Genomic DNA, 115,343 nt, shown 5'->3' with positions numbered 1-115,343 from the left:
GATGCACCCGGAAACCCAGCTGATCACAGGGGACGTGAAGCCTTACAGCATGGTCCAGGGACTGAATTCTGAATTCTCAGGCGCCATATTCGCGGGCTATCATGCAAGGGCATCCATGGAAGGTGTTATGTCTCATACAATGATATTCGGTGTCCGGAATATGTACATAAATGACACAGCAGTCGGGGAGCTGGGATTTAACGCATATGTGGCAGGCCATTTTGGCGTCCCGGTGATTATGGTTGCAGGCGATGACCGGGCGGCCAGGGAAGCTGAAGAGCTTATTCCGAATGTGACGACAGCTGTTGTGAAACAGACGATTTCCCGTTCCGCAGTAAAAACGCTCACACCTGCAAAGGCTGGGATGCTTTTGAAGGAAAAAACTGCCGCTGCCCTGGAAAACAGGGAAAAGGTCAAACCGCTTGCTCCGCCGGATGCTCCTCTCCTGCGGATTGAATTTGCAAACTACGGCCAGGCGGAATGGGCAGGGCTTATGCCTGGTACGGAAATTGAAAAAGGAACCACAACCGTCCGGTTCCAGGCAAAAAATATCCTGGAAGCTTACCAGGCTATGCTGGTCATGACCGAGCTGGCCATGAGAACGGCATTTTGTTAGGAAGTGGCCGGCATGAATAGTTATATACTCAAAAGGCTGTTATCAATGCTTGTTACACTGTGGCTGATCATCACGCTAACCTTTTTCCTGATGCACAGCATACCTGGTTCTCCATTCAACGAAGAAAGGGCAACGAGTGAAGCTGTCCAGAAGAACCTGGAGGCCTATTACCACCTGGATGAACCGCTTCCTGTCCAATACGCAACTTACCTGAAGTCGCTTGTAACACTTGATTTCGGACCTTCTATCAAAAAGTCATCCCAGACAGTCAATGATATGCTGAGCAGAGGCTTCCCGGTGTCATTTGAGCTGGGGATGTGGACATTGCTCCTGGCAGTCTTTTCAGGGATCGTGCTTGGCATCATCGCAGCACTCAGACACAACGGGTTCATTGACTATCTGGCGATGACCATTGCCGTGCTCGGCATATCAGTTCCCAACTTTGTTCTGGCAACGCTTTTGATCCAGCAGGTTGCTGTCAATTGGGACCTGCTTCCCGCAGCTACATGGACCAGCTGGAGGCATATGATCCTGCCGACATTGGCTCTTGCAACCGGCCCGATGGCAATCATTGCAAGGCTGACAAGGGCAAGCATGCTCGAGGTGCTGACCCAGGATTATATCAGAACGGCCAAAGCCAAGGGGCTGACCCCGGTAAAAATAGTCTTCAAACATGCCCTGAGAAACGCATTGCTCCCTGTTGTAACTGTGCTTGGCACCATGGCAGCGAGCATATTGACCGGCACCTTTGTCATCGAGAAGATCTTTGCAATACCGGGAATGGGCAAGTATTTTATTGAAAGCATCGGCAACAGGGACTATCCCGTCATTATGGGGACGACCGTTTTTTACAGCGCTGTACTTATCTTCATGCTGTTTCTGGTAGATTTCGCCTATGGTGTACTGGATCCCCGCATTAAGCTGAGTAAAAGGGAGGGACGATAATGGAATTGCGAAAACAGCAGGAGCGCAGCGTTTCTCCGGAAATTCCTGATGAGTGGTTTACACCCCGATCAAAAGAGGAGGGGGAAGCAGAGGCGGTAGTCAGGCCAAGCCTTTCCTACTGGCAGGATTCGTGGAGGCGGCTGTCGCGCAACAAGCTGGCAATGGCCGGACTCATATTTCTCATCTTTCTGCTCTTTATGGCTATTTTTGGGCCGTTCATTTCACCGCATTCGGTTGAAAGCTCCAAGCTGACCGATCAGAATCTCCCGCCATCCTCCAGCCACTGGTTCGGCACGGATGAATTGGGGCGGGATGTGTTTACAAGAACCTGGTATGGTGCCAGGGTCTCACTGTTCGTAGCGGTGATTGCGGCGCTGCTGGACTTTATGATTGGTGTCATCTACGGAGGCATTGCCGGCTATAAAGGAGGCAGGGCCGATAACCTGATGATGAGGATTATTGAAGTCCTGTACGGCCTGCCATACCTGCTGGTTGTCATCCTGCTCGCAGTCGTTATGGGCCCAGGCCTGACGACCATCATTGTAGCCTTGTCAGTTACAGGCTGGATAGGAATGGCCCGGATTGTCAGGGGCCAGGTTATGCAAATCAAAAATTATGAATTTATACTGGCATCAAAGACCTTTGGAACAAAGACATCGAGGATCATCAGGAAGAATCTCCTGCCGAATACGATGGGCCCGATCATCGTTCAGCTGACGCTGACTGTGCCTTCGGCCATATTTGCAGAAGCATTTCTGAGCTTTCTTGGCCTGGGAATCCAGGCACCGTTTGCCAGCTGGGGAGTAATGGCCAATGACGGGCTGTCTACTATCCTTTCCGGCCATTGGTGGAGGCTGTTCTTTCCTGCCTTTTTCATCTCAATGACGATGTTTGCTTTTAATGTTCTTGGGGACGGCCTGCAGGATGCACTGGATCCAAAGCTGAGGAGGTAAGCCATGATGGAAAAAGTGTTGGAAATTAAAAATTTGCATGTATCCTTTTCCACCTATGGCGGAGAAGTAAAAGCAGTCCGCGGTGTGGAATTTGATTTATACAAAGGGGAGACCCTGGCTATAGTCGGCGAATCGGGAAGCGGCAAAAGCGTCACTTCCCAGAGCATCATGAAGCTGATCCCTTCCCCGCCTGGAAGAATCGCAGAGGGGTCAATCCTGTTCAATGGCCGGGATCTGACCCGGCTGAAAGAGGCAGAGATGCGGAAGATACGGGGATCGGACATATCCATGATTTTTCAGGATCCCATGACGGCCCTTAATCCGACGATTACTGTAGGGGAACAGATCATTGAAGGAATCCGCCAGCATCAGTCCGTATCCAAAGACCAGGCTAAGAAAAAGGCCCTGGAAATGCTTAAGCTGGTGGGGATTCCCAGTCCTGAATCAAGGCTCAAGCAATACCCGCACCAATTCAGCGGCGGCATGAGGCAGAGAATCGTCATTGCGATGGCCCTTGTCTGCGAGCCGGAAATTTTAATTGCGGATGAGCCGACGACCGCCCTGGATGTTACCATTCAGGCACAGATACTTGATTTGTTTAAGGAAATCCAGCAAAAGACAGGTGTCTCCATTATATTGATCACACATGACCTTGGTGTGGTAGCACAGGTAGCTGACCGTGTCGCAGTCATGTATGCCGGGAAAATCGTTGAGGCAGGCACAAGGAGGGAGATCTTCTATAGTCCTCAGCATCCTTATACAAAGGGGCTGCTGAACTCGGTGCCCCGGCTTGATTCTGAGGAAGGGGAGCTTGTGCCGATACCGGGTTCGCCCCCAGATTTGTTTGCTCCGCCGCAGGGCTGTCCTTTTGCAGCGAGATGTGATTATGCAATGAAAGTTTGTGAAAAAGTCTATCCGTTTGAAAGCCGTTTGAGCAGTGAGCATTATGTGGACTGCTGGCTGCAGGATGAGCGTGCTAAAAAACTGCTGACACGTGTAAGATAGCGTCGCCCGCATTCCGGCGGGGCCGGAAGGAAGGCGGAATTATCCAGATGCAGGTTCTCAAGGATCTGCATTGATAGATGAAAATAGAATGAGGGGGAGAAAAATGAAAAAGTTTTTCATGTTGTTTTTGGCAATGTCGCTTGTATTCGTCATGGCAGCCTGTACAGCCAATTCGGATACAGGAAGCGAACCTTCAGATGAGGGCAAGGATAGCGGGGATAGCGAAAGTGAAAAGGTGCTTTACTTAAATAACGGTGTAGAACCAACATCCTTTGACCCTCCAATCGGCTTTGATGCCGTTTCCTGGAACTCACTGAATAATATCATGGAAGGTCTGACAAGGCTCGGCAAGGAGCATGAAGCTGAACCTGCCGCGGCAGAGAAATGGGATGTTTCAGAAGATGGCAAAACATACACATTCCATATTCGCGATAATGCAAAATGGTCTAACGGGGATGATGTGACAGCAGGTGATTTTGTTTATGCCTGGAAACGCCTGCTTGATCCGGATACAGGTTCTCCGGCGGCCTTCCTTGGCTATTTCATTGAGGGCGGGGAAGCCTTTAACACAGGAGAAGGCTCGGCAGAAGAAGTGAAAGTAAAAGCCGTTGATGATAAAACATTCGAAGTGACTCTGACAAGCCCGCAGGCTTACTTTTTAAACATCATTGCCAATCCCGCATTTTTCCCGGTAAATGAAAAGACAGCGACGGAAAATCCGGAATGGTTTGCAGAAGCTGACACGTTTGTCGGGAATGGCCCGTTCAAGCTGACTGAATGGGAGCATGACACAAATATGGTCATGGAGAAAAATGAAGAATATTGGGATGCAGAAAATGTAAAACTTGATAAAGTGCACTGGGCGATGGTGAATGACACGAACACCGAGTACCAGATGTATCAAAAAGGGGAGCTGGATACTTCAGATGTACCGGCAGACCTGAGCGAGCAGCTCTTTGAAGAAGGCAAGGTCCAGGTCGAAGACCAGGCCGGCCAATATTTCTACCGCTTTAATGTGAATAAAGAGCCATTCCAGAATGTGAACATCAGGAAAGCTTTCGCCATGGCGGTGGACCAGGAGCAGATCGTTGAATTTGTGACCAAGAACCAGGAGCAGCCGGCCTATGGATTTGTTCCTCCGGGGTTTAAGGATCCTTCCGGAAATGATTTCCGCGAGGTGAACGGTGACCTTGTTAAAACGGATGCCGAGCAGGCAAAAGAGCTGCTGAAGAAGGGAATGGAAGAGGAAGGCTACAGCGAGCTGCCTGAGGTGACTCTGACATACAGCACGAATGATGTGCATAAAAAGATTGCCGAAGCCCTTCAGCAGATGCTTAAAGAAAACCTTGGAGTCGATGTGAAGCTTGCAAATATGGAAGCGAATGTATTTGCGACTGAACAGAAGGCGCTGAATCTGCAGCTTTCCAGAAGCTCTTTCCTTGCTGATTATGCCGATCCGATCAACTTCCTGGAGAACTTCCAGACCGGCCACTCAATGAACCGGACTGGCTGGAGCAATGCCGAGTTCGATAAGCTGATCCAAGGTGCGAAAAATGAAGCCGATGAAGCGAAACGCTATGACATGATGTACGAAGCAGAAAAAATCCTTTATAACGAGTCGCCCATTTTCTCACTGCATTTCTATAACCAGGTTTACCTGCAAAATGAAGCTGTGTCAGGTATCGTCCGCCACCCAGTCGGATATCTGGAATTAAAATGGGCTGACAAAGAATAGCATTGAAAAGGGGTGTTCTGCTGAACATCCCTTTTTACTGGCAAACTGCAGCGCATACGGAAAGGGGCATATGAAATGAAAATAAAGCCGGGACTTTTGAAAAAAGGGGATGCTGTCGGTGTAGTATCACCGGCCAGCCCGCCTGACGTCCAAAGCCTTGATAGGGGCATTGATTTTCTTAAGGAGCTGGGATTGGAAGTCCGTGAAGGAAAATCTGTCAGGAAAATAAATGGCTACCTGGCTGGCTCAGACAAAGAGAGGCTCGAGGATTTGCATGATATGTTTGAAGACAAGGAGATCAAAGCGGTCATTTGTGCAGGCGGTGGATACGGAACTGCCAGGATTGCAGCTGACCTGGACTATGGCCTTATTAAGGCTAATCCTAAAATATTCTGGGGCTACAGTGATATCACCTTCCTTCATACGAGCATAAGGCAGAAAACCGGGCTTATCACCTTTCACGGTCCGATGCTTGCTTCCGATATCGGAAAGGCGGACGCCCACCCATTGTCCAAACAGTATTTCAGCCAGCTTTTCCAGCCCGCAGATTCCTTATACACTGAAGAGCTTTCGCCTCTGTCAGCAGTGGTGGAAGGAAGGGCAGAAGGTCCCTTGACCGGAGGCAATCTCTGCTTGATCGCGAGTACGCTGGGAACTTCTTATGAGATTGATGTGAAAGGGAAGCTTCTGCTCATCGAGGATATCAATGAAGAACCGCGCTCAGTTGACCGGATGCTTAATCAGCTGCTGATGGCAGGTAAATTATCTGAAGCAGCCGGCGTAGTCGTAGGGGACTTTAACAAATGTGAACCGCAGCGCGACCTAAGCCTATCCCTTGATGAAGTTCTTGATCACTATTTGATTAAAGCGGGCAGGCCAGCCATGAAAGGATTTAAAATCGGCCATTGCTCCCCGCACTTCTCTGTTCCGCTCGGAGCGGATGCAGTGCTCGATACAACGGAAAAACAATTGTATGTCGAAAGTGGCGTACGCTAAAGAGGTGCAAGGATGAAAATTGAGCGAATTGAAACCTTCAGGGTTGCCATCCCGTTAATCAAGCCGTTTAAGACTGCCTTAAGGACTGTGACTACAGCGGAATCTGTAGTCATCAAAATCGTATGCGACAACGGCATTGAAGGCTGGGGCGAAGCTCCTCCGACAGTCGTCATCACCGGGGACAGCCTAATGAGCATTGAATCGGCCATCCACCATGTGTTCAAGCCTTATCTTGTCGGCAAAAGCCTTCTGAACTATGAAACTATTTTCCAGGCAATAAAGACGTTGATGGTTGGAAATTCAAGTGCTAAAGCTGCGGTGGATATGGCTTTATATGACTGCCTTTCCAAGCACTGCAGGCTTCCGCTATATCAATTCCTTGGCGGTGCAAAAAGTGAAATCGAGACTGACTATACAGTGAGCGTGAACAATCCTGAAGAAATGGGCGATGATGCTGCTTCTTATATAGATCAGGGATTTAATGTGCTGAAGGTTAAGGTCGGCAAAGATGATATCATGACAGACATCAGCCGAATAAAGGAAATCAGAAGGCGTGTCGGCAATAAGGTGAAAATCAGGCTTGATGCGAATCAGGGATGGCAGGCAAAGGATGCGGTGAGGGCCATCAGAAAAATGGAGGACAGCCTCCTGGACATTGAGCTGGTCGAACAGCCGGTTCCCGCTGATGACATCGAAGGGCTCAAACAAGTGACAGATTCCGTCGAAACACTTATTATGGCGGACGAAAGTGTGTTCACCCCGAAGCAGGCGCTCCAGGTGCTCTGTTCGAGGAGTGCGGATCTGATCAATATAAAATTAATGAAGGCCGGGGGGATTTTCCAGGCTCAGGCCATCAACCAGCTGGCTGAAACCTGCGGTGTTGAATGCATGGTAGGAAGCATGATTGAAACAAAGATAGGCATCAGTGCTGCGGCACATTTTGCTGCGAGCAAAAAAAATATCACCCGATTTGATTTTGATGCTCCTCTAATGCTGGCCAAAGATATGGTCGAGGGCGGAATCAGCTACAGCGGAAGGAAAATCACTTTCCCTGATGCGGCAGGGCTTGGCATCAGGGAAGTTTATTCAGAAGGAGGAATTTCAAGTGGGAATTCAGCATAAGTGGCTGGTCAATGTACCAGTGGCAACAATTTGGACCTCCCCTGAATCGGCCAGGGAAATCGATGGAAAAGCGGTTTCCGGCGGGCCGGACATGGAGGGGTGGCTGGCTGGCCTGACATACGAAACCAGGCTTGCACTTTGCAATGAAAACAGGATCCAAACCCAAGCACTGTTTGGCCAGGAGGTTATCCTGCTGGAAGAAGATGGACCGTGGGCGAGTGTCATAATCCTTAGCCAGCCTTCAGGAAAAAATGAAAGAGGCTATCCTGGCTGGATGCCAAAAAACCAGCTGATGAAACTGAATGAATGGAATATCAAAAAAGGCCCTGTTGCAGCCATCAGCTCGAAAAAAGCTGTATTGTATTCAGAGGAAGAGAAGCCTTTGATGGAACTTAGCTTTGAAACTGTCCTCCCAGCGGTTGAGAAATCTGATGAATGGCTTAAAGTAAGAATCCCTGAAGGGTACGGACTTCTTCGGCAGGGGGATGTAATCCTTCATCCTTCTTTGGAATGGAGGCGGAAAGGGAATGGAGCGGGAATTGTATCCGAAGGGGAACGCTTCCTTGGCTTGCCTTACCTGTGGGGAGGCATGAGCAGCTGGGGATTTGACTGCTCAGGATTCAGCTATACGATGTGCAAGGCAAACGGCTATATCATTCCAAGGGATGCGCATGAACAGGCACGGCACGGAACTGAAGTGGATTTGGCTGAAATCCAGCCGGGCGACCTGCTGTTTTTTGCCTACCAGGAAGGAAAGGGCAGCATTCACCATGTGGGAATCTTCTATGGAGACGGCAAGCTGCTCCATTCGCCAAATACAGGGAAAACAATCGAAATTATCCCGCTTAAAGACACCATCTATGAAAAGGAACTATGTGCAGCACGCCGTTATTGGCAGGAGGGAGAAGGTTGATCATGCCGGACAGCATACTTGAGGTAAAGAATCTTAAAAAACATTTTGCGCTGGGAAAAGGTGAGATATTAAAAGCTGTAGACGGCATCTCATTTAATATAAAAAAGGGAGAAACCCTCGGGATTGTCGGTGAATCAGGCTGCGGCAAATCGACTGCCGGCAGGACGATCATCGGGCTTTATGACAGCACAGAAGGGGAAGTCATCTTTAATGGGAGAAATGTCCACAGCATGACAAACAGAGAGCGCTTCTCTTTTCACAAGCAGATGCAGATGATTTTTCAGGATCCCTATGCTTCACTTAATCCCAGGTCGACAGTGAGTGAGATCATTGCGGAGCCGATGGAAGTGCATGGCTTGTTTCGCAATAAACAGGAGCGGATGGAGAAAATCTATCAGCTTCTGGAGGATGTTGGACTGAATAGAGAGCACGCCGGAAGATATCCGCATGAATTCAGCGGGGGACAAAGACAAAGGATCGGAATTGCGAGGGCTCTTGCACTGGAGCCTGAATTCATTATAGCGGATGAACCGATATCAGCACTGGATGTTTCAGTCCAGGCCCAGGTGGTGAACCTCCTCAAAAAACTTCAGAAAGAAAAAGGGCTGACATACTTATTCATCGCCCACGACCTGTCCATGGTCAAGCAGATAAGCGACCGGATCGGCGTTATGTATCTGGGGCATATGATGGAGCTCACAACCAGTAAGGAATTATACCGGAACCCGCTTCATCCTTATACACGGGCTTTGCTTTCAGCCATTCCGATCCCTGATCCGGATGTTGAGGATCAGAGGGAAAGAATCATCCTGCAGGGCGAGCTGCCAAGTCCTATTGATCCCCCAAGCGGCTGTGTATTCCGGACAAGATGCCCTCACAGCATGGATATTTGTGCAGAAAAAACGCCTGTCTGGCAGGAGGCGGAGAAATCAAGGTTTGTTACCTGCCATTTATACGATCCCAATCTGACCGGAAATCATGACAGCTCCCAGGCAGCAGCATCTAAATGACCGGGCTGCTCTCTGAAAATATCAATCAACTTGAAAAGAGGCTGGCTGATATCCTCAGACAATGTCCGGGTAATGCCAGTCTGGCAGTAGAGTACGGTGAGAGGGCAATCCATATGAACAGCGGGCGGAAATATCCTGCAGCCAGCCTCATCAAAATCCCGATCATGATGGAAGCTTTCTTTCAGGCAGAGGAGGGCGTCCTGGATCTCAATGAGCAGGTGCGTATTGGCGGGATTGAAAAGGCCGGAGGGGCCGGTATCATTCAATCTCTTTCAGTAACAGCTTCCCTAAGCATTCTGGACTGTATAACCTTGATGATTATAGTCTCAGACAATACAGCTGCCAATCTGCTGATAAAATTGCTGGGCAAGAAAAATATTAATGATAGAATGCATGGACTGGGTCTTCAAACAACTGTACTGGGCAGAAAAATGATGGACTTTGAAGCCGCAGCAAAAGGTATTGACAATTTTACCACTGCCGCGGATATGGTTAAATGCCTGAGAGCAATAAAAGATGGTGAATTATTTTCCGAAAAGAACCGCAGCAAGATGCTAGATATAATGGAAGCGCAGCAATTCAGAGAAAAGCTGCCGGCCCTTGCATGCAAGGAGCTGAAGATTGCCAATAAAACCGGGGAGCTGCCTGGAATAGAGCATGATTGCGCCATCTTTGCTTCAGGCCGGGATGTTTTATATGCTGCCGTCCTGATCGAAGGTCTCTCAAGCCCGGAAGAAGGAAACCATGCAATCAGGCTGATTGGGAGCCGGTTATCTGAGTTTCTTTGCCTTCCGGAAACAGAAATGAGGTGAATTTATGAAAGAGTTTAAGAATTATAATGAGTTCTGGCCTTTTTACCTTTCGCAGCACAGCAAAAAATCCACTAGGACATGGCATTTCATCGGCACTACTTTTGTATATATCTGTATTGCTCTTGCCATCATTTATTTAAATGTCTGGTTTATCATTCTGGCGCCGGTCATTGCTTATGGGTTTGCCTGGTTCTCCCATTTCTTTATTGAAGGAAATAAGCCGGCAACTTTTGGACATCCACTCTGGTCGCTTCGGGCTGACTTCCAAATGTATTTCTATATTTTAACTGGAAGTCTTTCAAGGGAAATCGACAATCTGCCTGAACAATATTCAGCAGAAAAATAGACTGTCAGAAAAGCATCCTCAGCCGCTGGGATGCTTCTTTCATTCTCAGTACTCCGCATACTGTTTTTTGACACTATAAGGGGAGGGATAGTAATATAATCATAGGTATATAGTAATTTTTTCCTGATAATAATAGACTAGGACAGGTGGACATCATTGTGAATAGCTACATTATTTCTGCGGCCGCCATGGTGCTGCTGGCTTTTATCTTTTTTTCTTCCGTTTTCCTGGGAAGCAGATATATCTATCAAAAACAAAAGTACTCCCAGACATTGCTTCTTCCGCTATCCAGCTCCTTTTATGTATGGCTGCAACTGATGACCTTATTAAGCATTTACGGATTTATCGAACCTGCAGATGCATTCACACTGAATAGCCTGGCGATTTTTCTGTGCCAGTTCGCTGTTTATATGGTTCTTTTTCAATTTGCTGGAGTTAAAGATGACCGGGAAATGTCGCTCAAGAATCTGGTGCTGTGTGTTTTCTTTGTTGGATTGACAATTGGCATAGATGTTTATTTTGTCAGAAAAATAAATCCTTCATTAGTTGTCAGCACTGAGCATATTCTCATTGCCAGCTTATTCTTCATTATTTCATTGTTCCTATGCTTCCGGTTTGTGCAGCAGATTTATATTGATAAAGTATTCAATAAGCAAAAAGTGCCTTTCTGGTTTCTCTCCTTTGGAGCGCTGCTGCTAGCTTATACATTTGTAGGGAGCACCATTGAGATTATCAGGAGTTTGAACAGCAGCGGGGATAACAGCTTATTTTTTACAGAAGTGCTCTCCATCCTGCTGCTCCTCGGTGTGACGACAGTTTACGGGGAGAAGCAGTATAACCGGAAAGAACAGGAATTGGTTGAAAGCAATAAACACCTTAATCACCTTGCCTATCACGATACATTGACGGGGCTTCCAAACAGGAGAAAGGTCATGCAGTCGATTGAGGAGTGGATGGCAGAGGATATCCAGTTTGCGGTTGTTTTTATCGATCTGGATCATTTCAAGCATGTCAATGATCTTCTCGGCCATAATATCGGTGATGATCTGCTCAAAAAAATTGCATCCAGGCTGAAAGAGAATTGTGGCAGCGAGGATATTGTGGGCAGGCTTGGCGGTGATGAGTTCATCATTTTGAAGCCAGTTAAGGAAAATCTGCAGCTGGATGATTTTTCAGCAGATCTGATTGAAAAGGTTGTAGAGCCTGTCCAGATTCTTGAACACGAGATCGTGATTACAACAAGCATCGGGATAGCCTTATATCCAACGCATGGGAAAGATGTTAATGACATCATGAAAAAGGCGGATATAGCTATGTACAATTCCAAAGATAAAGGGAGAAATACATATTTTATCTTTACGCTTGAGCTGGATGAGAGCATCATCCGCAAGATGACGTTAAAAGAAGATTTAAAGCATGCACTGGTGCGGGATGAATTGGAGGTACACTTTCAGCCGAAGATCAGAGTATCCGATCAATCAGTGAATGGATTTGAAGCGCTTCTGAGATGGAAGCATCCTTCAATCGGCTTTATTCCCCCGGCTGAATTTATCCCGATAGCTGAGGAATCAGGCTCCATATCCGAGATAGGGAGCTGGGTCCTGCGGCAGGCGTGCAGAGAAATTTCCGCTATTAACGAAAAATATGGCAGGCAATATATCATTTCTGTGAATTTCTCGATCAAGCAGCTCCTGCAAAAAGATATTGTGGAAACTGTCTCGGGCATCTTAAACGAAACCGGCCTGGATCCGAAGTTCCTTGAGCTTGAAATAACAGAAAGGGTGGCCATGAATGATGCCTATTCGGCAGGGGATGCTTTTATGCAGCTGCTTGACCTTGGGCTGATGCTGAGCGTCGATGATTTCGGGACAGGATATAATTCGCTGAGCAACCTCCAGGAGCTGCAGATCCAGCGGCTTAAAATAGACAAAACCTTTATTCAGCAGATGGAAAGTGATGAACATAATAAAGCTTTGGTCGCTTCCATTGTATCGATGGGCAAGCATCTTGGCATGCAAATCACTGCCGAGGGCGTTGAAACCCCGGAGCAGCTGTCATTCCTGATGGAAATCGGATGTGATGAGGCGCAGGGCTTCTACTTCTCCAGGCCAAAGCCGATTGAGCAGATTATGAATATAATCAATGCCGGCAGCAAAGCAATAGCCGGAAAGGAGCAGTAATGAATATTCTATGGGACTTTGACGGTACACTTTTTGATACATATCCCGCTTATACACGGATTCTGAAGGATGTGCTTGGAGAAGAGGCAGAACATGAAGAGATCCTGTCTCAATTAAAGATTTCTTTTACCCATGCCTTTACCCATTACAACCTGAAGGAAGAGCAGATTTCCTATATAAGAAAGATGGCAAGAAGTCTGAAGCCGCAGGATCTTCAGCCATTTCCAGGAGTGAAGGATGTGCTGAAAAGGGCCGGGTGCAATGTCATCATGACACATAAAGAGAGGGAGGATGCGCTGGCCATCCTGGAGCATCACAATATGTCCTCTTTATTTGCCGATCTTGTCGCCGGAGATGATGGATATCCCAGGAAGCCGCATAAAGCTTCTTATGAATATCTGCATGGCAAAAACAGCATTGATCTTGCCATCGGTGACAGGGAACTCGATATTCTTCCGGCGAAGGAGCTGGGCATCAGGACCTGCCTTTTCCAGAATACTACACCTGGCGCGGATTATTATTTGCCGCGTTATGAAGATTTTGAGACTGTTATTGGATGGGAAGCATTTAAATGAAAACAGAAAGCAGGCAGCATAGCTGCCTGCTTTCTATTTCATTAGATTATAATTCTAGAGCTTCAAAAGAGCTGTCTTTGCTGTTCATTACCCTGACGTCTGTCGGCTGTATTTCAAGGACGATATAATTCGGGTCATTCGGACCGTCAAACCATGGCTTTAAATGATCATTCCAGACCTTTTCCTTAAGCTCTTCAGAAGCATTTACAGAGGCCCTTCCTTCGATCTCGAGATAAGCATCTCCCAGCCCTTCGCCATCATATCCGATAAGTATATGCACATTCGGATTTTCTTCAATTTCTTCCGTTTTATCGGTCTCTTTGCTTGTTGCAGTATAAAGCTTCAGCTCATCATTGAAAAATGTCATATAGCGTGTATGCGGCTTATTGCTTTTTACAGTCGCAAGCGTTCCTATTTTATTATCTTCCAAGATTTTAAGCACTTTTTCTTTCACATCATTATTAGTCATAAGAATCCCCTCCTATTTTATCTTTATCAATCGTTTCGAAGTCTGCATTATACTTTTCTTCACTGGAGGAATTATCTTTCGTGTTCCTCCCCATCTTCTCCTCGTGCTGCTCCTGCTTTAAGTCCTCAAGAGGAATGGTATCAACATTCTGCTCTTCCTTGAATTTATCGTAGATGCTTTCTTTGTCGGTTTTAAATTGTTCAGGGTTGTCCATATCCTGCTGTTCGTATTTTCCGTCTTTTTCGCCTGCCATGCGAAATCACCTCTTATACGAGATTATTTTTGGTTCTTTTCTGTTTTGGAGCCTTCTCTTTGCGGTTCGATATCTTTGTTGTGTTCTTTCTTCTTTTCCTGTTCAATTGAGTCATTGTCCTGGTGTTTATTTGTTTCACCCATGAATATAACCTCCTTGATGATTGTGTAATAGTACATTACCCTTTTTCAGAAGTGAAAAACCGGGAGGAGAATTTCAATGTGCAGCTGACGGGAGGGGGAGGGGTGCAAAATGATATATTTCCTCAGAACGAACAGGCTGATTTTTTTTCAGTAGCAATAAAAAATGCCCGCTGCATATGCAGCGGGCATTTTCACTATATACGTCCCAGAAGAGATTCGAACTCCCGACCTACAGTTTAGGAAACTGTTGCTCTATCCTGCTGAGCTACTGGGACAACGTTATTTATTATATAACCTTTTTCTCTGTTGGTCAATAATGATCGAAAAAAAATCCTGTTTTTTTTTGAAAGGCTTTTTCTGCATGAATTTTCCTTGCAGTGGGACAATAGTGGATATTTCTTAAGTAGGTTGGTGAAGAGATGTTCAAGGGCGGCAATAAAAGGGAAGAGCTCCTCCGTTTTTTAAAGGAGAAGGCTGGCCATGCATCAGATACAGCCGTTCAGGAGCTAAAAGGGGCGAGTTTTTCTGTCTATTTATTTTATATAAAAAGTATATGCGATACTGACAAAATCCAGGAGCAGCTTGTAAAGCCTTTTTTCCAGCTGCAGGATGAAACAGGATATAAAAAATATATTTGTTCACTGTCCGGTATCAGTGAGCTTGAGGACAGAGGGCAGGCTCTGAAGGATTTGATGAGGGGCTCGGCGATCCTCTTATTCAGGGAAACTTTTTATGTTCTGCAGCTAAAGAAATATATAAGCCAGGGAGTCAAGGACGCAACAGTCGAAACAACCATCCAGGGACCACAGACTGCATTGAGCGAAGACCTGGGTACAAATCTAAATATCATCCGCCACCGCTATCATAAGACAAGCCTGACGGTGGAAGAAAATGAAATAGGTTCTGTTTCCGGGCTGGGCCTTCTGCTTCTCTATGACAAGGAAAAGATTGAGGCAGACATCCTGCAGGGGGTAAAAGATAAAATAGAAAGCATCAAAGCTTCACAGAAAATCGTCCAGTCAGCAGGGGAAATCCATAGAATGCTGACGCCGCGGGAAAAAACGCTCTTTCCTGTGTTCATGATCACTGAGAGGACTGATCGCATAGCCCTTAATCTTGCACAGGGAAAGATAGTCATCCTTATTGAAGGATCTCCTTTCGGCCTGATTCTGCCGGCCGTTTTTTTCGACTTTATGAGCTCTATGGAAGACCTGTATCAGCCTTATTGGGTTTCTAGATTTCTGATCACCCTGCGGTATCTGGGCCTGTTTATAAGTCTGCTGCTCCCTGGACTTTACGTGGCCATTACTTCTTATAACCCTGAAGTCTTCCAGGTCCAGCTTGCACTGGGAATTGCGGGGAGCCGGTCATCAGTCCCTTATCCCTCCTATCTGGAGGTGCTGTTCATGCTGATTATGATGGAGCTGCTGACAGAAGCATCCATCAGGCTCCCTAAATCGATCGGCTCGACAGCAACGACGGTTGGAGGATTGATTCTGGGACAGGCTGCAACGGAGGCAGGGCTGGTGTCCAACATCATGATTATCATCGTCTCAGCTGTGGCCATTTCCAATTTTGTGATTCCAATCAATGAAATGAGCTTCTCGATGAGGGTCATGAAATATGTCATCCTTCTTTTGGCTGCCATGACCGGCATGATTGGCCTGGTGATTGGCCTGATGGGCCTGCTTCTATTCCTCGTACGATTGGACAGCTTCGGAAAGCCGTATCTGAAAATGTTTTTTGGCGAAGGCAGCAAACAGTAGAAGCGAGGAGGTCCGAATGACTAGCCGTTATTTTTATTATCTGATTTTGTTAAATATGCTTGCCAATATCATCGTTTTTGTTCCAAAGATGCTGATTGAGGAACGTACTGGCGGAGCGGTGATGTCCATGGCGGCTGCTTTGCCTCTTGGCGTGATCGGAGCTTATTTCTTTTCAAGGGCAATGGGCAGATTTGAAGGAAAAAGTCTGCCGCAGATTCTAAAGAACTCTTTCATCCCCGGCTGGGCAGGGAAGCCGCTTATCCTATATCTGGCCGTCATTTGGCTGGCATCTGGCCTGATCACACTTTACGCTTTTACGGACATTACAGAAAGATTTATCAATCCTGACATGGAGAAATGGCAGATAGCGCTTTTCTTTCTGCTATTTGTTGTATGGGCGGCTTCTTCTAAGCCAGAAAAGGTGCTGTACCTCCTGGAAATCATCCTCATTCTGAACGGGCCGCTTGCTGTGCTGCTTCTTGTTAAAATTTATCTCAGCGGATCGCTGAGCTGGCTGGACATTAAAGAGGGAGCGACACACCTGTGGCAAATGCCGACCTGGAAGTCAGTATCTGCTGCAACATATGTCTTTTCCGGATACGCAAATTTAGTCATCTTCAATGTAGTCATGAAGGGGAAGGTAAAGCCGCGCTTCTTTCTGCTGACCCTGCCTGCAGGAGCAGCAGTGCTAGCAACCACGTACTTCGTTCCAATTGGCACTTTTGGGTTTGAAGGAGTGGGCGATCTGGAATATCCCTGGCTGTCGAGTGCTGATGCAGTCAGAATGGAGCTAGCCTTTGTTGAAAGGGCATTCTACATTTTCATCCTGATCTACATAGGAATCTCGCTGATGAATGTTGTGGTTCACTGGCATGTAGCCCAGGCACTGGTTAAAAGTGTCTTCCTGCTTAAAATGCATAAGAATAAAACTAAACTGGGTGCACTTTTAACAAATTTTCCGCTGATGCTGTTTGCTGCATTGTTTTTTATTGGCGTTTTTCTTGTCAATGAAGAGAATATGTCTGTCTTTACAATATGGTGGATGAACATCCGCATGCCGAGCGAGTACATTATGGTTGTCCTGTTTATATTGCTCTCCAGGAGGAAAAACAAATGAAGAAATGGCTGCTGCCGGCTGTTTTCGTTCTCTTAGTGTTTGTTGGAGGCTGCGGATTCAAGGATATAGATAATCGGTTTTTTGTTGTGACAATGGGAATAGATAAGTCCGAGGAAGGAGGGGATCTGATCAAAGTATCATTGAAGCTTGCCATCCCCACGGCAGACACAAGGTCGGATGACAGCCGCTTTGTGGTTGTAACAGAAACTTCTGAAACGATATCAGAGGCGATAAGAATCATCAAATCAAGAGTCGATAAGGAACTTGACTTTGGGCATCTGAAGGTGATCCTGCTTGGTGACCAATTGACAGATGCCAGCATCAAAAGGGAAATGGATTGGTTCTACAGAAGAAGGGACATCCAAAAAATAGCCTGGATAGCGATTGGCAAGCCGACTGCTGAAGAGGTGATGAAAATTAAGCCCCCTTCTGAAAGGCTGGCATCCAATACACTTTTTCTCTCCTTTGATCTGCAGGGTTCTGAGTCTCCTTATACCATTTCCAAGTATTTGTTCCAGTTTTACAGGGAAAGCAAGAGCAAGGGGATCAGCCCGGTGCTCCCGGTGGTCAAAGTGAAAAACGGCCTCCTTGAAATCAACCAGGCTGATATATTTATGAATCATAAACGTGTACTAAGGCTTTCAAAGAACGAGACAAAAACTTTTAATGCCCTCAAGCACGAATTTGAAAAACAGCAGATTACTGTTAAAGAGAAGGATAAATTTTTTGTGGTTTCCATCGACAATTATAAATCTGATATAAAGATTGCTGAATCTGGAAATGAAGCTGCCGTGGAAGTAGGCATTTCAGTTAAAGGTACGATCGAAGAGTCAAGAAGCGATCTATCGGAGAAGGAGCTTGAGGTTTATAATCAGCTTCTTGAGAAGGAGATTGAACGGATAGTGAAAGACTTGCTGAAAAAGTTTCAGGAGAAGTCTCTAGATCCTATGGGGTTTGGGCTTGCTTACAGAGCCAGCCATGTTGAGAAGGATGAGTGGGAAAGATGGAATGAAATTTATCCTGATATCGACATTAAAGTAAAAGCAGATTCGAAAATCATGGGTACGGGGATCATTGAATAGTTTGGCATGTTCGGGCGCAAGTAAAGGGGCTATGGCAGGAGTCTTTTCTTAAAAATTTGGTAAATTTTATAAGGCGAGGATAAGAAATGGTTAAGAGAGGTAAAAAACCTGCAAATCCTATTTTATTTCTTTTTTAATTTTGTAAGATAAGCTTGTAACCGGTTCATTAAAAAAGAGGAGGAATAAAAGATGAAAAAATGGTTTTTGATGCTGTTTGCTGCTCTAACACTATCAATGGCAGTTACAGGATGCAGCGGTACAGAAGATGAAGATACTGAAACAGACACAGAGCAGAATGAAGATGCAGATACAGAAACCGAAGAAGGCACTGAGGAAGAATCTGAATAAGGCAAACAGGCTGCCCCGCGGAGGCAGCTTTTATTTTTTGAAGGTGAATCCCATGAAAGACTTTTGGAGACGATATTCTATTATGCAGGCAATATAAAAGGAGTGGTCTCATGGGAAACAAGCCGGCAATCTCATCTTCTGAATTAGGTACTTTATGGATGACATATCAGCAAAAGTCAATGATAATTCATATGCTGCCGTATTTTATTAAAAATGCCGGGGATCCGGAAGGAAAGGAACTGCTGCAGTCTTTATTGGTTCAGGTAACCCCTTATAAAGAAAGGATTGAGCGTATTTTTGAAGAAGATGGTGCAGTCGTCCCTAAAGGTTTTACCTCTCAGGATGTCAATCCCGATGCCCCGGTTCTGTATCAGCCTTATTTTGATATTCATTTTTTGAGGCTGATGAAGGAAATCAGCATGGGGCTGCATACGCTCCATCTCAGCATGGCGTACAGAGAGGATATCATCACCTTATACAGAAACCTTTCACAGATTACACAGGAATTTTATCAGCACTTTACGCAGTTCCTGCTCAAGAAGGGTCTTCTGCCGCGTCCGCCTTCCGTTACAATGCCCAAGGATGTCGAAATGGCCGAGGGAACTGGGTATATGAAGGGAAACGACCTTTTTGGCAACAAAAGATCCCTGAACACAGTTGAAGTCGCGCATCTATATCATGCCATTGAGAGCAATGTGACCGGGATGCAAATGATCACTGGATTTGCACAGACTGCAAAGAAGCAGGAAGTGAGGGAGTACTTCAATAAAGGAAAAGACCTCTCCCAGAAAATCATTGTTGAATTTGGGCAGAAGCTGACAGATAGCGATATACAGGTCCCATCCACTTCGGCAGGGTATCCGACCTCTTCGACTGAAGGCCCTTTCACTGATAAGCTCATGCTGTATTGCACCAGCCTTTTGTGCAGCTTTGGACTTGGAAGCAATGCGATAGGAACTGCCTTTAGTCTCCGAAATGACCTGCCTTTGAAAATGGCAGCCCTGGCCAAGGATATCTATACATATGGACATGATGGAGGAAGAATCATGGCCAAGAATGGATGGATGGAGGAGCCGCCGCAGATGGAAGACCGCAATACATTGATCTGAATGAAAACGGCCCCTGCAAAGGGCTGTTTTTTTATTTTGTAAAATTTTAATGGATGCGGTTTCATATAGGTTCGTACAGGGGTATAGAAGCTTGGGATTTAATGAAAAAACTGGAAGGGTGAGGTTCAGGCAGGGGTCAAAGAAGGGTCTTAAAAATCATTATCACTTCAAAAACATGACGGGAAAAGGTGAAAGAATGCAGACTGGGGATTTATTGATCATTGGAGGCAACGAAGAGAAGTGCAATGAAGTTGAGATTCTGAAGAAATTTGTGGAGATTTCGGCTGCAAGGACAGGCCCGATCGGGGTCCTGCCTACTGCATCCCGGATCCCTGATGAAGTGAGCCGTGAATATATAGAGGTTCTGAACAGGCTTGGAGCTGGTGAAGTGATCTGCCTTGACATCTCTTCACGGGCTGACGCGGATTCGGAGGAAATTGCCCGGAGGATAGAGAGCCTTGCAGCTGTTTTTATCACTGGCGGCGACCAGGGCAGGCTGGCAGAACTGATTCTTGGTTCAAAGGCATACGAAGCATTACATAACAGCTGGAAAAAGGGGATGCCCATTGCCGGGACGAGTGCAGGCGCCTCCATTATGGGGAAAGTTATGATCGTGTCGTCCCAGACAAAAGCGGCAGATGATGTCCTGCAGGTAGAATTGGGAGAAGGCTTCGGTTTTCTCCAAAACCTGGTCATCGATCAGCACTTCTCCCAAAGGGCCCGGTTTGGCAGGCTTTTGGGAGCCATTGCGGAAAACACAGATTTGATGGGGATAGGCATTGATGAAAATACGGCCATCCTCGTCAGAAATGGACAGTTTGAAGTCTTCGGCGAGCATCAGGTGTTCGTCTTTGATGGAAAGGAAGGGGAGTTCGTCAATTCCGCTGTTTCAAGCAACGGAAGCGAGGAACTGACGCTGTCTGATTTTAAGCTGCACACTTTGACCGGCGGATACAGATTTGATTTGGGCAATAGAAAATTACTTCTTAATGGGGAAGAGGGACAAAGATGAACGTAAAGCGCATACGATATTTGCAGGGTCCTAATTATTTCAGCTATAAACCGATGATGTGGGTGGAAATCGATCTCGAAGAGCTGGAGTTCCAGCCCACCAATAAGCTTCCCTTTTTCGCTGACATTCTGCTGGAGGCCATTCCGTCACTCGGGGAGCATACCTGCTCAAGGGGATACAAAGGCGCTTTTGCAGAGCGCCTCCGCGAGGGGACATGGATGGGCCATGTACTGGAGCATATAGCCCTTGAGCTTCAGTCCCTGGCAGGCATCGAAGTGAAGTATGGAAAAACAATCACAAGCGGGAAAAAGGGCATCTATTTTATTGTCTTTGAATACAAAGAGCCGGAATCAGGTTTGTACGCCTTTCAGTCAGCAAAAGAGATTGCTGAAAAAATCCTCAGGGGCGAGGAAGGCTTTTCGGTAAAACACTATGTTGAGAAGATCGCCGACTTATTTTACAAGAATAAGCTTGGCCCGAGCACAGAGTCGATTTATCTGGCCGCTGCAGCACGTAAAATTCCTGTTGAACGTGTGGGGAAAAACAGCTTCCTAAGGCTTGGGACAGGCTCTAAACAAAAATATGTACAGGCAACCATTACGAGCCAGACCTCTTATTTGGCTGTCGAGGCCTCCTGTGATAAGGAAATGACCAAGGAAATGCTTCGTGGAAGCGGCATTCCTGTACCAGAAGGGGAAGTGGCCGAAACATTGGAAGGGATAACTGAAGCTGCAGTGAGGGTCGGCTTCCCGCTTGTAATCAAGCCCCTTCATGGAAGGCAGGGGCAGGGAGTGGCAACAGGCATCAGCAGCTGGGATGAGCTGAATGCTGTGCAGAAATGCCTCAATGAGGAAGACAAGCCGTATATTGTTGAAAGGCATTATGAAGGAAGCGACTACCGCCTCTTTGTAGTTGACAACCAATTGCGGGCTGCAAGTTTAAGAGTGCCTCCTTTTATCATCGGAAACGGCAAAGATACGATTCAGCAGCTGATCGATAAAGAGAATGAAAATCCGCTGAGAGGAAACGGCCATGAAAAGCCTATGACCAAAATTCCAATGGCTGAGGCGCTGGACTGCTTCCTTGAAAAAATGGATTTGAATAAGAGCTATGTACTTGAAAAAGGAAGGGTTCTGCCGGTAGCAGGAAATGCAAACCTTTCCACCGGAGGACAGGCGATCGATGTTACCGATGAAGTACATCCATCCGTCAGGAAAATGGCTGAAGCGGCTGCAGCTTCGATTGGCCTTGATGTCGCCGGAGTCGATATCATTTCACAGGATATCGCAAAGCCATTGGATCCGCGTGATACCTGTGTACTGGAGGTCAATGCTGCCCCTGGGATCCGGATGCATCTTTACCCTGGAAAAGGAAAGAGCAGAAACGCCGGTGCTGACATTGTTGACTATTTGTTTTCCAGCAGGGAAGAAGCAGCGATCCCGGTAATCGCTGTAACAGGAACTAACGGGAAAACCACAACCTCAAGGCTCGTCAAGCATTTCATCGAAAAGGAAGGTACGACTGTCGGCCTTACCAGCTCAGATGGCGTCTATGTCGGTGAACAGTGCATCGATACAGGGGACTGCTCAGGGCCGATTTCGGCAAGGAAGATATTAAGCCATCCTAAAGTCGATATAGCGGTGCTTGAGTCTGCCAGGGGAGGAATCCTTAGAGAAGGGCTTGCCTTCCGCCATTGTGATATAGGCATTGTCACCAATGTTTCTGAAGATCACCTCGGACTTGATGGGATTGAGGATTTCGCCCAGCTGGTAAAATTAAAGAGGCTTATACCGGAAGTAGTCATTGAAGGGGGCTATTGCATCTTGAATGCCGATGATCCGGAGACTTTAAAAATGGCGTCTTACACGAAAGGGAAAGTCATTTATACATCACTGAATGAAGAGAGCGAGGGTTCCCAAAGGGCTCTGGAGAAGGGCGAGCCTCTTTGGTATCTGGACAGCATGGGACAGATTGTATACGCGGAAGCAGGCATCAAAGCGGAATTCCTGCCTGCTGCTGATGTACCTGTTACAATCAATGGCAGGGCGAAGCACAATATAGCCAATCTGCTTCAGGCACTGGCTGCGGCGGCTGCGCAAGGAGTAAGTCTTGAAACACTCAAGGAAAAGGCTTTATCGTTTACACCTGACTCCAGGAATTCCCGTGGAAGGTTTAATGCTTTCCTTGTTCAAGGGCGGGAAATCATCATTGATTATGCCCATAATGCTGCAGGGCTGTCTGCTGTTTTTGGTACGGCCGCAGATACAAAAAACAAAAGGCTGATTACCATCCTTTCAGCCCCGGGAGACCGGTCGGATTCCGATATTGCCAGGATGGCAGAAATTTCAGCGGGATATTCAGATTTAATCATCATAAAGGAAGATAAAGACCTGAGAGGAAGACTGCCCCTTGAAACTGCCTCTCTTTTGAAAGCAGCTGCTTCCACGGTTATTGACAGCCAGTCAGTGTTCGTAAACCCTGATGAACTGGAAGCTTACCAGAAAGCCTGGTCATTGTCCCAGGAGGGAGATACACTCCTGTTTTTATATGAAGACTTTGAGGTGGCGTCCTCTTTTATTGAAGATCTTAAGAAACATGAACAAGCCCTGCAGGGGGATTGACAGGACAGAGTGGCCTGCCATCTTAAAGATGGCAGGCTTTTCTGCGGAAAGAGGCCAAAACTCAGGGCATTTTAAAGAGCACTCTGCCATAAGGTATAGGAAAGCCGTACTTGGAAAGGAGTTTTCTATGATACAGCTGCCCGTATTTCCAGGCCTGTCCGCCGATATGCTGCCAGAAACCCAAAGGGCTATATGGCAAGCTTTAGATAGAAGCCCGGAGACATTTTATTATTCAAATGCCGGTGAGCTATTGTTTGAGCTGGAAACGAGGGAAAAGATCCTGTACTACTCGAGGAAGCTGAGTGAAAGCGGCGCTGTATTTGCCGCCTTTCAAGACTCATTCTTCAATCCGGCATATTGGATAAAAACAAGGGCGGGATATGCCTTAAGGCCGGACGTCCGCCCTTCTGAAGCGGTCAACGATGTTTTTTCCAATGGCAGCAAATATGCTTTTGAATGTTCAACGGCCATCGTGCTTATCTTATACAAGGCAGTGCTTGAGTCTATTTCTGTCCGCTACTTCAATCAGCTGTTCCAAAATCTGCTCGTATGGGATTGGAATTATGACAGAGATCTGGGCATTGTTACAAAAATAGGATCAAACTTTATTCCAGGCGACATTGTCTATTTTTATAATCCCGATTTCCGGCATCCGGTCTGGACGGGGGAGAATGCGGTCTATCTGGGCAATGATGCTTATTTTGGGCATGGAATTGGCATCAAGTCAGAGCAGGAAATGGTTGCTGCCCTCAATACACTCAGGAAACCAAATGCCACCAGATCAGCATTCCTTATCTCCCAGCATAGCAGGATCAATTTCCGTTATTTATTTCAATTTGCTAAAAGGATCCAGGGGTTTTAGGCAGGGAGTTTGCCTTAAAATCAGGCATCGAGTGCACTTCAGTCAATCAAGGAGCTCGATAAAATCTGTTACAATGCCGTCAGCAGGAAGCTTCAATGCTTTTCCTGCTTCTTTTTCTGTTCTGATGGTCCAGATAATGGCCTTCATCCCTTTTTGATGTATCCGGTCCAGAAGCTGTCTGCTTGCGATAGTATGCTTTGGATTTATATAGCAGGCATACTTTGCAATCTGTTCAAGCTCCCTTGCGGTCATCCTTTTCGTTTTGTAATTCAGGAGAATCCCGACCGGGATGGAAGGGAGCAGGCTACGAATCTTTTTCATTGAGCTCCTGTCAAAAGATTGGATGATAATGCGGGATCCAGGGCCCTTGTCCAGCTCCCGGCTCTTTAGCTCTTCTGCAATCTGTTCTTCTATACCCGGGTAAAGGGCCGGCTTCTTCAGTTCAATCAGGAGCCCGGCTTTACCGGCATATTTGTCCAGCATTTCAGTGAATGACGGGATGATTTCCCCCGCATATTCCGTTGAATGCCAGCTGCCCGCATCCAGGCTTCTCAGCTCTTTCCATGTCAGGGAAGAAACTTTTCCCTTGCCGTCTGTTGTCCGGTCGACAGTCGAATCATGAATAACCGCAAGTCTACCGTCCTTGGTCCGCTGGACATCAAATTCAAGAAAATCTGCTCCCATTTGAAGCGCATAGTCAAATGATGAGAAGGTATTTTCCGGCCTGGATCCTGCCGCTCCACGGTGTCCGATTTTGAGCTTTGCTGGCAGGCTGCCATGTGCCTCCTGTACTTTTCGATGGACTTTCAGCCTGGCTAAAAGCAGTGTTAATCCATTCCGGTAGCTGCCCAAGCTTTTCATCTCCTTTTACTGGGGAATTGTAACCTCCTGTTTTCTTTTACCCTGACAATCTATCATAATGAACTGCTCCTGTTTCGGCAAAAGAAAACTTAATCCCAATCTTCATATATGATCCTGCCGCCAGTCAAATCTATTTCGTTTCGTTCACCTTTATAGTAAAGCTTTCCATTTTCTTTGATCAGCAGTTTTTCATAAGTGTAAATATTCTTGCCTGCAGGCAGTTCAATGACTACCTTTTGACCCAGATCTTTTTTCGGTGATTCTATCTTAATAAGACTGGTAGAATAGTAGAAAATCAGAAGAACTGCTGCAGCCGTCAACAGGATGAGGAAAGGAATCTTCCATCTGATTGTCCGCCTGCCGGTATATCGGTCTGATCTCATGGTATCTGCAACCTCCGCTAAAATATAATGCTTGCCAAGCGAGTAAATTGATTCTAAGTAAAGCCTTTACTAGCGTATGCAGCAGCGGCAGGGCCGATGACAAAAAGAGGCTGTCTGCCAGGCGGCCGCCTGATGTGGGATCTTAGGCCGGATTGACTACTCTGCCTCAGTTTGAACCAGGCACAGCTATAGGGAATGGAATCAATTTTGGTAGATTAGTCTATTTCTGTTTTAGCTGATAGTATGATATGGTAGGTACGGAGCAGGATTACATAATTTTTAAATGGATCCAATCAGATTAGCCGGAGGAAGAATTATGATTTGGGAAACCGTAGATGGAATTAATATATGGAAACTGAGCAGGTATTTCAAGAAGCTTTCTGCTTCTAAGCTGACGCTGGAAGAAAAAGTTCTGAATGATGTTCTGGTCGTTACACTGCCGCTGAAAAAATCAGATGAACCCACTGCCGCTGAAATCAGGAGACAGATTGAAGAGGCTGTCCTGCACTCAGATGGATTTGAAACATTGAAAGTGGCACTCCTGGAAAACTGCAGGCCATCATACAAAGAAATGATGACGAAATATGGGGTCAGAAGATGGCTGGAAATTCCTGTTGAAGAAAATGTTATATATCAATTTTCATTTGAAAATATAAAAGAAACCAGCCAGCATAGTCCTGCCAGCTAACTAAAGGCAACGGAGCTTATGAGCTTGCTGCATGATAGCATGGGAAACCATGCTTTTTTTTATGGGTAATTTTTAGAAAATTGAAACTTTTGCCATGCCCATTCGTAAATAATACAGAAGCTTCCAGTTGGATAGTCAGAGGGGGAGGAAAAGCAAATCATCTATAATTGTGCTAAGTTTTTAGGCCGTTGTATGTTGTGTGCGAGAAGCGGGAGGGAGGTTTGATATTGATATGGAGATCTTCGGGTTGCCGGTCCAGACTCTATACTTGTACATTTTGTGTTTTTCAGGCGGAATAATAGTTTTATATATTTTGTTCGGAGATGTTTTGGGGGGAGCCGGTGATATCAGCCCTTTCCTGGACCCCATACTGATTTTTGCTTTTATGACGATTTTTTCGGCAGCCGGCTTCCTGATGGAATATACAACCGGGATGGACAGCATCTTCATCATAGCCATCTCGGCGGCAATCGCTTTCGTTTTGGATGCCGTTTTATATCTTTTTGTGCTGATCCCTTTATCCCAAGCGGAAGAATCACTTGTCTATACAGATGAATCCTTAAGAGGCAGGGTTGGGAAGGTCATTATCCCGATACCTGATGACGGTTTCGGTGAAGTGCTGATTGAAAGTGTCAGCGGGAGGATTGCCAAGTCAGCCCAGAGTTTTAAAGGAGGGACAATTGAAGAAGGCCAGGAAGTACTCATTATAGAAGTTAAAGAAAATGTCCTTCAGGTTGTCAGGCATGAAGGATTATAAACAGGAGGGAACAGAATGGCAATGATTTGGGTGGTAGTTGGTGTTGCAGCTTTTCTTTTAATTGCTCTGCTCGGTGTATTTGTTACTAAGTATAAGACGGCAGGACCTGACGAGGCTCTGATCGTGACAGGCAGCTATCTTGGAAACAAGCGGGTCCACGTGGATGAGTCCGGCAATAAAATTAAGATCATCAGGGGAGGAGGGACCTTCGTCCTTCCGGTATTTCAGCAGGCAGAGCCATTGAGCCTGCTTTCAAGCAAGCTTGAGGTATCAACGCCAGAGGTATACACCGAACAAGGTGTTCCAGTGATGGCCGATGGCACTGCCATCATTAAAATAGGCGGCTCCATCAGTGAAATCGCCACTGCAGCAGAACAGTTCCTTGGAAAATCAAAGGAAGACAGGGAGAACGAGGCAAAGGAAGTGCTCGAAGGACACCTGCGTTCCATCCTTGGTTCAATGACTGTCGAAGAAATTTACAAAAACAGAGATAAATTCTCCCAGGAGGTCCAAAGAGTAGCCTCCCAGGATCTGGCTAAGATGGGCCTTGTGATCGTTTCGTTGACAATCAAAGATGTAAGGGACAAAAACGGCTATCTGGATTCTTTGGGCAAGCCAAGAATTGCTCAGGTCAAAAGGGATGCGGATATTGCAACAGCCGAAGCCGATAAAGAAACGAGGATCAAAAAGGCAGAAGCTGATAAAGACGCCAAAAAGGCAGAGCTGGAGAGGGCAACCGAGATAGCTGAGGCCGAAAAGGAAAATAAGATGAAAATGGCAGATTACCGCAGGGATCAGGATATCGCCAAGGCACGTGCCGACCAGGCTTATGATCTGGAAACAGCCAGGGCCAAACAGGAAGTTACTGAGCATGAAATGCAGATCAGGATCATTGAAAGGCAGAAACAGATCGAGCTGGAGGAAAAAGAAATCCTGAGGCGTGAAAAGCAATACGATTCCGAGGTTAAAAAGAAGGCAGATGCAGACCGTTATGCTGTGGAGCAGGCTGCAGAAGCAGAGAAGCGTAAACAGATTACAGCAGCTGATGCCAATCAGTACCGCATTGAATCGCAAGCAAAGGCAGAGGCCGAGCGGGTCAGGGTTGACGGCCTTGCCAAGGCGGATGCCTTAAGAGCCCAAGGGGAATCTGAAGCCGAAATTATCCGCCTGAAAGGACTTGCAGAAGGAGAGGCCAAGCGGAAAATTGCTGAGGCGTTTGAGCAATTCGGAGAGGCTGCAGTTCTCGATATGGTCCTCAAAATGCTTCCTGAATATGCCAAACAGGTTGCGAGCCCGTTATCCAATATTGATAAAATCACGGTCGTCGATACAGGCGGCGATGGAAAAAGCAGCGGGGCCAACAGGGTTGCTGGCTATGCAACAAATCTAATGAGCACCATGCAGGAAACGCTGAAAGCTTCTTCAGGCATCGATGTGAAAGAACTGCTCGAAAACCTCTCAGGCAAGCATAATGTACGCCAGAGCCTGGATGAACTCACATATGAGCTGAAGGAGGCGGCCCAGAAGAAAGAAGGGGAAAAAGGGACCATCAGCACACCATAAGGTTTCAGGCGCAGGAAGAGCGATTCCTGCGCCTTTCATTTTAATTTTTTTCAATTGCCGGCTTTGGTGACTAATGCCGCCAGTTTTTTTATTGGCTGTTTCTGCCTCCCTGTTTGTTTGCCTCTGAGGAAATGACCTAAAAATTGTGCGTTAGTCTATTCGCACAATAGCTCATTGCTGAATAGGATATATTGAATCAACTAAAGGAGGTTTTACAAATGTCAGACGGATGCGGATACGGCGGAGGTTTTGCCCTGCTGGTAGTATTGTTCATTTTATTGATTATCATCGGTGCTTCTTGGGGTTATGGCGGAGGCGGCTACGGCTACTAAACGGTACTGACAAAGAATAAAAGGAGGAGATCTTCCAATGGCATACGGATACGGATACGGCGGCTATGGCGGCTGCGGCTACGGAGGCGGCGGCTACGGCGGCGGGTTTGCGCTGATTGTTGTACTATTCATCCTTCTGATCATCGTTGGTGCAGCCTGCTTTAAATGGTAATAAAGTGAAAGGGGGGGACAGGGCATCCTGTCTCTCCTTTGTATACCGGGTTCTGTACAAGTCCCCTCCACATAAATTTAAGTGTTTTATCCCCCTGCCTAAAGGGAATGTAAACAAAAACAGTAAATGGAGGAGAGAATGATGGAGCATCAGACTGAGGACAGGGCATACACGCTCGATGAGATTCACGGCCTTCTGGAAAGCGGGCTTCAGCGGGAGCTTAACCCAAAGGAAAACGGCATTGTATCAAAGTGGATTGCTTCTTTTGATAAAGAGGATAGGATCGTTGTACTGAATATGTTCAAAGAGCTGCTGAATAAGCATAAACGGATAGATTGAGCGGGGAGCCTTCATTTGAGAAGGCTTTTTTCTATGTACAGAGAAGAAATCCTTCCGGGCCAGAAATGGAGGGAACTTGGCGGAAATGCCACATGCAAATGATTTAATGACAAATCTTGATTGGCTGTTAAAGAACCTCTATAATCGGAGTATAAACGAATTTCCTATAAGTGGAATCAATGCCCGTATTCCCCTATCTGTTTCAGAGGCTTTGACGGACTCTGCTATTATCAATTTTTTCCCTTGAAGTCCTGTCATCGTTATTGAATATCCAGCGTTCGGCCACAGTGGAGGCTGGCTCATTTCGGCATTAATCAGGAGGAATCAATAAAAATATATGTCTATGAAACAATCAATTAACACTGCCGGAAAAAAATCTTTGGGAAAAGAATTTTATATTGTAGGAATTGGCGCGTCTGCCGGGGGACTGGATGCCATTGAACAGTTCTTTTCGAAAGTACCTGCCGATTCCGGAATGGCGTATATAGTTGTTCAGCATTTATCCTCCAAATATAAAAGCTTTATGCCGGAACTTTTGGCAAAGAAGACCAAAATGAAAATATTGCGGATCAAGGAAGGGATGCAGATCCAGCCTGACACCATCTATCTGAATCCCCCGGATTCCTATACGTCCATTGAAGACGGTACATTCAAGGTGAGCGGATACGAAAAAGACAAACAGCTGCATTTTCCGATAGATGCCTTTCTGATATCCCTCGCTGCGAGCAAAAAGGACAAGGCGGTTTCCATAATCTTTTCAGGAAAAGGAAATGATGGAATGGCTGGAGTTAAAGCGATTAAAGATAATGGCGGAACGGTTATAGTCCAGGATGGACAGTCAGCTAAATTCAATGATATGCCGGAAAGTGCAATTCTTTCAGGCTATGCAGATTATATTGAGGCCCCTTCCAACATGCCCTCTATTCTTAGTTCCTTCAATGAAAGTGTCCTGCCCCGCTACAGCCAGGAAACCTTAGAAGAAATTTTTGGCCTGATAAAAAAGAAAACTGGATTGGACTTCGCATGCTATAAGAAAAAACAGCATTATAAGAAGAATTGAACGGCGGATCCTGCAGCTTGAATCCAAGCATCAAAGCGTTGAACAATATCTGGATTATCTGCAGGCAAACAGCGGAGAGGTTGAACATCTTCAAAAAGACCTGCTGATCGGCGTTACCCACTTTTTCAGGGATGAGGAAGCTTTCAAGATCATTGAGGATGTGATCGTACCGGAAGCCGTCCACCGGAAGGCGGCTGCAAAGGAAGAGCTCAGAATCTGGATTGCCGGCTGTTCCACAGGTCAGGAAGCATACTCCTACGCAATTTTGTTCGACCGCTATGTGCAGAGGATGGGCTTAGACCTTAACATTAGGGTCTTTGCAACAGATATAAATAAAGATGCAATAGAGTTTGCCAGACGGGGGATTTATCCCGGCCATCAGACAGAAGGCATACCAAAGGAACTGCTGAAGAATTATTTTGTGAAAAAAGGAGACAGCTGGGAAATCATCAAGCGCATCCGCAGCCATGTCGTCTTTGCTCCACATAATTTGATAAAAGACTCTCCTTTTGTCAACATGGATTTAATCAGCTGCAGGAACGTCATGATTTACTTTCAGCCGGACCTGCAGCGAAAACTGCTGTCGCTCTTTAATTTTGCTTTAACAGAAAAGGGCACACTTGTTCTCGGACACAGCGAAACAACCGGGAAAATGTCCCATTTCTTCCGTCCTGTCAACAGCAAATGGAATATCTATAAAAATGCGATTTCTGAGAACTGGGTGGTGCAGTCAGAAGGGAGAGTTTCAAAAATGCCGGTTTCGGCAGATCAAGCTGAAAATAGGAGCATTGCGGCAGATTCACTCTCTGCACGCAGGAGGGCGGCTATCCATCAAACCCTTATGGATAATTATGTGCTTCCGTGCATCGTCCTGAATGAAGTCAATGAGGTAATATTCACGTCCCGCCGGGCGAATAAGTATCTGAATTTCCTGAATGAATCCGCGAGCAAAAGCATTTACAAAATGGTCCCTGTCCACCTGTCTGTCATGATTGGGACTGCCCTGAAGAAGTTAGATGGTGAGCGGAGTGAGGTACGATATAAAAACGTCCATTTTGACGTAGATGGCGAGAACCGGTATTTTGATCTGATCGTAAAGAAATTTGCAGCCAACGAATCGCTGGTCATCATCCTTTTTGATGAAGACCAGAATACGAAGGAAAAGAAAACGATGCCACTTTACTTCGATCCGCACAGCACGGTGGCCGAGAGGATAGCAGACCTGGAGCAGGAGCTGTACTATACTCAGCAGACACTCCAGACAACCATTGAGGAGCTTGAGACATCCAATGAAGAACTCCAGTCTGCAAATGAAGAGCTTATTGCAGCCAATGAAGAAATGCAGAGCGCCAATGAAGAGATGCATTCGATCAATGAAGAGCTTGTGAATGTAAACAATGAGTATGAACAAAAGATCAAAGAAGTGACCGCCCTTGCCGATGATATGGATAATCTGCTCATCAGCACAAATATAGCAGCGGTATTTCTGGATGCTGAACTGAATATCCGCCTTTTTACACCGGAAGCCAAAAAGGTCATCAATGTCATTGATATGGATGTCGGCAGGCCGTTTTTCCACATCTCGCATAATTTTGAACAGGCATCACTTGTGGAGGATGCTGAAAGAGTCGTCAAATCATTTAGTAAAATTGAGAAAGAGCTCATGTCCAAGGATCATAAATGGTATCTGATGCAGGCATTTCCGTATCGTACAAGTGAGAATGTGATGGACGGGGTTGTCTTTACCTTCAATGATATTACCGAAATAAAACGATTCAACCAGAAGCTCAAACTGACCTCCAATGCCCTTGATCAGAGTCCATCCAGGATCTTGATCATTGATAAATCTGGCAATATTGAATACCATAATAGAGAATTTGCCGAGCATGAGGGAAAGCCTGACAGCTTTGTGGGAAGGAATATTAAAGACCTTTACAGAGATCAAATGGATACAGCTGATTTTGAAGAAATTGAAAATGCCATCATTGCGAAGGAAGTGTGGAAAGGCAGCATGTCCTATCCGCTTGATGGCGGAATCGCCAGGTGGGAGAACGTCTGCTTTTTGCCAATCGAGGACCAGTCCGGAGATGTCAGCAGCTATCTTGGCATCATAGAAGATATTACAGTCCATAAGGCATCCGAGGCTATGCTGCAGAAATCAGAAATGCTGTCTGCAGTAGGGCAGCTTGCTGCAGGAATTGTCCATGAGATCCGCAATCCGCTGACTTCCCTGAAAGGATTTCTGCAGCTGATGATGCAGACTGGCAGCTATAACAAGGAATACACTGAAGTCATGATGTCTGAATTCGGCAGGCTGGAAGCCATCATTGACGAGTTCCTTGTCCTTGCAAAGCCTAAAGCAGCTGTTTATGACCTGGTCAATGTTTCCAAAGTCATCCAGGATGTTTGTGTCCTTCTTGATACACAGGCCATTATGCAGAATATAAGCATCACAGCAGTCCATCAGGATGCACTGCCAAAGATCAGGGGAAATGAAAAAGAGCTGAAGCAAGTTTTCATCAATATGGTGAAAAACGCGATTGAAGCAATGGAAAACGGAGGGACAATCCTGATTGAGACGGGGATGGAAGGAAAAAATCTGCTCGTCAAAATATCCGATCAGGGAAAAGGGATACCCGAGAAGCAGCTTAATAAAATGGGAGAGCCGTTTTACACTACAAAAGAAAAAGGGACAGGCCTGGGAGTCATGGTCAGCTTCAGGATCATTGAGAACCACAAAGGCACTCTCAATTATGCAAGTATTGAAGGGAAAGGGACGACAGCAGAAATCCGTATTCCCTGCATTCAATAAAGGCAGGCTCTCAGTCTATTAAAGAGTCTGCCGCTGACATCATATTCAATAGATTTTTCTGGATCCTCTCCAAATACTCCGCTTTTCCATGTTCGATGGCAAGGGGCTGAAGAATGTTTATCAGATCGATTGATTCAGAAGCTGAATGGCTTATGCTTTTCAGCTTCTTTTTATGTTCGATTGCCATTAGTTTTTCATGCGCATTGCTGCTTACTTCAAAAAGGAGGGGATTATGCAGGCCTCGCGGCTTCAATTCTGCCGGCTGCAGGGATGAAAGCCTGTTTCGGAGCATGGCCAGATGATGCTGAACCTCCAAAAGATTTGAAGAAATGGGGGCACAGCATACATAGATAAGCTTCTTTTCAGGGATGCGTGAATAATAGATATTAAAAAGTTCAACTGCATTTCCAGAGGTGCGCAGATTAATTTCAATCATTTCTCCGCTTTTTTTCTCAGGCATGCTGAATACTTTTTCAAGGCTGTCCTGGTCAGCAAGCTGGATAAAGCTGATGCAATAGGGAAATCTGTCCTCGGCTGCTTCAGAAGCGAACACAATTTTCAAGTCAATATCCAATATGAAAAAAGGGATAGGCAGCAAGTTTAAATCCGTTTTCATGTATAATGACTCCTTTTTGGTAAAATGACAGCCTGCAGGACCTGCAGGCTGATAACTGTATTATATAGCAATCTCTTTAGATTGGCTTAAAATCCAGGGCTCAAGATCTTCCAATTTCTTAATTAGAACGGTTTCTTTGCTGCAGAATGGTGTAAAATCATAGCGGTTGATCAGTCTGCTGCCTACCAGAATCTTTGGACGGAACGACAGCTGTTCAAGCTCTTCTATATATTTCTTCAATAAAGGAAGATGGTGGGTCAGTGACAATGAGATGCCGATAACATCCGGCTTCCATTTTTCCGCACTGTTCAAGGCATATTCCAATGGCAGGCTGGCACCTAGATTTTTTACCTCCCAGCCATTTTCTTTGAATATGGAAGCTGTCATCTTTAGTCCGAGATAATGCTGTTCGCCCTCCGGACAAAAGAGGAGGGCTCTTCTTCCCTGTGCTGCTTTCTGGCCTTTTTCAAAAGAGTACTTGGTTAGAATGTAATCACATATTCCAGTCGCAAGATGTTCATCCGCCACAGTAATGAGGTCCTTTTGCCATAGCTCTCCAATATAATGCATACTCTCGCTCAGCAAACTTTCAAATATATAGCAGGATTGATAGTCTTTATAATCATATTCCTGGATAATGGCCCAGCTTCCGTAAATATCGCCTTTCAACAGGTAACTGGCAAGCTCCTTGGCTGCTGCTGAATACAATGATATCAACTCCTGATAAAATAATTGTGACCGATGTCCCAAAAACAATCTCTTATTAATAGTATACTATATATGAGAATAGAAATCGCGTTCATGGCAAAATTATAGAGGAGGGCCCAAGATGGAAAAACATGATAAAGATAGAATCGTCAAAAAGCTTTTTGAGCTCTTCTATGAAGAGTTTCCATCCCTTGAGAAGTTCGGGGAATCAGGAAAGAGGAGGACAGAAGAAGATATAAATTATCACTTTCAATATTTGGAAACTGCCTATAAGCTGGAAAGCATCCAAATTTTCACTGATTACAGCAAGTGGCTCCAGGATATACTCACTTCCAGGGGACTCGATTCTTTTTATCTGGTACTGAATTTTAAATGGCTGATTGAAGAGATGAATGAGACAGATGCTGAGGAGAAAAACTTTTACATTCAAGCTCTTGAAGAAGGCATAAAGGTCCTTGAAGCTTTGGAAGCAGGGGGAAGCCAGGCCTAGAGGCAAAATGAACAACAAGAAAGCCCGCCGGTTTCCCGGCGGGCTTCTTCTGTGCCTGATTATTTAGCGTTGATGTTCAGCTTGCCTCCAGCTGTCTCTCTTGTTTCATTTCCATAATCGTCCGTCACCTTGACTTCAATTTCTGCGCCAGGGGCTTTGACGTTCTTCGTTGCTGTATAGTAGCCCACATAATGGCCCTCCGACGTTTCCATCATCGGAAGCTCCAGAGCATTTGTCAGCTGTCCGCCGGTATTTGTCAGCGGCATTCTGATGGAGAATACAGCTTTCAGGCCTGGTTCACTCTCAAATTCAATCTTGACGCTTTCGCCGGATTTCAGATCTTTATTTTCTTCCGGCAGCAGGTTCTCAATGACAGGCGCGGTGTATTTAGCAAACACTGTCACTTTTTTGTTTATCTTGTTTTTTGCCTTGTCCTGAGCAGTGACAGTGATGATATTTTCACCTTCGTTTAAAAGGATCCTTAATGAATAGGCTCCGTCCTGGACTGAAGCTTTTTTTCCATTGACTTTTACCCAATCAAGGTTCGCATCTGCAACAGTACCTTCGACAGTAACTGTTTCCTTATTTGTTTTTAAGCCGTCAGCAGGGGAGGTAATTGTCAGTTCCGGTTTTTCCGTATCCACAATGACTTTTACAGGGGCGGAAGAGTCAGTTGTCCCACTGTCAGTGGCGGCTTTGGCAGTCAGGATATTTTCTCCCTCGTTCAATTCCGCTTCTACAGTAAATTTCCCGGAGTCGTCTGCTGTTGTTTCCGCAGCCTTTTCACCGTTAATGTACAGGTGGACCGCTGTGGATGGGGCAGAATTTCCTTCAATCACTGTCTGTTTTTGCTTTGTGATGGTCCCGTCGGCAGGCGATGTGATAACTGGGGCATTCACTTCGTAGTCCACTGCAGCCCGTATCATATAGTTGCCTTCTTCTGCCGGAACTGGTGACCAGGCACCGCCGACCAGCTGCCAGCTCCGCCCTGCATTTGGACCGTCTTCATCAGTAGCAAGGCCCGGGGTATTTGGATTTGGAGCTGATTGGATATAGACCATGTAAAAATCGCCATTGACCATGATGCCTTTGTCTCTTAAATCAACACGGGTCCATTCACCGTTTCTTAAAGCAGATGCTTCAAATGGCCCGGCAAGTTTTTTCCCCGGGGCACCGTCAGGACCGCTTGCGTCAAAGACTGCAACCTGGAATTCCGTTCCTCCTGGCACCGGCCATTCTGTGTCCCAGAAGCGGAATATTCCGCCGGTGACCATTGCGCTGTTCTGGCCATTTTCAAGTGACATTTTCACAGCCCAGCCGTTACCGGCATCATAAAATGCTCTTGCATTTTCTGCTGATCCGTCGTCATAGCCGATCTCACCAGGATAGCCAATGAATGGCTTCAGCTGGATATTTTGTTCGGCACTTGAACTGCCTTCGATTGTTATTTCGGCTTCTTCGCTATAGTAGGATGGAGCAACAACCTTTAAGGTGTATGTCCCTTCATAGGCTGTTAGCGTATATTGTCCATTCTCATCCGCGTAGACTGGTTCAACAGCTGCATCTTCCATAAGCATAACCATGGCTCCCGGTACAGGCTCGCCGGTCAATTCGTTAGTAACCGAACCTGTAACAGTTCCTTCCGGAATTTCTTCCAGTACAAAGTTTGCTGATGCCTCTCCGTCTTCAGGGATATTGACGCTTTGTGATTCTGACCGGAACCCGTAAGCCTCTGCCTGCACCGTATAAGTGCCGGATGCGTGGGTCATTTCATAGGAGCCATCCTGCGGATCTGTAAAGACTGAACGCCCTGTCTCCAATACGGTGACTTCCGCATTTACAGGAAGTAATGCAGGGGATGGGGCAGAACCATTTTCCTGCTCTTTTTTCCCTTGCTCTTGTTCAGGAACAATTTTGGCAGGGTCGATTTGCTTTTTAGCAGACACTGCCGGCCCGGATGGCCCGGCTGGACCGGTTTTTCCAAGCTGGGCTTTCTTGGATGGTGCGTTAGGTGTATCTGACAGGGACACATCGTCCAAATACCAGCCTTGTTTTTGGACTGAGCTGTCAGTTGTAACATTGAAGGCAATATAGATGCGCTGGCCGGCATATTCGCTCAGATCGACTTCGCCGTCAATCCATCCGGCTGTATTGCCGTTCACCCTCAGCTTTTGGGTCCAATTCTCCATATCTGTTGACACAAAAACATGGCCATAATCATAGCGGTTCTCCAGCTCGTGCCATTGTTTGAATTGCAGATAGGCATTGCCTTCGCCCAGGTCAACGGGCGGCATGAGAAGCGTCATATTAGCTGAGTTGGCATAATTTCCTCCAAGAGCGGTCGCATAGACTTTCTCACCTGATGCGGCATTTCCCGGGCCGGATGCCGGCGCTCCCCATTCCCAGCTGTCATTTGTTCCATATGAAGTCCAGCCTGCAGGCTGGGACTCAAAATCCTGGCTGTATCCCGTGCTGATCCCCGGGATGACAGTAACTTCAAATGTAGCAGACTCGGCGCTGTTTCCGCCGAAGTCTACGGCTTTCCACTGATAGGAAAGAGAGGGTTCCTGGATATCCTCCCCAGGGATGACAGCCTCATAGGTTCCATCAGTATAGCTGCCGGATACTCTTTCGGCTCTAACTGCTGCCGTACTTCCGTCAGGCTTCACATATTCAAGCACGGCATTTGTAACACTGATATTATCTGAAACATCAGCCTGAACAGCAAGGTCCATACCGGCATATGTTTCAGTCTGTGCGTCATGTGAAATGGATGGCGCTTCTTCGTCATCTCCTTCTTTGGAAACCTGGCCCTTTAATTTGCCCAGGCCTGAAACGACGGAAGAGACGGCATCGAACACATTGACAAGTCCATGGCCATAGCCGTTATTCGGTACATTCGGGAATGTGGAGTCTGTAAGCGGTACAGCAGTTGCTGACAGGATTTCTTCAATTTCATCTACTGTCAGGCTTGAATCTGCCTGCCTCAGCAAAGCTGCAGCCGCAGCTACGTGAGGGCCAGCCATGGAAGTTCCGTTCCAGCCTCCTTCATAACCTGAACCCGGAACTGACGAACGGATATTTACCCCTGGTGCTGCAATGTCAGGCTTTATTTCTTCATATGGCGAAGGCCCTTGAAGAGAGAAAGAGCCCAGCCGGTTATTGATGTCTGTTGCCCCGGTAGTAAAAGACTCTGGATAATTGCCTGGAGAGGCGACTGAACCAGGTCCGCCTGGATTGGTCAGTGTTGTATTTCCTGCTGAAAATTCCGGGAAGATTTCGGCTGCGCGCCATGACTGGACCATCGGACGGTACCATTCATCAAGTCCGGGTCCGCCGCCCCAGCTGTTATTTACAACATCCGGAGCCTGTTCAGGGTGTGGAGTGCCATTGGCATCTTTAGGAGCAAGGATCCATTCCCCAGCCTCCAGAAGGTCGACATCTGAGCCCCCGCTTGGACTGAAAGCTTTTACAGAAATAAATTTGGCTCCTGGTGCAACTCCAATCTGGTTTGCACCGCCAGGATCGGAACCGACCATGGTGCCGGTAACGTGAGTGCCATGGCCATCGTCGTCATATGGGGAGGATTGTCCTCCTACTGCATCAAACCAGTTGTAAGTATGTGAAGGCTGATCAGGGTTTGAAGGATCATAGCCGCGGTATTTTTCCTTGAGCGCGGGATGGTTCCACTGGACGCCTGTATCAATTGAGGCGACAACAGTCCCGGACCCGTCTATGCCCATGTCCCAGGCGGCTGGGGCACCGACCCTGTCTATGTTCCATTCAATGGAGCTGGTTTTATTGTCTGCTGTTTGTTCCATCTGGATGGAAGGCTTAGAGGCTTCTTTTACAGGCTTATGAAGCTGTCTGGTGTCATTAGGAAGGATTTTGTCTACTTCTGGAAAGCTTGCGAGCTTTTCCATGACATCTTTAGTGGCTGTGACGGCAATGCTGTTCACAATATAGAAGGATTTGCTATCTTTCGCTTTGCCGGCTTTTTCCTGCTGCTCAATATATTTTAGTACTCCGGCCTGTGTTTCGGCTGCGACGGCTCTTAAAGAGGAAACTACTGCAGATCTTTTCATGAATTTTGCCTTGGAGGAAGTTGCTTTATCAGCTGAAGCTTTTTTAGCTGCTTCTTGAGCGGCTTTTTTTGTGTCCGCCTGCTCTTTCATTTTTATAAGGAAGGTGACCTTGTCTTTTCCATCAAATTGATCAAGGAGCCTGCCCGAGATTTTGTTTTTTGAAGACCCGGGGGAAGCTTTCTTCATCGAAACATGCGGAGACTTGCCGGCATCCGCCTGTGCTTGATAAGGACTAAGCAGCGGAATGATCAAAAGTGCCGTGAGCAAGAGATAAAGCCAGCGAAAATGCTTCTTGTTCTTCATGAACTATTCCTCCTCTTTTCTATTCATTTTTCATTACAGCAGCTTACAGCCCTCCTTTCTATAAATTTTCCAGTTATGGCATTTCCCGCTGTGACACTTACTGTATCGGAAATAAAAGAATCAAGTTGTCGAAATATGATGGAAAAAGTACTCTTCTCCATGAAATCATTCAATCATCCCAGCAGTTAAAACGCGCATGGACGATTCATAGGCCTTTTTCAATCCATTCTGCTGTACAAAAGCAGGGAATTATATCCATATGTTGCTAAAAAGAGAGGCTGATGCTGAAAAAATAAGAGAATAAGATTATATAAGTCAGGTTTGCCAAGAAAAATTGAAAGAAGCTCCAGCTAAATAGATCGCGGGATTTTAAAAGAGGAAGGGAGGAATATAGAAGAAATTGTAGAAAAAATAAGAAAAGCTGCCTGCAGCCTTGGAGACATTTTACGTAACCATACAGAATCTGAAAAAGTTGCAGACATATTGCATCATTTTATAAAAAAGTTTGAAAATGATGCTTTGTCTCTACTTTTCCTGTCCAGGGCAGGAGGAAAGATGCAGGTAAGGCCTGTCCTCCAATAAAAAATAAAAAATATGAATGGAAGCTGTTTCCTTTTCTGCTGTCAATCGTCTAACTATGTGCAAGAGGGGGCGCCTACAATGAATAAAGTTTCTGCAGAAACGTTTGAGAACATCTATTACGAATACAGCGACAAAATCTACGGATATATCTTCATGTATGTAAACAATAAAGAAATAGCAGAAGATCTGACTCAGGATACGTTTATAAAAGCTTATAAGCATTTCCACCAATTCAATGGCGAATCCCATATCTTCACCTGGCTTGTGAGGATTTCAAGAAATGTAGCCATTGATTATATCCGGAAGAGTAACCGCTTCAAGTTCTTTTCCATTGAAAAATATCAATTTGATTCAGGTCATGACACACCAGTGGAAATTATGGTAAAAGGGGAAAAAACAGCCAGGCTCTATGCTGCCATCCATGCACTGAAGCTGAGCTACCAGGAAGTCCTTATCCTCCGGAAAATCAAGGAGTTTTCAATCAAGGAAACAGCACAGGTCCTGGGATGGAATGAGAACAAAGTGAAAATAACCACATCCAGGGCAATGGCTGCCCTGAAAAAAGAGATGGAAAAAAGGGGGGATACCCTTGAAGGAGTTATTTGAAGATACGATATCATTTGAAAAGCTTGATGATATTCCCCGTTCCAAAATGCAAAAGGACCGTTCCTTCAAAAAGATTATGGAAGCTGCAGAACCCGGGAGGCTTGGGAAAAAACAGGTCAGGCAGTTCCCTTGGGTGAAGGGACCTCTTTTGACTGCAGCAGCGTTTTTTGTTGCGGCTGTCTATTTTTACTCCCAATTCAGCATTCCGGATCAGGACAGCACCTTCGCTGAACTGAAGGAGCTGCCGATAGCGGATGTCATTACAGCAGAAACAGATTCAGAATACAGCTACATTACCAACGGCGTCAATATAGAGCTTAATGAATCCAGCTATGCCGAAAACCCTTTCATGAAAGCAATGATCAGGTCCATGCTGCATGAATCGGCCCCAACCAATTATACTCCGGCAGAAAAGCCTTCATATGACGCTCTTATAAGGTTTAAAGGAGGCGACACGCTTCAGCTGAAACTTTGGAATGTCAATGAGGTCATTTACTTCCGGGAGGAGAGCAGTAAAGAATTCTTTAAGGCGCCTGAAAAGTTATCCAGAAGCATTTTCAAAACCCTGAAAAAGGAAGGGTTCAGCTGGAAGAAAGCCGGATGATGAAAAAGCAGTATAGATGGGGAATTGAAGAGGCCGGCAGAAAGAGGCCAATTTAAATAACAATAGGAAAAGGCACATGGGATGGAAATGCCCATGCGCCTTTTTTGTTTGTGCATGCAGAATATTCATACTGCAAAATAGCAGGACTGGTACGTGAATCCAAATTTAGAAAAAAATATTTAGACAATTTTCGATATTTTTTTGACAAGCAGGTTTAGAAGCAGAAGAAGCGGGTAGTTTTACAGTAAATTCCTTCTCGGAGTTCAGCACCGTTATGGATCCTTTGCGCAAAGGCAGCTGGGTGTTATTTAGGGAGAAAAAAATTAGACAAATATTAGGGGGATACATATGAAAAAGGGGATAGCCTTATTAATTTCTGTCTTTCTGCTTCTTGGCGTTCTGGCCGGATGCTCAGGCGGAGAGTCTGCCCAGGCGGAAAAAACGAAGGATGGAAAAGTAGTCATTGATTTCTGGACATTCTGGGGATCAGAAACAAGAAGGCCAATCATTGAAAAAATCATAGACGATTACAATGGGTCACAGGATAAGGTTTTTGTTAAGCATACATATTTGCCTTGGGGAGATATTTGGACAAAGAACCTTGCTTCAGTAGCTGCCGGGAACCCGGCAGATGTCATCATCAATGATATCAATACAGTCGGGCAGCGGGCGGAAGCCAAACAGGTTGAAGATTTAAGCAAATATATGGATGAAGGCTTCAAGGATCAGTTTTATCCTCATCTTTGGGACACAGTCCTTTATGAAGACAAGCCTTATGCAGTTCCATTCAATACTGATACCAGACTTCTATTCTATAACAAAACAGCGTTCAAAGAAGCCGGCCTTGATCCAAATAAGCCGCCTTCTACATGGGCAGAGCTTGAAGAATATGCCGAAAAGCTTGATGTGAAAAACGGCAAAACCTATGACAGGGTCGGATTCTATCCGCTTTGGGGAAGCATTGGGGCAGGCAGCTGGATGATCAGTGCTGATGGAGGAAAGAACTTCATCGACAATGGTGAGCTGAAAATCAATACGCCTAAAAAAGTAGAAGCACTGGAATGGGCTCTCAAATGGCAGGACCGCCTTGGCGAGTCAAATGTTCAGGCGCTGAAGGCCGAATTTGGAAGTGAACAGTCCAATCCTTTCATTGCCGGAAAAGTGGCCATGTGGGTGGATGTAGGAACTTTTTATACTCAGATCAGGGACTATGGGCAGGATATGGATTTTGGAGTAGCTCCAATCCCGGCTTATGAAGAAGGAGCTGAAAACTGGAGTGATGGAGGCGGTTTTGTTGCCGAGGTGCCAAAAGGCTCCAGCAATCCGGAAGAAGCAATGGACTTCATTAAGTATCTGACCGGACCTGAAGCTCAGAAATACTGGGCTATGGAGAACTTTGACAATGTTGCCAGCATTGAAGGTGCAGACGCTGCAGCAGAAGAGCTTGAAGGAAAAGATAAAGAGGTCTATGAAGCGACCATAAAAAATCTTGAAGATACTCAGCTTTTCCCAATCCCGGTTGAATATCCTGATTATTTGAGCAGGGTAAATCCACAGATCGACAATGCCCTGCTTGGGAAGCAGTCGCCTGAAGAGGCACTGGAGAAAGCGGAAAAAGACGTTGAAAAACTAAAAAGATAATACATTCTGGAAGAAGAGAAGGGATCTCCTTCTCTTCTTCGAATGCAATCATTTCTGGGAAAGGGTGAAGGGGTATGAAATCGTATGACTCTACAATTGCTCAAAACGAAGCGAACAGCATGGGCAAAGAGAAGGCTAAGTCTGAGCCGAAGCGGCTTTCGCGAAAAGCGAAAGATAATTTATTTGGCTATTTATTCATTAGTCCCTGGATCATCGGCTTTCTGGGACTGACTCTCGGACCGCTCTTATTTTCATTATTTGCAAGTTTTACAGATTATAATATAACGTCAAGAATGAACTTCATCGGGCTGGATAATTTTAAAAGGATGTTTACGATTGATGATCTTTTCAAAACATCGCTCTGGAATACAATCTATTATGTATTATTTTCCGTACCATTGACCACGGCTGGCGCTATCCTTCTGGCTGTGCTGCTGAATCAGAGGGTAAAAGGGATGAAATTTTTCAGGACAGTCTATTATCTGCCTGCCATTCTTTCTGGTGTCGCTGTCTATTTTTTATGGATGCAGCTATTAAGTCCTTCGACAGGCCTTGTCAACACTTTCCTTGCCTGGTTTGGCATAGAAGGCCCGGCATGGCTGTTTGATCCTGAATGGACAAAGCCTGCCCTGCTGCTAATGAAGATGTGGAGCGTCGGCGGAGGCATGCTCCTGTATCTTGCCAGCCTGCAGGGAGTTTCGGCCCAGATGTATGAAGCAGCAGACCTGGATGGGGCAAGTTCATTCCAGAAATTTTTCCATATCACTCTGCCGATGATTTCACCGATCATCTTCTTTGATGTCATTACAAGCACTATTGGATCTTTTCAAATTTTCCAGGAAGCGTATGTGATGACCGAGAACGGAGACGGAGGTCCGGGGAATTCCCTGCTGTTCTACAACCTTCATATGTGGAACAATGCGTTTGAAATTTTTGATATGGGCTACGCCTCAGCGATGGCTTGGCTGCTGTTCCTGATTGTCATGGTACTGACAGTCATCAATCTGACACTCGGAAAAAAATGGGTTCACTATGAAGGAGGAGACAACAAATGAAGCAGGCAGCTGCTGAAGCACCGAGGTTCTATGAGACAAAAAAATTCAGGCAGCGGACAAAGCATCTCTTTGTTGCTTTCCTGCTTCTGGCTGGAAGCATACTGATACTATCGCCGCTGTGGTGGATGATTTCAACTTCCCTGAAATCACCGCAGGAAATCGCCCAATACCCGCCAACCTTCATTCCGACCGAATTCCATTTCTCGAATTATCTGGAGGCATGGCAGACAGCGCCATTTACAAGATGGGCGTTTAACACCTTATTTATTGCTCTTGCCGGCATGATTGGGAGCGTGCTTGTTAATTCTCTCGTTGCCTATGCATTCGCAAAAATTCGTTTCAAAGGCAGAAATGCTCTTTTCGTCATCGTATTATCTACCATGCTGATACCGGGTTTTGTCACTATGGTTCCGCAATACATCCTGTTTTCTAAGCTGGGATGGATCAACACTTATCTTCCCTTGATCGTTCCTGCCTTCCTGGGAAGTGCATTTTTCATCTTCCTGTTAAGGCAGTTCATGATGGGCATCCCGAATGAATTGATTGAAGCGGCGGTTCTTGACGGTGCGAGCCATCTGCAGATCTGGTGGAATATCATGCTCCCGCTTACCAAACCCGCACTTATTACAGTCGCGCTGTTCTCCTTTAATGGAGCATGGAATGACCTGCTGGGCCCGCTGCTGTATATAAATGATGAAAGCCTGTATACTCTGCAGATTGGACTGCAGACATTCAAAGGAACAGTATCCACCCAGTGGCACTACCTGATGGCCATGTCAGTAACCGTTCTTCTGCCGGTCGTCCTGCTGTTCTTTTTCTTCCAAAAACACTTCATCGAAGGCTCAAATATAGCATCGGGGAGTAAGGGGTAAGAAAAGGCAGGCTCTATAGCTGGATGAGCTCTACAAATAGAAAAGCAGAAACGGTTTGCCCCCAAAAGGTCCTCAGACTAATAACGCCACGTTCGGTGGAAAGGTCTGGATGACCAGCATCCTATGTCTCAGGCTGTAAAATAGCCGAATAGATGCTCAAAAAGAAAGAAGCCATGCCGTGGATGTTAGCAGTTCAGATAATGTGAACAAATCTTAAATCACAGGCCTAATAAGATACGTTTTCGTAACGTAAATAACAGGGGATTTAACAAACCGAAAAAGCTTGGGATATCCCAAGCTTTTTCTATTTAATATGTTATTCTAATTTAATTTATGCACCAAACGCTGAATAGTAGAAAAACCGAGGATTTCCCGTTATACTTTTGCATGCTTAAACAGTGAAACTAGGTTCCCTGCTATTTGAAAATTATAGAGGGACAAATTCCCCTTATTTTGCATATAGTACTAAAAACAGCTTTAATAGAGGGATAAATTCCTCTTATTTGACTTGAAGGACGTGAAAACAGGTAGTTTTACTTTGCATAGAGGGAGAAACTTCCCTTATTTTCTCCAAAAACACTATTAATCTGAATTTAACAGTAAATACTCCCCTTATATTTCTGTCACCGGTTACTGACTCTTCATCTTCCCAACTTTCTTATCTGCTGGCATATATAGCCACTGCTACTTAACGCGGATGGCAAGCCTTCTTTCTTTATAATCAATTAAGCCGGTGCCGGACAGGTGGTTTTCCAGACGCCTTTTACACAAACCTTATCCTTGGGCACATAGCAATCAATGATTGTTTTGCCGGCGCACAGCAGCCTGCCGACTGAATATTGTGAGCCCGATGAACAGTAGCTGCCGACCAAATTGGCACATGGAAGAGAAACGCTCCCATTGGTATAGCTTGTACATTGCCAGCAAAGATAGTTGCTTCCGTTCACACCTTCTTCACCTGCAGGATTCCCGCTTTGCAGCCCCGCTGAACTGACCATGCTTTCTGCTTTTTCCTCCGTCTGCACGGCAAGTTCTGCGTATAAATCTGTCTCAGACACATCAATTGCAGTGGTGGTGCCGGTGGAGAGTTCTTCAAGATAGATAGCTTGATCTTTGAGAATGCTGCTATAGTCGATAATATAAGCCTGCATATCATCATTGATGCTGTCATAAGCAAACGTAAGGATGGAGGAGAAACTGACAGTGGCTGCACCGCCTGCGGCAAGTGAAGCTTCTTCCTTATATTTAATCTCATACTGGACAATCCAGCCATACTGCTGGTCCTTTTCGTCTTTAAGCGGATTCAGGATATAAGGATCGTTTGAGAGAAAGTCATCTTTAAAGTCCTTATACTCTTCTGTCTTCTTTACGAGCTTAAGAAATTGTTCTTCAGAGGGAATCAGGCTGGCAGTTTCCGGCTGGGCAAAAGCAGAGGTGGAAAAAGAAAACAGGATGATAAGCAGAATCAGACCATATTTTTTCATTCAGCAGTCCTCCAATAAGTTTTTCTTTTACTGTACCTTATATTTCCATTTGGAGATATGGGGAAAATTTATTAAAGGAAAAATGGTTCTATACTACTAAAGAGATCAGATGTGTCTTTTAATATCCCATTCCTGTTTTACCAACAAAAAGCACCCTGCGTAAACAGAGTGCTTCTCATATTCTATAAAAATCCCTGGTATTAGTCAGCAGGAGCGTATATACCTCCGGCAATGCCATTTTTTTGATTTCAGCGATTTTAGCTGCTGAACGATGGATCATGAGTGGTGAAGTCATTTGTTTATTGAAAGGCCCTTCGAATGGCCAGGGACCGTCTGTTTCTGCCATCACCTGCCTGATTGGATAGTCTTTTACCAGAGATTGAATTTCCCCTTCGTACAATACATCAGGAGTCACTGAGATGAAATAGCCATTGGCGGCTATTCGTTCAGCCGTAAGAGCTGAGCCTTTGAACCAATGAAAATGGGCTTTTTCAATAGAATACTTTTCAAGCAGGCTGCATACTATCTCTGCATCTTCATAGATGCTATGGAGGATGACGGGGAGCTGCCACTCCTTTGCTTTCTGGACAAACAGCTCCAGTATTTCAAGATAAGGTTCCAGGCCTATAAAGGAAGCACCCTGTTCATGTCTTAAATAGTATGGAAGGCCGACCTCTCCGATGGCTATCATATTTTCTTTATGATCCCCCATCCAGCCTATCAGATCAGCAAGTTCTGCTTCAGGAGGGAGGACCTGTTCCGGATGGTACCCAAAAGCCGGCTTTACCTTTGAAAACCTCTCTGCAAGGAGCAGGTTCTTTTTGCAGGAGCTGAGATCCCACGAGACAGTTACGAGTGATTCGAGCTCCGGTATGCTGCAAATATCAGCAATATCCTGATCAGCATAGCGGTCCAGGTGGATATGGCTGTCAATAATCTTGTTCATCCTTTTTCCCTCTTTGGCCGCAGCGAATGATGGACTTTTCTTTTCCATTCCAGAAATTCCTCTTCCAGGAACAGTTCTTCTCTTCTTGGCCGGGAAAAAGGCACCGTAAATTCCGCTGCTGTATGGGCCGGCTTTTCTGATAAGACGATGATGCGATCTGACAGAAAAAGAGCTTCTTCAATATTATGAGTGATAAAGATGATGGCCGGCCGCTGCTCTTCCCAAATGGTCAGGAGCCACTTCTGCATATCAAGCCGCGTCAGTTCATCCAGCGCTGAAAAGGGCTCATCCAGGCAAAGAAGCTCCTGCGGGCTGAGCAGCGCCCTGATGAAGGAAGCGCGCTGCTTCATTCCGCCGGATAATTCATGCGGATAGGCATGCGCATACTGCCCGAGCCCTGCTTTATGTATCATTTCCATGGCTTTTTCCTTATCTGTTCTGCCTGTCAGTTCCTGTCCCAGAAGGACATTTTGCAAAACTGTCCTCCACGGAAGAAGGGAAGGGGTCTGCGGCATATAACTCATGAATCCTTTTTGGCCATTGATCGATTGGCCGTTCATCTGGATGCTTCCTTCATCGGGTAGAAGCAGTCCCCCAATCAGATTGAAAATGGTGCTTTTTCCGCTTCCCGAAGGCCCGAGAAGGGAGACGAATTCACCTTCATTAACTTCAAGGCTTAAGTTATTAAGGACCATCTGTTCCCCAAAAGATTTTGATATATTATCCAGGTGCAGGAGATTCATTTTATCTGCTCCTTTTTATTCCATTTTAAAAGCAGGCTCTCTGCCAAAAGGATTGCTCCGAAGAAAATCAGGCTTAGTATCATAATGGCAAATATGGCTACAAAAACACGGTCTGTCCGGAAGGAGGAGGAGGCGAGAGTCATAAAAACGCCTATCCCTTTTTCCGAACCTAGCCATTCTGAGATGACAGCGCCCATAACACTGTAGGTGGCCGAGATTTTCAGCCCTGAAAATAGCGAGGGCAGGGAGCCGGGCCATTCCAGCTTCCAGAACAGCTGCCTTTTGGTGGCTCCTGACATGGCCATATAATGCTTAAGCTCGGCTGGAACCTGCCTGAAACCGTCCAAAGCTGCCACAGTGATTGGAAAAAAACAGACAAGAATAATGACAATAAATTTCGGCAGCAGCCCAAACCCGAACCAGATGACAAGGAGAGGGGCAAGGACGATGACAGGGACATTCTGGGATAGTATCAGCAGCGGGTAAACAGATTCCCTTACAGCCGGCAGACGGTGAAGGATGATGGCCGCGGTGAGCCCGAAAACAGTCCCCAGTGCAAAGCCGGCCAGTGATAATAGCACCGTTGACGCCAGGTGGCCGGAAAAACGGGCCCAGCTTTCCACAGATTCAGCCATGATGTCAGAGGGCGGCGGCAGGAGCCAGGCAGGGACTTCTGCCAGCCTTACTGCTGCTTCCCAGAGAATGAACAAAAGGAGGAGAACCGCTGCCGGCTTCCATCCTTTTACAGCCACTTTCTTCATTTGTATTTATCCGTCAGGTCATCCATCGTGATCCCATCAGGCTGAAACAGAATTTTGACTTGAGAAATCACATTTTTGCTTCCCATTGCAATCATTCTTTCATTCATCCTTGCGATGATCCGGAATAGCTCTTCAAGCTCGCCTTCCATCGTTGTCTCCAGCGGATGGACCTCGTATTTCACTCCGGATTCTGCAATGATTTTAATCGCTTCATCTACATATGGAATAACATCTTCCCCGTTTTTTGTTTTAGGTATAATCTGAATGCTGATCAGTGTACTGGCCATTATGGTTCCTCCTATTCTGGCAAAAATTCATTGGTAAAAGCTTTTTCAGCGTCCAGCTCGCTGTCCAGCAGTTTATTTTCATACATCCATTGGGCATAGTTTTCCCAAACCTCTATACTCTGTTCTCCCCATTGTTCTGCATCATCCTGATATTTTGGAGACAGCCATTCCTGGCTTTTCTTGACCAGCTCGGCGTCTAAATCAGGTGCAGCCTCAAGCAGGATATCAGCAGCTTCTTCCGGATTCTTGATTGCAAACTGATAGCCCTGTGATGCTGCTTTTACAAAGGCTCTGACAGTATCAGGACTATTTTTGATCATTTTCTCATTTGTAGCCAGAACAGGTGTATAATAATCGAGTTTATCGGAATAGTCGGTAAGGTAGACCATATTCAGATCTTCTCCGCGAAGCTCCGCCTCGACGCCAGTCCACCCATAATAAATCCAGGCAAAATCGATATCCCTTTTAACAGCTGTAAAGAAATCGGCATCCCCCATGTTAACAAAGGAAACATCAGAGACATCTGCATTTTCCTGCTTCATTAATGAGGCGATAACAGATTCCTCAACAGGCGATCCCCAGCCTCCATATTTTTTCCCGGCAAAATCCTTTGGCGAGTCGATATTTTTTGCTGCAGGAGAAGCAAAGCCGGACGTATTATGCTGTATGACGGCGGCTACCGACACAAGCGGGACACCCTGAACCCGTGCCTGTGTAATACTTTCCTGATAGCTGACGCCAAAGTCGGCCTTACCGGAAGCAACCAGCTGGTCTGCTCCAGCGTCACCAGGCATGATGATTTCTGCATCAAGGCCATTTTCTTTGAAAAAATTCTTTGCTTTGGCAGCGTAAAGTCCAGTGTGATTAGTATTTGGTGTCCAGTCAAGGACAACCGTTATCTTTTCCAGGTCCTGCCCTTTATCAGCTTGTCTTTCTTCCTGACCAGTCTGTCCTCCGGTGCAGCCGGCAAGCAGCCAGACAGTGCACAATGCGCTGAGCCATTTCTTCATGATCAATCCTCCATGCTGTTTCTGATATTATTCCAAAAAGACCGCCGGTTAATGGCATAAACTAATTCTGGACAACCGCGGGCGGAGGTGCTGTTCCTTTATATCCCGATGCAAACAAAAAAGCGCCCGGATTTCAGAACCCGTGCGCAATAAAAAACATTCATCAATTAAGAATATGTTTCCTACGCTGGCATCTCTCCAGATCAGGTTCAAAGGGTCCTTTATTGTAAAAATAAAGTCTCAACCGTGCCCGGTTCCCCCACAATTCTCTCCTATTTACAGCCGCATAAAGCAGCCGGTCCGTTCAGAGCTCCCGCATTCATCCGGGAATCATGGTCCATTATAACAGATATTCTCTGCAATGGCATTGAAACAGCTTTCTTCCGGAAAATTCGGAGTTATCCCTATATATCCCTGTGCTGCCATGGAAAGAATTAAGTTTGGAACTGAATCTTTATCTGTGATAGGGTAAGGAATGTTGAAAAAAGATTGAATGGAGGAGAAGACATGAAATATCTTGCCTTAATGATTGCTGCATTCATGCTGATCTCATTCCAGATTGTCCAAAATCCCGGAAAACAAGCATTTGCCAAGACGATTGATAATGTCGATATATATACTGTAAAAGAAGAGGATAGCCTTTCGAAGCTCAGCAGGCGATTTGGTGTGGCTGCAGAGGATATACAGAAGGCTAATTATAAAAAGGATGAAAAGATATTTGCCGGAGATAAGCTCATCATTCCGTCTGCTCCAAAGAAAAAGAAGCGGATAACAGAACAAAAGGTCAGCTTATCTAAAGGAGAAAAAGATCTTTTGGCAAGGCTTGTGCATGCGGAGGCAAAAGGTGAGCCGCATGCCGGAAAAGTCGCTGTGGCTGAAGTGGTCCTCAATAGAATGAAGGACGAAAAATTTCCGGACACAGTCAAAGAAGTTATTTACGAAGACAGGCAATTTGAGCCTGTGGACAATGGGATGATCAATAAACCGGCAGGGAAGGATTCACAGAAAGCAGTCCAGGAGGCACTGACTGAAGAAAGAAAAGACGGTGAGTCCCTGTTTTTCTTTAATCCTGACCAGACTAACAGCAAATGGCTCCGCACAAGGGCCGTTACAAAAGAAATCGGCAACCACCGGTTTGCGAAATAGAATAAAGAAAAAACTCTTGTTGCTATACAAGAGTTTTTTTGCTGTCTTCTTCCATATCTATAATATTGTCTGGCTGTGTTTCTCTCCATAGCTTAAATCTTTCAAGCTCATTGGCGATTTGCTTGATGATAAAGCCGATGATTGCGGCATCATCCAATATGCCGATTCCGGCAAGAAAGTCGGGGACAAGATCCAGGGGAGACACAAAATAGAGAATGCCAGCAATGACCGTAACAGCTGTTTTTGCAGAAATGTCCCTATACTGTCCCTTTGAGTAGGCTTTAATGAGTTCAAACAGGAGCTGAAGCTTGTCCCATACTTCAGATAGGGAATTTTTCCTGGAATCGGCTTTTTTGCTTGCTTTGGAAAGAAGCCCGCTTGTTTTGCCCGGATCATTTAAGTATTTTGCAGCGCGGCTCTCATATTTTTTATACTCCTTTTCGTAATCTTCCTTTTTGAAAGTCTTCATATATAACATCCTTCCGCTTAAAAGATTCTTTTTTATACTTTTATCCCATTTTCGGATGGTTGAACCCCGGAAAAGTTTATAATAGAGAAAAAAGCGAGGTGTCCTTATGCTTTTAGAGTGGCTGAAAGAGTCAAGCTATACGGTTATATTGACTGGTGCAGGCATGTCAACAGAAAGCGGGCTGCCTGATTTCCGGTCTGCAGGAAGCGGGTTAACGAATACAGTGGATTATGGGAAAATTGCCAGTACAGAAGCTCTCAACCATCATGTCAGCGAATTCATTGAATTTTATCGCCGCAGAGTTATGGGGCTGAAGGAATGCAGTCCCCATGCAGGGCATTATATATTGGCAGACTGGGAAAGGAGGGGAATTGTCCAAAGCATCATTACACAGAATGTAGACGGTTTTCATCAGGCGGCAGGAAGCAGAAATGTGGCTGAACTGCATGGTACACTGCAGCAGGTCCATTGCCAGACATGCGGGAAAATATTTCCGAATGATGAATACATAGATGAGCATTACCGGTGCAGTGATTGCGGGGGGATTTTGCGGCCGTCCATCGTCCTTTTTGGGGAGATGCTCCCCGAGGAAGCTATTGATTTTGCTGCTGCAGAGTCAGAGAAAGCTGATCTTTTCATTGTCCTTGGCTCATCCCTCTCTGTCACTCCTGCCAATCAGTTTCCGCTCATTGCCAAGCAGTGTGGTGCAAAACTGGTTATAATTAATATGGATCCTACTGATTTGGACCTTTACGCGGACGAAGTCATTAACGGAGAAAAAGCTGGAGAATTGCTGAAAGAGCTTGATGCAGAAATAGGAAAAATGTGAAGCCTTCCATTACATTGGAGGCTTTTTTTATTTTAAAATTTTTCTAGTATAATAAATGATTGACTGTCATGTATATACAAGATATAATGAAAACGTAAACACCATGTATATACAAGTTTTCTTTGGAGTGAATACTTAATGAGCTGACTTTGCAGCAAAGGATAAATTTGCAAGAAGGGCAGATAATATGAAGTATATGAGCTCCCGGCCGCATTTTTTTTGCTTGCTGTTGAAAACGGTAACAGGAGGAGAGAAGCATGAGCAATTACAGAGAATCTGCCGAGCGTATTGTAGAAGCAGTTGGCGGAAAAGAAAATATTGCAGCAGCTACGCACTGCGTAACCCGTCTGCGGTTTGCTTTGAAGGATGAAAGCAAAGTTGATAAAGAAGCATTGGAAAATATAGATAGTGTTAAAGGATCATTTTCTACAAACGGCCAATTCCAGGTGGTCATCGGCCAAGGCCTTGTTGATAAGGTATACAAGGAAATGGCAGCGGCTACAGGAATCGGTGAAGTGTCAAAAGAAGAAGTGAAAGCAGCTGCTTCTGAAAAAATGAATCCGCTTCAAAGAGCAATCAAAACGCTGGCCGACATTTTCATTCCTATTCTTCCGGCTATTGTTACAGCCGGCCTGCTGATGGGAATCAACAATATCATGACAGCGCCTGATATCTTTTATACAGGCAAATCATTCATAGACGTTCATCCAGGATGGGCTGATCTCGCTAATATCATCAATATGATAGCCAATACCGCGTTTGTATTCCTGCCGGGGCTGATTGGATGGAGTGCGGTCAATCGTTTCGGCGGAAGTCCGCTTCTTGGCATGGTGCTCGGCCTGATGCTTGTCCACCCCGACTTGCTTAATGCTTGGGGTTATGGTTCTACTGATAAGGTTCCTGTATGGAATCTGTTTGGACTGGAGATAGAGAAAGTCGGCTATCAGGGTCAGGTGCTGCCGGTACTGGCTGCGTCCTATGTTTTGGCAAGGATTGAGATATTTTTAAGAAAGAGGATTCCGGATTCAATCCAGCTGCTGACAGTCGCGCCGATTGCGCTGCTGATCACAGGCTTCCTGTCTTTCATTGCGATCGGGCCTGTTACGTTTACGATCGGAGGCTGGATCACTGACGGTGTTGTATCCATTTTTGATGCGGTTCCTGCTCTTGGAGGATTGATTTACGGCGGCCTTTATGCACCGCTCGTTATTACAGGGATGCACCATACATTCCTGGCTGTCGATCTGCAGCTGATCGGATCAATCGGCGGAACATTCCTCTGGCCGATGGTGGCATTATCAAATATTGCTCAAGGTTCAGCATCGCTTGCGATGTTCTTCTTAAATAAAAATGAAAAAGTAAAGGGACTTGCTGCAACTTCTTCGCTTTCAGCTTTCCTCGGAGTTACAGAGCCAGCCATGTTCGGTGTGAACCTGCGCTTCAAATATCCGTTCATCGCAGCGGTCATCGGCTCTGCCCTGGGCGGCATGTTCATTACCATTAAAGGGGTCATTGCTCCATCGATCGGAGTCGGCGGACTGCCTGCCTTCTTCTCAATCTTATCCGAAAACTGGGGGTCCTTCTTTATCGGGATGGCGATCGTGCTGGTTGTGCCGTTTGTGCTGACATTCCTGTTCGGCAAATTCAGAAAAGCTGAATGATTATTCTGGTACCATGGATAAAAGCCTATCCATGGTATCGCTATTTACATAACGTACTGAGAAATAATGGGAGGTTTTAAAATGAAAGGGCAATGGTGGAAAGAAAGCACTGTTTACCAGATATATCCGAGGAGCTTCATGGACAGCAATGGTGATGGCATAGGCGATTTGCAGGGCATCATTTCCAAGCTGGACTATCTTAAAAAACTGGGGATAGATGTCATCTGGCTGTCGCCTGTTTATCAATCACCCAATGATGATAATGGCTATGATATTAGTGATTATAAAAATATCATGGACGAGTTCGGGACCATGGATGATTGGGAAGAGCTGCTCAGTGAGTTGCACCTCCGCGATATGAAGCTGATCATGGACCTTGTCGTCAACCACAGCTCTGATGAGCATGCCTGGTTCATTGAAGCGAAGAAATCCAAAGAAACTCCTTACAGGGATTATTATATTTGGCGCAAAGGGGAAAACGGCAGGGAGCCGAACAATTGGGGTTCCAATTTCGGCGGATCTGCATGGGAATATGACGAAAACTCCGGAGAATACTTCCTCCATTTGTTCTCAAAGAAGCAGCCTGATTTGAACTGGGAGAATCCGGCTCTGAGGCAGGAAGTATATGATATGATGCAGTGGTGGCTTGATAAAGGGATTGATGGCTTCAGGATGGATGTGATCAATTTCATCTCAAAGGAGGATGGCCTCCCGGATGATGAAGTGAAACCCGGCAAGAAATATGCATCAGGAAGCAAATATTATAGAAATGGGCCAAGAATCCATGAGTATCTTCAGGAAATGAACGAAAAAGTCCTTTCGCATTATGATGTTATGACTGTCGGAGAGATGCCTGGGGTCAAGCCCGAAATGGCCCGTGATTATACAGGGGAAGACAGGAATGAACTGAATATGGTATTCCAATTTGAGCATGTAAGCCTCGACAATGGTCCGGGCGGAAAGTGGGATCTTAAACCGCTAGACCTTTCAGACCTGAAGAAAAGCCTGACAAAATGGCAGACCGAGCTTGAAGAAACGGGCTGGAATTCTTTATATTTCAATAACCATGACCAGCCGAGATCTGTTTCAAGATTCGGCAATGATGGGGAATACCGCAAAGAATCGGCGAAGATGCTGGCTACCCTGCTCCATATGATGAAGGGCACCCCGTATGTGTATCAGGGCGAAGAAATCGGGATGACAAATGTTGAATTTCCGGGTATAGGAGATTACCGGGACATTGAAACCCTTAATTATTTCCGTGAATCGACAGAAGCGGGAGTGCCGGCAGGGAAAGCGATGGAAAGCATATACGCAAAAGGAAGGGACAACGCCAGAACCCCTATGCAATGGAATTCTTCGGAAAATGCTGGTTTTACAACCGGTACTCCATGGATTGGCATTAACCCGAACTTCAGTGATATAAATGCGGCGGAAGCCCTGGAAGATAAGAATTCCATCTTTTATTATTATCAGGACCTGATCAGGCTCAGAAAAGAGCATGACATTATAGTCTACGGAAAATATGAACTGATATTGGAAGAAGATCCGGCGATTTTTGCATACACACGTACGCTGGGCAGTCAGGTGCTTGTAGTGCTGTGTAATTTTTATGGAAATACACGGAAACTGGCATTGCCTGAAGAGCTTAAAGAGATCAAATATTCCTGGCTGACAGGTAACTATGGCAGTGAAGGCAGGGAAGACATAGTGCCTCAGCAGCTTAAGCCTTATGAGGCGATTGTCTTGATTGGCGAAAAATAAGCAGACTAAACGAAAAATAAAATGGCAGGTGGCGAAGATGAAACAACCTTGGTGGAAGAAAGCGACAGTATATCAAATTTATCCGAAAAGCTTCAATGATACAACCGGCAGCGGCGTGGGTGATCTGCAGGGCATTATTGAAAAGCTGGATTACTTAAAAGAGCTTGGCATTGATGTTATCTGGCTTACGCCGATCTACCGGTCTCCACAGCGGGATAACGGCTATGATATCAGTGATTATTTCAGCATCCACGAGGAATACGGGACTATGGAGGAGTTTGATTCACTGCTAAACGAAGCGCACAGCAGAGGTATCAAAGTCATCATGGATATCGTTGTAAACCATACCTCAACAGATCATCACTGGTTCAAGGAAGCAAAGAAATCAAGAGATAATCCTTACCGGGATTTTTATATCTGGAAGGAGCCTAAAGAGGATGGAAGCGCCCCGACGAACTGGGAATCCAAGTTTGGCGGCAATGCGTGGGAGTTCGATGAGGAGACAGGGCAGTACTATCTCCATCTGTTCGATGTAACCCAGGCAGATCTGAATTGGGAAAATGAAAAGCTCCGCCAGGAAGTGTACGATATGATGGACTTCTGGTTTGACAAAGGAGTGGACGGCTTCCGCCTTGATGTCATCAACTTGATATCCAAAGATCAGCGGTTCCCGGATGACGACGGATCGCTCCCGCCCGGGGACGGCAGGAAGTTCTATACAGATGGGCCGCGAGTCCATGAATACATGCATGAAATGAACCGCGAGGTGTTTTCAAAGCATGACAGCATGACTGTAGGGGAAATGTCTTCTACAAGCATCGATCATTGCGTGAAATATTCGAATCCGGAACGGGAAGAGCTCAGCATGACCTTCAATTTTCATCACTTGAAGGTAGATTATCCCGGCGGAGAGAAGTGGGCGCTTGCAGACTTCGATTTTTCTGCTCTGAAGAATATCCTCTCCAAATGGCAGGTGGAGATGAACAAAGGCGGCGGCTGGAATGCCCTGTTCTGGTGCAACCATGATCAGCCCCGTGTTGTATCAAGGTACGGAGATGATGGGGAATATCACAATAAATCAGCCAAGATGCTTGCATCTGCCATTCATATGATGCAAGGAACCCCTTATATCTATCAGGGCGAAGAGTTTGGGATGACCAATCCTTATTTTGAAAATATCAGCCAATACCGGGATGTAGAATCCTTGAATATCTTTGAAATTAAAAGAAAAGAAGGAGTGCCTGAGGAAGAAATCCTTAAAATACTCCAAAGTAAATCGAGGGATAACTCAAGGACGCCTGTCCAATGGAATGACAGCAGAAATGCAGGCTTTACGGATGGAACTCCATGGATCGGCATTGCCGGCAATTACCAGGAGATCAACGCCGAAAAAGCGGTAAAAGATCCTGATTCCATTTTCCATCATTATAAAAAGCTGATCGGCCTCCGCAAAGAATATGATATTATCACTCACGGGAATTATGAGCTGCTGCTGGAGGACCATCCTGAAATTTTTGCGTACCTCCGGAATGGCAGGGACGAAAAACTCCTTGTACTTAACAATTTCTATGGAAGTGAGACAGCCTTTACACTTCCTGACAGGAAAATAGCTGATGAATATACAGCAGAGCTGCTGCTTTCAAATTATGGTGATGGACCCTCAGACATCAGGGAAATCACATTAAGGCCATATGAATCGATCATTTTCCATTTGACTAAATAAGAAAAAGACAGGCTGCCGGCCTGTCTTTTTCCTTATTGGATTAAAAGAGCATCCCTGCAATAGCAGCGCTGAGGAGCGATGCAAGCGCTCCTGCGATGACGGATCTTATCCCAAGCCGGGCGATATCGGCCCTCCGGTTTGGGGCAAGATTGCCCAGGCCGCCAAGAAGGATGGCAAGGGATGAGATATTGGCAAAACCGCAGAGAGCAAAGCTGATGATGGCAACGGTCTTTTCCGTAAGCTCCGGAATTTCCGGAGCGAAGGAGGAATAAGCAACAAATTCATTCAGGATCAGCTTTTGACCAATAAAGTTTCCTGCCTCCACAGCCTCAGCCCATGGAACTCCTATGGCAAAAGCAAGCGGGGAGAAGATATAGCCGAGAATGAGCTGAAGCGTCAGTTCCCCAAATCCGAACCAGCTGCCGATCCAGCCAAGCAAACCATTCAGCAGTGCAACGAGTGCGATGAACGCAAGAAGCATGGCACCGATATTGAGAGCCAGCTGCAGGCCGACACTGGCACCTTTTGCGGCTGCATCAATAACATTCGTCGAATCGCTGTCATTTTCCATTTCCAATTCTTTTGGCTCTTCCTTCTTCTCTGTTTCTGGAAAAATGATCTTAGCCATGATCAGCCCTGCCGGAGCAGCCATAAAGCTCGCTGCGAGAAGGTATTCAAGCGGTACGCCCAAAAGTGAATAGCCGACAAGAACTGAGCCAGCTACAGAAGCGAGCCCTCCTGTCATGACGGCAAACAGCTCAGAGTTTGTCATTTGGCCAATATAGGGGCGGATAACGAGAGGCGCCTCTGTCTGGCCTACAAAAATATTTGCCGCTGCTGACATGGATTCCGCCTTTCGGGTGCCGAGAAGCCAGGATAATCCCCCGCCAAGGATTTTAATGATGAACTGCATGATCTTCAAGTAGTACAGGACCGATATAAGGGCGGAGAAAAAAATAACAATCGGCAATACTTGAAAAGCGAAAACATATGTAACGCCTGATCCTTCTGCAAAGAGGCCGCCAAATAGAAAGTTAATGCCTTCATTGGCATAATTGATGATGCTGTTGACTCCCATAGTCAGCCAGTTAAGTGCCTTGCGTCCGGCTTCCCATTTGAGGACCGCAAATGCAAACAGGATCTGAATGGCAAGGCCTCCCAGGATTGTACGCGGATTGATTGCCCGCCTGTTGTTGGAAAGCAGCAAAGCGATGACCAGTACGGTCAGTATTCCGGCAATTCCCCAGATGAAATTCATAATAGCACTCCATTCTATGTTAATAGACGAATCCAATTAGTGCTATTTTGCCCGACATTAAAAAAAGTATGGGCTCTATTTTCTCTGCCCATACTTTTTCGTTGTTAACGAAATTATAAATGGTAAGTCTTGTGGATAACTATCAATTCTTGATCAACGTCCAGCAGCTGCGCCGAGGTCACAAGCCAAACCTCCCAAAAAGGCAAAGAACGCCTTTCCGGGAGGTTCGTCTTGAGGCCCCCAGGAAGCTGGTCATGCAGATGTTGCCACAGGACGCGGCGTTCTTAGTCTTCGTTCCTTAAAGTGATCAAGGCGCTTGCGCTTTTGTTCTTTATTGCCCTGCTTCTTTTTTTATCGCTTCGAATAAGAAGGATTGGCCATTGATGTAGAATCGGGGATCGTAAAGCCCCAGCTGTTCGTCATCATCTACTATCACAACAAATGGAGACCATTCGTAAAGAGTCTTTGCTTTCGGGTTTTCTTGGAAAAGCCTGTCCATATCTGCATCCTCTGCAGACACAAGGCTATAAGTCTTTTCCCTGCTGGTAAATAATCCATCTTTATAAAGAGAGACTTCCGGGCCATTTTTGGTGATAACGGTAAACTGCCATGGCACAAAATCGGCTGAAAGTGCAACCTCGCTGTCCTGGCTGCTGTATTCCTCATAAAGTATATATCCCTGGATGCTTTGGCTGACCAGATGAAGGAGCATCAGCACCCATGCCGCCCTGAAATAAATATGCTTCCTCCATTTTTTTCTTTTCCGGACAGAGAGGAGAAAAGCCGCAAGGATGATTGCCCAGAAGACAAGATCGACAATCGGGATGGTTCCGAACGTGATCCTTCTGTCAGAAAACGGCTCAAGATAACCGGTTCCCCATGCATTGAACAGGTCACTCGTATCATGTATAAAGACGGCTATCCAGCTCAGGAAAAAGAGTTTGGGATCTTTTGCCTTGAAAATCCAGCGGCATGCCATGTAAATCAGCAGTGCCCAAAGCGGCGTAAGGAAAACAGAATGAGTGATGCCCCTGTGCCACATCTGATAAAGTCCCTGTGTATCCCATAGCTGTGAAATCACATCGATATCAGGTATTTGGCTCGCCGCAACAGCAGCTGTCAAATAGGCGGCCTTTTCTTTTTTCTCAAGCCTGCTTTTATCAACTGAAGCATAAAGGGCAAGCCCAAATAATGTATGTGTAATGGTATCCATTTTTCCCCCGTTTCTGTCCCGGCTGTCTGCAGTCCAGCCTGGCAGCTTGTGCTTTTCAATAAATCGTAGCAAAATTTGTTCAGAAGAGCCATTCTGAATGCTGGAAGTTGATTTCCCAGATTGCAAACTTTCCTGCAGGAAGATAAGATAGATGTTATGATAATAAACGAAGTTAATTAAGAGAGGAATACAACATGTCTAACAATTTTTCAGATGAAGTTCTTTCACGGCGCACGTTTGCGATCATTTCCCACCCGGATGCCGGAAAGACTACGTTAACAGAAAAACTGCTCCTGTTTGGCGGAGCGATACGCGATGCCGGTACCGTTAAAGGAAAGAAAACCGGCAAATTTGCCACAAGCGACTGGATGGAAATCGAAAAGCAGCGCGGCATCTCCGTTACATCAAGTGTGATGCAATTTGACTATAAAGATGCCCGGGTAAATATCCTGGACACTCCTGGGCACCAGGATTTCAGTGAAGACACATACCGCACCTTAACGGCTGTGGACAGCGCCGTCATGATCATTGATTCGGCCAAAGGTATAGAAGCCCAGACATTGAAACTATTCAAAGTCTGCCGGATGAGGGGCATACCGATCTTTACATTCATGAACAAGCTTGACCGCCAGGGGAAAAGTCCTTTGGAGCTTCTTGCAGAGCTGGAAGAAGTAATGGAAATCGAATCATATCCGATGAATTGGCCGATCGGGATGGGCAAGGAATTCCTCGGTATCTACGACCGCCATCATAACCGGATCGAACAGTTCCGTGTAGATGAGTCTGAGCGTTTCCTTGACCTGAATGCAGATGGTGAAATTGATGGGGACCACCCGATGAAGCAGTCTTCCCTTTACGACCAGACGCTTGAGGAAATCATGCTCCTGAATGAAGCAGGAAATGAATTTTCACGTGAGAAGGTGGCAAATGGAACGCTGACGCCTGTATTCTTCGGCAGCGCCCTGGCCAATTTCGGTGTACAGACCTTCCTTGAATCTTATCTGGACTTTGCGCCGTCTCCGCAGGCCCGCAACTCCACTGAAGGTAAGATTGATCCGCTATCAGAGGATTTCTCAGGCTTTATCTTCAAGATCCAGGCAAACATGAATCCTGCCCACCGTGACCGGATAGCATTCCTCAGGATCTGCTCCGGCAAATTCGAGCGCGGGATGACCATTAATATCCCTCGTACAGGCAAGCAGCTGAAGCTGAGCCAGTCGACACAATTTATGGCAGATGACCGCAGTACGGTCGATGAGGCAGTGAGCGGGGATATAATCGGATTGTATGATCCGGGCCTGTACCAAATAGGCGATACCTTGACAGTGGGAAAAAACAAGTTTCAATATGAAAAGCTGCCTCAGTTCACACCTGAGCTGTTTGTAAGAGTCACTGCAAAGAATGTGATGAAGCAGAAGCACTTCCACAAAGGGATCCAGCAGCTCGTCCAGGAGGGTGCCATTCAGCTGTACAAGACAGTTAAAACAGATGAATACCTTCTTGGTGCAGTCGGCCAGCTCCAATTCGAGGTCTTTGAGCACCGCATGAAAAATGAGTACAATGCGGAAGTCAGGATGGAAGGGCAGGGAAGCAAGATTGCCCGATGGATTGAGGGAGATGTGGACGAGAGTCTTTCCAGTTCACGGAGCCTTCTGGTTACAGACCGATATGACAAAAAAGTGTTCTTATTTGAAAATGACTTTGCCCTGAGATGGTTCCAGGACAAAAACCCGGATGTAAAACTTTACAATCCGATGGATATGGAGCAATAATGTAAAAAAAACGATTCCTGTGCTGGAATCGTTTTTTTACATTATTACTGGGTATAAGAGACTAGCGTATTAAATGACGAAACTGTAATAGTTTGCTAAAATAGGTAAAAAGACGAGGAAGAAGGGATCTGTTATTCGACACCTATGCGCACAGTGCGGCCTGCCTTTCCAGCTGGCAGAAGAGGGCTTCCTCTTTCACCAGAATGTTAATGGCGTGCAAAAACAGGAGAGCTGGATCAAAGCTCCTTATCAAAGCCTTGATGAACTTGAAACGAAGCTTGAAGCCATATGCAGGCAACTGGGGGATAGCGCCAAAAAATTAAAAGCGGGCATTTCACAATATGGCACTAAGCCTGCCCAGCTCCTGAATGCATCTGAACTATTCTCCAGGGTCAGCCATCGGGAAATGGTCCATACCATCCAGCATGGTGAGTTTCACAGCTATCAGCAGCCGATTATAAACCTGAAAGAGGGAGACAGGATTTATGGCTATGAATCCTTGCTGAGAACGGCAGGGAGCAAGCAAATACCGCCTGGCATCCTTTTCAAGACAGCCGAGGAAACTGGCCTGATGTCCATGCTTGACCAAAAGGCGAGGGAAGCCGCAATCAAAGCAAGAAAAAATATCATCCCGCCGGGAATCAAGAGCTTTATCAATTTCCTTCCTTCTACAATTTACAATCCGGATTTCTGTCTTCAGCACACATTCCAGATTGTCGAGAAATATGAAATCGATCCGGCAGATCTTGTTTTTGAAGTAGTGGAGACTGAGAAAATCAGTGATATTGACCATTTAAAAAAGGTGTTGAATACATACAAAAAAAGAGGCATGAAAGTGGCGCTCGATGATGTCGGGGCCGGATTTTCAACCCTCGAAATGCTTGAAGCACTCCAGCCCGACTATTTGAAAATAGACAGAAGCTTCATCGACCGCTGCGACCAAAGGCCTGAAAGCCAGCAATTTCTGTCCAAGGTCATGAATATTGCAGACGGTCTTGGTATCATTGTCCTTGCAGAAGGAATCGAGAGGAAAGAAGAGCTGGAGTTCTGCAGATCGATTGGCGCCGATCTTGCACAGGGCTATTATATTGGGCGCCCTGCAAAGGAAATAGAGTCCGCATTGCAGGTGAATTCATAATGAGGATCATCCCCGCAGACCAGCTTGATAAAGAAAAGGCAGCAGCCTTTTTCCAGGAAAACTGGGGGAGTCCTCAGATGGTTATTTCCACTGGCATCTATCATTGTGATGAGCTCCCCGGGTTCGCAGCCATAGACAGTGCTCATAATATCATTGGCCTTATTACTTTTGCAGACAGTGCGGAGGGTCGGGAAATCATCTCCCTGGATGCCGGCATGGAAGGACAGGGGATCGGATCAGGACTTCTGAAAGCTGCTGAAGCTGATGCAAAACAAAAAGGCATCAGCAAAATGGCGCTGATAACAACCAACGATAATTTGAATGCTTTGAGATTTTATCAGAAAAGGGGATATCAGTTAAAGAAGGTACTTCGGAACGCCGTGGAAGAAGCCCGAAAAATTAAACCGGAGATTCCTGTGTTTGGTATTGACGGGATTCCGCTCAGGGATGAACTGATTCTGGAAAAAGAAATTTGATTTGCGGCAGGTCCTGGGGATTCAGGGCCTGTTTTTTTATGGTAACGATCATGTCTGCTGCTGATCCGGATTATTTGGGAGGTTTGTGCTCATACTGACGGAATTTGTTGAAGAAGGGGGCTGCTTTGGCGGGCTGTGACAGCATGAATTTTCGGTTGTTAGCAACTTTTCCGGGATATTAGCAACTTTTTCCTTTTATTAGCAAGTTTTCAATTATACTAGCAACTTTCTGGATATATTAGCAATTCCCAAATTATATTAGCAACTTCTTCCCCCGCCTCATGCTTCTAAAAGAAAATTTGACAAAATTTCTGATTGAGATTATAGTAGTATTACAAATAGACGCTTTAACGCTAAAAAGCGTTTAAGTATAATAGTTTTGCCGGATAGACAATAGTAGAATCGCCGGATGCAGCAAATAGAGACTGGGCGGCTGGTGAAAGCCCGGGCGGCGCCGATTTGAAGTACAGCTATCGATTCAAAGGCATTATGTGTGAAGAGAGGGAAGGCCGATGTGCCTTTCAATTAGGGTGGTACCGCGGAGCTCCTCCGTCCCTAGCCGGCGAGAGGGCTTTTTGTGCTGTCTTCAGCGCAATAATGAATTTCTGCCGACCGGAGCCAGTCATACAACAGGAGGAAGTACCATGCATCAGGATCAAGCGGTTATCAAAATCAGTACAGCGGAGGCTGTGGTAATATCCCTGCTTTTGCTCGGAGTAATCAGTTTCTCAATTATAGGCGCAGGGGCGGTTCCCCATGTGCCCATTATAGGGGCAATCATTGCCCTGCTCATATACGGATTTTTAAAAAAGGTTCGGATGAAAGATTTGGAGGAAGGTATGGCTGAGGGTGCAAGGTCAGGATTGGGCGCTGTGTATATCTTCTTTTTTATCGGAATGCTTATCAGCAGCTGGATGGCCAGCGGTACGATTCCGACTTTTATCCATTTGGCGCTATCGGCAGTTAGCGGGAAGTATTTTTTTGCCATTGCCTTTGCGGTGACAGCAGTCATCGGAATCAGCATCGGCAGCTCGCTGACGACAGCGGCAACGCTTGGAGCGGCCTTTGTCAGCGCGGCTGCTGCACTCGACCTTAGCACAGCAGCTGCTGCAGGCGCCGTTATATCAGGGGCGTTCTTCGGAGACAAAATGTCACCTTTATCAGATACAACCAATCTCGCTTCTATGACAGTAAAAGTAGATCTGTTTGACCATATTAAAAACATGGCATGGACGACCATCCCGGCATTTGTCATATCCATTATTCTCTTTGCTATCATTTCGCCGGCAGCAGCAAAGACCGATTTCCGAAAAATCGCTGCAATCAAGAATAGCCTTGAGGAGCTTAATCTCGTCAGCTGGCAGTCTATAATCCCTTTTGCAGTGCTCGCTGTCCTGGCTGTGAGTAAGGTTCCAGCTATTCTCACCCTGTCTGCCAGTACATTGTCCGCCTTGATCCTGGCTCCATTTATTCAGGGAAGCTTCAGTTTCAGTGACATGGTGAATATACTGTACTCCGGCTACAAGTCGAATACCGGGATGGAGGAGCTCGACTCGCTGCTGACAAGGGGCGGAATTGAAAGCATGCTGTTTTCGGTATCACTGGTCCTCCTTGCCCTCTCAATGGGCGGACTGCTATTCAAGCTCGGCATATTGCCGGCACTTCTTGAAGGCATCAAAGGACTGATTGTAAAGGCACCTGCGCTTATAAGTGCCACCGCTGCATCAGCCATCGGAATCAACTTCCTCCTTGGCGAACAGTATCTGTCCATCCTGCTCACCGGAAATGCATTCACAGAGTCTTATAAAAAGGCCGGGCTGCATCTGAAGAATCTTTCCAGAGTCCTTGAGGATGCAGGGACAGTCATCAATCCCCTTGTTCCCTGGAGTGTTTGCGGGGTATTCCTGACAGGGGTGCTGAATGTGCCGACTGCCGAATATATGCCCTTCGCCTTTTTCTGTCTGCTATCGCCAATCATCACTTTGCTGTTTGGATGGACAGGGTTAACTATCACGAAAGCTTCAGGCAAATGATTTAAAATAAGAGGAGCGGCAATCGCCGCTCCTCTTACTTTTTCCCTTCTCATTCTTCCAGCAAATGGTGCAGCATCCTCTCCCGGTTTTCAAAAAACTGCTTCATAAATTGATAGTGACCGGTATCCTCAAGCCGGACCACCTGGACCCCTTCTTCTGTCAGCTCAATAATTTTGGCAGAAGGATACGACATGATGATGGGGGAGTGGGTTGCGATGATGAATTGAGAACGGTCTTTGGCCAGTTCGTGGATGCGCGAAACCATCGAAAGCTGCCTGAGCGGAGACAGGGCTGCTTCAGGCTCGTCAAGAATATAAATCCCTTTTCCGCGGAAGCGATTCAGAAAGGTGGCAAAAAAGGCCTCGCCGTGCGACTGTTCATGAAGGGAAGTCCCTCCGAAAGATTCGATCAAAGGAATACCGGGAGATTCCTTATCAAGATCATCAATATAAGAAGCCACATTGTAAAAGCTCTCGGCTCTTAGAAAAAAACCATCCTCAGGACGCTCCGATCCCCTTGAAAGCCTGATGTACTGCTCGAGCTCCGAATGGGAGTTATGTGTAGAAAAACTGAAATTAAGCGACCCTCCTTCCGGATTAAAGCCTGCTGCGATTGCAATAGCTTCCAGGAGAGTGGACTTTCCCATCCCATTCTCGCCGACTATAAAGGTTACATCAGGATGAAGGGGCAGGTTGTCAAGGTTTTTCACGGCAGGAAGGCTAAAGGGATATCTGGAATATGAAGGAATATCATTTCTTCTGAGTATAATGCTTTTAAAATAATGGCCATTATCAAATTCCATCATCTAAGCCTCCAATCCATTCTCTTTTTTTTATCATAACATTTTTGGGAGAACCAACATACATCCCCGATGTCGTTAGCTGAACCCTGATACAGGGCTCGACTTTGAAAAAGGTAAAGGATGTATCCTAAAGGGTTTCTCGGTTACATAACACGGCTGAGAAAAGAAGAAGTCATGTATCCCGCCGGGCATCCGGGATACATAACCAGGCTGAGAAAATAGAAGTCATGTATCCCAACAAGCATCCGGGATACATAACACGGCTGAGAAAATAGAAGTCATGTATCCCGCCGGGCATCCGGGATACATAACCAGGCTGAGAAAAGAGAAGTCATGTATCCCAACAAGCATCCGGGATACATAACACGGCTGAGAAAAGAGAAGTCATGTATCCCGCCGGGCATCCGGGATACATAACCAGGCTGAGAAAAGAGAAGTCATGTATCCCAACAAGCATCCGGGATACATAACACGGCTGAGAAAAGTGGAGTCATGTATCCCAACAAGCATCCGGGATACATAACACCGCTGAGAAAAGTGGAGTCATGTATCCCGACAGGCATCCGGGATACATAACACGGCTGAGAAAAGAGAAGTCATGTATCCCACCGGGCACCCGGGATACATAACCAGGCTTAGAAAAGAGAAGTCATGTATCCCACCAAGCATCTGAGATACATAACACGGCTGAGAAAAGAAGAAGTCATGTATCCCGCCGGGCATCTGGATACATAACCAGGCGTGAAAAATGGCAGTCACACAGCCTATGTGGAGGCAACATATTCACAGGCTCCTCCATACTTGCATCCCGTTTTTCCCTCTTATATAGTTAAACTATTGCACAATATTGAATGCCGGCCCGTGTCCGGCTCTGCAGACGAAAGGAGCAGCATAAGTGAAGATAAGCAATTTTTCGATCCGAAGGCCGATTTTTACACTTGTTACGATGGTTCTGGTTCTCGTTTTAGGGGTGGTGTCCCTTTTGAACATTCCTTTGAAACTGATACCGGACATAAATCCGCCTGTCGGTGTTGTAGTGACCAATTATCAGGGAGCAAGCCCGGAAGAGGTATCTGAAAAGGTGACAAAACCTTTGGAGCAGAGTCTTGCTACACTTCCTGGTTTAAAAACAATGACCGCAACGTCACAGGAAAGCGCCAATCTTGTACTCCTGGAATTTTCCTGGACGACTGATATTGACGAAGTGCAGTCGGAAATCATCCAGCGGCTGGATCAGACTCCGCTGCCGGACGATGTAGATAAACCGCGCTTCCTGAAATTTGATCCTTCCCAGTTTCCGATCATCCAGCTTTCTTTGAGCTCTGACAGCGATGAGGAATCATTAAGGAGCATTGCCGAACAGCTGGAGCTGGAGCTCACAAAGGTAGACGGTGTGGCCAGCGTCAACCTTTCCGGCACCAGTATTAAGGAAGTAAGGGTTGAACTGGACCAGGACAAGCTGAGGGAATACCGGCTCAGCCAGTCTGATATCGTAGATACCATTCAGGCAAACGATATTTCCCTTCCGGGGGATACGATTTTAACAGGCGGCAAGGAGCTGACTACCAGGGTAATCAGCAGCATTGATTCAGTTGATATCTTAAAAAAACTTGTGGTAGCCGCAAATCCGTCCAATGGAAATGAAGTTCTCCTTCAGGATGTGGCCAGTGTCCAGCTTGTCAACCAGGACGACCGTACGATAACAAGGACGAATCAGGAGCCTTCCGTCCTCTTAAGCGTCCTGCAGCAGTCTGATTCAAACACTGCAGAGGTGTCGAAGGAGTTCATCAGCCAGCTCGACGAACTGCTTGAAAAAGATCAATATGAGGGGATTGAGTCTGATATTCTGTTTGATCAGGGAGATTATATCCAGCAGGCGATCGGTAATATCTCAACTTCCCTTCTCTTAGGCGGCCTGTTCGCGATGCTTGTTCTGTTTTTCTTTTTGAAAAATGTCAAAAGCCCGCTGATCATCGGGATTGCCATCCCGTATTCTGTTATCTTCACATTCGTGCTGATGTACTTTTCAAATTTCACCCTAAATATCATGACCCTTGGCGGATTGGCTCTGGGGATCGGAATGCTCGTTGATAACTCAATCGTTGTGATTGAGAATATCTACAGGCATCTATCGATGGGGAAAGATCCAAAAGAAGCGGCAAGAGACGGTGCAGGAGAAGTAGGTGCTGCAATTACAGCCTCCACCCTCACCACTGTGGCAGTGTTCCTGCCTGTCGTTTTTATTACAGGAATCATCGGCCAGCTTTTCACTGAATTTGCTTTGACCATTTCATTCAGTCTTTTTGCTTCGCTTATCGTTGCTTTGACTGTTGTGCCGATGCTTGCCAGCAGGCTGCTGAAGGCGCCGAAAACCAATCTGGAAGAAAAGCGCCAGGAATCGGCCATTATGAAGGGGCTTGAGCGTTCTGTCAAATGGGCTCTGCGCAACAGGCTTGCTGTCCTGATTATCATGCTGGTCCTGCTCGCCGGAGGCGGATATGGGATCACGACGGTCGGCACACAGTTCCTTCCTAATTCGGACGAAGGTTTCTTCAGCGTCAGGGTCAATCTTGAAAATGGCTCAGCTCTTACAGAAACAGAAAAGGTCATGGCTGCACTTGAGGAGCAGCTGAAGGAAGAAGACGATGTTGAGACATATGTCAGCCTGATCGGTACAACCCAGGAATCTTCTTTCAGAGGCTCCGGCAATCCGAATGTGGCTGAGCTTTATGTAAAAATGAAGGATCTGGAGGAGAGGGACCGCTCTACATTTGAATTTGTCGACGATGTGAAGAGGGACTTGGAGAGAGCGGCAGAGAAGGCCAACAGCACGGCAGAGGTCTCATTCAATCTGCAGTCTTCCGCAGGATCCGCGCCGAATACTCTCTCGTTCAGCGTTCGTGATACAAACGAAAAGCGGCTGAATGAATCGGTAGACAAAATTTACAATTCACTCAAAGACCTTGATGACGTGAACGAACTTTCCACAGACCTGATGGATACGGTAGAAGAAATCCAAATCACGGTCGACCGGGAAAAGGCAAGGGCAGCAGGGCTGGCGCCTGCCCAGGTTGCCATGATTGTCAATGATGTGACACGAGGAAACCAGGCAACCCAGATCATTGATGAGAGCTCCAATATTTATGGCGTTTTCGTAGAATATGATCCTGAAGTTACCCAAAATCTTGATAATTTAAAAAAACTCCTGCTGCGTAAGCCTGATGGAAGCTATACAACCCTGGACCAGGTAGCGGCTATTGAAAGAGGCGAAGGGCCGGTCAATATACAGCGGATCAACCAGCAGGACGCTGTCCAGTTTACCCTGAAATATAAGACCTCAACAAACCTCGGGGCTATTTCTAATCTGGTTGATGATGAGATTGCTGATCTGGATTTGCCGGAAGAAACAGAAATTGTCTTCGGCGGTGACCGGGAGCTCCTGGAATCTTCCATTGATGATATGCTCCTGGCATTCATCCTGGCGGTTGTCTTTATCTATCTGGTGATGGCGGCCCAATTCGAATCACTGAAATATCCGTTCGTCATTATGTTCACAGTTCCGCTGATGGTCATTGGCGTAGCGATTGCATTGACCGCGACACGCACTCCTGTCAGCCTGACTGCCATCATCGGCATCATAGTCCTTGCCGGCATAGTGGTCAATAATGCCATAGTCATTGTTGACTATATCAATCAGAAAAAGGCAAGCGGCATGAAAACCTATGACAGCATTGTCGTTTCTGTAAAAGACAGGGCAAGACCTATCCTCATGACAGCACTTACGACGATCCTCGGACTGATCCCGCTTGCGCTGGGGATTGGCGAGGGGGCTGAGATTAACCAGCCGATGGGCATCACGGTAATCGGCGGCCTGATCAGCAGCACATTCCTGACGCTGTTCGTCATCCCTGTCGTCTACAGCTTCTTTGATAAAGATACAAGGAAGCTCAACAAGATGTATGCCACACCTGACGGCCACTTGATTCCTGCCTATCTCCTTGAAGAAAGGTACGAAGATCCAAAAGGGCAAAGTGACGTTCCGCAGGTTCCTGCAGAAAGCAATAAAAATTACAGCCGCGAAGATATGGCTGCCATGCTTGAGGATTTGCTGAGGGCAGTAAAAGATGACGAAAGAAAACAGCAGGACCAGGATCAAAAGGACAAATAATTTTTAAAAACTCCATAATGCTGAAAAGCCTTTCTCTTTGGAGAGAGGCTTTTTTGCAGGGTTAGATATTTGAATTATCAGAAATATATTGTTTGAAGCTGGTATGACCGGTTACAATTTGAGTAAATCTATGATAGAAAGAGGCGGTCCAATGAAGGAGAGGCATTATTTTTTCACGGGGTTTCCTGGTTTTATATGCTCCCGGCTAGTCAGGGAGGTACTTAATAAAGAGCAAGGGAATGTACATATCAGCGTTTTAAGCCTGTGGGAAATGGAAGCGGCCGCAAAGGATGAAATCAGGAAGATCTGCGGCGAGACCGGTGCAGGGCGCGAGTGCTTTTCAATCATTACTGGAGATATTACCAGGGCTGGGCTTGGTATCGGCCAGCAGGACTTAGCATTCCTCAGGGAAAGCATCACCCATCTTTTTCATCTGGCCGCCATTTATGATTTGGCGGTGCCTAAGGATATTGCTTATAAGGTAAATGTTGAAGGGACGAGGCATGTAACAGAATTTGCAGGAACGTTGGAGATGCTTGAAAGATACGTCTATTTCAGTACTGCCTATGTGGCTGGAAAAAGGGATGGGCTGCTGATGGAGGATGAGCTGACAGAGCCGCCCGGGTTCAAAAACCATTATGAAGAAACAAAATATCTTGCCGAAGTCATTGTTGAAAAAGCTAAAGGTGAAATACCGATTACCATCTTAAGGCCCGGGATTGTAAAGGGGCATTCTGTAACAGGGGAAACCATCAAGTTCGACGGGCCGTATTTTATTCTGAATTTTATGGACCGCCTGAGCAGGCTGCCATTCCTGCCCATGCTCGGGAAAGGGGAAGCTTTTATCAATCTGGTGCCGGTGGATTATATCATTAAAGCAGCCGTATTCCTTGGGACATCAGCTGTTGGGAGGGATAAGACCTACCACCTTACAGATCCGAATCCATATCAAGTTTCCGATCTGTACGAAATGCTGATGGTGGAGCTTTGCGGGAAAAGACCGGCTGGCAGCTTCCCTCTGAGTGCTGCCAGAGGGGCGCTGCGCATCAAAAAGCTGAGGAATTACCTTGGTGTGGAGCAGGAAGCGCTTGACTACTTTACCTGGCAGGGACGCTTTGATTGTTCAATAGCACAGACCGATCTGGAGGGATCAGGAATTCGCTGCCCTGATCTGAAGGAAGGCATCCCGTCGATGGTTTCTTTTTACAGGCTGCATAAATCTGATCCGCGTTTCCAGGTGCATAAGCTGTACTCCTAGCAGGCATTTTGAAGCAAGTTCAGGTATTTGTGATAAAAGAGAGATCTTTGGTGCATGATACCACTATAGAAATATAGCTGGTGATAATGAATGAAAAAAGTCGGAAAACTAGAAGCCATTTTTTGGAGCATTGCTTTGCCCGGTTTCAGCCAGCTGCTGACGGGTCACTATGTAAAAGGTGTTCTCTTTGTGGCACTTGAAGTTCTCATCAACGTTTTCAGCAACTTTAATCTGGCTATCATGCACAGTTTCCTGTGGGAAATTGATAAGGCGGCTGCAGTCCTTGATTATCAGTGGCTGATGTTTTACCCTTGTCTGTATATGTTTGCCATGTGGGATGCTTATAAAGAAGCTATGCCTGCACAGGAAGAATTGTCTTTTCTCCCCTTTGTCTTCGGAGCCTATTTTGTAACTGTCGGTCTTATGTATTCGGTGAGGCTCAAGCTTTTTGGCATCTTGTTTGGCCCGGTCTTTTTGCCGATGATTTTCCTTATTCCCGGGCTTGTGGCGGGCTTTGCGCTAAGGGCCCTGCTATTGTTCCTGCGAAGAAAAGCAGCGTGAAATGCATACAGGGGGGCCAATAAAAAACCTTTGCTGAATCAGCAAAGGTTTTCGCCGTTCATGAGCAATCACCAAACCACCCCCAAAAGCTCCTCTTTCCGGGCGAAGCTTTATGTTAGCAGTGAAAATATTCCTTATTTCTCTCTTCAATCCTTCCCCTTGCTGGCTGTTATTTGGCATATGATATAATGTGCTGGTGGAGAGGTGAGGATATGCTCGGTTATTTATTCATCACTAAGAAAAAACAGACACTAGAAAAAACCGTAATAAAAATCCAGCAGGGCGACAGCCGGCTGCTTAATGAACTGATAGAGTCATACAAACCTTTTATTGCAAAAACCGTATCCTCCGTCTGCAGACGCTATATCCATGAGTCTGATGATGAGTACAGCATCGGGCTGATTGCCTTTGATGAAGCGGTCCGTAAATACAGTCCCGAGAAGGGCAGTTCCCTCCTGGGATTTGCCGAAATCATAATCAAGCGAAGGGTCATTGATTATATCAGGCAGCAGGCAAGGCATATGAATGTCAGCTTTGAAGGCAGCAGTGGAAGTGCTGATGAACAAGCTTCAGCCAGTCTTGTGGAAGACAGGCTGTCGATTGAAGAATTCGTGAAAAAAACAGAGCAAGAGCTTAGACGGGATGAAATCATTCACTTTACAGCTCTTCTCAAAGAATATGGATTAACTTTTGCTGAAATTGCAGATCAGTCCCCAAAACATGCAGATGCGCGGAAAAATGCGATGGAAATAGCATCGGCACTTGTCAGGGACAAAGAGCTGGCTTCCTATTTGCAGGAAAAAAAGCGCCTTCCCATCAAGCAGCTGGAAGGCACTGCAGCAGTGAGCAGAAAAACGATTGAAAGGAACAGGAAGTATATCATTGCTGTTTCCCTTATTTTAATGGGAGATTATGTGTATTTACAGGAGTATATAAAAGGGGTGCTGAAAACGTGAAAAAAGGGGTCATCCTTGAAATTGAGGGACGTTTTATGACGATGCTTACTCCCGAAGGCGAATTTCTTCGTGCCCTTAATACAGAAGGACATCATCAGATAGGGGAAGAAATCTACTTCTACCCTGTTGGAAATGCAGAAAAAGACGGGAAAGGGCTCTTTTCACGCCTGGCGGCAAGAAAGAAACTGATTGCCGCTGCCGCCATGGCCTGCCTTCTTGTTCTATCTCTTGTCATTCCTTTTAATAACAACAGCGAAGTATACGCCTATATGACAATTGATGTAAACCCGAGCATCGAGTTGGGTGTCGACAAGGAACTGTCTGTAGTGGAGCTTCAATCTTATAATCAGGAGGGCAGGAAATTGCTCAGTCTCTTGGAGGATTGGAAGGGAAAAAGCGCCGGCTATGTAACACGGAAGATCCTTAGTCTGGCCCAGCAGCAGGGATATCTGAGAGAGCACGAAGAAATGATTATCGCTTCTGTACTGAAGAAAGAAGTCAGCAAGGATTCCACTGAAAGCAAGAAGCTGAACAGTCAGGTTGAAAGCATCAAAGAAACTGCAGAAGCAGAAAATCTTGAAGTCAAAGTGGTCGAAGCAACTGAAGGTGAACGGGAGAAGGCCAAAGAAAAAGGGCTGACTGCCGGCAAATTTAAAGAAGAGGAAATAGAAAGGAAGCAGCAGCTGGAGGAAAGGGAACGGGAGAAAGAAGAAGCTGCAAGGGAGAAAGCTGAAAGTATTAAAAGGAAACAAGAGCAGCAGAATAGCGGGAGCGCCGATAAGGCGAAAGATAAGAAGGGGGCAGGCGATATAAAGCCTTCGTCTCACGTTCCAAAACGTCCTGTTTCCAAGCCGGAAGGAAAGAATAAGGGAGCAGACAGGAAAGATGATGCCCGCAAAGCAAAGCCTGAAAAAAGGCAGGACGAAAACAAGGAGCGGGACAAACAAAAAAAGGAAGAACAAAGAAAACAGGAACATGACAAGCATGAAAAGCACGAAAAGCCGGAGAATAGTGGCAATAAAAAAGGTTCCCCTCCGCCCGGCAAAGATGGACATGGGAATGGCAATAACGGACATGATAAGGGGCAAAAAGGGAATAATGGAAAATCCGGCTGAAGGCAGCCGGATTTTTTGCCATTTATATTTTATTATTATTGTTCGTTCCGTCCAGCAAGCTGGGATTGGGCTTGTTGTACAAGGCGCTTTGTAATCTCTCCGCCAACAGAACCGTTTGAGCGGGAAACTGTATCTGAACCCAGATTAACGCCAAATTCCTGAGCAATTTCGTATTTGACTTGATCAAGATACTGCTCAATGCCGGGAACGAGCAGTTTATTGCTGCTTCTTGCCATATTGAGTTTCAGCTCCTTCCATATTGATGCAGAGCTTAAGGCCCTGTATCAGTAGTATGGAGCTGTGGAGTTTTTTCATGTTTGGTAATGTTATCTTGCTGTCTGTGCCCCGGCTGCGGCATATTCTGCTGCTTCTAAAAGCAGGTCTGCAATATGGACTGCCTTGACATGGCCTGCCGCCCCTTCACGCTCAATCCCAAGCTTCATCTGAAGAAGGCAGCCGGGATTTGAAGTGACAATGACTGCCGCTTCTGTTGTTCTGGCCTGGTTCATTTTGTAATCAAGAATCTGCATGGACATTTCCGATTCAACAATATTATAAATCCCCGCTGAGCCGCAGCACCTGTCCGCATCTTTCATTTCCCGGTACTCTGCCCCGGTGATAGAGCCCAGGAGCATGCGCGGTGCAGCTGCCGTTTTCATCACATTGCGGAGGTGGCAGGAATCCTGGTACGTAAGAATCTGATGGGGAAGGGTCAACTTATGGTTTTTATGGAAATCCAATTCAAATAGGATCTGGGAAATGTCCTTGATCTTATTTGTAAAGCTCTCAGCGCGGATTTTCCATTCCGGTTCATCTTTCAGGAGATGATCGTAATCTACAAGGAAAGCTCCGCAGCCGCCTGCATTGGTTATGATATAATCTGCTCCCGTATCCTCAAAGGCAGCGATGTTCCGTTTTGCCAGCTCCCTGGCTTTTTCTTTTTCCCCGCTGTGTCCATGAAGGGCCCCGCAGCAGGCCTGTGATTTGGGTATGACGATTTCACAGCCGGCCATCTGCAGCAGCTTCATGGTCGCGTCATTTGTCCCCATGAAAATGGTGTCCATCAGGCAGCCGGAGAAAAATGCTGCCTTTTTCACTGGCTTCCCATGAGCTGGCAGCTTTTCGGGACGCTTCTTCATATCCTTGTAGGAAGGGACAGCAGGGAGTACTTTTTCCATTGCTGCAAGACTGTCAGGGAAGAGCTTCATAAAACCGATTTTCCTAACAGCGGTTTGCAGGCCGGTCCGCTGATACACGGAAAGGAGGCCGGCCGCTGCCGTCATTCTTTCCTGATGCGGGAACAGCCCATGGAAAACAGTCTTCCTGATCGCCTTGACAGGGAGTGAGTACTTTTTATTCTGGCTGATAATATCCCTTGCTTCCTCGAGAAGGTGCCCATAATTAACACCTGAGGGACAAACTGGCTCACATGCCCTGCAGCCCAGACATAAATCCAGGGATCGCTCTACATCGCTGTCCGGCTCGATCAGCCCGTCCGCTACAGCTTTCATCAGTGCGATTCGGCCTCTTGGAGAATGCTCCTCCTTAAAGCCTGAAGTGATGTAAGTGGGGCAGGAGGGGAGGCAGAAACCACATCGCATGCAGTTCAGCATTTCATCCTCATCCATCCTGCTGCTGAACTCACTTTGGATCTTTTGCCGTTCAATTGCTGTACTCATTTAGATACCACCACACGTTTCCTGCTGTCTTTGGCAAATATTTTCCCCGGGTTCATGATATTCTTCGGATCAAGGGCTGCTTTGACGGCCTGCATGGCAGCAATGCCTTCGCTTCCCAATTTAAGTTCAAGATAAGGGGCTTTCATGACTCCCACGCCATGCTCGCCTGTTATAGTTCCTCCAAGCTCGATGGCTTTTGCAAAAATCTCGGCAAAAGCATTTTCCACCCTTTCCATCTCTTCTTTATTTCTTGCATCCGTCGGACAGGTAGGATGGAGATTTCCATCTCCGGCATGGCCGAAAGTACAGATTTTCAGGTCATATTTACTGGCAATCTCATTGATGCTCCTTACCATATTGGCAATTTCAGAGCGGGGGACCGTAGCATCTTCAAGAATGGTGGTGGGCTTGAGCCTTGCAAGGGCTGAAAGGGCGGCTCTTCTCGCAGCCGTCAGCGCCTCTGCCTCGGAGGCCGTCTTGGCCACCTGGACAGAAACAGCACTCTCTTCCCGGCAAATGGTCTCCATCTTTGCCATGTCACGCTCGACAACTTCACGAGGTCCATCCTGCTCAATCAGCAAAACTGCTTTGACATCTGTAGGCAGTCCGATCTGTGCGAACTCTTCCACAACTTCGAGTGTCGGCTGATCCAGGAATTCTAATGTTGCAGGGATGATTTTATTGGCTATGATTTTTGAAACCGTCTTCGCGGCTGCTTCAAGGTCCTGGTAAAGGGCAAGCATCGTCTTTTTAGTTTCCGGCATCGGGATCAGCTTCAAAGTCGCTTCGGTTATAATCCCAAGTGTACCCTCAGAGCCTGTGAAAAGACGGGTGAAGTCATAGCCCGCCACATCCTTTGCGAGCTTGCCTCCCGTCCTGATGACATCCCCATTGGCCAGGACCACTTCAAGGCCCATGACATAATCTCTGGTCACACCATATTTAAGGCCTCGCAATCCGCCGGAGTTTTCATTTATATTTCCTCCGATTGTAGATATTTTCATGGAACTTGGATCAGGAGGATAAAAAAGTCCTTTTGCTTCTGCTTCGCGTATCAAGTCAAGTGTGACAAGCCCGGGCTGAACAGTAATGGCGAGATTCTCTTCATCAAGGTCAAGAATTCTGTTCATATGCTTGAACAGAATAACAAGCCCGCCCTCGGTCGGGCATGTGCCGGCGCACAAATTTGTGCCCGAGCCTCTTGGGACGATGGGAATGGAATACTCGCTGCATACTTTTACAATTTCAGATACTTCGCCTGTATTTCGCGGGCTAATGACCGCATCAGGGAGGGATTGAAAATTCGGGGTGGCATCATAGGAATAAACCAGGCGCACCGCATTAGAGTCATCATATTGGTCTATGCCTGCAATCGCTGTCAATTTCTCTTTAGCAGCTTTCGGTATCATAACAGGAGCCTCCAGTTGCAGCCGGCTTCTGCCGGCAGTACTTTTAGCTTCATTATATGGAAGGATATTTAGAATTTCTATAGATATTAATACGAATATTATCCGCTTAATTAGTGATCATTTGTATGTTCATCCAATAGCAGGCATGCCATATAAAGGATGAACAGCTGCTGTGCATTTCCCGTGCCCAGCCCAGTCAGATCCTCAATCTTCCTAAGGCGATAGTGAAGTGTATTGATATGTATATGCATGCTTTCAGCAGTCTTTTTCAATGAATGGTTCTGCCTGAACAGCTCTTTCAGTGTTGCAAGTACGTCGGGGTGCTGCTGCAGGGGTCCGATGGTCCTTTTAATATAATCCAATTTGGTTTCAGGCTTGATTTCATCCATCAGCATCTCCAAGGTAAGATTTTTATCAAATCTCAGGCCCCTGGCTTTCTTTGCAGCCTTCACAGCCCGTTCCGCCTGCCTGAAGGAACGGGAGAGTGCAGAGGAAGCGGCCGGCTGCCCAGCCCCTCCAGAAAGCGGAGAACCGGAACTTCTGTCGAGATAGCTGTAATACCTGGATACTCTGTCCTCAAGCCTTTGGATGTGCTCTTCTGAATGATGTGCGAAGAGCGCAACAATTCGATCATGACCCCAGCGTATGAAAAGGTCATTACTGTTTTTTTCTGGCCAGGATAGGAGCCTTTGCCAGATTTCCCTTGAAGGAATCTTTTCAGGTTCGAGGAATTCTGCTATAAACACCAGCCGGTCAAGCCTGGTATCGACCTTAAGCATAAGCGCCCTGTCTATAAAAGAACTGCCGTGCCCCCGCTCCTGGAGCCAATCAAAGACAAAGCCTTCAAGGGCCCTTGACTGCCAGTCAATCTGTTCGCTGTAGAAATTTTCGCTGATTAAAAGCTCTGTCATTTTTCTGATAATTTCACCGTAAGGAGCTACCTTTTCCGGGTCACCTGTGATCCCAATCACTGCGGCAACTTCTTTTTGAAAGAAAACAGGAAGATTGATCCCGGCTTTGACGCCTTTCAGCTTTTTTTCATCTTCTGCTGTGATGATTCTTTTATCCCGTTTTTTAACAGACTGGAGTGCTCCTTCATGGAAGGCTCCAACTCTATCTGGAGATGTGCTTGAAACGATGATTCCATCTGTATTGACCACGATGATTTCTTCTTTCAAGACCCCCCGGATCTCGCGAAGGATCTTTTCGGCAAGTGCTGGCAAAAGCATGATCGAGCCTCCTGATTTCGTTGATATAATTATTATCTTTATACTTAATTATATAAAAATAAAAAAAATCACGCTAATAGCCTCATAATCCTTTTAAACCCTTCTGTTTTTCTTTATGATAGGGGATAGGCAATTTAGGAGGGAAAGATCATAATGTGGGATGAAATAAAAGAAAGGCTGGATAAATTATCCCCTGCCCAGGTTATCACCGGCTACTATTTGCTTGCTGTCACCATTTCGGTGCTGCTGCTGCGCATTCCTGCAGTCCATCAGCCCGGTGTTGAGGTTTCCTGGCTCGATTCGGCCTTCACGGCTGTCAGTGCCGTTAGTGTAACGGGGCTTTCAGTTATAAATATATCTGAAACATACAGTACCTTCGGGGTCTTTATGCTGATGTTCGTCCTGCAATTCGGGGGAATCGGCATCATGACGCTGGGTACTTTTTTCTGGATCTTGCTAGGCAAGAAAATCGGTTTAAGGGGAAGGCGGCTCATCATGGTCGACCATAACCAGTCGAACCTGTCGGGCCTGGTCAATTTGATCAGGGAAATCCTGAAGCTGATCCTGATTATTGAAGCGGCGGGGGCACTTATACTGGGTGTGCACTTCCTCAGTTATTATGATACATTCCAGGAAGCCATGCTGCACGGCCTGTTCGCTTCGGTCAGTGCTACGACAAACGGAGGCTTTGATATTACCGGTGCTTCCTTGATCCCTTATGCGGATGATTATTTTGTACAGCTTATACATATAATCCTGATCACACTTGGGGCAATCGGCTTTCCTGTTCTGATAGAAGTAAAGCATTACCTTTTTGACCGGAGAGATTATAAAAACTTCCGCTTTTCCTTATTCACAAAGCTGACGAGCGCCACCTTTGCCGTGCTGCTGGTGGTTGGGACGGTTCTAATCCTCCTCCTGGAAGGAAGGCATTACTTCAGCGGAATGAGCTGGCATAAAACGTTCTTTTATGCTTTCTTCCAATCTGCCACAACCAGGAGCGGAGGCCTTTCGACTTTGAATGTCAATGATTTTGCGGAGTCTACCCAGCTGCTTCTGAGCGGGCTAATGTTCATCGGAGCTTCCCCAAGCTCGGTCGGTGGAGGGATCAGGACCACGACTTTCGCCCTGAATGTCCTCTTTCTTTATCAGTTTGCCCATGGGAACAGGGATATTAAAGTATTTAAAAGGGAAGTCCATCAGGATGATGTATTAAAATCCCTGGTCATCACCATTTTAGCTGTCGGCATGTGTTTCTTTGCAGTTATTGTGCTCAGTCTGACTGAGGCCCACAGCGTGACAGCTATTATTTTTGAAGTGTGTTCGGCCTTCGGAACGACAGGATTGTCGATGGGGATAACCCCCGATCTGTCAGCGGTCGGGAAGTGCGTGATCATCATACTGATGTTCATTGGAAGAATTGGGCTGACTTCCTTCTTATTCATCATTGGAGGAAAAGAAAAGAAGTCAATCTATCATTATCCAAAGGAAAGAGTCATCATTGGGTAAAAGCATATAACCATGGTTATATGCTTTTTTATCTGGGCAAAAGCCCCAAAACCCGGGCCTCGAGTCATCATAAGCCACGGGATGTGGGTTATGCAGACGTTGCCGCAGTACGTGGTTTTTAGTCTGCGTTCCTTAGTGGGCAAGCCGCTTCCGCACTTCGATTTGTCCAGCTCCAGGCGCTAGCCCTCGAGTCATAAGCCACTTCAGGATTGAAGGCAAAGAACGCCTTCTATCCTGAAGCGTCTTATGCTTGTCGGCTCTGGGCAAGCCGCTTCCGCACTTCATTTAATCCGTTCCCCTGCTCACGTCTTTTTCAGGGTGCATGAAGGGGGAGCTTTGGGGTTTTTGTTTTTTTTCGAGGAGTTTTCTGTTTTCGTCTGTATTCCAGCCGATGTCGTTTGTCGGGTGGATCCATTGTTCCCCTGACATGACAGCAGGGTCGGTTTCATCGGTCCATTGTTCCAGCGGGGAGTTTTCTGAAGCGTAGAAGCTGTCGCCGATTGTAACCCCAAAAGAGTTTTTGAATGGCTCTTCCAGCTTCAGATGCGTCCCTTTTAAGCTGGGAGCGGATATTTGGTGGGGCAGTGTGCCATCAATGCCAATCTGCTTCCCTTTTTTCATCTGTTATGTGCACATCCTTTCTTTAATGCGAAGAGGTTAGGCTACAGAGCTGGACAAGTATTATTTTTTCAAGCTGGCTTCTATTTTATAAAGAAGCAGGACCTGCAAATAAAGGAAAGAGCAAGAAAGAATTCTTTCGGGGTGGAACGAAGAAAATATAGGAGAAACAATGACTTAGGAGGAATCAATATGGCGAAGCGAAAAGCTGAACATGATGCGGTAGAAAAATATTCTAAAACGCCGAAGAAAAATGTTGCAGAATCAGAATTCTCCGCAGAGTTTACACATGGGGAAGAGACTGCTAAAGGAGCCAACCGGAATTCCAAGCAGGGAAGAAAGGGGAGGGGCTGATGAAAAGGAAACCTGAGGGTGACTTGAAGCAGGAGACCTCCAATGTTGAGTTCGGCCTGGAATTTGGGGACATGAACGCAAGCAAATTCTACGAACATCCAGATGCCTTCAGGGAGAAGAACCAGAAGGAAAGAAACAGTAAATAAGAGATGACCGTGCGGCCGATTTGGACCGGTTTTGAGGATTTGGTGGAAAAAATCAGGAAATGATTAAAATATCCGGGAAATAACTAAAAAAACTTTATCTTTAAACAAATAAAGGCTTCAATTGGTAAATAATATATCCGCGCCAGTTACAAAACCTAAATTCAGCCGGCTCTGAGCACAGCACACGCTTGAAACGGTCATTTTGAACAAAAAAGCCTGAAACTGCAGCAGTTTCAGGCTTTTTTTCAGAAATTAAGCTGGTTTAAGTGTATTTTTGGTGCAAGAAAAAATTTGTGTCTGTTCATTTGAAGCATCGAAAAAGGCGATGATACTGGAAGCTTCCCGTATAATTTCTCCCGTTTCCAGATACGCGCTGATATCAAATTCAACCTGGTCAAGAAGAGTATGTTTGTGAAGGTCCTTCTCGCTCAGGCGCAGATTTTCAAATTGGCTGCCCAATGAAGCTGGGTTCCTTGCAATTTCCTGATAGATAGCGGATCGATCGCTCTTTTCATAGCCGGCTTCCCACCATGGTTTTCTAGGCTTATACTTCTGGTTTGCAAGATAGTCCAATTTCATAAGGCCTTCAATGACCCTTAGATCTTCCAGCTGCTTATATTCGAGGAATTGCTGCAGCCTGCGGAATAGATCTTCGAGCTGATGACCGATCCTGGACCAGCCCATCTCTTCCCAATAACCTCCAAACTCCTGGAAAAAGTCAAAAGGGGTCGGGAACGAACGGGTAGTCAAATACTCAATAGTATGGTCCATGCGATGGTCATTCCAGTATTTTTCCAAAACATCTTCAACCTGTTTGATCCTGATAATATCTTCAAATGGCAGTACATTATTGCCGAGGATTTCATATGGCGAATGATCCATATAAGTGTATCCGTGCTTTTCTGCACTCAGCCTCAGGCCTGTTCCGCGCAGCATTTTTAGGAAACCAAGCTGAAGCTCTTCTGGCCTCATGGCGAACACATCGTTAAAGGTCTTCTTAAACGATTCATAATCTTCCTCAGGCAGACCCGCAATCAAATCAAGATGCTGATCGATTTTTCCGCCGTCTTTGACCATTGTAACCGTCCTTGTCAATTTGGCAAAGTTCTGTTTTCTCATGACCAATTCATTTGTTGCATCATTTGTCGACTGGACGCCGATCTCAAAACGGAATAGTCCAGGAGGGGCTTCCTTGTTGAGAAAATCAATGACTTCCGCCCTCATGATATCAGCAGTGATCTCAAATTGAAAGACAGTCCCCGGCCGATGTTCATCAATCAGAAAACGGAACATCTCCAGCGCATAGCTTCTGCTGATATTGAAGGTACGGTCCACAAACTTAATCGTTTTAGCTCCATTATCCATTAAATATCTGATATCTTCTTTAATTTTCTCTCTGTCAAAATAACGGACGCCAACTTCAATGGAGGAAAGGCAGAACTGGCAGGAGAAAGGGCAGCCTCTGCTCGTTTCTATATAAGTGACGCGTTTGGAAAGATGCGCTTTGTCTTCTTCAAATCGGAAAGGGGATGGAAGTTCGCGCAAATTCAGCTTATTTCGCTGCGGGTTGAACTTCACCTGGCCATTTTCCCTGTAGGCAATACCATGGACATTTTCCATTTTTTTATCACCATCAAGCTCTGCAAGAAGCTGCTTAAACGTTTCTTCTCCTTCACCGATGACGATATAGTCAAATGCTTCTACCTTTCCCATCCATTCCGGCACATCGTAGGAAACCTCAGGGCCTCCGGCAATAATCTGGATGGCAGGATCGATTTTTTTGATGATATTAATGACCTTGATTGTTTCTTCAATATTCCATATATAACAGCTGAATCCGATAATATCCGGTTTTTTTCTAATCAGATCGGTCACGATATTCATGACAGGATCCTTAATGGTGTACTCTGCCAGCTGAATGTCATACTCAGGCTCGGCGTAAGATTTTAAATACCTGATGGCAATATTGGTATGGATATATTTAGCGTTCAATGTGGTGCAAACGATATTCATAATAGTAGAACTCCTTTAAGAGTAGTGCAGTTCAGAACAACTTATTATTATACGTTATTGTTGACAAAAAAAGTAGCTGTAAATCATCTGACCCGCTTAGGCAATCTTCTTTTTTCCAGCCCTGGGATTCCCGATCCCCGGGCTGCCCAAAGTAAAAAGCCCGCCGTCCGGCGGGCTTTCAATCAGCTTAACAGTTTTCTCCTATAAAACTCCAGCCATGTTTTTCCCCGCAGCTGAAGCTGCTTCAGCCTGGAGGTGTTAAGCTCTATAAGCGGCTGGGCAAAAGAAGTTGCAATCCTGCTTGAAAGGATAAGCGTAAGGATCAGGGATATCCCTGCTAAAAGCAGGAAATTCTCGGGCTCATGGAAGTAATCCTGAACCACGCTCTCCCGGAAAATTCTCACAAAGAACCCATGCAGAAGATAGACATATAAAGTGTTCTTGCCGAGATTCGTAAAGAAATATTTTTTTCTTGGTACGAAAGCCAGGAACGAAAACACCATGATGAGGCTGAGAATGTAAAAGGACAGCCTGGTCAGCAATGCTTTAAAAGAAGCTGCGCCCATTTCAGCGTATGGCTTTGATCCAAGCAGCCATTTATAATTGATATCCGGATAAAAATAGAAGCCGATGAACACGATCGCAAAGATGCCTAATGCAGCAAACCTGAATTTTGGCCTGAATAGCATATATAGCTGTTCTTTCCGCAAAAAGTATCCGATCAGGAAAAGCGGGAAGAACACAAACGTCCTGGATAAGCTTAAATAGTTGGATACCGTGTCAGCATAGCCGATCAGCAGCCCTATCAATATGGCAGCGCCGATAGAATAAGCAGGCTTGAATTTTGCGAACAAAAGCAGCATGATATTCCAGCAGAACAAGCTAAGCAGAAACCATAGTGACCAGTGCGGCGTAAAAGGATCGAGAGAGATTGTTGATTTGTTATAAAGATAATAATAGAACACAGAGTAGATTGCCTGGAAAATTAAATAAGGCAGAATCAGCTTTTTGGCAATTTTCTTCACATATCCCTGTTTCCATATCCCTCTTGCAAAAAATCCTGAAACCAGAATGAAAGCCGGCATATGGAAGGTATAGATGACCTTGTACAGGGTGTAGATTGTTTCATTATCTTCAATAAAGGAACGTAGCAAATGCCCAAAGACAACAAAAAAGATCAAAATGAACTTGGCGTTGTCAAAGTAATAGTCTCGCTGTTTCATAACTCCTCCTTGATTAAAGACCCCCATAAAACTTTTATCTATAATACCCAGCCTAACATGCAGCTAAACAGTTGTGCCGTGTTAATTAGAGGATGGCATACCAGTAAATTCTAAAACGGAATCTGCCGGTTTTTTCTGAAACTTTGGAAAGTATTTCTTCAAAATCAAAAATCTATATATTATAATGAATGTTAATAGTCTAAAAGTTACATAGTTTTATTTCTGCTTATTAGGACAATAGTTTGGTTCAGCGAAGAAGAAATAGGGGGAATAGATGTGAAAGGGGAAAAAAAGGCAAGGGTTAAAAAGGCTAAAGCCAAAAAGCCGAAGATAAAAAAGGAAAGAGGCAGGAAATGGCCCGCCTTGGCTGCAAAGCTGATGAATACTAAGTTCTGGAGAAATCTTAAGCTGGGACAGAAATATGGAGCGGCTCTATTCATTACTATTGGTCTTTTTGCCGTTTCAACCATCATTACGTTTGTATTGCTGACGATGGTTAATGTAAAGATGAATACAGTTGAAGAAACAGGGGATAAGACGATCCAGACAACAGAAATCGCAGCCCTGTTCAATAATAAAGGAAGCACTATCGGAAATTTCATCATTGATTCCAATCCTAAACACCTCAATAGTTTCAAAGATCTTGAAGAAAGCATGGACAAGCTCAAAAAACAGGTGCAGCCTTCACTCAGGAATGAGGAGACAAAAAGCCTCTATAAGCGGATTGATCAAAATGACAAGCAGATAACAAAGATTTTCAATGATGTCATCATCCCTGAAGTAAAGCTTCAGAATGTCAGGGGCTACCGCCTGGGCAAATTACAGGTGGATAATATTATCACAGAAACAGTCGGCCAGTTGGACGAGCTGCGAAGCATTCTCAAGGAAGACCAAAAAAGTGCTGTTGCATCAGCCAAAGCCGGAACCATTCTGACGATGATTGTATTGGCTGTCTCCGTCGTTGTTTCTTCTGTTCTGGGAGTGGCGAGCATCCTCCTTATCGGGCGACTGATCTCGGGCAAGCTGAGCCAGATTGTCACCTTATCGAATGAGGTTGCAGCAGGAAATCTTAATGTAGAATCGGTGGAAATGGAAGGGGAGGATGAACTCGCAGAGCTGAGCCGTGCCTCTAACTCCATGAAAGAAAAGCTTCAGGCTATGATACAGGAGATTTCAGCCGTGTCCACTTATGTGACTGACAGAAGCGGGGAGTTGAATATCTCGGCGAATGAAGTCAGATCGGCAAGCCAGCAGGCAGCATCCACCATGCAGGAGCTTTCAGGTGGAGCAGAAGAGCAGGCCAATTCTGCAACAAGCCTTGCTGAAATGATGGAAGATTATCTGGGTAAAGTTGAGTATGCCAATAAGAGCGGCGCTGCCATCAGGAAAGATTCAGGCGAAGTTCTGAATATGACGAAAAATGGCGATGAGCTTATGAAAGAATCACAGCAGCAAATGCTGCGCATCAACGAGATCATGAAATCTTCTGTACAAAAGGTGCAGGGACTGGATGAGCAGACTAAGCAAATCTCTAAGCTTGTGCAGGTTATCCATGATATAGCAAACCAAACCAATCTGCTTGCCCTTAATGCTGCCATTGAAGCTGCAAGGGCTGGTGAGCATGGTCGAGGCTTTGCCGTGGTGGCGGATGAGGTAAGGAAACTGGCTGAACAGGTATCTTTCTCTGTGTCAGACATTACCAGGATTGTTAAAGGGATTCAGGCAGAATCCAATGACGTCGTCCTTTCCCTTAAGCATGGATATGAGCAGGTAGAAGAGGGGACCGGCCAGATTGAGCATACAGGCCAGACATTCCAAAATATCTATCAGTCTGTCAACAGGATGTCTGAAAACATCAATGAAATTTCCAGGAGCCTCGAACAAATTTCAAGCAGTTCTGCGGTAATGAATGACTCAATTGAAAATATTGCATCCGTTTCCGAGGAATCTGCAGCAGGGATTGAACAGACGAGTGCCTCCATCAGCCAGACAAATCATTCGATGGAGGAAATTTCTGATAATGCCCAGTCATTGTCCGAGCTCGCAGATCAGCTGAACGAGATGATTTCTAAATTCAGGCTATAAATGAACAAAACAGGCTGCAGGCAAAACTCATTTTTGCCGCAGCCTGTTTTTCATAGAGTCTAAGCTGTTTCGTCTCAATAGAAAAGGGAAAAAATTGCTGGCAATTGTCTAAAAATTGTTTTTTTTTAACCCCAACAGTAATAAAATGTAAGTGTTATAGTATACAAGCCATAAAAGCCGATAGAATTTTCCAGCACAGTTGGAAAGGTATAAGATAGATGTCAGGCAAGTCTATGTCTTCGAGGAGGAAAATAGGTGGGGGCTTTATCTGATATAGCAAGAAAACAAATGGAGGAAAGGATAGCCGTGCTTGAACTGGAAAATGAAAGGCTGAAACAGGCGGCAGAGCAAATGGGAAAGTCTGTAGTAGCCAATCATGTTTTTGATTCCGCAGCAGATGGAATGATCATCTATACTGAACAGCGGGAGATTATTGCGGTTAATCCTGCCATGTCTCGGTTTTTAGGTACTGAGAAGGGACAGTTCGAGGGACTTAGGCTGGATGACCTGGTTCCCGTCGATTATCATTTTAAGCTGGAAAAGCAGAAAAAGCTGCTGCAGTCCCAGGAAAAAGTCAAAGGTGTTCTGCCGATGGCCAATAACGGCAGCCTTGCCTACTTTGAATTTACAACGAGCCGCCTTCCTGATAGCTGCCTCCTTTTGTCCATATTCAGGGATGTTACAGAGAAGAGACGGCTGGAGCAGAAAATCCGCAAACATGAAGACTTGTATAAAGACCTGTTTGTGGAAGCGCTCGATGGGATCGTTTACTGGAAGGATAAAGGGACAATCATCAATGCAAACCAGGCAGCATGCAGAATATTTGAAAGCACCCATGATGAACTTCTTGCCGGGAAGGTGGATGATTTTGTTCTTCACAAGGATGAAAGCTATTTCCAAATTCTCGAGGAGCTGTACAAAGAGGGACAGGTAAGGAATGAGCTGTTTTTTCTCATGCCAAATGGGCAAAAGAAGCTGCTGGAATTCACCGTTAAGCTGAACGCCGTTGAAGGCTATCATATGACGATTTTCAGGAATGTCAGTGAGCGGCATAAAATGGAAGAAGAACTGCGGGAAAGCGAAAGGAAATTCCGCAGCATTTTTGAAGGTGCCCTGGAGGGGCTGATACTGTGGGATGAAAACTTTACCATTGTCGATATCAATGCTTCAGGAGAAAGAATGCTGCAGATGAGTCAGCATGAAATTGTGGGACAGTCCCTGCTTGCGCTGCTGAATGATTGTAATATAACAGAAGAGGAGCTGCGCATGCATCTGGAGGAACTGTCAGGCAGCGGCCAATCCAACGGGACGATTTCTTATATTTTGAAATCCGGCAGAAAAATGCATTTTGAGTTCTCTTTGAAGCAAAATGTCTTCTCAGGGCTCAGCCTGACGACTTTTAAGGATATTACAGAGAAGCTGGAGATGGAGGACCAGCTGAAGAAGTCTGATACACTGAATGTGATTGGGCAATTAGCAGCGGGAATCGCCCATGAGATCAGAAATCCAATGACAGCTTTGAAAGGGTTCATTCAGCTTCTGGAAGACAGTGCAGGGAGCGGAAATTCCATGTACTTCAATATTATTACCTCTGAACTGCAGAGAATCGACTCCATTATAAATGAATTCCTGATTCTGGCGAAGCCACAGGCCATTCAGTATGTCGAGAAAGATATTATCCAGCTGATGAAAGAGACAGTTGAGTTCCTGACTGCCCAGGCAGTTCTCCATAATGTCCAGTTCAGGACAGATTATGCCAAGAACCTTCCCCTGGTCTTCTGTGAGCCGAACCAATTGAAGAAAGTGTTCATAAATATTATTAAGAATGCGATTGAAGTGATGTCAAAGGGCGGAATCATTACCATTTGCATTCAAAAAAACAGGACAGGCAGCATCCGGATTTCCATAAGGGATGAGGGATCCGGCATTCCGCCGGAAAAATTGCGAAAGCTGGGAGAGCCGTTTTATACAACGAAAGAACGGGGGACCGGGCTGGGCTTAATGGTCACATATAAAATAATTGAAGAGCATGAAGGTAATATTGAAGTGGAAAGCAAAATGGGGGAAGGAACCGTTTTTCATATCGATCTCCCCATAAAGCGGGGCGGGTACCAGGATCCAGGCGGCATTTTTACTTTATAGCAAAAAAGAAATACCGATTGTTCAAATTTGTATCATTCAGCAGAATGATGCATTTTTTTTGCAAAAGAATTGACTGCTGTAATCTAATTTGATATAAATCTAATTAGACATACATCAAATTTGGAGGCTGATCGCATGCAGTTAGACAGACTGGTGGCATTTCATAAAACGATGGGCGACCCTGCCAGAATACGGATAATAGCACTATTATCGAATGGGCCTCTGCATGGCCAGGCAATTGCAGGCAAATTGGGCCTTACTCCCCCGACGATCACCCATCATTTAAACAAGCTAAAAGCTATTAATAGCATCTATCAGCGCCGTGATAAAAACACCATCTATTATTACGTGAATGAATCGGTTATCAAACAGCAGGCAGAGGTTCTCATTAACCTGTTTGATAAAAAGGAAGGAGAGATGGAAGAAATGCTGGAAATGCATAATGAGAAACAAAAGGTTATCGAAAATTTCATCACAAAAGAAGGGAAGCTCAAGAATATACCGGCACAGCGCAAGAAAAAGCTGTTTATCTTTGAGCATATTGCTTCAGGTCTGAAAATGGGAAAGAAATATCCTGAAAAAGAGCTTAATGAGTATATAAAGAAATTCCATGAAGACTATGCGACGATCAGGAGAGAATTTATCGTCAATCATTTCATGTACAGGGAAAACAGCGTTTATGAGTTGAACCCCCGTGAAATGTGGGCTAAGCCGGAGTAGCTTGATATGGCCTATATGTATGAGCATATACCTGGAACTGATTTTGTCCCAGTCTTTGCTTCGGCTGTTCTTGATGGCCTTATACCAGGTGAGGTACAGGAGAGGCAAGGAAGTCTGCTGATATCCCTCACCAGCGGCATCCACTATGCCGCGGGACGAGCGGGAGAAGGGTCATTTGACCTGCTGGCAGGAAAATTGGATGAAGCAGAGAAAAATGGGAGGCGGTTCACACTTTTTTCCGGCTCTGCCGAACTGGATCAATTCATATCCGGCCAGTTTGGAGAGAGGCTCAATAAGCATCACCGCCATTCCTTTCAAAATTTTTCGCCGGTTCCTAAACTGTCTACCAAAAGCAGCGAAGTCTCCTTTTTTCCGCTGGATAGGGAGTCAGCAGGTGAATATCCTGAGTTCCGAATGGATTATTTCAGCACATACTGGGGATCCATTGAGCATTTTCTGAGATCCGGATTCGGCATCAGGGTGCTGATGGGAGAGCAGGCAGCCGGTGAATGTGTTTCTATATTCAGGAGCAATGAATTTGCCGAAATGGATATCCATATAGCAGAAAGTGCCAGGGGAAAGGGGCTGGGAGCCATGCTTGCTGCGAGATTCATTAAAACTGCCCTGGGAAAAAATCTGCAGCCGCGCTGGGATTGCAGCGCGGCCAATCTGGCAAGTAAGAAGCTTGCAGAAAAACTGGGTTTTTCTGAACCTGTGGAATACCTTGTTTTCACCCTGCCGAAACAAGGCTGACAATCCTGCATAAATCCTTTGCATCTGCGATTTCCCTGCGCTGAAGGATCAGGTTTCTCCCTGCAGCCAGTGCAGCTCTCTTGGCAGCCAGGCGCGCCTTTTTGTCTTCTATCCCGTCAAGGTCAGCAACATGGGCCAGTCCGATTGTCCTTCTTATCAGCTCACAGCCTGCAAAGCCAACCGCATCTTCCCAATATTTCTGAAGCACAGCGGATAGAAAACCTTCTGTTCCAGCAAAAGGATCTTTATTATCCTTCTGCCATAAAAGAGAGAAATCATCTGAGAAAGTTCCCCAGAATGTTTCAATATGATGATCTATAAGTCTCGTTTTCTCAGGATTGGCGATAGACTGGAATAACAGATTGGCAATCACCTGTCCGATATCAAAACCTGCAGGGCCGTAGAAAGCAAATTCCGGGTCGATGACTTTTGTCTCCGCATCGGAAGCAAAGATGCTTCCTGTATGCAAATCACCGTGAAGCAGCGCCTCCGCTTCATTTAAGAAAATTTTCCTGAGGCGCGCTGCCTCGAGTTTCAATGCTGAATCAGCCCATAAGGGTTCTGCATCGCCTTTCAGCTCTTCTTCAAAATCATTGGTTGGGCTATTGAAATAAGGATCTGCAAATATCAGGTCTTCCGTAATTTTGCACAGCTCCGGGTTGTAAAATTCTTTGGCAAGCTTTTTCTTATCAGCCTGAAGAAGGCCGTAGTCCGAGGTATAGAACAAAGTTCTTGCCAGGTAGTTTCCAAGATGGCCGGAAAGCAGCGGATATTCTTTTCCAGAGATCAGCCCTGTACGGCTGATCTCCAGGTGTGAAAGATCTTCCATCACAGTCACCGCGAGCTCTTCATCATTGTAGAAAACTTCCGGCACAAAATCCGGAGCAAGCTTTTTAAAAAGTTTAAGCGCTTCTGCTTCAATAGCAGCCCTTTTCAAGGTCAGCGGCCAGCTTTCGCCTACTACCTTGGCAAAAGGGAGAGCCTGCTTGATAATCAGGCTTTTTCCTGTCCCGTTTTCCTTGATCCTAAAGACAAGGTTAAGATTTCCGTCGCCTATTTCTTCCGTGGCTAAAGATGCATTTCCGGGAAACTGGCCAAGGCTTACAGCGAGTTCCGCGGCTGTTTTTTCTGTCAGCGGAGCATATTTATTTTTTACGAGTGTCATCATTTTTCCCTCCTGAATTTGGAGGCTTTATTTATCCATCAGGACATAAAAAAGCCTCTTTCTCATGCTGAAAGAGGCTTGAAGTATTGAGCTTCGCACCTCTTATCTGCCAGAAAGCCAAGCTTTCTGCTGGAATTAGCACCGTGCCTTATGGAGGAATTCTCCGGCGCAAGGATTGCGCCCCATCTCACGATGGAATTACGGTCGGTTGCTGGGCATCATCGGGCCAAGTCCCTCTGCCTGCTCTTGATAAGAGAATATAAGTTTGTATAAACGGCTGCCGCCAGCCATTTGAAAAAATAGTAACAGCGGCATATGTTTTCTGTCAATAAAAATTTAAAAAATTCTAATAGAATTCCGGTTTGCGGTCCGTAAAAACCGGGATGCGTGCCCTCACTTCCTCTACAAGCCTGAGGTCGAGATCTGCTGAAAGGATTTCTTCGTGCTCTGAAGCCTCTGCAACGACTTCGCCCCATGGATTGATGATGATGGAGTGGCCGGCAAATTGATTGGCCGGATCAGATCCGGCCCTGTTGCAGGCAACCACATAGCATTGATTTTCAATGGCTCTTGCAATCAGCAGCGCGCGCCAATGGGCGAGGCGGGGCAGGGGCCATTCAGCCACGACGAAAATGGCTTCTGCTCCTTCAAGTGCATGCTTGCGGATCCATTCAGGAAAACGGATATCGTAGCAGATAAAGCCGGCCATGGGATGGCCATTCAGATTGAAAGAAGCATCCCCGCTCCCGGGTGACAGGTGGAGATGTTCATCCATCAGTTGAAAAAGGTGCAGCTTGCTGTATTGGTGCAGGAGTTCACCTGTGCTGCTGACTGCAAGCAGGGTGTTGAAAACACCATCCTCTGTTTTATTTGCGATGCTTCCTCCAATGAAGGCAGCATGATGCTTATGGGCCATAGTCTGCAAAAACCGGATGCTTGATTCTGCGTTCCTGTCCCCGATTTCTTCCAGTCGGGTTAAATCATAGCCCGTTGTCCACAGCTCAGGCAGCACGATGATATCGGGATTGTCTTTGCTTGCGCGCTCGATCAGCGTTTCAGCTTTTTCGTAATTTTTCTCAGGGCTGCCAAAGGAGATGTTCATTTGGATGCAGGATATTTTCATAGGGTAAACCTCCGTATGCAAAGGATAAAATGATAAAATTTTAGAATATTTCTTTACTTCCTGCCTTTTACGTTATATCTTTGTCATTGGTTTTTCAAATAAAAATTTAATCCACATGTAAAGCAGGTGACTATGTGATGAAAATATTTCCTCAATCTAAACTGTTGCAAAGTCTGCCAAAGCAGTTCTTTGCAACATTGGTGCAAAAAGCAGCCAGGTATGCCGGGCAGGGGCATGATGTCATCAATCTTGGCCAGGGAAACCCTGACAGGCCCACACCGCCGCATATCGTCAGGAAACTTCAGGAAGCAGCCGAAAATCCCCTTAATCATAAATATTCCCCTTTTCGCGGTCAGCACAGCCTGAAAGCTGCAGCAGCTGAATTTTACAAAAGGGAATATGGTGTGGACCTTGATCCGGAAAAGGAAATAGCTATTTTATTCGGCGGGAAGGCTGGCCTGGTTGAAATTCCTCAATGTCTTCTCAATCCAGGGGAAACGATCCTTGTTCCTGACCCGGGGTATCCTGATTATTGGTCAGGAGTGGCCCTTGCGAAAGCTTCTATGGCTGTCATGCCCCTGAAAGAAGAGAATCATTTTCTGCCGGATTATGGTGAGCTTTCTGAGCAGGACATCGAATCAGCCAGGATGATGTTCCTCAATTATCCGAATAATCCGACCGGAGCCACGGCTACGAAGGAATTTTTCGAAGAAACGGTCCGCTTTGCAGCGGAAAATGAAATTTGCGTTGTTCATGATTTCGCCTACGGTGCAATTGGCTTTGACAGCAAAAAGCCAGTCAGCTTCCTGCAGACGGAAGGGGCAAAGGAAACAGGCATTGAAATTTATACACTCTCTAAAACTTACAATATGGCAGGCTGGAGAGTGGGGTTTGCGGCTGGGAATGAAAGTGTGATTGAAGCCATCAATCTTATGCAGGATCATCTGTATGTCAGCCTTTTTGGTGCTGTGCAGGAAGCGGCAGCAGAGGCTTTGTCCGGGCCGCAGGCATGTGTGGATGAACTGGTGCAGGTCTATGCTTCCAGGCGGAAAGCCTTTATTGAAGGCCTTAGGGAGATAGGCTGGGATGTTAAAGCACCGCAAGGATCATTTTTTGCCTGGCTGAAAGTTCCGGAAGGCTGGACGTCTGAGCAATTTGCCGATGTTCTGCTCGAAAAAGCGCAAGTAGTTGTGGCTCCCGGCATCGGATTTGGCGAATATGGAGAAGGATATGTCCGCGCAGGTCTGCTTGCAGATGAAGAGAGGCTTAAAGAGGCAGCAGCAAGGATCGGAAAGTTGAATATTTTTTGAAAAATCAATTGACATGTTTTTATAATCATGTCATAATCCAAATGAATTATTGATTATCTGAAAACTTTAAATTCCACATAGATTTCGTTTTCTTATCAAGAGCAGGCGGAGGGACTAGCCCTATGAAGCCCGGCAACCGACTTTGTAAAAAGCACGGTGCTAATTCTTGCAGCGTTTGAGCTGATAGATGAGAAGATGTTGGACACAGCTCTGACCTCTTCTTTCTGAAGGGGTCTTTTTTATTGATTCTATTTTTTTTATCGTAACTATTCGCAGGTGAGAGAACCGCGATCAGCATGACCATACATAAATGCAGGGGGAACAGGATTATGAGTGAAATTATCGCGTCATATTTACTGAATGGTTCCAGCGGGGATCTGGAGAAAAAGGCAGAGGAAATTGCCTTGGGATTGACGGTAGGATCGTGGACAGATCTGCCGGATCTAGAAAAGGACCAGCTTAAGAAGCATAAAGGGAGAGTCGTTTCTGTTGAAAATGGGGAGCAGGATGGAAATGATGGGGCTGCGCTGATTAAAATTGCCTACCCGGCCGCAAACTTCAGCGCCGACCTGCCTGCTGTTCTGACAACTGTATTTGGAAAGCTTTCGCTCGATGGAAAAATTAAGCTTCTCGACCTGGATGCAGCAGAGAGCTTCAAGCGGAATTTCCCGGGCCCGCTTTTTGGCATTGAAGGAATCCGCAATAAGCTTGGTGTTCACGGACGGCCGCTGTTAATGAGCATCTTCAAAGGTGTGATTGGGAGAGATCTCAATTATCTTCTGAAGCAGCTGAAGGAACAGGCACGCGGGGGAATTGATATCGTTAAGGACGATGAAATTTTCTTTGATAATGAGCTTGCCCCCTTCTCAGAGAGGATTACAGAAGGCAAAAGGGTTCTTAGGGAAGCTTTTGAAGAAACAGGGCACAGAACACTTTACGCAGTGAATCTTACGGGCCGTACGTTTGAGCTGAAGGAAAAAGCAAAAAAAGCGGCTGAGCTTGGCGCTGATTTGCTGCTGTTCAATGCCTTTGCCTATGGACTGGATGTTCTTCAGGCATTAAGGGAGGATGGAGATATCGCTCTTCCGATCATGGCTCACCCGGCAGTGAGCGGTGCAATGACTTCTTCTCCTGTTTACGGCTTGAGCCATAGCTTACTGCTTGGAAAGCTGGCCCGGATGGCAGGTGCAGACTTATCCCTGTTCCCGTCGCCATATGGCTCGGTGGCATTGGAGCGGAACCAGGCATTATCCATCAGTTCCGCGCTGACAGAGGATGATATTTATAAAAAAAGCTTTCCTGTTCCTTCAGCTGGGATTCACCCTGGCCTGGTCCCTTTGCTTGTCAGGGACTTCGGGATGGACAGCGTCATAAATGCCGGAGGCGGCGTCCATGGCCACCCTGATGGTGCTAGAGGCGGGGGAGCAGCGTTCCGGCAGGCAATCAGCCTTGTGCTGGAAGGAAAAACCTTGCACCAGCCTCAGCAGGAGTTTCCAGAGCTGGCAAAAGCAATAGCGCTCTGGGGAAGCAAAGAGGTGGCGCAGCATGGATAGGATTGCAGTGTTCTGCGACTTTGACGGGACGATAACAGAATCAGATAATATCATCAGCATCATGAAGCACTTCGCCCCGCCTGAGTGGGAATCGCTGAAGGACAAGGTCCTTGCTGAAGAAATTTCCATTCAGGATGGCGTCGGTCAGATGTTTGCGCTTTTACCGAGCAGCCTGAAGGAGGAAATCACATCCTATGTCCTCAGTCAGGCAAAGATCAGAAACGGATTTGAAGAGTTCATTGCGTATCTGAAAACAGAAAAAATCCCTTTATACATCGTCAGCGGGGGCATCGACTTTTTCATTCACCCGCTGGTTGAACAGTTCGGCCCTTTTGAAGCCATCTACTGCAATCATTCTGATTTCAGCGGGGAGATGATTAAAATCAACTGGCCGCATGAATGTGATGAAGAATGTGACAACGGATGCGGCTGCTGCAAGCCTTCAATCATGAGATCGCGGGACGAAGAAGGGTTATATAAAATTGTCATCGGCGACAGCATTACAGATCTGCAGGCCGCAAAGCAGGCAGATTTTGTACTGGCAAGAGATCTGCTGCTGCAGAAGAGCAGAGAGTTTGGCCTGGATCACAGGCCGTTTACCGACTTTTTTGATTGCATTACAGAATTAAAGAGATTGATAGGGGTGAAACTATGAGCCTCATCCAGGAAAAATGGGACCTGCTGGCAGATATAAAGGAAGAACTTGCAGGCCGTGACTGGTTTATGGGAACAAGCGGGAACCTTGCGATTAAGGTTGCTGCCGAACCGCTGCAATTCCTCGTTACGGCAAGCGGGAAAGATAAGCGGAAGCGGACAGAAGAGGATTTCCTGCTGGTCGGCCATGATGGGAAGCCGGCAGATGAAACCGGCCTGAAGCCCTCTGCAGAAACGCTTCTCCATGTAGAAATTTATAAAAGGACCAAAGCGGGATGCAGCCTGCACGTCCATACGGTTGACAATAATGTGATTTCTGAATTGTACGGGGATGCAGGATCTGTTGCTTTTAAAGGCCAGGAGCTTATCAAAGCTTTTGATAGGTGGGATGAGGATGCAGTCCTGACGATCCCGATCATTCCTAATCACGCCCATATACCGAAGCTTGCTGAGTCTTTTTCAGAGCATATACTGGCCGACTCGGGTGCTGTCCTGATCCGCAACCATGGCATTACAGTATGGGGCCGAACACCTTTTGAAGCGAAAAAGCTTTTGGAGGCTTCAGAGTTTTTATTCCGTTATCAGCTGAAGCTGCTGCTGCTGAAGCAGATTCAAACCGCTATATAAAAGTTGAAGGGAGACTATAAAGATGGCTTATATCGTATTGCAGGAAACAAGAGAAGAAATCAGGAACCAGGAAGAGGTGGCCTCTTTCCTTGACAGCCAGGAAGTCATTTATGAAAACTGGGATATTCAAAAGCTGCCTGTGGATCTGAGAGAAAAGTATAATCTTTCAGATGAAGAGAAGGAAAGGATCCTTGAGAGTTTTGCCGCTGAAATCAAGGATATCTCTGAACGAAGGGGCTACCAGGCGCAGGACGTTATTTCGCTGTCTGAAAGCACGCCGAATCTTGACCAGCTGCTGAAGAATTTCCAGCAGGAGCACCATCACACAGACGATGAGGTCCGTTTTATTGTCAGCGGGCACGGCGTTTTCATTATACAGGGGAAAGACGGCGGCTTTTTTGAAGTATTCCTGGATCCGGGCGACCTGATTTCTGTGCCGGAAAACATCAGGCATTATTTCACCCTCCAGGAAGATCGCAAGGTTGTCGCCGTACGCATCTTTGTTACCTCTGAAGGCTGGGTTCCAATCTATGAAAAAGAAGGCGCAGAAGCTTAATTAAAGAGAATAGAGGCAGCTGTTCTGCCTGTTAAAAAGGGATCGGGAAAAATACCGGTCCCTTTTTTTCTTTTTGGGAAGATGATATCTATGTGATTAAGAATATTTGCTCCAAAAGTTTGAAACCCTGTTGATTGGAGTGGAAGGCACGTAGACTCCTGCGGGATTGCAGCGGCAGAGCTGAGACCCCGCAGGAGGCACGACGAGGAGGCTTAGCGCCGCCCCGCGGAAAGCGAAGTACCTGGAATGAAATCAACCGCCCCATTCAAAAATAAAAACTATGTACGAAACTAAATGCTAATCGTAATTATGGTCTCTTGAGTTCCCTCAATAAAAAGTCATATAGGGTTTTTCCTTGCGGTAATAATCAAGACGATCCTGCAGGGTTCCGGTGTGATATTCGAATTTATGCCCATCCGGATCCTCAAAATAGATCGACCGGCCGTCTTTTTCATGCCTGCTTCTGCCTGAAAGAATGACAGCCCCGGCTTTTATAAGCCTTTTTTCCAGCCCTGCCAATTCTCCTTCTTCTGCATGAAATGCAATGTGAGTATAAGAATCCTTTATTTCTCCTCTTGGTATATCTTTTTCTTCATTTAAAGCTATCCACAGCCCATCTAAATCAAAGTAGGCAGTTGTCCTGCCGGAAATCAGCAATTTTGCGTTGAATGCTTCCTGATAGAAAGAAATGGATCTCTCAAGATTTGAAACAGAAAAACAAAAATGGTTAATTAGCTGCATTCCTTTTCCCGCTTTCTTTACTTTACCGTCAGAATAAAATCTGCAAAATAAAAAGAAATTTGTCGAAACGATATATTTCGGATTGTGAAACAACATTTTTTCTTGAAGAATTTGTCTAATATTGCGAATCTATTTACTTTTATAGAAATTCTTGTAATAATGCTTCAAGTGGCCTATTATTCCTTGGCATTCCGCAGATGATGTCAAATAGAGAAGGGAAGCTGGGGAAATCGCCTCTGTTTTTATTATTATATAAAGAGAGACATAATTAAAGAGGGAAGATAGAATGATTGGATTATAAAAAAAGGAATGGGACACGGATTAGGAGGAAAAGAAAGTTGTGCCAGTCAAATGAATATTTAATGAAAGAAATCCAGGTGAAAAGGGAAGCGATGATTAAGATTGCAGAGAGAGAAGGAATTTCAAGTGCGGCGACGATCCGCTGCAGCCAGGAGCTTGACAAGCTGATTCTGGAGTTTCAGCAAAGCATGAAGAAAGAGAGCAGAAATCATGAAACTGTTAAGGGACCCTATAAAGAGATGATCCTTTGGCCGAGGGAGCTTGCTAAAGTCTAAGCGGCAGATTGACAGTTGTCAGCTCTAAAAAGGATTATCCGGGTTCTGCCCAAACATTATTGCGTATCTTATTACTTCAGCCAAAATACTCGCAAATTACACTTCACAGCTATTCTCCTCATAGAAGAAAACAGCACAGCATAAACATTTGGAAAAGCATAGGCTCTGCGGCGGGATCTCCCGGGGCTGATCAAAATCCGTTGAAGAGGGGCCTGTTTTATAAGGGCCCCTCTTCATTTTTACCCTGCAGTTAAAAAATATTGATCAGAAAGATCATGAAGAGCAAGCCTATGATGAAGGAATAAGTGGCAGTGCGTTCGTTTCCGTCTCCATGGCTCTCAGGGATCAGCTCTTTATAAATAATGAACAGCATGGCGCCTGCGGCGAAAGCAAGGCCATAGGGAACAAGAATGCTGATAAATGATGTAAGATAGAATCCGAGAAGCCCGGTGACGATCTCTATCGCACCTGTCAGGGTGGCAATAATAAATGCCTTGAATTTGTTTATTTTCTGGTTTACCAGAAATAAAGCCACAAGGAATCCTTCAGGGGCATTTTGCAATCCAATGGCAAAGGCGATCAAATTGCCTGTATCTTCTGTGCTCGAAGCGTAGCTGACCCCTACGGATAACCCCTCAGGAATATTATGCAGTGTGATGGCTGCGATGATCAGCATTGCCTTTTCATCAAATTCGAGCCCTTTCTTCGAATGCTGAAGATCAATATGAGGGATATTCTTCTCCAGCAGCGTCAAGGAGAGAACACCGAGGAAAACACCCGCAGCCAGCGGCAGAAATCCACCCGCAGCCAGCGCTTCCGGAATAAGCCCCATCATGGAGGCTGCCATCATGATGCCTGCTGTGAAAGCCAATAGGATGTCTCTCCAGCTGTGGGTGATGCTCCCGTGCATAAACAGTATGATCAAAGCCCCAAGTCCTGTTGAAAGGGCAGACAGTACGCTCCCGATAATTACTTCGCTCATGGTATAAAGCTCCCCGCCTTTCCTTTGAAGCATGATGAGCACCATGCAATCTGGTCTAACCGTATTTATGGGCTTAACGCGCAATACTAATATATACAGCAGAAAGAAAAAAGTTCCCCGTAAAATAATTGTGCAGCTGAAAAGAATATGAAAAAGGCTGTCCAAACCGGTACCAGGGTTCGGACAGCCTGCATAATAGCTGATCTTATATATCTTCGGCCTGCATTTCTGCAAGCTGGCGGTCTGATGGAAGCACAGCCGATAAAAGGCCTAATAGAGGAAGGAAGCCGGTGACAGCCAAAGTCAGGGGAAGGCCGATCATATCTGCGAGCCATCCGAGCGCAACCGAACCGATTGCTCCCATGCCGAAGGCCAGGCCCACTGTGAGACCGGACATGGTGCCGATTTTTCCAGGCACCAGCTCCTGCGCATACACTACAGTAACCGAAAAGCTTGCCATCAGAATAAAGCCGGTTAACAGCAAAAAAATAAAAGCAAGTTCTTTTGGCATATACGGCAGCAGAATTGAAAATGGTGCAGATGCAGCCATTGAGACAAAAATGATTCTCTTTTTTCCAAACCGGTCAGATAATGGGCCGCCAAAGAATGTTCCTGCAGCGCCTGCTGCCAGGAATGCAAATAAAAATACTTGTGCCTGCGTAATCGTGAAGGAATACTCCGTTATCGCGTAAAAAGCGTAGAAATTGGTGATGGCTGATATATACCAGGAACGAGCAAATATCAGGAAAAGGATGACGGCCAGTGAAAGTACTATTTTGTTTTTTAGGGCAGTTTGCCGTTTTTTGCCGGCCCTGGATTTTTTCAGCCCCAGCTGCTTTTCCTCCTTCAGTCTTCCTGAATACCAGAAGGCGATATAAACAAGAAGGCCGGAAGCGAGGGCTGCAGCCAATGTAAACCAGGAAGCTCCTCTTTGCCCCAGAGGCACAAGAATGAGGGCTGTAATGAGCGGTGCAAGTGCCTGTCCTGTATTGCCTCCCACCTGATAAATTGACTGTGCCAGTCCCCTTTTTGTCCCTGCAGCCATATAAGCGACGCGCGATCCTTCAGGATGGAAAATGGCTGAACCAAGGCCAATCAGCACAACAGACAATACTATTGAAAGAAAATTCCCGGCCAAAGCGAGGCCGAGCACCCCGGCCAGTGAAATGGCCAGCCCAATTGGAAGAGCGAATGGCATCGGCTTACGGTCAGTCAGTATGCCAGTAACCGGCTGGAGGAGCGAAGACACGATGTTAAGGGAAAAAGCAATGAATCCAAGCTCCGTATAAGTCAGCCCCATTGACTTTTCGAGGATGGGAAACATGGCAGGCACTACAGCCTGGATCGTATCGTTCAACAGATGGCAGAGCCCGATGATGAATAAAACTTTATAGGCTGTACCTTCGTTATATTTTTGCTTTTGGACTGCTGCAGGGTGTCCCATTGATTTCCCTCCTGGTGTTTATTTGCCGATAGAGTTCTTGATTGAAATAACACATAATAAAATAGCATAATATATTTTAGTAGATTTATCCATGATTCATTTACAATGGATCTGGGAGGATGTCATTTTTGGAGGCAAATATGGAAAAATATATTCAGGAATTGCTGGATGGCAGCTCCATCCTTAAAGACATGAAGAATACTTATGGACTTGAAGAGGATTGCAGACTTCTTGGGGATTTTGAGAATTTTGTTTATGAAGTAAATAAGGGTGGAACGCCCTATATTCTCAGGCTGACTCATCAATCGCATCGGTCTTTTCACAATATTGCAGCCGAGATTGACTGGCTAAATCATTTATTCTCTGAGGGTATTCAAGTTCCTGAGGTGATGATGGCTTTAGGAGAAAGGATCATAACCGCCGGGTGCAGGGATGGCAGCAGTTTCTACGCCTGTCTGTTTTCGAAAGCTCCGGGCAGGCCAATCAAAGTAACTGATAGAGAGTTTGACAAAGATCTTTTCAGGTCATGGGGCAGGATCATTGCCCAGATGCATGAAGCAACAGCCAATTATAAGGCAAATGCTGAAATTGGAGCAAGGCCGGGCTGGGATGAGGAAGATGTCCTTTTCCCTGAAAGGTATGTTCCCGCAGAAGGGCATGCAAGAATCATTGCGAACAGCAGGGAGCTCATCAGCAGGATTAAAACGCTGCCTGCAGGAAAAGACAGCTTTGGGCTTGTACATACAGATCTTCATTCAGGCAACTTCTTTTTTGATGGAAAAAAGGTCTATCCGTTTGACTTTGATGACTGTGCCTATCACTGGTTTGCCTCAGATATAGCCATCCCGGTGTATTACTCGGTCCTTTACCGCTTTAAAAACGGAACACAGCAGGAGAAAAATGCTTTTGCAGCAGGATTTCTGAAGGAATTTGCTTCAGGATATGAGGAAATCAGGCAGCTTCCTCCCGGGTGGCTTGATCAGCTCCCGCTGTTTCTGAAGCTTAGGGATGTTGTCCTCTATACTGTCCTCCATAAAAAGATTGCGCCTGAGGATAGAAGCACTGGACTGCTTTCAATGATGGCTGATTTGAAGGGCAGGATCGAGGATAAACAGCCGATTTTCACCCTTGAATGAGTAAAGCAGAGCACCGTATGGTGCTCTGCTTTACACGTGTTGATAAATTGGGCCTGACACCTTAGTCTTTTACAGGCAGCAGGATCTCAGCTTTTGTGCCTTCATTCACTCTGCTTGAGATGGTGATGCTGCCTCCAAAGGACTCAATGATCCTTTGGCATACAACAAGGCCTAGCCCAGTTCCCATATCCTTTGAAGTGAAAAATGGCGTGAATACCTTCTCAAGGTCTTCCTCACGGATGCCGGAGCCTGTGTCTTCCAGTATGATACTGTGCCATTTGCCGCCGGTGTGCAGGGAGATGGAGAGCCGTCCCCCGTCCGGCATTGCTTCAAAAGCGTTCTTTGCAAGATTGAGAAGTACCTGCTTCAGCTGATCCTGGGTACCCTCGGCAATCGCCGGGTTATCCGGAAGATGGTAGGTGCACTGTACATTTGCCAGGGACGCTTCTGATTCGAAAAGGGGAATTAGGTCAGAAATGATTTCTTTCAGATTGATTTTTTCCAATTTCAGGGCAGCAGGTTTTCCCAGGATCAGAAACTCACTTACAATTTCATTGATTCTGCTTATCTCCGTGTCAATCACTTTAAAGAAGTACTGATCGTCGGAATGTGTGTATTTTTCACTGAGAAGCTGGACAAGCCCTTTTATTCCGGTCAAAGGATTCCGGATTTCGTGGGCTGTACTTGCTGCAAGGGTGCCGACCAGCTCAAGCTTCTGCAATTCGTTTTTCTTCTTTTCCTCTGCCGCCTGCTTTTTAAGCATGAAATATTTGATAAAAAAGAAGATGATATGGAAGATGATCAGCAGTCTTGCAATAAATCCCGCAGCCTCTTTAAAGATTGCTGCGTTATCTCTGTCAGGGACTGCTGTTTTGATCGTCCAGGGGAGTCTCTCGATCGGGATCATGACTGTCTGCTTATTGCCAAATGAATCGGAACCGGCCATATTAAAGCTCATGATCGGCGCATCCTCCTGGTTGTAGACGACCAGCCTGGCATCGGGCGTCAGCATGGTCAATATATTTTCAATGTGGTCTACCCTGATCTGTGCTATGGCAATTCCGGCGATCTCCCGGTTCTCTTTAAGCACCGGCGCTGCCAGGCCAATAACCTTCTGGCCGTTTTCGAGCGTTTCCTGCCTGGAGGAAATGACGATATCCTTAGCATCCATCGCTTCCTGTATATAATTTTTTTCGAGCATATTTTTGTTGTCAAACAGAGAGTTTGATCCTGCGATGACTTCTCCGCCGGCATTGGCTACATATAATCCCCCATAGCGTGAATCCATCAGATGGATGCGCTGAAGCAGCGGTGAGATTTTTGCAGGATCCTGCATTTCCGCAGAGGCCGCAATAGAAAGGACCTCAAGGGTAGAAACGGTTTCCGAGATAAAGTCATCCCAATGCCGCTGGTGGATGGCTGCTGTCCACCTGGCAGCTTCCTGGCGGTCGCTGATATTCTGATCCAGCAGCTTGTTCATATAAAAGAGGCTGGAAATGACAGCAGGGATCATAACGGCTGCGAGATACAGAATATAGTTCTTTGGTTTTTTCATTTGTATGTACCTCAATAGATATTTGTATAATTGAGAAGAGCGCCTCGTATCCGGGCGGGCTTATTTGTTATTATACCACTTATGAACAATTCAAGTTTAACAGCAGCCAAGAATGATAAATAGGTACTAAAGGGAGGAGTTAGATGAAAAATAAAGAGATAGTATCGTTCCTGATTACATCTGATTTGCATGGCAGCATCTATCCTTATGATTACAGCGCGGGAAAAGAACAAGCAGCGGGGCTTGCCAAACTGGCATCAGTGATCAGGCAGGAGAAGGCGAAGGCAGACCATACACTCCTTCTGGACAATGGCGACCTGATCCAGGGCACGCCGCTTATGTACCATTATTCCCGGTTCTTAAAGCACCGTGTCAATCCCATGGTCCAGGTCCTGAATAAGCTGGAGTATGATGCTGCTGTAATCGGCAACCATGAATTCAATTATGGCATCGAAATGATCAAGAGTGCAGCCAGCGAATCCAATTTCCCCTGGCTGAGCGCCAATGTGCTGCACCGGACAACGAAGGAGCCGTATTTCGGAGTGCCCTATATGATTAAGGAAATGAATGAGCTTAAGATTGCGGTCCTGGGGATTACAACAAGCCATATCCCGAATTGGGAAAGGCCTGACTATATCCAGGAACTTTTCTTCGATTCTGCAATTGAGACCCTTGCACGCTGGATTCCTTATGTAGAAGAAACTGAAAAGCCCGACTTCCTGGCGGTCGCTTATCATGGAGGCTTTGAACGGGATATGGAAACAGGCGCCAAAGCGGAGGAGGAAACAGGAGAAAATGAAGCTTACAGGATCTGCATGGAATTTCCGGAAATCGATCTGCTGATTACCGGCCATCAGCATAGGAGGCTGTCTGGCAAAGAGGTGAACGGGGTGCCGGTCATCATGCCGGGAGCCCATGGAAGCCATTTGGGCAAAGTAGAAGTGACTTTTGAAAAGGTCCGTCATGAATGGACAATCGCCGGCCTCGACTCATCTTTGATCAGCAATGAAGGTGAGTGTGATAAGGAAATCATCCACGATGCAAGCTTTTACGAAAATGAAACGCAAAAGTGGCTTGATGAAGAAATCGGCTCTCTGACAGAAAGTATGCTGATCACAGATCCACTGGAAGCCAGGATCAGGGAGCATCCATTGATTGAACTGGTTAACCGCGTCCAGATGGATGCTTCCGGGGCAAAGATATCCTGTACAGCCCTGTTCAATGAAGGAGCACCGGGGTTCAGCAGCACGGTGACCATGAGAGATATCATGACCAATTATATTTATCCAAACACACTTGCTGTATTGCAGATAACAGGCCAGGACATTAAAGATGCACTGGAAAGGTCTGCCTCCTACTTCAGGGTCGGTGAAGATGGGGAAATTGCGGTCAATCCGTCATTTTCAAAGCCTAAGCCGCAGCATTATAATTATGATATGTGGGAAGGGATCGAATATGAACTGAATCTATCCCAGCCTGAAGGAAGCCGTGTCACTGTTTTGGAGCACAGAGGAGAGGCCATGAAAATGGATGAAGTGTTTGAGGTGGTCATGAACCACTACCGTGCAGGTGGAGGAGGCGGCTACTGGATGTTTAAGAACAAACCTGTTATCCGGGAAATCCATAAGGACATGACAGAACTGCTGGCTGAATATATCAGGAAAGAACAGCCTGTAAAGGCAGAAGTGAATGCAAACTGGAAGGTTACAGCCAATTCTCATTTATTGCAGCCCAAAAATTGACACAAGAGGCAAGCTTCCTTATAATAATGCTGAATTTGAGATAAAATAACGTGTTAAAGGATCTGTTTAAAAATGGGGAATGAACAGGTAAATCAATCATTAAAGCTTTTTATCGTTTTATCAAGGGCCTGCAGGGCTGTTAATGAGAATGTCAATAAGCTGATTCAGACATACGGATTGAATCCGACTGAATTTGCGGTGCTTGAGCTGCTCTATCACAAAGGAGACCAGCCGCTGCAGCAAATCGGCGGCAAAATCCTGCTCGCAAGCGGCAGTATTACTTATGTTGTGGACAAGCTTGAGGAAAAAGGGTACCTCCGCCGGGTGGCCTGCCCGACAGACCGGCGCGTGACATTTGCCCAGATTACAGAAAAAGGCAAAGCGTTCATTGAGGAGATCTTTCCGTCTCATGAGCAGTTCATCCATGAACTGATGTCAGAGCTATCTAATGAAGAAAAGCAGACAGCGATCGATCTTTTAAAGAAGCTCGGCTTATCTGTCGGAAGATTTTAAAGCAAAGCACAGTGATCTTGCTGTGTTTTTTGTTTTTTAGGAGGATTTTCCTGCTGGATGTCGAATCTTTAGTATGGTTTTTTAAAATAAAGCTATTCGGGGGGAAAAGAATGAAATTCAGTGAATATACATATGTCCGTCCAGACATGGACGAAGCAGGAAGGAAATTTGAAGCTGCACTGGAGAGGTTCAGGGGGGCAGCAAGTGCCGATGAACAGAATGAAGCGATGAAGGAGATCAATCAGATTCGCAACGATATCGGGACAATGTTCAACTTATGCTATATCCGCCATTCAATTGATACTAATGATGAATTTTATAAAAATGAACAAGACTATATGGATGAAGTACAGCCGCAGCTGGAAGGGTTTGTAACAGATTACTATAAAGAACTGGTAGATTCCAAGTTTCGTTCAGAACTTGAAGGAAAATGGGGTAAGCAGCTTTTTGCGCTGGCAGATGCCCAGCTGAAGGTATTCAAGCCGGAAATCCTGCCACTTATGCAGAAGGAGAATAAGCTATCTTCTGAATATACGAAGCTGATGGCCTCCGCCAAGATCGATTTTGAAGGGGAAGAGCGTACACTGGCCCAAATGGAGCCATTTACCGAGTCGACCGACAGGGAAATGAGAAAGAGGGCCCAGGAGGCACGTTTCGGATTCCTTGCTGACAATGAAGAGGAGCTTGACCGTATCTATGACGATCTTGTAAAAGTCAGGACAGAAATCGCACATAAGCTTGGCTATAATAACTTTGTAGAGCTGGCTTACTACAGAATGTACCGGACGGATTATAATGCAGAAATGGTCGCCAAATTCCGCGGACAGGTCAAAGAGCATATAGTCCCGATCGCGACAAAGCTAAAGCAGCGCCAGCAGGAAAGAATCGGACTTGATGAATTAAAATACTATGATGAGCCTTTCCAATATAAGACGGGCAATGCAGCACCGAAGGGAAGCCCTGAGTGGATCATTGAAAACGGCCAGAAAATGTATGACGAACTCTCAGAAGAAACAGGCAGATTCTTTTCTTTTATGAATGAAAATCAGCTGATGGATCTTGTGGCGAAGAAGGGGAAAGCAGGAGGCGGCTACTGCACCTATATTGAAAACCATAAAGCACCTTTCATCTTTTCCAATTTCAATGGCACTTCAGGTGATATCGATGTGCTGACACATGAAGCCGGCCATGCTTTCCAGGTATATTCCAGCAGCCATTTTGAAATTCCTGAATACAACTGGCCGACATATGAAGCAGCAGAAATACATTCCATGAGCATGGAGTTCTTTACATGGCCATGGATGGAAAATTTCTTTAAGGAAGATACAGATAAGTATAAGTTTTCCCATCTGAGCTCTGCATTGCTTTTCCTTCCTTATGGCGTAAGCGTAGACGAATTCCAGCATTGGGTATACGAAAACCACACTGCTACTCCGCAGGAACGTAAGCAGGCCTGGAGGGAAATTGAGAGGAAATATCAGCCGCATAAAGACTATGAAGGAAATGAGTATTTGGAGAATGGCGGTTTCTGGCAGCGCCAGGGGCATATCTTTAATTCTCCTTTCTATTATATCGATTATACACTTGCACAGATTTGCGCTTTCCAGTTCTGGAAGCGTTCAAGGGAAAACCAGGAAGAGGCATGGAGTGATTATGTCAAGCTGTGCGGATTAGGCGGAAGCCTTCCTTTCACAGAGCTGGTCAAGGAAGCCAATCTTCTTTCGCCATTCGAGGAAGGCTGTGTAGAATCCGTAATTGGTGAAATTGAAAGCTGGCTGAATTCTGTAGATGACAAAAGCCTGTAAAATTAGATGAGCCGGGGATTCCCCGGCTCTTTCTTGCTGTTCAGGAAATTTTAAATCGTATATCCTGGGGACTATTTTCAATACCTGATCAATGTCCAGCAGCTGCGCCGGGATCACAAACCAAACCTCCCAAAAAGTCAAAGAATTCCTTTCCGTGAGGCACCCAGGAAGCTGGCCATGCCGACGTTGCCACAGGACTTGGCGTTCTTAGTCTGCGTTCCTAAAGGTGATCAAGGCTCTTGCGCTTTTGTTCTGCAGATATTACTATTTTACTGGCTGCTGTCCAGATCTTCTTTAAAAAGGGGGAGATGGATTTCGGCTGTTGTGCCGGAGCCCATCCTGCTTGTAATCGAGAGCCTGCCTTTATGCTGCTGGATAATCTGCTCTGTAATCATCAGACCGAGGCCAGTACCTGATTCCTTTGTGGTAAAAAAAGGTTTTTTGATATTTTGCAAAAGTTCTTCGGGCATTCCGCATCCGCTGTCTTCGATTAAAATTCTTGCTTCACCAGTGCTGGTCTGTCTGCATGAGATCTTTACAACACCGCCCTCCGGCATAGCGTCGATGCTGTTTTGGACAAGATTGATGCATGCCTGCTTCAGCTTGCCGGTGTCGCAAAGGACAGTTCCGCATCCAGGAAGAATATCCTTCAAAAGGTGCACATTTTTATAATGTGCCTCAGATTCAAACAGGAGCGCTGTTTCATTTAGCAGCGGTTCCAGCGGCTGAGGCTTCATGTTTGGTGTGTGCGGTTTGGACAGATATAGAAATTCATTAATAATTCCGTTCATCCGCTCCAGTTCTGAATGGATGATTGAAATATATTGCCTATAGTCATTCTCCTTTTCACCAATCATTTGTATAAATCCTGATATAACGGTTAATGGATTTTTAATTTCATGGGCGACGCTCGCTGCCATTTCACCGGTGACCTTCAGTTTTTCAGAATTCCGCAGATACTCTTCCAGCTTTTTCTTCTCAGTAACATCCCTTATGACCATCGATACTGCAAAAATTTTATGCTGAGCATTATAGACAGGGGATACGGTCGCCTCTAGCACGCTCGGCTCATCACTGACACCCGGAAAGGAAAGTTCAGCTCCGGAAATACTGCGGCCAAGAAGCGCCGAATCCAGCATATCCGAGATTTTACCATTTTCATCCGCTATGATGGTTTCAAGGCTGTCCCCAGGCTCTGGAGCTGTGGAGTGAAACAGCAGGGAGAAACTGTTATTCATTCTTAGAATCCTTTTTTCTGCATCTGCAATTACAATGGAATCGCTGGTATTGTCAAAAAAAGCGTCGATATAGGATCTGGTCGATTCCAGGTCTTTCCTTGCAGCCATTTCGCTTCTCTCTGCTTTTTCCCACAGCCTGTTCGCGTGTTTGATCATGAAAAACAGCAGAATGCTTGTGAGCAGGGCAAAAAGGAGGATATAAGGCAGGTCCTCAGGGCCGGACATTTCTGCAATTAAATGTCCATTTGCTGCATTCAGGATGATAAGGGCTGCAGCAGCCAGCGAGGTGGAAATGCCAAGCGCAAGATAACTCTGATAAAAGGCTGATAAAATGATCCCGAACACCAGAAAAATATAATTGACCAGATAAGGAAGCTGCAGGTTCAGGTAAAACAGATAACTGTATATACTGGCCAGGATTACAATCATCATGAAGTGAGGCTTCGGCTTAAGATAATAGAGGCCGGTGAGCAGCAGGCAAAAGCCAAGGCCGACAGGCGGCCACAGCAAATCATAGCGCTGATCGACCAATGTGTAAAAAGCTGTATCGATTATGTAAAACAGCCAGAGCAGCTGTATCAAAAGCAGATTCCGGCTTTCTATCAGGCTTGTTTTGTTCATGCTTAGGGTGCCTTTCGGTTAGTATATTAACCAATTTTATCACAATTTGTCAGATTTTGTTGAGCGACTTTCATGTCTAACAGAAAAAGACATACAGTAAGCCTGTATTAAGCTTCTGTATGCCTTTCGCAATTGATTTGTATCTTTATTTTCCAGTAACCACAATATTTCCATCCAAAAGGTCTGCATGCAGCTGTGTGCATGATGGATCTTCCAGAATAAAGTCCGCAATTTTGTCTTCCAGCTGCTCCTGGATTGCCCTTCTAAGCGGACGGGCTCCAAACGCCGGATGATAGCCAAGCTCGGCCAGTTTTTCAACTGCTTCATCAGTAAAAGTCAGCAGCATATCCTGTTCTTTGAGTGCTGTATTCAGCTCTTCCAGCATCAGCTGCACAATTTTCAGCAGGCTGTCTTTTTCAAGCTGTTTGAACTCTATGATGCTGTCGAATCTGTTCAGGAACTCAGGCTTGAAGAAACTGCCCAGAGAATCAAGAATTCCTGATTCCTTGACAGCTTCGCTGCTGCCGAAACCGACCTTGATTTCCCTGTGTCCTGCACCGGCGTTGCTTGTCATGATGATAACAGAATCCTTAAAGCTGACGGTCCTTCCCTGGCTGTCTGTCAGGCGGCCGTCTTCGAGTATCTGGAGGAACATATGCTGTACGTCAGGGTGGGCTTTTTCTATCTCATCCAGCAGAATGATGCTGTATGGATTCCTCCGCACCTTCTCAGTCAGCTGGCCTGCTTCATCATGGCCGACATATCCCGGAGGGGAACCGATAATTTTTGAAATGCTGTGTTTTTCCATATATTCGCTCATATCAAGCCTGATCATGCTGTCTTTAGAGCCGAAGAGCTCTTCAGCAAGTGTTTTTGTCAGTTCGGTCTTACCAACACCGGTTGGTCCGACAAATAAGAAAGAGCCGATTGGGCGGTTTTTGGATTTTAATCCAGCTCTGCTTCTGCGTACTGCCTTTGCGACCTTTTTAACAGCTTCTTCCTGGCCGATCACTTTTTCGGAAAGGGATTTTTCAAGGTTCTTCATCTTGGATTGTTCATCCTGCTGAATTTTGCCGACCGGAATGCCGGTCTTTCTTTCAATGATCTCCTGGATATGTCCCGCTTCCACTACCGGCCTCTTTGCCGAATCATTGTTCAATGCTTTTTCAAGCTTGATTTCCTGTTCACGGAGCTTGGCCGCTTTTTCATAGTCTTCTTTCTTCAGGACTTCTTCTTTGGCAGCTGATATTTCAGCCAGCTTCTGCTCGATTTCTTCCCCTGGTGTATATTCTGCTGTCAGATTGATTTTTGATCCTGCTTCATCCAGCAGATCAATGGCTTTATCCGGAAGAAATCTGTCCTGTATATATCTGCTTGATAGAGTGACGCATGCCGACAGCGCCTCTTCCGAATAGGTGACTTCATGGAAGTCCTCATATTTGGACTGGAGGCCTTTCAGGATTTCTAAGGCTTGTTCCTGTGTTGGCTCCTGAATGTGAACAGGCTGGAAACGCCTTTCAAGCGCAGGGTCTTTTTCAATCTGGCGATATTCTTTTAAAGTTGTCGCACCGATTACCTGAAGTTCGCCGCGGGCAAGAGCAGGCTTCAGGATGTTGCCTGCGTCCATGGAGCCTTCGGCGGATCCTGCTCCGACAAGAAGATGGATTTCATCAATGAACAGGATAATATTTTTCCTTTCCTGCAGCTCTGTGATAAGCTGTTTCATCCGTTCTTCAAACTGTCCGCGAATGCCGGTATTGGCAACAAGCGAAGCGACATCAAGAAGATAAACTTCTTTATTCAGCAGTTTGCGGGGTGCTTTCTTTTCAGATATTTTCAGTGCCAATCCTTCTGCAATGGCAGTTTTCCCGACACCGGGCTCTCCGATCAGTACTGGATTATTTTTATTTCTCCGATTGAGTATTTCAATGACACGGTCAATTTCTTCATCCCTGCCAATGACAGGATCTATTAAGCCTGCATTGGCTGCATTGCTCAAGTTCTTGCCAAACTGTTCAATAAAGCCGTTTGGCTTTTTGCCTGGCTGCTGTTTCATTCCCTTGCCGGCACTAGCTTCACCGGCGCCCATTTGTTTGAACAAGTCTTCCATGCCGGAAGCCTCGAAGGGATTCTGGTAACCGAAGGAAGCGTTCATTTTTTGCTTTTCGGTCTGATAGCAGCTGCTGCAGAGATGTGTTTCTATTTTATTTCCATTTATATTAAACCTTAATTGGATGGTTGCCTGGTTTTGTTGACATTTTTCACAGTTCATCAATCAATGCCTCCTATATGTTGACTTTGACTATCTTTGACTAACTTTGATTTTATTATACTTTGACCTTATTTGACTTTCAAGCAATAAGACTTGGCAATTTAAGCCAAAGGAATGAATTGTTTTGAAAAGCTCGTCTTTGTTGGAAAAGCCGGTCATATACATGAAGGGGAGGAGGCGGTTTCGTGAAAAATTGGACTGGAGCCTTGCAGATTGCTGCTGTCTATGTCGGTACAGTAGTCGGGGCGGGTTTTGCAACAGGCAAGGAGATAGTAGAGTTTTTTACCCGGTTCGGGTTTATCGGGCTGATCGGAATTCTGATGAGCGGATATATATTTATTATGCTGGGAACAAAGCTGATGAGGATCTCAGCACGGATACATGCAAAGTCCTACCAGGAGCTGAATGATTATCTGTTCGGCAGATATTTCGGAAAAGTGATCAATGTGCTGACATTAATTATGCTCCTTGGCGTATGTGCTGTCATGCTGTCAGGCGCAGGAGCTGTATTTCAGGAGCAGCTTGGATTGTCCAAGCTCTCAGGGGTGCTTGCAACAATCATATTATCGGTGGTTGTAATGATTCTCGGCATTAAAGGGCTGTTTGCTGTGAATTTGTTTGTAGTGCCTATGATGATTGCCTTCAGTTTTATCTTAATGTTCATTTCTATAAAGCTCCCGGGCTTTAAGGAGCAGATGCTGTTCATTCCGTTTGCGGAGGATGGGTGGAAAGCTGTAGCCGCGCCATTTTCCTATACCGCGCTCAATCTGGCCCTGGCACAGGCGGTGCTGGTGCCTGTTGCAGCTGAAATAAAAGATGACCGGACCATCAGGATGGGAGGGTATATCGGAGGGGCGGCATTGACCATCATCCTTTTATCAAGCCATCTGACTCTTGTAATGCTCCCTAACCTGGAAGTATATGAAATACCAATGGCAGTCATCATGAAAAATCTTGCATCCGGTTTTTACGGCCTGTTTGTACTGGTCATTTATGGAGAAATTTTTACCTCAATAATAGGAAATATTTTCGGGCTGGAGAGGCAGATAAGGCAGTATATTTCAATCCCGGCCATCTGGTCGGTCGGGGGAATTTATCTAATTACCTGTTTAATCAGCATGATAGAATACAGTACACTGCTTTCCTATCTTTATCCGATATTCGGATATGTCAGCATTCTATTTATTGTCCTGCTCTGGATAAAACCTACAGAAGAAAAAGAAGCATGAAAAAAAACAGGCCGATGAGGTGTTTCATCGGCCTGTTTTCCTTATTTCTCTGCTGAAATGGTTTTTGCCATTTGAATAAAAGCATCAGTGTGATCAGCATCATTTTTTGTGTAGATGCTCAGCTTTAGGGGCTGTCCACCGTTTTTAATCAGGTATACCGCTGCTTTATCTTCTTCTGAAGCTGCTTCGTAAATGATTGCATCCTGCAGGAATTCATCATCAGAAGCCTCCGCAGATTGCACCTCACTGCTTACCGCTGTCAGCTGGGATTTTGCGTTCTCTTCAGCCATTTCCCAATCTGTATCTTCCGGCAGCAGCTCAATCCTCATGAATACTTGATCATTATCTGTCAGATAGAGTACATCTTTATTAGGCTCTTCAGCTGTCAGTTCGTATGAAGGAAGGACATACATAGAATAATTCTGGTTGTCGCTTTTTTCAAGGACTGCAGTTTCTTCCATCGTTTCTCCATTCACCTGGTATGACAGGGATTTTTCCTGCTCCATTTCAGAGCTGCCTGTCTCCTCGTTTTCTTCTCCTTCAGACTGATCATCCGTCTGCTCTATGTCTTCACCATTTGAATTGTCACCGGTTTCCTGGGTGCCGTCTGTTGTGCCCGCTGTTTCTTCTGTATTGGTTCCATTGTCTTCACTTCCTGTGTCCTCTGTAGTCCCGCACCCGGCAAGTGCAAGTGAAAGGATCCCTGTAGCCAGCAATAGTTTTTGAAGTGTGTTCATTTTGGCATTCCTCCTGTATGTCATGCAGTTTTATAATAGAGTAGACGATGTTATCTGCAGAAAGTTACAAATTTTGCTGATTTCATCAGTTGAATGGCAAGATAATAAAAATTAATAGATCGAATATGAGATGAGAGACAATGACCAGGGGCAGGCTTTTCTTCCAGGCATACAGATATCCCCAGAACAGCCCGGCTGCAAATGCTGCAAGGGCAAGGACCGGATAGCCGGAATAGAAATGGACGGAGGCGTAAAGCAAAGCAGCTGATATCACTGCCCATCCTGGTTTTATGTAGCTTTGCAGGCGTTTTTGGACAAAACCCCGCCAAAAAATTTCTTCGCCCGGAATGATGACAAGGATCAGGACGATATATTGCCAGATTACTTCCGGGGAAAGCCGGCTGTACAATCTCCCGATTTGGCTTGCGAATGGCAGGTTCAAAATCTCTATCAGAAAATGGCCTGTCCAGAATAATCCATAGAGGAGTACCCCGGAAACTGCTCCAAAGAAAAGGTAAGACCGGAAAGAAGCCTCATCCTCCACTTCTTCTGCCATAATTGAATAGCTGATCAGAAACAGCATGGAAGCGGTGAATATATACCAAAATACTGCCCTGTCCTGAAAAGTGAAAAACAATAACAAATGGGCAATCATGATCCCCAGGATCAGTTTTATATCAATTGAGCCAATTTTCATTCATGATCTCCTTTCAGCCAGGTGGAAAATATAAATGCGGGTTTACGGTGCAATGCTTCTTCTGCTGTATAATCAGTAAGTAAGCTGTTGGCTCGTACAATTTATTGGTGTTCTAACAAACCAATCACTATTTTATCAAAAAATGAAAGTACTCTGCTACTACTTTTGTTCATACAACTGTTTTTAACAGCATACAGGAGGGAAAAAGATGCGAAAAGCACTAATTTTAGGCGCTACCGGCTTGACAGGGGGCCATCTTTTGGAGCTGCTCCTGGGCAGCGGCCAGTACTCAGAAATAAAAGTGATCAGCAGACGCCCGCTTAGCATAGAACATCCTAAACTGACGGTATACATTGGGGGCTTCAGCAGGCTGGAGGAGATGGGGGATGCCTTCAAGGCTGACGATATATTCTGCTGTATTGGCACAACGATTAAGAAGGCGGGAAGCAAAGACGCTTTTCGGGCAACCGATTTAGAGTATCCCTTAAAGGCGGCACATCTTGCACAAGAAGAAGGTGCAGCCAGATTCCTGATTATATCGTCAATGGGGGCAGACCCGGATTCTAAGTTTTTTTATAATAAGGTAAAAGGACAGGTGGAAGAACAGCTTAAGACACTGAATGCTTTCAGCCTCCACATTTTCCGGCCGTCCCTTCTTGTCGGCGATAGGGCGGAGTTCAGGCTGGGGGAAAAGGCCGGCGAGGTTTTCTTAAGGGCGGCAGGGCCGTTTATGAAGGGAAAGCTTCAAAAGTATAAATCCATCAAGGCATTAGATGTGGCAAAAGGGATGGCAGCGGCCGCAATCCGTGATAAGGAAGCCCGCAAGGCTGCAATGATATATGAATCGGATGAAATAGCCCGCCTTGCAGGCAAATAAAAAAACTCCGCCTGGCAGCGGAGTTTTATTTACTTTATATTATAGCAGCGCTTACATTTTACGATTAGAATACCGATTCTTTAATGACTTTATAGTTTTTATGGTTAACAACAGTCCTTTGCTCTAACTCAAGATCACGATAGTCATCCATGTATGTAAGATCGACAATCACCGAATTTTCGTTCACTTTTTCAACTATGCCCTTCAAGCCTTCCCTGA

Annotated in this window: 104 protein-coding genes, 1 tRNA gene, 1 pseudogene and 3 riboswitches (2 of these 109 only partly in view); of the genes and pseudogenes, 69 read left to right on the top strand and 37 right to left on the bottom strand. The window is 45.8% G+C overall.

Annotated features, from left to right (window positions below; all coding sequences use genetic code 11):
* The 13 genes from Q9R36_RS04480 to Q9R36_RS04420 form a co-directional block, all read left to right on the top strand.
* Nucleotides 1-616, top strand: partial view of a M55 family metallopeptidase gene (locus tag Q9R36_RS04480; RefSeq protein ID WP_257990321.1) — the 3' portion only. The gene continues 209 nt to the left of window position 1, outside the view; only the last 616 of its 825 coding nucleotides appear in the window; its start codon lies beyond the left edge, outside the window; it ends in the stop codon at nucleotides 614-616.
* A 12-nt stretch (nucleotides 617-628) separates the two neighbouring features.
* Nucleotides 629-1,561, top strand: a complete 933-nt coding sequence (locus Q9R36_RS04475; protein WP_148975870.1) for an ABC transporter permease — start codon at nucleotides 629-631, stop codon at nucleotides 1,559-1,561.
* Nucleotides 1,561-2,514, top strand: a complete 954-nt coding sequence (locus tag Q9R36_RS04470) for an ABC transporter permease (RefSeq protein ID WP_311224585.1) — start codon at nucleotides 1,561-1,563, stop codon at nucleotides 2,512-2,514. The genes Q9R36_RS04475 and Q9R36_RS04470 overlap by 1 nt, the downstream gene beginning before the upstream one ends.
* 6 nt (nucleotides 2,515-2,520) lie before the next feature.
* Entirely contained in the window at nucleotides 2,521-3,519 is a 999-nt protein-coding gene (locus Q9R36_RS04465) for an ABC transporter ATP-binding protein (RefSeq protein WP_311224636.1), read from the top strand.
* Nucleotides 3,520-3,622: 103 nt separating this feature from the next.
* Nucleotides 3,623-5,254 (top strand): peptide ABC transporter substrate-binding protein, encoded by a 1,632-nt coding sequence (locus tag Q9R36_RS04460; protein WP_224900304.1) that lies wholly within the window; start codon nucleotides 3,623-3,625, stop codon nucleotides 5,252-5,254.
* Between the two features lie 75 nt (nucleotides 5,255-5,329).
* Nucleotides 5,330-6,250, top strand: coding sequence for a S66 peptidase family protein (locus Q9R36_RS04455; protein ID WP_311224584.1), 921 nt, complete (start codon nucleotides 5,330-5,332; stop codon nucleotides 6,248-6,250).
* Nucleotides 6,251-6,262: 12 nt separating this feature from the next.
* Nucleotides 6,263-7,372 (top strand): mandelate racemase/muconate lactonizing enzyme family protein, encoded by a 1,110-nt coding sequence (locus Q9R36_RS04450; protein WP_311224583.1) that lies wholly within the window; start codon nucleotides 6,263-6,265, stop codon nucleotides 7,370-7,372.
* Nucleotides 7,356-8,285 (top strand): C40 family peptidase, encoded by a 930-nt coding sequence (locus Q9R36_RS04445; protein ID WP_311224582.1) that lies wholly within the window; start codon nucleotides 7,356-7,358, stop codon nucleotides 8,283-8,285. The genes Q9R36_RS04450 and Q9R36_RS04445 overlap by 17 nt, the downstream gene beginning before the upstream one ends.
* A 2-nt stretch (nucleotides 8,286-8,287) precedes the next feature.
* Nucleotides 8,288-9,295: an ABC transporter ATP-binding protein gene (locus Q9R36_RS04440; protein ID WP_311224635.1), complete on the top strand. Its 1,008-nt coding sequence runs from the start codon at nucleotides 8,288-8,290 to the stop codon at nucleotides 9,293-9,295.
* Entirely contained in the window at nucleotides 9,292-10,107 is an 816-nt protein-coding gene (locus Q9R36_RS04435) for a serine hydrolase (protein WP_101550821.1), read from the top strand. Before Q9R36_RS04440 ends, Q9R36_RS04435 begins: the two co-directional genes overlap by 4 nt.
* 4 nt (nucleotides 10,108-10,111) lie before the next feature.
* On the top strand, nucleotides 10,112-10,453 hold the full coding sequence (locus tag Q9R36_RS04430; RefSeq protein ID WP_101550819.1) for an Mpo1-like protein: 342 nt from the start codon (nucleotides 10,112-10,114) through the stop codon (nucleotides 10,451-10,453).
* Nucleotides 10,454-10,611: 158 nt separating this feature from the next.
* Nucleotides 10,612-12,633 (top strand): putative bifunctional diguanylate cyclase/phosphodiesterase, encoded by a 2,022-nt coding sequence (locus Q9R36_RS04425; protein ID WP_253616570.1) that lies wholly within the window; start codon nucleotides 10,612-10,614, stop codon nucleotides 12,631-12,633.
* Nucleotides 12,633-13,208 carry an HAD-IA family hydrolase gene (locus Q9R36_RS04420; protein WP_253616571.1) on the top strand — a complete coding sequence of 192 codons (576 nt, stop codon included), beginning with the start codon at nucleotides 12,633-12,635 and terminating at the stop codon, nucleotides 13,206-13,208. The genes Q9R36_RS04425 and Q9R36_RS04420 overlap by 1 nt, the downstream gene beginning before the upstream one ends.
* Nucleotides 13,209-13,254: 46 nt before the next feature.
* On the opposite strand, the gene Q9R36_RS04415 is transcribed toward Q9R36_RS04420, so the two are convergent.
* The 4 genes from Q9R36_RS04415 to Q9R36_RS04400 all read right to left on the bottom strand — a co-directional run bounded on the left by Q9R36_RS04415 (nucleotide 13,255) and on the right by Q9R36_RS04400 (nucleotide 14,348).
* Nucleotides 13,255-13,677 carry a pyridoxamine 5'-phosphate oxidase family protein gene (locus Q9R36_RS04415; RefSeq protein WP_009794179.1) on the bottom strand — a complete coding sequence of 141 codons (423 nt, stop codon included), beginning with the start codon at nucleotides 13,675-13,677 and terminating at the stop codon, nucleotides 13,255-13,257.
* A complete protein-coding gene (locus Q9R36_RS04410) occupies nucleotides 13,670-13,930 on the bottom strand; it encodes a hypothetical protein (RefSeq protein WP_009794180.1) in 261 nt (86 codons plus the stop codon). Before Q9R36_RS04410 ends, Q9R36_RS04415 begins: the two co-directional genes overlap by 8 nt.
* Nucleotides 13,931-13,953: 23 nt before the next feature.
* Nucleotides 13,954-14,073, bottom strand: a complete 120-nt coding sequence (locus Q9R36_RS04405) for a 3-methyladenine DNA glycosylase (protein WP_253616572.1) — start codon at nucleotides 14,071-14,073, stop codon at nucleotides 13,954-13,956.
* 201 nt (nucleotides 14,074-14,274) lie between these two features.
* A tRNA-Arg gene (locus tag Q9R36_RS04400) sits at nucleotides 14,275-14,348 on the bottom strand.
* A gap of 144 nt (nucleotides 14,349-14,492) precedes the next feature.
* Here Q9R36_RS04400 and Q9R36_RS04395 point away from each other — a divergent pair.
* The 8 genes from Q9R36_RS04395 (at nucleotide 14,493) to Q9R36_RS04360 (ending at nucleotide 23,990) form a co-directional block, all read left to right on the top strand.
* On the top strand, nucleotides 14,493-15,839 hold the full coding sequence (locus Q9R36_RS04395) for a spore germination protein (protein ID WP_009794183.1): 1,347 nt from the start codon (nucleotides 14,493-14,495) through the stop codon (nucleotides 15,837-15,839).
* Between the two features lie 16 nt (nucleotides 15,840-15,855).
* On the top strand, nucleotides 15,856-16,956 hold the full coding sequence (locus Q9R36_RS04390) for a spore germination protein (protein WP_253616573.1): 1,101 nt from the start codon (nucleotides 15,856-15,858) through the stop codon (nucleotides 16,954-16,956).
* Entirely contained in the window at nucleotides 16,953-18,038 is a 1,086-nt protein-coding gene (locus Q9R36_RS04385) for a Ger(x)C family spore germination protein (protein WP_009794185.1), read from the top strand. The genes Q9R36_RS04390 and Q9R36_RS04385 overlap by 4 nt, the downstream gene beginning before the upstream one ends.
* Nucleotides 18,039-18,227: 189 nt before the next feature.
* Entirely contained in the window at nucleotides 18,228-18,386 is a 159-nt protein-coding gene (locus Q9R36_RS04380; RefSeq protein WP_165352508.1) for a hypothetical protein, read from the top strand.
* 110 nt (nucleotides 18,387-18,496) lie between these two features.
* Complete coding sequence (locus Q9R36_RS04375; RefSeq protein ID WP_094768197.1) at nucleotides 18,497-19,495, top strand: DUF3231 family protein; 999 nt, start codon at nucleotides 18,497-18,499, stop codon at nucleotides 19,493-19,495.
* A gap of 91 nt (nucleotides 19,496-19,586) precedes the next feature.
* A complete protein-coding gene (locus Q9R36_RS04370; RefSeq protein WP_253616574.1) occupies nucleotides 19,587-20,507 on the top strand; it encodes a cyanophycinase in 921 nt (306 codons plus the stop codon).
* Nucleotides 20,504-23,128: a cyanophycin synthetase gene (gene cphA, locus Q9R36_RS04365; protein WP_253616575.1), complete on the top strand. Its 2,625-nt coding sequence runs from the start codon at nucleotides 20,504-20,506 to the stop codon at nucleotides 23,126-23,128. Before Q9R36_RS04370 ends, cphA begins: the two co-directional genes overlap by 4 nt.
* A gap of 127 nt (nucleotides 23,129-23,255) precedes the next feature.
* Nucleotides 23,256-23,990 (top strand): protein-glutamine gamma-glutamyltransferase, encoded by a 735-nt coding sequence (locus Q9R36_RS04360; protein WP_094768303.1) that lies wholly within the window; start codon nucleotides 23,256-23,258, stop codon nucleotides 23,988-23,990.
* A gap of 42 nt (nucleotides 23,991-24,032) precedes the next feature.
* Here Q9R36_RS04360 and Q9R36_RS04355 read toward each other — a convergent pair whose 3' ends face one another.
* Nucleotides 24,033-24,851 carry a glycerophosphodiester phosphodiesterase gene (locus tag Q9R36_RS04355; RefSeq protein WP_009794192.1) on the bottom strand — a complete coding sequence of 273 codons (819 nt, stop codon included), beginning with the start codon at nucleotides 24,849-24,851 and terminating at the stop codon, nucleotides 24,033-24,035.
* A gap of 89 nt (nucleotides 24,852-24,940) precedes the next feature.
* Nucleotides 24,941-25,234, bottom strand: a complete 294-nt coding sequence (locus Q9R36_RS04350) for a hypothetical protein (protein WP_009794193.1) — start codon at nucleotides 25,232-25,234, stop codon at nucleotides 24,941-24,943.
* Between the two features lie 316 nt (nucleotides 25,235-25,550).
* On the opposite strand from Q9R36_RS04350, the gene Q9R36_RS04345 reads away from it, so the two are divergent.
* The 8 genes from Q9R36_RS04345 (at nucleotide 25,551) to Q9R36_RS04310 (ending at nucleotide 32,957) form a co-directional block, all read left to right on the top strand.
* Nucleotides 25,551-25,922, top strand: a complete 372-nt coding sequence (locus tag Q9R36_RS04345) for a hypothetical protein (RefSeq protein WP_022543629.1) — start codon at nucleotides 25,551-25,553, stop codon at nucleotides 25,920-25,922.
* Between the two features lie 232 nt (nucleotides 25,923-26,154).
* Entirely contained in the window at nucleotides 26,155-26,679 is a 525-nt protein-coding gene (locus tag Q9R36_RS04340) for an NfeD family membrane protein (RefSeq protein ID WP_253616576.1), read from the top strand.
* A 15-nt stretch (nucleotides 26,680-26,694) separates the two neighbouring features.
* Entirely contained in the window at nucleotides 26,695-28,242 is a 1,548-nt protein-coding gene (locus Q9R36_RS04335; protein WP_009794197.1) for a flotillin lipid rafts scaffold protein FloT, read from the top strand.
* A 218-nt stretch (nucleotides 28,243-28,460) separates the two neighbouring features.
* Complete coding sequence (locus Q9R36_RS04330; protein ID WP_009794198.1) at nucleotides 28,461-28,574, top strand: YjcZ family sporulation protein; 114 nt, start codon at nucleotides 28,461-28,463, stop codon at nucleotides 28,572-28,574.
* Between the two features lie 37 nt (nucleotides 28,575-28,611).
* Nucleotides 28,612-28,746 (top strand): YjcZ family sporulation protein, encoded by a 135-nt coding sequence (locus Q9R36_RS04325; RefSeq protein ID WP_009794199.1) that lies wholly within the window; start codon nucleotides 28,612-28,614, stop codon nucleotides 28,744-28,746.
* A 138-nt stretch (nucleotides 28,747-28,884) separates the two neighbouring features.
* A complete protein-coding gene (locus Q9R36_RS04320) occupies nucleotides 28,885-29,085 on the top strand; it encodes a hypothetical protein (protein WP_035402699.1) in 201 nt (66 codons plus the stop codon).
* 379 nt (nucleotides 29,086-29,464) lie between these two features.
* Nucleotides 29,465-30,145 carry a chemotaxis protein CheB gene (locus Q9R36_RS04315; protein WP_311224581.1) on the top strand — a complete coding sequence of 227 codons (681 nt, stop codon included), beginning with the start codon at nucleotides 29,465-29,467 and terminating at the stop codon, nucleotides 30,143-30,145.
* Between the two features lie 160 nt (nucleotides 30,146-30,305).
* Nucleotides 30,306-32,957 (top strand): CheR family methyltransferase, encoded by a 2,652-nt coding sequence (locus Q9R36_RS04310; protein WP_311224580.1) that lies wholly within the window; start codon nucleotides 30,306-30,308, stop codon nucleotides 32,955-32,957.
* Nucleotides 32,958-32,967: 10 nt separating this feature from the next.
* On the opposite strand, the gene Q9R36_RS04305 is transcribed toward Q9R36_RS04310, so the two are convergent.
* On the bottom strand, nucleotides 32,968-33,573 hold the full coding sequence (locus Q9R36_RS04305; RefSeq protein WP_009794203.1) for a hypothetical protein: 606 nt from the start codon (nucleotides 33,571-33,573) through the stop codon (nucleotides 32,968-32,970).
* Nucleotides 33,574-33,633: 60 nt separating this feature from the next.
* Complete coding sequence (locus Q9R36_RS04300; RefSeq protein WP_253616578.1) at nucleotides 33,634-34,281, bottom strand: cobalamin B12-binding domain-containing protein; 648 nt, start codon at nucleotides 34,279-34,281, stop codon at nucleotides 33,634-33,636.
* A 121-nt stretch (nucleotides 34,282-34,402) separates the two neighbouring features.
* Here Q9R36_RS04300 and Q9R36_RS04295 point away from each other — a divergent pair, with 121 nt between their 5' ends.
* A complete protein-coding gene (locus Q9R36_RS04295; RefSeq protein WP_311224579.1) occupies nucleotides 34,403-34,771 on the top strand; it encodes a hypothetical protein in 369 nt (122 codons plus the stop codon).
* A 59-nt stretch (nucleotides 34,772-34,830) separates the two neighbouring features.
* Here Q9R36_RS04295 and Q9R36_RS04290 read toward each other — a convergent pair whose 3' ends face one another.
* The gene (locus Q9R36_RS04290) at nucleotides 34,831-39,159 is read right to left on the bottom strand and encodes a S8 family peptidase (RefSeq protein WP_253616579.1); all 4,329 of its coding nucleotides are present in this window, start codon (nucleotides 39,157-39,159) and stop codon (nucleotides 34,831-34,833) included.
* Between the two features lie 660 nt (nucleotides 39,160-39,819).
* On the opposite strand from Q9R36_RS04290, the gene Q9R36_RS04285 reads away from it, so the two are divergent.
* From Q9R36_RS04285 to Q9R36_RS04265, 5 genes are all read left to right on the top strand, one after another.
* Entirely contained in the window at nucleotides 39,820-40,347 is a 528-nt protein-coding gene (locus Q9R36_RS04285; protein ID WP_311224578.1) for an RNA polymerase sigma factor, read from the top strand.
* Nucleotides 40,331-40,951 carry a hypothetical protein gene (locus tag Q9R36_RS04280; protein WP_009794209.1) on the top strand — a complete coding sequence of 207 codons (621 nt, stop codon included), beginning with the start codon at nucleotides 40,331-40,333 and terminating at the stop codon, nucleotides 40,949-40,951. The genes Q9R36_RS04285 and Q9R36_RS04280 overlap by 17 nt, the downstream gene beginning before the upstream one ends.
* 348 nt (nucleotides 40,952-41,299) lie before the next feature.
* Nucleotides 41,300-42,592: an ABC transporter substrate-binding protein gene (locus tag Q9R36_RS04275; RefSeq protein WP_253616580.1), complete on the top strand. Its 1,293-nt coding sequence runs from the start codon at nucleotides 41,300-41,302 to the stop codon at nucleotides 42,590-42,592.
* 74 nt (nucleotides 42,593-42,666) lie between these two features.
* The gene (locus tag Q9R36_RS04270; RefSeq protein WP_094768190.1) at nucleotides 42,667-43,647 is read left to right on the top strand and encodes a carbohydrate ABC transporter permease; all 981 of its coding nucleotides are present in this window, start codon (nucleotides 42,667-42,669) and stop codon (nucleotides 43,645-43,647) included.
* Nucleotides 43,644-44,519 (top strand): carbohydrate ABC transporter permease, encoded by an 876-nt coding sequence (locus tag Q9R36_RS04265; protein WP_009794212.1) that lies wholly within the window; start codon nucleotides 43,644-43,646, stop codon nucleotides 44,517-44,519. The genes Q9R36_RS04270 and Q9R36_RS04265 overlap by 4 nt, the downstream gene beginning before the upstream one ends.
* 725 nt (nucleotides 44,520-45,244) lie before the next feature.
* Here Q9R36_RS04265 and Q9R36_RS04260 read toward each other — a convergent pair.
* From Q9R36_RS04260 to Q9R36_RS04235, 6 genes are all read right to left on the bottom strand, one after another.
* Nucleotides 45,245-46,003 carry a hypothetical protein gene (locus tag Q9R36_RS04260; protein ID WP_009794213.1) on the bottom strand — a complete coding sequence of 253 codons (759 nt, stop codon included), beginning with the start codon at nucleotides 46,001-46,003 and terminating at the stop codon, nucleotides 45,245-45,247.
* Nucleotides 46,004-46,178: 175 nt separating this feature from the next.
* Entirely contained in the window at nucleotides 46,179-46,949 is a 771-nt protein-coding gene (locus tag Q9R36_RS04255) for a TatD family hydrolase (RefSeq protein WP_253616581.1), read from the bottom strand.
* Complete coding sequence (locus Q9R36_RS04250; RefSeq protein WP_009794215.1) at nucleotides 46,946-47,692, bottom strand: ABC transporter ATP-binding protein; 747 nt, start codon at nucleotides 47,690-47,692, stop codon at nucleotides 46,946-46,948. The genes Q9R36_RS04255 and Q9R36_RS04250 overlap by 4 nt, the downstream gene beginning before the upstream one ends.
* Nucleotides 47,689-48,453, bottom strand: coding sequence for an ABC transporter permease (locus Q9R36_RS04245; protein ID WP_009794216.1), 765 nt, complete (start codon nucleotides 48,451-48,453; stop codon nucleotides 47,689-47,691). Before Q9R36_RS04245 ends, Q9R36_RS04250 begins: the two co-directional genes overlap by 4 nt.
* Nucleotides 48,450-48,740, bottom strand: coding sequence for a thiamine-binding protein (locus Q9R36_RS04240; RefSeq protein ID WP_009794217.1), 291 nt, complete (start codon nucleotides 48,738-48,740; stop codon nucleotides 48,450-48,452). The genes Q9R36_RS04245 and Q9R36_RS04240 overlap by 4 nt, the downstream gene beginning before the upstream one ends.
* Nucleotides 48,741-48,751: 11 nt before the next feature.
* On the bottom strand, nucleotides 48,752-49,750 hold the full coding sequence (locus Q9R36_RS04235) for an ABC transporter substrate-binding protein (RefSeq protein WP_101550796.1): 999 nt from the start codon (nucleotides 49,748-49,750) through the stop codon (nucleotides 48,752-48,754).
* A gap of 162 nt (nucleotides 49,751-49,912) precedes the next feature.
* A riboswitch (TPP riboswitch) is annotated at nucleotides 49,913-50,021 on the bottom strand.
* Nucleotides 50,022-50,257: 236 nt separating this feature from the next.
* Between Q9R36_RS04235 and Q9R36_RS04230 the strand changes: the two genes are divergently transcribed.
* A complete protein-coding gene (locus Q9R36_RS04230) occupies nucleotides 50,258-50,896 on the top strand; it encodes a cell wall hydrolase (RefSeq protein ID WP_253616582.1) in 639 nt (212 codons plus the stop codon).
* Nucleotides 50,897-50,918: 22 nt separating this feature from the next.
* Here Q9R36_RS04230 and Q9R36_RS04225 read toward each other — a convergent pair whose 3' ends face one another.
* Nucleotides 50,919-51,365: a YkvA family protein gene (locus Q9R36_RS04225; protein WP_022543634.1), complete on the bottom strand. Its 447-nt coding sequence runs from the start codon at nucleotides 51,363-51,365 to the stop codon at nucleotides 50,919-50,921.
* A gap of 106 nt (nucleotides 51,366-51,471) precedes the next feature.
* On the opposite strand from Q9R36_RS04225, the gene Q9R36_RS04220 reads away from it, so the two are divergent.
* The 4 genes from Q9R36_RS04220 (at nucleotide 51,472) to treC (ending at nucleotide 57,342) form a co-directional block, all read left to right on the top strand.
* Nucleotides 51,472-52,194: an NAD-dependent deacylase gene (locus Q9R36_RS04220; protein WP_253616583.1), complete on the top strand. Its 723-nt coding sequence runs from the start codon at nucleotides 51,472-51,474 to the stop codon at nucleotides 52,192-52,194.
* Between the two features lie 257 nt (nucleotides 52,195-52,451).
* The gene (treP, locus tag Q9R36_RS04215) at nucleotides 52,452-53,855 is read left to right on the top strand and encodes a PTS system trehalose-specific EIIBC component (protein ID WP_101550791.1); all 1,404 of its coding nucleotides are present in this window, start codon (nucleotides 52,452-52,454) and stop codon (nucleotides 53,853-53,855) included.
* Between the two features lie 81 nt (nucleotides 53,856-53,936).
* On the top strand, nucleotides 53,937-55,619 hold the full coding sequence (locus tag Q9R36_RS04210; RefSeq protein WP_253616584.1) for a glycoside hydrolase family 13 protein: 1,683 nt from the start codon (nucleotides 53,937-53,939) through the stop codon (nucleotides 55,617-55,619).
* A 37-nt stretch (nucleotides 55,620-55,656) separates the two neighbouring features.
* Entirely contained in the window at nucleotides 55,657-57,342 is a 1,686-nt protein-coding gene (treC, locus tag Q9R36_RS04205) for an alpha,alpha-phosphotrehalase (RefSeq protein ID WP_253616585.1), read from the top strand.
* Between the two features lie 40 nt (nucleotides 57,343-57,382).
* On the opposite strand, the gene Q9R36_RS04200 is transcribed toward treC, so the two are convergent.
* Together Q9R36_RS04200 and Q9R36_RS04195 are read right to left on the bottom strand one after the other, a co-directional pair.
* Nucleotides 57,383-58,600 carry a NupC/NupG family nucleoside CNT transporter gene (locus tag Q9R36_RS04200; RefSeq protein WP_253616586.1) on the bottom strand — a complete coding sequence of 406 codons (1,218 nt, stop codon included), beginning with the start codon at nucleotides 58,598-58,600 and terminating at the stop codon, nucleotides 57,383-57,385.
* A gap of 331 nt (nucleotides 58,601-58,931) precedes the next feature.
* Nucleotides 58,932-59,813, bottom strand: a complete 882-nt coding sequence (locus Q9R36_RS04195) for a metal-dependent hydrolase (RefSeq protein ID WP_253616587.1) — start codon at nucleotides 59,811-59,813, stop codon at nucleotides 58,932-58,934.
* 194 nt (nucleotides 59,814-60,007) lie between these two features.
* Between Q9R36_RS04195 and Q9R36_RS04190 the strand changes: the two genes are divergently transcribed.
* From Q9R36_RS04190 to nhaC, 4 genes are all read left to right on the top strand, one after another.
* Entirely contained in the window at nucleotides 60,008-61,585 is a 1,578-nt protein-coding gene (locus Q9R36_RS04190) for a peptide chain release factor 3 (protein ID WP_009794230.1), read from the top strand.
* A 214-nt stretch (nucleotides 61,586-61,799) separates the two neighbouring features.
* Entirely contained in the window at nucleotides 61,800-62,723 is a 924-nt protein-coding gene (locus Q9R36_RS04185; RefSeq protein ID WP_009794231.1) for an EAL domain-containing protein, read from the top strand.
* The gene (locus tag Q9R36_RS04180) at nucleotides 62,723-63,199 is read left to right on the top strand and encodes a GNAT family N-acetyltransferase (RefSeq protein ID WP_253616588.1); all 477 of its coding nucleotides are present in this window, start codon (nucleotides 62,723-62,725) and stop codon (nucleotides 63,197-63,199) included. Before Q9R36_RS04185 ends, Q9R36_RS04180 begins: the two co-directional genes overlap by 1 nt.
* A 644-nt stretch (nucleotides 63,200-63,843) precedes the next feature.
* On the top strand, nucleotides 63,844-65,232 hold the full coding sequence (nhaC, locus tag Q9R36_RS04175; protein ID WP_253616589.1) for a Na+/H+ antiporter NhaC: 1,389 nt from the start codon (nucleotides 63,844-63,846) through the stop codon (nucleotides 65,230-65,232).
* Between the two features lie 49 nt (nucleotides 65,233-65,281).
* On the opposite strand, the gene Q9R36_RS04170 is transcribed toward nhaC, so the two are convergent.
* Complete coding sequence (locus Q9R36_RS04170; RefSeq protein WP_094770083.1) at nucleotides 65,282-66,037, bottom strand: AAA family ATPase; 756 nt, start codon at nucleotides 66,035-66,037, stop codon at nucleotides 65,282-65,284.
* A gap of 892 nt (nucleotides 66,038-66,929) precedes the next feature.
* Between Q9R36_RS04170 and Q9R36_RS04165 the strand changes: the two genes are divergently transcribed.
* From Q9R36_RS04165 to Q9R36_RS04145, 5 genes are all read left to right on the top strand, one after another.
* Nucleotides 66,930-70,202 (top strand): efflux RND transporter permease subunit, encoded by a 3,273-nt coding sequence (locus Q9R36_RS04165; RefSeq protein WP_253616590.1) that lies wholly within the window; start codon nucleotides 66,930-66,932, stop codon nucleotides 70,200-70,202.
* Between the two features lie 151 nt (nucleotides 70,203-70,353).
* On the top strand, nucleotides 70,354-71,460 hold the full coding sequence (locus Q9R36_RS04160; RefSeq protein WP_224950102.1) for an SDR family oxidoreductase: 1,107 nt from the start codon (nucleotides 70,354-70,356) through the stop codon (nucleotides 71,458-71,460).
* A 90-nt stretch (nucleotides 71,461-71,550) separates the two neighbouring features.
* Entirely contained in the window at nucleotides 71,551-72,021 is a 471-nt protein-coding gene (locus Q9R36_RS04155; protein ID WP_009794238.1) for a hypothetical protein, read from the top strand.
* Nucleotides 72,022-72,233: 212 nt separating this feature from the next.
* Nucleotides 72,234-72,977 (top strand): RNA polymerase sigma factor SigI, encoded by a 744-nt coding sequence (gene sigI, locus Q9R36_RS04150; RefSeq protein ID WP_009794239.1) that lies wholly within the window; start codon nucleotides 72,234-72,236, stop codon nucleotides 72,975-72,977.
* Nucleotides 72,974-74,092 carry an anti-sigma factor domain-containing protein gene (locus Q9R36_RS04145; protein ID WP_009794240.1) on the top strand — a complete coding sequence of 373 codons (1,119 nt, stop codon included), beginning with the start codon at nucleotides 72,974-72,976 and terminating at the stop codon, nucleotides 74,090-74,092. The genes sigI and Q9R36_RS04145 overlap by 4 nt, the downstream gene beginning before the upstream one ends.
* A gap of 35 nt (nucleotides 74,093-74,127) precedes the next feature.
* Here the strand turns inward: Q9R36_RS04145 and Q9R36_RS04140 are convergent, their stop codons facing one another.
* The 4 genes from Q9R36_RS04140 to Q9R36_RS04125 form a co-directional block, all read right to left on the bottom strand.
* Nucleotides 74,128-74,328 carry an alpha/beta-type small acid-soluble spore protein gene (locus Q9R36_RS04140; protein WP_009794241.1) on the bottom strand — a complete coding sequence of 67 codons (201 nt, stop codon included), beginning with the start codon at nucleotides 74,326-74,328 and terminating at the stop codon, nucleotides 74,128-74,130.
* Nucleotides 74,329-74,418: 90 nt separating this feature from the next.
* The gene (locus Q9R36_RS04135) at nucleotides 74,419-75,771 is read right to left on the bottom strand and encodes a (Fe-S)-binding protein (protein WP_094768834.1); all 1,353 of its coding nucleotides are present in this window, start codon (nucleotides 75,769-75,771) and stop codon (nucleotides 74,419-74,421) included.
* The gene (glcD, locus tag Q9R36_RS04130) at nucleotides 75,768-77,180 is read right to left on the bottom strand and encodes a glycolate oxidase subunit GlcD (RefSeq protein ID WP_253616591.1); all 1,413 of its coding nucleotides are present in this window, start codon (nucleotides 77,178-77,180) and stop codon (nucleotides 75,768-75,770) included. The genes Q9R36_RS04135 and glcD overlap by 4 nt, the downstream gene beginning before the upstream one ends.
* Before the next feature lie 110 nt (nucleotides 77,181-77,290).
* Nucleotides 77,291-78,409 carry a CdaR family transcriptional regulator gene (locus tag Q9R36_RS04125; protein WP_253616592.1) on the bottom strand — a complete coding sequence of 373 codons (1,119 nt, stop codon included), beginning with the start codon at nucleotides 78,407-78,409 and terminating at the stop codon, nucleotides 77,291-77,293.
* A gap of 153 nt (nucleotides 78,410-78,562) precedes the next feature.
* On the opposite strand from Q9R36_RS04125, the gene Q9R36_RS04120 reads away from it, so the two are divergent.
* On the top strand, nucleotides 78,563-79,918 hold the full coding sequence (locus tag Q9R36_RS04120; protein ID WP_009794245.1) for a TrkH family potassium uptake protein: 1,356 nt from the start codon (nucleotides 78,563-78,565) through the stop codon (nucleotides 79,916-79,918).
* A gap of 285 nt (nucleotides 79,919-80,203) precedes the next feature.
* Here the strand turns inward: Q9R36_RS04120 and Q9R36_RS04115 are convergent, their stop codons facing one another.
* Entirely contained in the window at nucleotides 80,204-80,539 is a 336-nt protein-coding gene (locus tag Q9R36_RS04115) for a DUF3905 domain-containing protein (protein ID WP_311224577.1), read from the bottom strand.
* A 189-nt stretch (nucleotides 80,540-80,728) separates the two neighbouring features.
* On the opposite strand from Q9R36_RS04115, the gene Q9R36_RS04110 reads away from it, so the two are divergent.
* Both Q9R36_RS04110 and Q9R36_RS04105 read left to right on the top strand, forming a co-directional pair.
* Nucleotides 80,729-80,890, top strand: a complete 162-nt coding sequence (locus tag Q9R36_RS04110; protein ID WP_022543641.1) for a hypothetical protein — start codon at nucleotides 80,729-80,731, stop codon at nucleotides 80,888-80,890.
* A complete protein-coding gene (locus tag Q9R36_RS04105) occupies nucleotides 80,890-81,036 on the top strand; it encodes a hypothetical protein (protein WP_009794248.1) in 147 nt (48 codons plus the stop codon). The genes Q9R36_RS04110 and Q9R36_RS04105 overlap by 1 nt, the downstream gene beginning before the upstream one ends.
* A 252-nt stretch (nucleotides 81,037-81,288) precedes the next feature.
* On the opposite strand, the gene Q9R36_RS04100 is transcribed toward Q9R36_RS04105, so the two are convergent.
* Both Q9R36_RS04100 and Q9R36_RS04095 read right to left on the bottom strand, forming a co-directional pair.
* Nucleotides 81,289-83,049: a B12-binding domain-containing radical SAM protein gene (locus Q9R36_RS04100; protein WP_311224576.1), complete on the bottom strand. Its 1,761-nt coding sequence runs from the start codon at nucleotides 83,047-83,049 to the stop codon at nucleotides 81,289-81,291.
* Between the two features lie 182 nt (nucleotides 83,050-83,231).
* Nucleotides 83,232-84,272: an acyltransferase family protein gene (locus Q9R36_RS04095; RefSeq protein ID WP_022543642.1), complete on the bottom strand. Its 1,041-nt coding sequence runs from the start codon at nucleotides 84,270-84,272 to the stop codon at nucleotides 83,232-83,234.
* 378 nt (nucleotides 84,273-84,650) lie between these two features.
* Between Q9R36_RS04095 and Q9R36_RS26115 the strand changes: the two are divergent.
* The 5 genes and pseudogenes from Q9R36_RS26115 to Q9R36_RS04075 all read left to right on the top strand — a co-directional run.
* Nucleotides 84,651-85,418, top strand: a pseudogene (locus Q9R36_RS26115) (HAMP domain-containing protein); the annotation flags it as partial.
* The gene (locus Q9R36_RS26110) at nucleotides 85,410-86,357 is read left to right on the top strand and encodes a methyl-accepting chemotaxis protein (RefSeq protein WP_371931617.1); all 948 of its coding nucleotides are present in this window, start codon (nucleotides 85,410-85,412) and stop codon (nucleotides 86,355-86,357) included. The pseudogene Q9R36_RS26115 and the gene Q9R36_RS26110, both read left to right, overlap by 9 nt.
* 255 nt (nucleotides 86,358-86,612) lie before the next feature.
* On the top strand, nucleotides 86,613-88,499 hold the full coding sequence (locus tag Q9R36_RS04085) for a PAS domain S-box protein (protein WP_311224574.1): 1,887 nt from the start codon (nucleotides 86,613-86,615) through the stop codon (nucleotides 88,497-88,499).
* Nucleotides 88,500-88,634: 135 nt separating this feature from the next.
* Nucleotides 88,635-89,219 carry a DUF2087 domain-containing protein gene (locus tag Q9R36_RS04080; protein WP_094768838.1) on the top strand — a complete coding sequence of 195 codons (585 nt, stop codon included), beginning with the start codon at nucleotides 88,635-88,637 and terminating at the stop codon, nucleotides 89,217-89,219.
* Nucleotides 89,220-89,225: 6 nt separating this feature from the next.
* Nucleotides 89,226-89,972, top strand: coding sequence for a GNAT family N-acetyltransferase (locus Q9R36_RS04075; protein WP_311224573.1), 747 nt, complete (start codon nucleotides 89,226-89,228; stop codon nucleotides 89,970-89,972).
* On the opposite strand, the gene mtnK is transcribed toward Q9R36_RS04075, so the two are convergent.
* Together mtnK and Q9R36_RS04065 are read right to left on the bottom strand one after the other, a co-directional pair.
* Complete coding sequence (mtnK, locus tag Q9R36_RS04070; RefSeq protein ID WP_311224572.1) at nucleotides 89,950-91,140, bottom strand: S-methyl-5-thioribose kinase; 1,191 nt, start codon at nucleotides 91,138-91,140, stop codon at nucleotides 89,950-89,952. The two genes, Q9R36_RS04075 and mtnK, sit on opposite strands and share 23 nt — an antisense overlap.
* A gap of 96 nt (nucleotides 91,141-91,236) precedes the next feature.
* A riboswitch (SAM riboswitch) is annotated at nucleotides 91,237-91,393 on the bottom strand.
* A gap of 90 nt (nucleotides 91,394-91,483) precedes the next feature.
* Entirely contained in the window at nucleotides 91,484-92,260 is a 777-nt protein-coding gene (locus tag Q9R36_RS04065) for a carbon-nitrogen family hydrolase (protein WP_311224571.1), read from the bottom strand.
* Between the two features lie 137 nt (nucleotides 92,261-92,397).
* On the opposite strand from Q9R36_RS04065, the gene Q9R36_RS04060 reads away from it, so the two are divergent.
* From Q9R36_RS04060 to Q9R36_RS04040, 5 genes are all read left to right on the top strand, one after another.
* A complete protein-coding gene (locus tag Q9R36_RS04060) occupies nucleotides 92,398-93,570 on the top strand; it encodes a pyridoxal phosphate-dependent aminotransferase (RefSeq protein WP_311224570.1) in 1,173 nt (390 codons plus the stop codon).
* 89 nt (nucleotides 93,571-93,659) lie between these two features.
* A riboswitch (SAM riboswitch) is annotated at nucleotides 93,660-93,764 on the top strand.
* 135 nt (nucleotides 93,765-93,899) lie between these two features.
* The gene (gene mtnW, locus Q9R36_RS04055) at nucleotides 93,900-95,123 is read left to right on the top strand and encodes a 2,3-diketo-5-methylthiopentyl-1-phosphate enolase (RefSeq protein ID WP_101550760.1); all 1,224 of its coding nucleotides are present in this window, start codon (nucleotides 93,900-93,902) and stop codon (nucleotides 95,121-95,123) included.
* Nucleotides 95,116-95,778 (top strand): 2-hydroxy-3-keto-5-methylthiopentenyl-1-phosphate phosphatase, encoded by a 663-nt coding sequence (locus Q9R36_RS04050; RefSeq protein ID WP_311224569.1) that lies wholly within the window; start codon nucleotides 95,116-95,118, stop codon nucleotides 95,776-95,778. Before mtnW ends, Q9R36_RS04050 begins: the two co-directional genes overlap by 8 nt.
* A complete protein-coding gene (locus Q9R36_RS04045; protein ID WP_311224568.1) occupies nucleotides 95,775-96,404 on the top strand; it encodes a methylthioribulose 1-phosphate dehydratase in 630 nt (209 codons plus the stop codon). Before Q9R36_RS04050 ends, Q9R36_RS04045 begins: the two co-directional genes overlap by 4 nt.
* A 22-nt stretch (nucleotides 96,405-96,426) precedes the next feature.
* Nucleotides 96,427-96,960 carry a cupin domain-containing protein gene (locus tag Q9R36_RS04040; protein WP_009794263.1) on the top strand — a complete coding sequence of 178 codons (534 nt, stop codon included), beginning with the start codon at nucleotides 96,427-96,429 and terminating at the stop codon, nucleotides 96,958-96,960.
* Between the two features lie 327 nt (nucleotides 96,961-97,287).
* Here the strand turns inward: Q9R36_RS04040 and fosB are convergent, their stop codons facing one another.
* Nucleotides 97,288-97,701, bottom strand: a complete 414-nt coding sequence (gene fosB, locus Q9R36_RS04035) for a metallothiol transferase FosB (RefSeq protein WP_022543648.1) — start codon at nucleotides 97,699-97,701, stop codon at nucleotides 97,288-97,290.
* Between the two features lie 338 nt (nucleotides 97,702-98,039).
* Between fosB and Q9R36_RS04030 the strand changes: the two genes are divergently transcribed.
* Nucleotides 98,040-98,276 (top strand): aspartyl-phosphate phosphatase Spo0E family protein, encoded by a 237-nt coding sequence (locus Q9R36_RS04030; RefSeq protein ID WP_022543649.1) that lies wholly within the window; start codon nucleotides 98,040-98,042, stop codon nucleotides 98,274-98,276.
* Between the two features lie 250 nt (nucleotides 98,277-98,526).
* Here the strand turns inward: Q9R36_RS04030 and Q9R36_RS04025 are convergent, their stop codons facing one another.
* Together Q9R36_RS04025 and Q9R36_RS04020 are read right to left on the bottom strand one after the other, a co-directional pair.
* Nucleotides 98,527-99,258 (bottom strand): ZIP family metal transporter, encoded by a 732-nt coding sequence (locus tag Q9R36_RS04025; RefSeq protein ID WP_009794266.1) that lies wholly within the window; start codon nucleotides 99,256-99,258, stop codon nucleotides 98,527-98,529.
* Nucleotides 99,259-99,463: 205 nt separating this feature from the next.
* A complete protein-coding gene (locus Q9R36_RS04020; RefSeq protein WP_009794267.1) occupies nucleotides 99,464-100,702 on the bottom strand; it encodes an MFS transporter in 1,239 nt (412 codons plus the stop codon).
* A gap of 140 nt (nucleotides 100,703-100,842) precedes the next feature.
* On the opposite strand from Q9R36_RS04020, the gene Q9R36_RS04015 reads away from it, so the two are divergent.
* Nucleotides 100,843-101,838, top strand: a complete 996-nt coding sequence (locus tag Q9R36_RS04015; RefSeq protein ID WP_311224567.1) for a phosphotransferase enzyme family protein — start codon at nucleotides 100,843-100,845, stop codon at nucleotides 101,836-101,838.
* A 61-nt stretch (nucleotides 101,839-101,899) separates the two neighbouring features.
* Here Q9R36_RS04015 and Q9R36_RS04010 read toward each other — a convergent pair whose 3' ends face one another.
* Nucleotides 101,900-103,393 (bottom strand): ATP-binding protein, encoded by a 1,494-nt coding sequence (locus Q9R36_RS04010; RefSeq protein WP_306010041.1) that lies wholly within the window; start codon nucleotides 103,391-103,393, stop codon nucleotides 101,900-101,902.
* A gap of 143 nt (nucleotides 103,394-103,536) precedes the next feature.
* Here Q9R36_RS04010 and Q9R36_RS04005 point away from each other — a divergent pair, with 143 nt between their 5' ends.
* From Q9R36_RS04005 to Q9R36_RS03995, 3 genes are all read left to right on the top strand, one after another.
* Entirely contained in the window at nucleotides 103,537-105,135 is a 1,599-nt protein-coding gene (locus Q9R36_RS04005) for a bifunctional metallophosphatase/5'-nucleotidase (protein WP_311224566.1), read from the top strand.
* Nucleotides 105,136-105,207: 72 nt separating this feature from the next.
* A complete protein-coding gene (locus Q9R36_RS04000; protein ID WP_009794271.1) occupies nucleotides 105,208-105,648 on the top strand; it encodes a MarR family winged helix-turn-helix transcriptional regulator in 441 nt (146 codons plus the stop codon).
* Between the two features lie 110 nt (nucleotides 105,649-105,758).
* A complete protein-coding gene (locus Q9R36_RS03995) occupies nucleotides 105,759-107,453 on the top strand; it encodes a M3 family oligoendopeptidase (protein ID WP_009794272.1) in 1,695 nt (564 codons plus the stop codon).
* Nucleotides 107,454-107,722: 269 nt separating this feature from the next.
* Here the strand turns inward: Q9R36_RS03995 and Q9R36_RS03990 are convergent, their stop codons facing one another.
* Both Q9R36_RS03990 and Q9R36_RS03985 read right to left on the bottom strand, forming a co-directional pair.
* On the bottom strand, nucleotides 107,723-109,312 hold the full coding sequence (locus tag Q9R36_RS03990; protein ID WP_101550746.1) for a two-component system sensor histidine kinase NtrB: 1,590 nt from the start codon (nucleotides 109,310-109,312) through the stop codon (nucleotides 107,723-107,725).
* Nucleotides 109,313-109,457: 145 nt separating this feature from the next.
* Nucleotides 109,458-111,584, bottom strand: coding sequence for an ATP-dependent Clp protease ATP-binding subunit (locus tag Q9R36_RS03985; RefSeq protein ID WP_094768852.1), 2,127 nt, complete (start codon nucleotides 111,582-111,584; stop codon nucleotides 109,458-109,460).
* A gap of 185 nt (nucleotides 111,585-111,769) precedes the next feature.
* Here Q9R36_RS03985 and Q9R36_RS03980 point away from each other — a divergent pair, with 185 nt between their 5' ends.
* Complete coding sequence (locus tag Q9R36_RS03980; protein WP_311224565.1) at nucleotides 111,770-112,813, top strand: YkvI family membrane protein; 1,044 nt, start codon at nucleotides 111,770-111,772, stop codon at nucleotides 112,811-112,813.
* A gap of 41 nt (nucleotides 112,814-112,854) precedes the next feature.
* On the opposite strand, the gene Q9R36_RS03975 is transcribed toward Q9R36_RS03980, so the two are convergent.
* Both Q9R36_RS03975 and Q9R36_RS03970 read right to left on the bottom strand, forming a co-directional pair.
* Nucleotides 112,855-113,550 carry a hypothetical protein gene (locus Q9R36_RS03975; RefSeq protein WP_022543651.1) on the bottom strand — a complete coding sequence of 232 codons (696 nt, stop codon included), beginning with the start codon at nucleotides 113,548-113,550 and terminating at the stop codon, nucleotides 112,855-112,857.
* An 85-nt stretch (nucleotides 113,551-113,635) separates the two neighbouring features.
* The gene (locus Q9R36_RS03970; protein ID WP_009794277.1) at nucleotides 113,636-114,247 is read right to left on the bottom strand and encodes a CPBP family intramembrane glutamic endopeptidase; all 612 of its coding nucleotides are present in this window, start codon (nucleotides 114,245-114,247) and stop codon (nucleotides 113,636-113,638) included.
* Nucleotides 114,248-114,455: 208 nt separating this feature from the next.
* On the opposite strand from Q9R36_RS03970, the gene Q9R36_RS03965 reads away from it, so the two are divergent.
* Nucleotides 114,456-115,124, top strand: coding sequence for an NAD(P)H-binding protein (locus Q9R36_RS03965; protein WP_311224564.1), 669 nt, complete (start codon nucleotides 114,456-114,458; stop codon nucleotides 115,122-115,124).
* Nucleotides 115,125-115,188: 64 nt separating this feature from the next.
* Here Q9R36_RS03965 and Q9R36_RS03960 read toward each other — a convergent pair whose 3' ends face one another.
* Nucleotides 115,189-115,343: the 3' portion of a YkvS family protein gene (locus tag Q9R36_RS03960; protein WP_009794279.1), read on the bottom strand. The gene runs 34 nt beyond the window's last position; the window shows 155 of its 189 coding nt (coding positions 35-189); its start codon lies beyond the right edge, outside the window; it ends in the stop codon at nucleotides 115,189-115,191.

The sequence above is a fragment of the Bacillus sp. AG4(2022) genome, from assembly GCF_031844465.1.
GTDB classification, from domain to species: Bacteria; Bacillota; Bacilli; order Bacillales; family Cytobacillaceae; genus Bacillus_AB; species Bacillus_AB infantis.
Note: the sequence above shows the minus strand (reverse complement) of the source record. Positions and strands in the feature narration are given on the sequence as shown.

Coding starts and splice junctions, on each gene's coding strand:
- Q9R36_RS04320 (WP_035402699.1), top strand. CDS start 28,885: ATGATGGAGCATCAGACTGAGGACAGGGCATACACGCTCGATGAGATT.
- treP (WP_101550791.1), top strand. CDS start 52,452: ATGAGCAATTACAGAGAATCTGCCGAGCGTATTGTAGAAGCAGTTGGC.
- Q9R36_RS04010 (WP_306010041.1), bottom strand. CDS start 103,393: ATGAAAAAACCAAAGAACTATATTCTGTATCTCGCAGCCGTTATGATC.
- Q9R36_RS04380 (WP_165352508.1), top strand. CDS start 18,228: ATGAAAAAATGGTTTTTGATGCTGTTTGCTGCTCTAACACTATCAATG.
- Q9R36_RS04255 (WP_253616581.1), bottom strand. CDS start 46,949: ATGAACAAGATTATTGACAGCCATATCCACCTGGACCGCTATGCTGAT.
- Q9R36_RS04395 (WP_009794183.1), top strand. CDS start 14,493: ATGTTCAAGGGCGGCAATAAAAGGGAAGAGCTCCTCCGTTTTTTAAAG.
- Q9R36_RS04240 (WP_009794217.1), bottom strand. CDS start 48,740: ATGGCCAGTACACTGATCAGCATTCAGATTATACCTAAAACAAAAAAC.
- Q9R36_RS04285 (WP_311224578.1), top strand. CDS start 39,820: ATGAATAAAGTTTCTGCAGAAACGTTTGAGAACATCTATTACGAATAC.
- Q9R36_RS04060 (WP_311224570.1), top strand. CDS start 92,398: ATGAAAATATTTCCTCAATCTAAACTGTTGCAAAGTCTGCCAAAGCAG.
- Q9R36_RS04045 (WP_311224568.1), top strand. CDS start 95,775: ATGAGCCTCATCCAGGAAAAATGGGACCTGCTGGCAGATATAAAGGAA.
- Q9R36_RS04340 (WP_253616576.1), top strand. CDS start 26,155: ATGGAGATCTTCGGGTTGCCGGTCCAGACTCTATACTTGTACATTTTG.
- Q9R36_RS03970 (WP_009794277.1), bottom strand. CDS start 114,247: ATGAAAATTGGCTCAATTGATATAAAACTGATCCTGGGGATCATGATT.
- Q9R36_RS04440 (WP_311224635.1), top strand. CDS start 8,288: ATGCCGGACAGCATACTTGAGGTAAAGAATCTTAAAAAACATTTTGCG.
- Q9R36_RS04475 (WP_148975870.1), top strand. CDS start 629: ATGAATAGTTATATACTCAAAAGGCTGTTATCAATGCTTGTTACACTG.
- Q9R36_RS04345 (WP_022543629.1), top strand. CDS start 25,551: ATGATTTGGGAAACCGTAGATGGAATTAATATATGGAAACTGAGCAGG.
- Q9R36_RS04160 (WP_224950102.1), top strand. CDS start 70,354: ATGAAGGAGAGGCATTATTTTTTCACGGGGTTTCCTGGTTTTATATGC.
- Q9R36_RS04230 (WP_253616582.1), top strand. CDS start 50,258: ATGAAATATCTTGCCTTAATGATTGCTGCATTCATGCTGATCTCATTC.
- Q9R36_RS04290 (WP_253616579.1), bottom strand. CDS start 39,159: ATGAAGAACAAGAAGCATTTTCGCTGGCTTTATCTCTTGCTCACGGCA.
- Q9R36_RS04250 (WP_009794215.1), bottom strand. CDS start 47,692: ATGAATCTCCTGCACCTGGATAATATATCAAAATCTTTTGGGGAACAG.
- Q9R36_RS04465 (WP_311224636.1), top strand. CDS start 2,521: ATGGAAAAAGTGTTGGAAATTAAAAATTTGCATGTATCCTTTTCCACC.
- Q9R36_RS04460 (WP_224900304.1), top strand. CDS start 3,623: ATGAAAAAGTTTTTCATGTTGTTTTTGGCAATGTCGCTTGTATTCGTC.
- glcD (WP_253616591.1), bottom strand. CDS start 77,180: ATGATACCGAAAGCTGCTAAAGAGAAATTGACAGCGATTGCAGGCATA.
- Q9R36_RS04235 (WP_101550796.1), bottom strand. CDS start 49,750: ATGAAGAAATGGCTCAGCGCATTGTGCACTGTCTGGCTGCTTGCCGGC.
- mtnW (WP_101550760.1), top strand. CDS start 93,900: ATGAGTGAAATTATCGCGTCATATTTACTGAATGGTTCCAGCGGGGAT.
- Q9R36_RS04155 (WP_009794238.1), top strand. CDS start 71,551: ATGAAAAAAGTCGGAAAACTAGAAGCCATTTTTTGGAGCATTGCTTTG.
- Q9R36_RS04270 (WP_094768190.1), top strand. CDS start 42,667: ATGAAATCGTATGACTCTACAATTGCTCAAAACGAAGCGAACAGCATG.
- Q9R36_RS04430 (WP_101550819.1), top strand. CDS start 10,112: ATGAAAGAGTTTAAGAATTATAATGAGTTCTGGCCTTTTTACCTTTCG.
- Q9R36_RS04020 (WP_009794267.1), bottom strand. CDS start 100,702: ATGGGACACCCTGCAGCAGTCCAAAAGCAAAAATATAACGAAGGTACA.
- Q9R36_RS04115 (WP_311224577.1), bottom strand. CDS start 80,539: ATGAAAAAAGGGAAGCAGATTGGCATTGATGGCACACTGCCCCACCAA.
- Q9R36_RS04335 (WP_009794197.1), top strand. CDS start 26,695: ATGGCAATGATTTGGGTGGTAGTTGGTGTTGCAGCTTTTCTTTTAATT.
- Q9R36_RS04190 (WP_009794230.1), top strand. CDS start 60,008: ATGTCTAACAATTTTTCAGATGAAGTTCTTTCACGGCGCACGTTTGCG.
- Q9R36_RS04360 (WP_094768303.1), top strand. CDS start 23,256: ATGATACAGCTGCCCGTATTTCCAGGCCTGTCCGCCGATATGCTGCCA.
- Q9R36_RS04200 (WP_253616586.1), bottom strand. CDS start 58,600: ATGAATTTCATCTGGGGAATTGCCGGAATACTGACCGTACTGGTCATC.
- Q9R36_RS04390 (WP_253616573.1), top strand. CDS start 15,856: ATGACTAGCCGTTATTTTTATTATCTGATTTTGTTAAATATGCTTGCC.
- Q9R36_RS04125 (WP_253616592.1), bottom strand. CDS start 78,409: ATGCTTTTGCCAGCACTTGCCGAAAAGATCCTTCGCGAGATCCGGGGG.
- Q9R36_RS04375 (WP_094768197.1), top strand. CDS start 18,497: ATGGGAAACAAGCCGGCAATCTCATCTTCTGAATTAGGTACTTTATGG.
- Q9R36_RS04040 (WP_009794263.1), top strand. CDS start 96,427: ATGGCTTATATCGTATTGCAGGAAACAAGAGAAGAAATCAGGAACCAG.
- Q9R36_RS04295 (WP_311224579.1), top strand. CDS start 34,403: ATGGAAAAACATGATAAAGATAGAATCGTCAAAAAGCTTTTTGAGCTC.
- Q9R36_RS04140 (WP_009794241.1), bottom strand. CDS start 74,328: ATGGCAAGAAGCAGCAATAAACTGCTCGTTCCCGGCATTGAGCAGTAT.
- Q9R36_RS04450 (WP_311224583.1), top strand. CDS start 6,263: ATGAAAATTGAGCGAATTGAAACCTTCAGGGTTGCCATCCCGTTAATC.
- Q9R36_RS04260 (WP_009794213.1), bottom strand. CDS start 46,003: ATGAAAAAATATGGTCTGATTCTGCTTATCATCCTGTTTTCTTTTTCC.
- Q9R36_RS04075 (WP_311224573.1), top strand. CDS start 89,226: ATGGCCTATATGTATGAGCATATACCTGGAACTGATTTTGTCCCAGTC.
- Q9R36_RS04355 (WP_009794192.1), bottom strand. CDS start 24,851: ATGAAAAGCTTGGGCAGCTACCGGAATGGATTAACACTGCTTTTAGCC.
- Q9R36_RS04050 (WP_311224569.1), top strand. CDS start 95,116: ATGGATAGGATTGCAGTGTTCTGCGACTTTGACGGGACGATAACAGAA.
- Q9R36_RS04065 (WP_311224571.1), bottom strand. CDS start 92,260: ATGAAAATATCCTGCATCCAAATGAACATCTCCTTTGGCAGCCCTGAG.
- Q9R36_RS04120 (WP_009794245.1), top strand. CDS start 78,563: ATGTGGGATGAAATAAAAGAAAGGCTGGATAAATTATCCCCTGCCCAG.
- Q9R36_RS04220 (WP_253616583.1), top strand. CDS start 51,472: ATGCTTTTAGAGTGGCTGAAAGAGTCAAGCTATACGGTTATATTGACT.
- Q9R36_RS04110 (WP_022543641.1), top strand. CDS start 80,729: ATGGCGAAGCGAAAAGCTGAACATGATGCGGTAGAAAAATATTCTAAA.
- mtnK (WP_311224572.1), bottom strand. CDS start 91,140: ATGATGACACTCGTAAAAAATAAATATGCTCCGCTGACAGAAAAAACA.
- Q9R36_RS04135 (WP_094768834.1), bottom strand. CDS start 75,771: ATGAGTACAGCAATTGAACGGCAAAAGATCCAAAGTGAGTTCAGCAGC.
- nhaC (WP_253616589.1), top strand. CDS start 63,844: ATGCATCAGGATCAAGCGGTTATCAAAATCAGTACAGCGGAGGCTGTG.
- Q9R36_RS04170 (WP_094770083.1), bottom strand. CDS start 66,037: ATGATGGAATTTGATAATGGCCATTATTTTAAAAGCATTATACTCAGA.
- Q9R36_RS04180 (WP_253616588.1), top strand. CDS start 62,723: ATGAGGATCATCCCCGCAGACCAGCTTGATAAAGAAAAGGCAGCAGCC.
- Q9R36_RS03985 (WP_094768852.1), bottom strand. CDS start 111,584: ATGAACTGTGAAAAATGTCAACAAAACCAGGCAACCATCCAATTAAGG.
- Q9R36_RS04225 (WP_022543634.1), bottom strand. CDS start 51,365: ATGAAGACTTTCAAAAAGGAAGATTACGAAAAGGAGTATAAAAAATAT.
- Q9R36_RS04265 (WP_009794212.1), top strand. CDS start 43,644: ATGAAGCAGGCAGCTGCTGAAGCACCGAGGTTCTATGAGACAAAAAAA.
- Q9R36_RS04275 (WP_253616580.1), top strand. CDS start 41,300: ATGAAAAAGGGGATAGCCTTATTAATTTCTGTCTTTCTGCTTCTTGGC.
- sigI (WP_009794239.1), top strand. CDS start 72,234: ATGCTCGGTTATTTATTCATCACTAAGAAAAAACAGACACTAGAAAAA.
- Q9R36_RS03975 (WP_022543651.1), bottom strand. CDS start 113,550: ATGAACACACTTCAAAAACTATTGCTGGCTACAGGGATCCTTTCACTT.
- Q9R36_RS03965 (WP_311224564.1), top strand. CDS start 114,456: ATGCGAAAAGCACTAATTTTAGGCGCTACCGGCTTGACAGGGGGCCAT.
- Q9R36_RS04080 (WP_094768838.1), top strand. CDS start 88,635: ATGCAGTTAGACAGACTGGTGGCATTTCATAAAACGATGGGCGACCCT.
- Q9R36_RS04105 (WP_009794248.1), top strand. CDS start 80,890: ATGAAAAGGAAACCTGAGGGTGACTTGAAGCAGGAGACCTCCAATGTT.
- Q9R36_RS04305 (WP_009794203.1), bottom strand. CDS start 33,573: ATGAAAACGGATTTAAACTTGCTGCCTATCCCTTTTTTCATATTGGAT.
- Q9R36_RS04005 (WP_311224566.1), top strand. CDS start 103,537: ATGAAAAATAAAGAGATAGTATCGTTCCTGATTACATCTGATTTGCAT.
- Q9R36_RS03990 (WP_101550746.1), bottom strand. CDS start 109,312: ATGAACAAAACAAGCCTGATAGAAAGCCGGAATCTGCTTTTGATACAG.
- Q9R36_RS04015 (WP_311224567.1), top strand. CDS start 100,843: ATGGAAAAATATATTCAGGAATTGCTGGATGGCAGCTCCATCCTTAAA.
- Q9R36_RS04095 (WP_022543642.1), bottom strand. CDS start 84,272: ATGAAACAGCGAGACTATTACTTTGACAACGCCAAGTTCATTTTGATC.
- fosB (WP_022543648.1), bottom strand. CDS start 97,701: ATGCAGCTAATTAACCATTTTTGTTTTTCTGTTTCAAATCTTGAGAGA.
- Q9R36_RS04470 (WP_311224585.1), top strand. CDS start 1,561: ATGGAATTGCGAAAACAGCAGGAGCGCAGCGTTTCTCCGGAAATTCCT.
- Q9R36_RS04100 (WP_311224576.1), bottom strand. CDS start 83,049: ATGAATATCGTTTGCACCACATTGAACGCTAAATATATCCATACCAAT.
- cphA (WP_253616575.1), top strand. CDS start 20,504: ATGAACGTAAAGCGCATACGATATTTGCAGGGTCCTAATTATTTCAGC.
- Q9R36_RS04455 (WP_311224584.1), top strand. CDS start 5,330: ATGAAAATAAAGCCGGGACTTTTGAAAAAAGGGGATGCTGTCGGTGTA.
- Q9R36_RS04210 (WP_253616584.1), top strand. CDS start 53,937: ATGAAAGGGCAATGGTGGAAAGAAAGCACTGTTTACCAGATATATCCG.
- Q9R36_RS04410 (WP_009794180.1), bottom strand. CDS start 13,930: ATGGCAGGCGAAAAAGACGGAAAATACGAACAGCAGGATATGGACAAC.
- Q9R36_RS04325 (WP_009794199.1), top strand. CDS start 28,612: ATGGCATACGGATACGGATACGGCGGCTATGGCGGCTGCGGCTACGGA.
- Q9R36_RS26110 (WP_371931617.1), top strand. CDS start 85,410: ATGAAAGAAAAGCTTCAGGCTATGATACAGGAGATTTCAGCCGTGTCC.
- Q9R36_RS04025 (WP_009794266.1), bottom strand. CDS start 99,258: ATGAGCGAAGTAATTATCGGGAGCGTACTGTCTGCCCTTTCAACAGGA.
- Q9R36_RS04350 (WP_009794193.1), bottom strand. CDS start 25,234: ATGAGATCAGACCGATATACCGGCAGGCGGACAATCAGATGGAAGATT.
- Q9R36_RS04000 (WP_009794271.1), top strand. CDS start 105,208: ATGGGGAATGAACAGGTAAATCAATCATTAAAGCTTTTTATCGTTTTA.
- Q9R36_RS04385 (WP_009794185.1), top strand. CDS start 16,953: ATGAAGAAATGGCTGCTGCCGGCTGTTTTCGTTCTCTTAGTGTTTGTT.
- Q9R36_RS04405 (WP_253616572.1), bottom strand. CDS start 14,073: ATGGGTGAAACAAATAAACACCAGGACAATGACTCAATTGAACAGGAA.
- Q9R36_RS04195 (WP_253616587.1), bottom strand. CDS start 59,813: ATGGATACCATTACACATACATTATTTGGGCTTGCCCTTTATGCTTCA.
- Q9R36_RS04420 (WP_253616571.1), top strand. CDS start 12,633: ATGAATATTCTATGGGACTTTGACGGTACACTTTTTGATACATATCCC.
- Q9R36_RS04330 (WP_009794198.1), top strand. CDS start 28,461: ATGTCAGACGGATGCGGATACGGCGGAGGTTTTGCCCTGCTGGTAGTA.
- Q9R36_RS04245 (WP_009794216.1), bottom strand. CDS start 48,453: ATGAAGAAAGTGGCTGTAAAAGGATGGAAGCCGGCAGCGGTTCTCCTC.
- Q9R36_RS04435 (WP_101550821.1), top strand. CDS start 9,292: ATGACCGGGCTGCTCTCTGAAAATATCAATCAACTTGAAAAGAGGCTG.
- Q9R36_RS03995 (WP_009794272.1), top strand. CDS start 105,759: ATGAAATTCAGTGAATATACATATGTCCGTCCAGACATGGACGAAGCA.
- Q9R36_RS04415 (WP_009794179.1), bottom strand. CDS start 13,677: ATGACTAATAATGATGTGAAAGAAAAAGTGCTTAAAATCTTGGAAGAT.
- treC (WP_253616585.1), top strand. CDS start 55,657: ATGAAACAACCTTGGTGGAAGAAAGCGACAGTATATCAAATTTATCCG.